The sequence below is a fragment of the Nonomuraea roseoviolacea subsp. carminata genome (assembly GCF_024172185.1).
Taxonomy (GTDB): Bacteria; Actinomycetota; Actinomycetes; order Streptosporangiales; family Streptosporangiaceae; genus Nonomuraea; species Nonomuraea roseoviolacea.
On sequence record NZ_JAMZEC010000001.1, the window covers coordinates 4758896 to 4872880 of the forward strand.

Genomic DNA, 113985 nt, shown 5'->3' on the forward strand with positions numbered 1-113985 from the left:
TGCCCGTTCTGGACGGCCGTCGGCGAGCACGCCTTCGGCGGCTGGACCCGGCCGCTCGCCGAGCGGGTCCTCGCGCTGCGCCGCCGCGTCGACCGTACCCGCCGCGTCCTGCGCATCGGCCACCCCGACCTGGACGAGTACGTCCACGCCTACCGCCGTATCCACGAAGCCGCCGCGCGGGTCGCCGGCGCCTCCGTCGTCATCGACTCCAGCAAGCACGCCTCCCTGGCCCACTGCCTGGCCGAGGGCGGAGCGAGCATCCACGTCGTCCACGTGGTGCGCGACCCTCGGGCCGTCGCGCACTCCTGGCGCAAGGCCGTACGCCGGCCGGAGGACGGGCGGCCGATGACCCGCTGGGGCCCCGCCCGGACCGCGCTCCACTGGAGCGCCCAGAACGTCGCGCTCGACCTCCTCGCCCGCCGCGACCGGCGAGGCGGAGCGGACGTCCAGGTCACCCGGCTGCGGTACGAGGATCTCATCGCCGCGCCGGAGGCCACGCTGACCGATCTCGCGCACCGGCTCGGGCTGCGCGCCGAGTTCCCGTTCGTGACCGGCTCGACGGCGCACATCACCACGGCCCACACGGTGTCGGGCAACCCCATGCGGTTCGCGGTGGGCCCGGTCGGGCTGGCACTCGACGAGTCGTGGCGCTCCGGCGCCCATCGCGGCCTGGTCGCCGCCCTCACCTGGCCGCTGCGCTCCCGGTACGGCTACCACGGGGTGACGGCATGAGATGGCGGCTGCGGCTCCGGTACGACGGCCGCGGGGTGACGGCATGAGGCGGCTGCGGTTCCGGTACGGCCGCCGCGGGGTGATGGCATGACGCGGCCGGCCGGAGAGGCGGCGCCGTCGGTCGGCGTGGTGATCCCCACGCGCGGAGACCGGCCAGTCCACCTCGGCGTCGCCGTCCGCGCGGCGCTGGAGCAGGAGCACCCGGGCAGGATCTCCGTGGTCGTGGTGGCCGACGGCGCGCCGCACGAGACGGTGGCCGACCGGCTCGCCGGCGTTCCGACGCGGGCCGGCCGCGACGTCCGCGTGCTGCCCAACTGCCTCACCCCCGGCCTCCCCGGGGCGCGCAACACCGGGATCGCCGCCTCCCACACCGACTTGATCGCGTTCTGCGACGACGACGACCAGTGGCTGCCCGGCAAGCTCGCCGCCCAGGTCGCCGCGCTGGCCGAGACGGGCGCCGAGTTCGCGAGCTGCGGGATCGAGGTCGAGCACGGCGGGCACCGGGTGCCACGGCTGGCCGGCGCCACCACCGTGACCGAGGCCGACCTGCTGCGCTCGCGCATGGTGATGGTGCACTCTTCGACGTTCCTGTTCCGGCGGGGCGCGCTGTGGGTGGACGAGAGTGCCCCCTGCGGTCAGAACGAGGACTGGGACTTCGCCCTGCGCGCCGCCCGCCGCCATCCGCTCGCGAACGTCGATCGTCCCCTCGTACGCGTCCGCTGGGGCTCGTCCCACTACGCGGCCCGATGGGGCGAGCGCATCGCCGGGCTGGAGTGGATGCTGGCCCGGCACGCCGGCCTGGCCGCCGACCCGCGCGGCGCCGCCCGCGTCTACGGCCAGCTCGCCTTCCACCACGCCGCGCTGGGCCACCGGCGCGAGGCGGGACGCTGGGCGCTGCGCGCGTTCGCCACCCGGCGCTCGGAGCCGCGCGCGCCCATCGCGCTCGCGGTGGCGGCCGGCCTCATCCCGGCGGCCAGGGTGCTGTCACTGCTCCACGACCGCGGACACGGCATTTGACCCGGCCCGATCCTGTCTGGCCGGGCGGCGCACGGTTGATCCGCTCTGGCCCTCTCTCGCCGGTACGAGCACGCGTCGCGACGGACCGGCCTCGATCGGCAGGGCTCGGGAGCACCCGCGGCGAGACGTCCACGCCGGTGGAGGGCGGCCGCACGGAGGAGACATTCCCGGCTGGCGGAGGGCGGCCCCGCGGAGGAGACGTTCCAGGCTGACGGAGGGCGGCAGCGAGGGGAGGCCCCGGGATTGGCAGGACGGCGCAGTGTGGAGGAGGCGTTCCCGTTGCGAGGAGAGGAGGCGGCGTCGGTCCTCGCGGAAGGGGTCGGTCAGGTGCCTGAGGCGCCTCGCCGCGTGCTCGTCGGCGGGGTGACCGTCGACGCGCTGAGTGAGGCGCAGGTGGTGGCGCGCGTGGTGGCCGGGCTGGCGGCCGGTCGCGGCGGACGCATCGTCACCCCCAACGTCGACATCTGCCGCTCCGCCGCCGCCGACCCCGCGCTGAGGGAGCTGGTCAACACCGCCGACCTGGTCGTGGCCGACGGGATGCCGCTGGTGTGGGCCTCGCGGCTGCTGGGCGTGCCGCTGCCCGAGCGCGTCACCGGCGCCGACCTGATCTGGTCGCTGAGCGGCCCGGCGGCCGAGCGCGGGTGGCCGGTGTACCTGCTCGGCGGGCCGCCCGGGGTGGCCGTGTCGGCGGCGCGGGCGCTCGTCCGCCGCCTTCCCGGCCTGAGGGTCTGCGGGGTCGAGTCCCCGCCGTACGCCTTCGACCGCACCGCCGCGGGGACGGCCCGGGTGCTGCGCCGGGTGGTGGCGGCCCGGCCCAGGATCGTGTTCGTGGGGCTCGGGTTCCCGCGCCAGGACCGGCTCGTGGCCGTGCTGCGCGAGCGGCTCCCGGACGCCTGGTTCGTGGGCTGCGGGGCGGCCCTCGCCTTCGCCGGGGGTACGGTGCCCCGGGCGCCCGGGTGGATGCGGCGGGCCGGGCTGGAGTGGGCGTTCCGCCTGGCGACGGACCCGGGACGACTGGCGCGCCGCTACCTCGTGGACGACCTGCCCTTCGCCGCCCGCCTCCTCGCCACCAGCCTCCTGACCCGCCGCCCCACCTGCTGACCCTCCGTGGCGGGTCACGGGGTGGTGGTGAGGGCGCGGATGCGGGTGACGTCCTCGGGCGTCAGCCCTCGCGTGGCCCTGGTCAGGGCCTGACGGGAGTCCATCCGCCGGTACGCCGTCCGCGACAGCCCCGACCAGGCGAACCCGCCACGCCCCTCGCTCCCGCCGCCCGTGCACGCCCTCCGCACCCGCCGCTCGACGACCCGCGACCAGGTCAGCCCCGCGTGCCCGTACAGGTGCCGGAACCCGGCCACCGGATCGGCCGCCAGCCACTCGTACCCCACGATCAGGATCCCCGGCGTGCGGGCCAGGATCCGGTGCGTCGCCCGCCACAGCGCCGCCGCCTTGGCGATCCGGTCGGTGGAGTCGGCGAGCGGGCGCAGCTCCAGCAGTTCGGGGTGGTCGCGGACCAGCAGGGGTTGGTCGAGGAGCTCGTGGAAGGAGACGGTCCAGCCGAGCCGCTGCCAGCTCGCCACGAAGGAGACCGGGTCGCGTTCGAGCGCGATCACCGTGCAGCCGAGCCGGCGGGCGAACCAGGCGGCCGACAGCACCGCGAACGGGTCGTCGAGCAGCGCCCGCCGTCCCGTCAGCCGGCCGAGCGTGAACGACGTGCCGTACTTGAGCAGCCGCGCGAGGTCGTCCGGCGAGCGGTTGGCGCGCAGCTCGGCGCCGAACCGGTAGCGCAGGGCGACCGTGTCGCGGAAGGCGGGCAGCCAGTCGGCGGTGTTGTCGTCGCAGATGTACTGGAAACGGTGCGTGACGGTCGCGCGCAGGACCCCGGGGGAGCGGCCGGGCGGGCGCTGGGGGTTGAGCGGCTCGTTGACGTAGACGGCCTCGCGGCCGGCCGTGAGCATCTTGCCGGTCCAGCTCGTACCGCTCCTGGGCAGCCCCGTGACGAGAACGGGCGGACCGGCCGTCATACGGCGGCCCGGGCGCGAACACGGGTGGGTATGGAGCGGTGTGGGCGTGGACGGTGGGTGGTCATGCGGCGGACCAGGAGCGGACGCGGAAGGCGGTCAGCGTGTGGCGGCCGAAGGGGCGCAGGCCGTAGCGGCGGTGCAGCCGCCACAGCGGCAGCAGGTTCTTCACCAGCGTCCCGCCCGACCACCCGAGCGCGGCCCCCAGCGCCCCATGCCCCGGGATCAGCGCCACGTCGAGCGCGATCGTCGCGGCCGTGGCGGCGACGAGGTTGGCGAGGCTGGCCGTGGTGTGTCCGGCCGCGGTCAGGACCACGTCCACCAGGCCGCAGGCCGTCGCCACCATCATCGTGGCGGCCAGCACCAGCGCCACGGGGACCGCCGCCGGGTACGCGGGCCCGAACAGGCCGAGCGCCCACGGCGCGAGCGCGGCGTACCCGAGCCAGACGGGCCACGTCGCCAGCACCAGCCACGCCGTCGTCACCTGGTACAGCTCCCGGGCGCGCGCGTGCTCGCCGTCGGCCAGCGCCCGTACGAGCCGAGCCTGTACGGCCTGCGCCATGCCCTGCCCGGCGAGCTGGCCGACGACCTTGAACCGGGTGGCCGCCGTGTAGACGGCCGCCTGGGCGGGACCGCCGAGCACGGCGACGATCACGATGTCGAGCCGCTGGAACACCGCCTGGACCGCCCCGGCCACCGACCGGGGGGCCGTGTGCCGCCACAGGTCGTGGGCCGTGCCGGGCAGGTAGGGGGTGCGCGGCACCCGGCCCCGCAGGCCGTACGCGGCGAGGACGAGCACCGGCAGGTACGGCAGAGCCCAGGCGAACGGCAGCCACGCGGGAGCCGCGGCGAGGGCTGCGGCGGTCACCAGGACGAGCTGGGCCACCGGCAGCAGCAGCCCGTCGAGCAGCACGGTGGGCCGCATCGCGCCGAACCCCCGGGTGGCGGCCAGCAGCACGTCACCGGCGACGATGACCGGCAGCGCCAGCGACAGGAACCCCAGCCGGGGGAACAGCAGCGCGGCGGCGGCCACGGAGACCACCGCGCACGGCACCAACGCCGCCCGGATATATCCGGATATGCCGCGGTAGTCGTAGGTGGCGGCCCGGGCGATGAAGAACACCAGCCCGTTGCCCGCGTCCAGCTTGGCCACCCCCGCGGCCATGAGCGCCAGCGCGGTCATGGTGAAGAACGCCCCGGCCTGCTCGGCGGAGAAGGCCCTGGTGACGACCACCACGAGGAGGAACTGGGCCAGCGCGCCCGCGACTGCCCCGGCCAGCCCGGCGGCGCCCGCCCGCGCCACCTGCCCCAGGAGCGAGGCCGCGCCGGGGAGCGGGCGCCGGAGCACGGACCGGGTCAGCGACGCCACGACGGCTCACCTCCGAGCCAGCGCACGAGCCGCGCGTCGTCCGCCTCGAAGTGGTCGCTCAGCCGCCGCCGCACCGACTCGGGCAGCGACTTGGGCCGCGACCGGCCGTTGTGCCGCTCGAAGACCGGATGGCCGAGGTGCGGCACCTCCAGGAAGTCCAGGACCCGGTCGTAGACGCCCTCCGGCTCGGCGAAGAACGCGTGGCTGTCGAGCACCAGGATGCGCTCGCGCCCGAACAGCGGCTCCAGCCGGTCGAGCTGCTCGGCGTAGCGGCCCCGGGCCAGGTAGGCGTGGTGGCGGTGGGAGTGGTGCAGGGAGTGCGGGCGCGTCCGCAGGCTCTCCTCGGCCCCGGCCAGCCGCGCGGCCTCCAGCTCCACCGCGTACTCGAAGTGCGACTCCGTCTCGAACCCCCGCGCCAGCTCGTGCGCGTGCGCCGAGCAGGCCCGCTCGACGGGGTCGCGCACCAGGACCAGCAGCTTCACGCCGGGCAGGTCGGCGGCGATGCGCTCACCGGCCAGCGGGTGGAACAGGTAGTACGGCGACGACTCGAACGCCTGCGGCCGGGCGCCGTGCCGGCTCGCCGCCAGCGACGCGGCGGCCCGCAGCGGGAAGTGCGCCCGGTACCACGACGGGCCGCGCTCGTAGCCGACGTCGAAGTAGTGGACGCCCTTGTGCAGCACCGGCTTGAACAGCGCCGGATGCTGGGCCAGCGCCCGGTAGAGCGACGTGGTGCCGCACCGCTGCGCCCCCACGATAAGGAACGACGGCAGCAGCCGCGCCCCGGACGTCAGCCTGCCGGCGGTGCGCGACATGGCCAGCACCGCGTGCTTCCCGGCTCTCACGGCAGCAGCTCCTGGTGGTCGACGAGGGGGCTGAGCCACACGTCCGGCGGGCCCAGCGGACTGTGGCCGTCGGCGGCGTGCCGGTCGGCCAGCTTGATGAGGTACAGCAGCGCCGTCCGCCGCGCCTGCGCGCCGGACACGCCGAGCGGCGCCAGCAGCCGTACGGCCTGCGCCAGGCACGCCCGCGCGGCCGTCGCCGGGTCCATCCGGCGCAGCGCCCGCTGGAAGAAGTGGTGGACCGCGTCGAACCCGTAGGGCACGCCCACCTCGTACCGCTCCCAGTCCCAGACCAGGAGCCGCCCGTCGGAGGACGGCGCGATGTTCCACGGCGACAGGTCACCGTGCCAGGCGGCCCTGCCCGGCTCCCCGGTGCCGGCGATCTCGCGCACGGCGGCCGTCAGCAGCTCGGCAGGCACCCGGGACCGGCCGGGCCGCGGCGTCCGGCTCCGGCGCACGGGCAGCGGCGAGACGGCGAGCAGCTCCAGGCTGCGCCAGCGGCCGTGATGCAGCACGGTCGGCGCGACCACCGTGGTGAGCGTCAGGGTGGCGAGCTTCCGCAGCGCCGCGGCCTCGTTGGCGACCAGCGCGGCGGTGCGCTCGGTGTCGCCGACCTTCACGTACGCGAGCAGCTCCCCGCCGGAGCGGGCCTCCAGGACCGGCTTGCGGTTGGCCCGCCGGGCGGGTCGCACGTGCAGGACGGTCTCGACGGGGACGCCGAACAGCTCGCCCAGATGGGCCGAGATGGACCCCTCGACCGGCACCACGAGCCGGCGGCCGACGTGCCACCAGCGGCGCGGCGCCAGCCGGCGGGGCAGCAGGGGATGGGGCAGCAGGCTGTGGGCCCGGGGCGAGCCCGAGCCGGGGTAGAGCAGCCGGACCGTGTCGTCGAGGTAGCCCAGGCGGATCTTGGCGTCGTTCACGAGCTGTTCCTCCACAGCAGGGCGAAGGAGATGAGATAGAGGATGAGGGGGGTGACCAGGCCGTCGTAGACGAGCATGTAGAGCAGCACGAGGGCCATCACCAGCACGCCGGCCAGCCCGACGGGGCTGCGGTCGGACCAGTGGCGGCGGATCGCGCCGACGAAGAACGAGACGTACAGGGCCGCCCCGGTGAACCCCTGCGTGATGACGAGCAGCCAGAGCTGGCCGTCGCTGCCCAGTGGCGGATGGCCGCAGCCGGAGCACCAGGCGGTCTTGCCGGTGGTGATCGTGCGGTGGTTGCCCAGGGCGTTGCGGGTGTTGCCGTAGCCGATCACGGGGGAGTGGGCGGCGGCCTTGATCGTCGCCGTCACCGTGAAGGCCCGGATGTCGTTGGAGTGGGGGTTGTCCAGCCGCTGCCCGACCAGCGCCGCCAGCGGGCTCAGCGCGAACACCAGGGCCCCGGCCACCGCCGCCCCGCACAACGCGAGGCGGGCCCGGCCGCCCACCCGCAGGACCACGTACAGGGCGCTCAGGCCGAGCCCGATCCACAGGCCGCGGTTGAGCGAGTAGACGACGGGGACCGCCGCCAGCGCCACCAGCGCCACGGCCGCCGCCCTGCGTGCCCGCCCGCCGTACACCCACCAGCCCACCACGAACCAGACCAGCAGCACCGACACGTTGCTGCCCCAGGCGTTGGCCCACTCGAACGGCGCCTCCGGTCGCGGCGAGGCGTAGCCGAGGACCTTCTGGGTCTGGGCGGCGGTGGGGTGGACGAGGTTCTGGACGAACGGGTTGCCGCCGATCCAGTCGGGCAGCAGCAGCTCCACCGGCGAGGTGAACGAGAAGCCCGGGGCGAGCACGCCCAGCAGCCCGCCCGCCACGGTCACCACGAACAGCACGCCGAGCATCCGCACCAGCGTGAGCTGCGGCAGCTCCCGATCGGTCAGGTTGCCCAGGTACAGCACGAGGACCAGCAGGGAGACGTAGAGGGCCAGCCGCATCGCGTAGCCGACGATCCGGCCCGCGCCCAGTTCGCCGTAGGTGCCGGGGGGCGACTCCGACAGCATGAGCGCGCTCAGGCCGTAGCCGGCGAGCAGCAGCAGCCACAGCCCGAACCCGCGCGGCACCCGGATCGGCCTGCGCCGCCACAGGATGACCGCCATCGGCACGGCCAGCACGACCACCGCCAGCCCGCCGAACCCGAGCGCCCACCACACGGGGTAGCCGAGGAGCAGCGCACCGACGGGCCACGCGGGTCCTCTCACGAGGGGAAGCCGGGAGGGCGCGGCCATCTCGCTCCGGCCCGTGAGGGCCAGGGGTCCTGCGCCGGGTCGGGCTCGCGCCCGCGGTCGGTGCCGCGCCCGGTCTCCGGCTCTGCCGCGTGCCTGGCCCGCGTCTCGGACGTCCCCGGGTCTGTGACGCCGGGGTGGCCGAAGCCGGTCGGGATGGGCGCGGTGGTTCCGTGGCTTCCGGGGTGGGAGGCGGTCGTTCCGTGGCCTCCGAAGCCGGTCATGCCGGGGGTGGTGGTTCCGCGGCCTCCGAAGCCGGTCGCGTTGGAGCCGGTCGCATGGGAGGCGGGCGTGTCGGAGGCGGTCGTCGTGGGGTGCCGGAGGAGCGTCGCGTCGGGATCGGTCGGAGGACCGCCGTCGCCGAGCGCCGCGGGGTCGCGCCGGGAACTCGCCACCAGCTTTCCGAGCCCCGCCTGCGCGGACGCCGGCGCGAGGGACGGCGACGCGGGCTCGCCGTACGTCGTCACCACGCCGATGACGGGCACCCTGTGCCTGCTCAGGTGGCGTACGGCGGCCAGCACCTCCGTGGAGGTCGCCCGGCCCAGCTCCACCATCAGCAACGCGGCGTCGGCGCGCGCCAGGTCGGCCGTGTCGGACCCGTCCAGGACCGACAGCAACGTGCCCGCCGACAGGGAGGACGTCACCGTGGTCGTGGCGAGGCCCGTGGGCACGGCGCGGACCAGCAGCCGCTTGCCCGGACACGCCGCGACCGCGGCGCCGGCCAGCTCGTGCAGCGCGTCGGCCAGCGCCGCACCGGCCTGCCCGCCTCCTGCCCGATCGCCGCGCGCGCCCTTCACACCCGCGCGCCAGGCACCCGCGCGCCGCCCGCTTTGTCTGTCGCCTCCACGAGCCGCGCCCGCACGCCGCCCGCCCTCACCGCCCGTCCCCGCTGCCACGTCCGAGATCAGGAGCCGCCCGCCTTCACCGCTCGCGCCGTAGGCGGCACCCGTGAGGTGTTCGCTCCTTCCGTGGCCCGCGCCTGCGACTGGTCCGCGCTCGCCCCTCGCCCTGCGGATCGCGTCGGTGAGCGGTTCGTCCCCGGCGCGCCCGACATGGGACGTGCCCGCGTGCCGCGCGCCGTCCCCACCGGCGTCGTAGGGCGTCCAGGCGCGGCCTCTCCTGTCCGTGACCGGAGACGTGACACCCTCCGCGCCCTCGACCGAGAAGCCGCTCGCGACCGAGGAGCCCGCGGCCGGATGACCCGCGACAGAGGAGCCCGCGATCGACAAGTCGGTGGCCGACGAGCCCGCGATCGGGCCGCCCATGGCCGGTGGCCCTGCACCCTCCCCGCCCGCGATCGCGAACCCGGCGCCCCCCGAGCGCACTCCCCGGCCGACACCCGGGCCGCCGGAGCCGGAGCCGCGGTCGTCGCGGGGCAGGCTGGCGAGGACCGGGAGGCCGGTCAGGCGCTCGACGTCGTCAGGGGTGCGCAGCCGCGTGTCGAGCCGGTCGCGGAGCATGGCGGCCCCCGCGCCCAGCAGGAGCCCCAGCATGAGGCCCGTCCCCAGGAACAGCGGCAGGCTGGGCGAGGCCGGATCCGTGGGCGGCACGGCGTCGCTGATCACCGAGCCGGGCGTCACGGTCGTCGTCTTCAGCGCGTCGTACTTGAGCGTCAGGCTGTAGGCCTGCCGGTTGAGGACGCTCTGCCGGTGGGTCGCCAGGATGTGCTCGGCCGTGCCCTTGCGGAGCGTTTCCAGCTCCCTGGTGACGGTCGCGAGCGTGGTGTTGACCTGCTTGAGCTTGGCGAGCATGGCCTTCTGCTGGAGCGCCAGCGCGGCCTGCGCGGTGGCGGCGCGGTTGGCGAGGTACGCCTCGGCGTAGGCACGGGACTGGGCCGCCGCCGCGTCGGGGGTGGCGGCGGTGACGGACAGCGACAGCACGGCGGAGTTGGGCGGCACGGCCACCTCGACCGGCTCCGGCGTGGAGATCCTCAGCAGCCGGGCGGCCCGGTCGGCGACGACGGCGGAGGCGGCGACCTGCGCCTCGGTGTCGAGGTTGAGCGGCTCGCGCTGCCGGTTGGTCACCTGGTTGCCCTGCTCCTGGACGCCCACGGCGGCCACGAGCACCTGCGTGGTGGCGGTGTAGGCGGGCGGTGTCAGCCGCATGAGCCCCAGCCCGGCCGCGCCGCCGGCCAGCACGAACCCGGCGAAGATCAGCCGGCGCCGGGTCAGCAGCGACAGGTGGTCACCCAGGTCGGCGCCGGACCGGCGGGCCGGGAGATCCGGCGGCAGGCTCATGCAGGCTCCCTGGGGGTGTGTGCCGTGCGTCGCCATATGGCGACGGTGCGTCACTGACGGAAGGTGTGTCCACTATAGGCGGGACGGAATATCACCCAAGCCGAATACGCGAGATTTTCTGCGCCAAGGCCGCTGGTTCGCCCTCCCATAAACCGAAATTTCGGTACGAAATGGTGGGCTCGTACCTGGGGTCACCAGCGGGAACACCGGCACCGGCTGACGCCCGCGAGATTCACATGGCATGGTTCGTTTTTGACGTGTCGGTGAGAGGGGCGGGCTGTCGTGTTGCCATCTGACAATTCACACCATTCATATGAAATGCGGCGTGGTATACGCGTCACCGCCATGGCGCTCCTGGTGGTGGCCGCCCTCACCGCTGCGACCGCCTGTGGAGGGACGGAGGCCCCGCGGGCGGGCGCGAGCTCGGGTGCGTCCGGTGAAGGGACGGCGGGCGCGCGTACACCCGGAGAGGGCGCGGACGCCTCGGCGGGGGGCGAGGCCGCCGACGACAGAGGCGTCCGCTCCACGGACCCCACCGGCCCGGACCCCACCGGCCCGGCCGCCGCCTGCGCCGTGACCGACAAGCTCATCCCGTCCTGCGGCGCCTGGTGGGGCGTGGCGCCCGAGATCTTCAGCGGCGCCCCCGTCGACCAGGCGCTGCGCCGCGCGGAGGCCCGCATGGGCGCGCGGGCCGACGTGGTCCACGTCTACCACCGGGGCAAGGATCTGTTCCCGACCCGCCGGGAGATCGACGTGGCCCGCGACCCGGCCCATCCCCGCCTGCTGCTGGTCAACTGGAAGCCGTCGGTGGACCGTACGTGGGCCGAGATCGCCGACGGCGCGATGGACGGCCGGATCGACCGCCTGGCCGAGCACGTCCGGCGCGTGTTCCCCGACCGGTTCTTCCTGACGATCCACCACGAGCCCGAGGACGACGTGCGCCCGGGCCCCGGCTCGGGCATGGAGGCGGCCGACTACGCGGCGATGTACCGGCACGTGGTGCTGCGGCTGCGCGAGAAGGGGGTGCGCAACGCGGTCACGGTCATGACGTACATGGGGGCGCCGAACTGGGCCTCGAAGCCGTGGTTCGAGAAGCTGTACCCGGGGGACGACGTGGTCGACTGGATCGCCATGGACCCGTACGCCGACGACCGGGTGCGCGACTTCGACGGCCTGGTCAACAAGACCCGCCCCGACTGCCCGCGCTGGCCGGGCTTCTACCGGTGGACGCAGCTCCGCTTCCCCGGCAAGCCGGTCATGGTGGCCGAGTGGGGGGCGTTCCTGCGGGGCGAGGACCGGGCGTTCCAGCGGGCGTTCTTCGAGTCCGTACGGGCCCAGGTGGGGCGCTATCCGCAGATCAAGGCGCTGGTGTACTTCGACTCGCCACGGGCGCCGCGCGGCGACACCCGCTTCGACGCCGAGCCCGCGGCCGGCCGGGCCTTCACCGCGCTCGCACGAGATCCGCACTTCCGCTCGACGCCCGTGCCGCTGCCCTGACCTGCCACACCCGGCCGGCCGCGATGACGGCGACGGCCCCGGCCAGCGCCCAGAGGGTGGGCGTGTTGCCGACGTTCAGCAGCTTGAGCGCGGAGGCGAGCAGCACGACCGCGAGCACGGCCCTGATGAGACCGCCGGGCGCCCGGGACGAGATCCGGGCGCCGAGGTAGACGCCGGGGATCGAGCCGATGAGCAGCGACACCGTGAGGTGGAGCTGGAAGTCGCCGAACAGCAGGTGGCCGAGGGCGGCCGAGGTGACCAGCGGCACGGCCTGCACGAGGTCGGTGCCGACGAGCTGGTTGGCCTTGAGCATGGGGTAGAGCGCGATGAGCGCCACGATGATGAGCGAGCCCGAGCCGACCGACGACACGCCGACGATCAAACCACCTACCGTACCGACCAGTAGGGTCGGGATCGGGCGGACGACGATCTCGCTCGCCTCCGCCGTGCCGCCCCGCCCGCCCAGCAGGGTCTTGGCGGCCAGGCCCGCCACGGCCAGCAACAGCGCGACGCCGAGGGCGTACTTCACGCCGTCGCCCACCGCGAACGCCCGCGCCACGAACACCCCGCAGAACGCCGCCGGCACCGAACCCGCGCACAGCCAGCCGACCAGCCGCAGGTTGACCGTGCCGCGCCGCAGGTGGACGAGGCCGCCGACCGGCTTCATCACCGCCGAGGCCACCAGGTCGCTGGAGACCGCCGCGAGCGGCGGCACGTTGAAGAACAGCATCATCATCGGGGTCATGAGGGCGCCGCCGCCCATGCCGGTCAGGCCGACGACGACGGCGACGAGAAACGAACCGGCGATCAGGGGAAGGTCGATCAACGGACCCATCCTCCGCTCCGCAGCGCCCCCAGCACCTGGGAGACGGCCGCCTCGATCGAGATGTGCGTGGTGTCGATCACCAGGTCGGCGTCGTCGGGCTCCTCGTAGGGGTCGGAGACGCCGGTGAACTCGGGGATGAGCCCCGCGCGGGCCTTGGCGTACAGGCCCTTGCGGTCACGCCGCTCGCACTCCTCCAGCGGGGTGGCGACGTGGATGAGGAGGAAGTCGGCGCCCACCGACTCGACCATCTCCCGCACCTCGGCGCGGGTGGCCGCGTAGGGCGCGATGGGCGCGCAGATGGCCAGGCCGCCGTGGCGGGCGGCCTCGGTGGCGACGAAGCCGATGCGGCGGATGTTGAGGTCGCGGTCTGCCTTGGAGAACGTCAGCCCCTTCGACAGCAGGGCGCGCACCACGTCGCCGTCGAGATGGGTGACGGTGCGGGTGCCCAGCTCCAGCAGCGCGTCGCGCAGGCCGCGCGCGATCGTGGACTTGCCGGAACCGGACAGGCCGGTGAAGAACACCACGAGCCCGCGCCGGTGCGGCGGGCCGGGGATGCTGACCGGCTCGGGACCGGCCAGGTGCTCGGCCGCGCCGTAGGCCGTGGCGACGTGCTCGCGCAGCTCCAGGTCGAGCTCGGGCTCCTCGCGCGGGGCGAGCGGCACGGACACGACCAGGGTGGCCTCGGGGAGGCGGTCCTTGGCCTTCAGCGCGGCGCGGACCACGGCGGGGCCGGGCTCGCCGTACGACAGGGGCAGGAGCACGACGACCGCGTCGAGCTCCTTGGCGACGGCGCTCACCTCGGTGAGGGCGGGGTCGTCCAGCGGCCCGCGCATCGTGACGACGAGCGCCGGGCGGTCGCCGAGCAGCTCGCGGACCTCCGCGGGCGTGCGCCGCAGCCGGGCGAACGGCCCGTGCTCGGCCGCGCCGAGACCGCGGACGGGACCGGCGGCCAGGCCGTCGTGGCCGCGCTCGGTCACGGTGAGCACGGCGAGCGGGACGCCCTCCGGGTCGAGCAGCGTGACCTCGTCGCCGGGGGCGGCCTCCTCGGGCAGGTGCAGCGTGACGGGCGCCGGCCACGGCGTGCCGTCGGCCAGGGTGCCGCGCTCGGCGACCGCGTGCAGGTCGTCGTGGCCGAGGAAGCCCGTCAGCGGTGCGAACGCCCCGGACAGCAGCAGCTCAAGGTCGGCCAGCTCCCGCGCCTCGGGGGTCCACTCCACGTCTCGCATCCCAACTATTCCGATTGAATTGGTAGGAAAGGAGTCTAGCGGTGTCTCGCGGGTGCCGCTAGATGAGGCGGGCGAAGTGGTTCTGCGGCTTCCTGATGACCATGGTGATCTCGTCGTGCGTCGCGGGGCAACGGCCGCGGGTCAGCCGGTCGGCCAGCGTCACCGCGGTGCGCCCGAGCGGGGTGGGCGCCGGCGCGCTCGCCGTGGTCTCGTCGTCGGTGATCATGAGCCCACGGCTCAGGCAGAACGCGTGGATGCCGTCGCGTGAGATCAGCGGCTCGTACACGGCCGGCAGGGCGCCCCCGGTCAGGTGGCGGCGCAGCCACCGCGGCGCCAGCCGCTCGCACAGCCCGTACGCCGAGCGCCGGTCGCGCATGCGCAGCAGCACCAGCCCGCCCGGCCGCAGCGCCTGGAGCAGCCGGTCGAGCACCAGCTCGGCGTGGTGGATGCGCTCCAGCAGGAACGACACCTGCACGACGTCGAACGACCTCGGCCGGATCGGCGCCGAGCGCAGGTCGCCCAGCAGGCACCTGGACAGGTCGGCCCGCGCCGCGGTGGCGGCCCTGACCGCCGGCAGGTCCTCGTCGACGCCGGTCAGGCGCGTCTCGATCCGGTCGAGGACCCGCGGCTCGTCGTGCAGGCAGCCGGCGACCAGCACGTCGAGGCGGCGGCCGAGCTGCTCGGCCCACAGCTCGCGCAGGCGCTGGACGAAGAGGTCGCGCGGCGCGGCGACCGGTCGCAAGTCAGACGTGCTACTCACAGTCGTCATCATATGACGTTCCGTGCACGGGCTCGGCGACGCGCCCGGCGCGGTGGTGGGCTAGCCTGCCCCGACATGGGGGAATCCGTGTACGTGGGGAACGCCGGAGCCGACGGCGCGGCCGACGCCGGCTGGCTGCTCGGGCACTTCAAGCCGTACGGCGACCCTCGCCACAGCGAGGACGTCGAGATCAAGTGGGGCGTCCACCCGGCCGGTGAGGAGCGGGCCGCCTGGGTGACCGGCGAGCGCCGCACGGCCCTGCTCGTCCTGATCAGCGGCCGGTTCCGGGTCGAGCTGCCCGGCCGCAGCGTCCTGCTGGAGCGGCGCGGCGACTACGTGGTGTGGGGGCGGGGGGTGGACCACTCGTGGGTGGCCGAGGAGGAGTCGGTGGTCCTGACCGTGCGCTGGCCGTCGGTGCCCGGCTACGCGGTCACCCAGGCCGACGAGCCCCCCGCGCGTCCCGGTGCGCGGTCACCGGGCGACGGCGCCGCCAAGTACCCTTGATGGCTGAGACCCCCGCGACCAGACCCGGCCGGGGGTAGTCGTGTTGCCGTCGTGGGGCTGTGGGCGTATCTGATGAGTCTTACCGGGCTGCTTGACCTTGTTGCCGCCGACCCTGGGCTGACCGCCGCTCTCGATGAGGGCGGCGACGTCGCGCTGGTCGCTCCCGCCGCGCTGCGCCCGTTCGCCGTGGCCGCGCTGTCCGGCCACGACCAGCGCACCGTGCTCGCGATCACCGCGACCGGCCGCGAGGCCGAGGACCTCGCCGCCGCGCTGACCAGCCTCATCGACCCCTCGGCCGTGGCCGTCTTCCCCGGCTGGGAGACGCTGCCGCACGAGCGGCTCTCGCCGCGCAGCGACACCGTGGGCCAGCGGCTCGCGGTGCTCAGGCGGCTGGCCCACCCGGTCAAGGACGATCCGGCGGCCGGGCCGCTCAGCGTGGTCGTCGCCCCGGTCCGCGCCCTGCTCCAGCCGATCATGAAGGGGCTCGGCGACCTGGAGCCCATCCGGCTGCGGGCGGGCGACGACGCCGACCTCGAGGACGTCGTGGCGCGGCTGGTCGACAACGGCTACCACCGGGTCGACATGGTGGAGCGGCGCGGTGAGGTCGCGGTGCGCGGCGGCCTGCTCGACGTCTTCCCGCCGACCGAGGAGCACCCGCTGCGCCTGGAGTTCTGGGGCGACACGGTCGAGGAGGTGCGCTGGTTCAAGGTGGCCGACCAGCGCTCGCTGGAGGCGGCCGAGGGCGGCCTGTTCGCGCCGCCCTGCCGCGAGCTGCTGCTGACCGGCGAGGTGCGGGCGCGGGCCCGGGAGCTGGCCGGGCAGTACCCCGCGCTGGCCGAGGTGCTCGACCAGCTCGCCGAGGGCATGCCGGTCGAGGGGATGGAGGCGTTCGCGCCGGTCCTGGCCGGCGAGATGGACCTGCTCATCGACCACCTGCCGGCGCGCTCCGCGGTGTTCGTCTGCGACCCCGAGCGCATCAGGGGACGCGCCGAGGAGCTCGTGCACACCTCGCAGGAGTTCCTGGAGGCGTCCTGGATCAACGCGGCGGCGGGGGGCGAGGCGCCGATCGACCTCGGCGCGGCGGCGTTCCGCACGCTGGAGGAGATCCGCCTGCGCGCCGACGTGCTGGGGCAGCCGTGGTGGTCGCTGGCGCCGTTCGGCGAGGGCGTCGAGCTCGACGCGCACGACTCCGAGGCGTACCGGGGCGACACGGCGCGGGCGCTGGCCGACGTCAAGGGCTGGCTCGCCGAGGACAAGGCGGTCGTGCTCATCAGCGAGGGCCACGGCCCGGCCGAGCGCCTGGTCGAGATGCTCAAGGGCGTGGACGTGCCGGCCCGGCTGCACACCCACCTCGACCGGCCGCCGGAGCCCAAGGTCGTGCACGTCACCACCGGGCTCGTCGAGCACGGCTTCGTCACGCCCGGCCTGGCCGTGCTGACCCATCTCGACCTGGTGGGCCAGAAGGCGTCCACCAAGGACATGCGGCGCCTGCCGTCCCGGCGACGCAACATGGTCGACCCGCTCCAGCTCAAGGTCGGCGACCACGTCGTCCACGAGCAGCACGGCGTCGGCCGCTACGTCGAGATGGTCCAGCGCACCGTCCAGGGCGCCACCCGCGAGTACCTCGTCATCGAGTACGCCAAGGGCGACCGCCTGTACGTGCCCACCGACCAGCTCGACGAGGTCACCCGCTACGTCGGCGGCGAGGCGCCCACCCTCAACCGGATGGGCGGCGCCGACTGGGCCAAGGCCAAGTCCCGGGCCAAGAAGGCGGTCAAGGAGATCGCCGGCGAGCTGATCCGCCTGTACTCCGCGCGCATGGCCTCGCCCGGCCACGCCTTCGGCAGCGACACGCCGTGGCAGCGCGAGATGGAGGACGCCTTCCCCTACGCCGAGACGGGCGACCAGCTCGAAGCCATCGACGAGGTCAAGCGCGACATGGAGCGCGGCGTCCCGATGGACCGGCTGATCTGCGGCGACGTCGGCTACGGCAAGACCGAGATCGCCGTGCGCGCCGCGTTCAAGGCGGTGCAGGACGGCAAGCAGGTGGCCGTGCTCGTGCCGACCACGCTGCTGGTGCAGCAGCACCTGTCGACGTTCACCGAGCGGTTCTCGGGCTTCCCGATCGAGATCAAGCCGGTCTCCCGCTTCCAGACCGACGCCGAGGTCAAGGGCACCCTCGAAGGGATCCGCTCGGGGTCCGTGGACGTCGTCATCGGCACGCACCGGCTGCTCAGCCCCGAGGTGCGCTTCAAGGACCTCGGCCTGCTCATCATCGACGAGGAGCAGCGCTTCGGCGTCGAGCACAAGGAGGCCATGAAGCACCTGCGCACCCAGGTCGACGTGCTGGCGATGTCGGCCACGCCGATCCCGCGCACGCTGGAGATGGGCCTGACCGGCATCCGCGAGATGTCGACCATCCTCACGCCGCCGGAGGAGCGGCACCCGATCCTCACCTTCGTCGGGCCGTACGACGAGAAGCAGATCACCGCGGCGATCCGGCGCGAGCTGATGCGCGACGGCCAGATCTTCTTCGTCCACAACCGCGTGGCCTCCATCAACAAGGTGGCCGCGCGGCTGCGCGAGCTGGTGCCCGAGGCGCGCGTCGCCGTCGCCCACGGTCAGATGAACGAGCACCAGCTCGAAAAGATCATGGTGGGCTTCTGGGAGCGGGAGTACGACCTGCTCGTCTCCACCACGATCGTGGAGTCCGGGCTCGACGTGCCCAACGCCAACACACTGATCGTCGACCGGGCCGACAACTACGGCCTGTCGCAGCTCCACCAGATCCGCGGCCGGGTCGGCCGGGGCCGGGAGCGCGGGTACGCGTATTTCCTGTACCCGCCGGAGAAGCCGCTCACCGAGACCGCCCACGAGCGCCTGGCGACCATCGCCCAGCACACCGAGATGGGCGCCGGCATGTACGTCGCGATGAAGGACCTGGAGATCCGCGGCGCGGGCAACGTGCTCGGCGCCGAGCAGTCCGGCTTCATCGCGGGCGTCGGCTTCGACCTCTACGTCCGCCTGATGGCCGAGGCGGTCGAGGAGCAGAAGGCGAAGCTGTCCGGCGTCGAGGCCCAGGAAGAGGTCCACGACGTCAAGGTCGAGCTGCCGATCAACGCGCACATCCCGCACGACTACGTCACCTCCGAGCGGCTGCGGCTGGAGGCGTACAAGCGGATCGCCGCGATCGCCACGGAGATCCACATCCACGAGGTGCGCGAGGAGCTCACGGACCGCTACGGCCGGCCGCCCGTCGAGGTGGACAACCTGCTGGAGGTCGCCCGCTTCCGGCTCAAGGCCCGCCAGGCCGGGCTCACGGATGTCACGCTGCAGGGCCAGAACATCAAGTTCGGCCCGGTCAGCCTGCGCGAGTCGCAGCAGGTGCGGCTCGACCGGCTCTACAAGAAGGCCGTCTACAAGCACGCGGCCGAGACGCTGCTCGTGCCCATGCCCAAGACCAAGCCGCTCGGCGGGCAGCCGCTGCGTGACCTGGATCTGCTCAAGTGGTGTGGTGATCTCGTCGAGGCGCTGTTCCTGGAGCCCATGCGGGTAAGCTAGCGCCGGGTTTTTGTCGGAAAGGGACGTAAGTGAAGTCGATTCGAATGGCTGTGGCCGCCGCCGCGGCAGGGGCGAGCCTCGTCGCGCTGACCGCCTGCTCCGCGCCCGTGGAGGCCGGCGCCGCGGCCGTCGTCGGGAACGAGCGCATCTCGGCGGGCGACCTCAAGCGCAACGTCAAGGAGTACGACGCCGCGCTGACCAAGACCGGGCTCACCACCCAGGCGCTCGGCATCCCCGGCTCCACCACCGAGGTGGTGCTCTACCAGCTCGCCAACATCGCGCAGGCCGAGCAGCTCGTCCGGAAGGCCAAGGTCAACGTCACCGACGCCGAGGTCGACCAGGCCATCGGCGCCGCCACCCAGCAGGGCGGCAGCTTCGAGCAGTACATGGTCTCCCAGGGCATGGCGCCCAGCAACGGCCGCCGCTTCATGCGCGTCTCGGTGGGGCTGCAGAAGCTGATGGCCCAGTACGGCGGCGGCACCGACCAGGCGGCCCAGCAGCGCGGGAGCGAGCGGATCCAGAAGGAGGCCGCCGCCATAAAGATCACTTACAGCCCCCGGTACGGGGTGGTCAACGCGCAGCGCTCGCAGACGAGCCCCGGCCTGTTCGCCGACGCCGGCCGCTTCGGCAAGGCCGCGACCCAGAACGCCACGCAGCAGCAGGGCTAGCCCGTGCCGCTGATCCTCGTCACCAGCTCGCCCCGGGTCGCCCCGGGGCTGCTCAGCCACCAGGCGTGGCAGGCGCTGCGCTCCGGCCGCGTGCTCGCCGGCTCCGCGTCCCACCCCCAGCTCCCGTACCTCGCCGAGGCCGGGATCGAGGTGACGGTCGTCGAGCCCGACGCCGCCCGGCTGGCCCGCGAGGCCGTCGCGGACACCGTGGTGTGGCTGGCCGAGGACGACGAGGACTTCATGCGGGCGGTCGGGCACGCCGCGATCGCCCTGGACGAGCCGCCGGTCATCGAGGTCGTGCCCGGCTCCTACGACCTGCCGGGCGCCCGGGTGCTCGACCTCGTCGCCGTGATGGACCGGCTGCGGACCGAGTGCCCCTGGGACCGCAAGCAGACCCACGAGTCGCTGGTGCCCTACCTGCTCGAAGAGGCCTACGAGGTGCTGGAGACCATCGAGCAGGGCGACCACGCGGCGCTGCGCGAGGAGCTGGGCGACCTGCTGCTCCAGGTGGTGTTCCACGCGCGGGTGGCCGAGGGCTTCGACGTGGACGACGTGGCCGCCGGCATCGTCGAGAAGCTCGTGCGGCGGCATCCGCACGTCTTCGGCGCGGTGCGGGCCGACAGCGCCGACGAGGTCAACGACAACTGGGAGGCCATCAAGGCCGCCGAGCGGGCCGCCAGGGGCGAGGAGCCGTCCGTGCTGGACGGGGTGCCGCTGGGCCAGCCGGCGCTGTCGCTCGCGGCCCAGCTCCTGCGGCGCGCCGGGCGCGGGGGCGCACCGGACGCGCTGGCCGCGGGGATCGGCCAGGGCCTCGGGCACGAGCTGTTCGACCTGGTACGGCGGGCGCAGGCGGCCGGGGCGGACCCCGAGGCGGAGCTGCGCGCGGCGGCCCGCGCCTACCGCGACCGGGTGCTCACCTGGGAGTCCTCTTCTCCGTCCTGACGCTTCCGTCCTGACGCGCTGCGCCGCCCGCCCGGATCGGCTGATCCGGTGGCGCCGGGTGGCGGTGAAATGTCAGGATCACGGGGTTACGGGGGTGATCAAGCGTGCCTCAACCACGCGGTTTGCACGCCGGAGAGCCGCGCGAGATCGGCGGCTACCGCCTCCTGGGCGGCCTCGGCGACGGCGGACAGGGAACGGTGTACCTGGGAGAGGACGCCGACGGCCGGCAGGTCGCGGTCAAGGTGCTGCACGCGCGGCTGATGGGCCATGACCGCGCCACGCGGCGCTTCCTCCGGGAATGCGGCATCGCGGGCAGGGTCGCCGCGTTCTGCACGGCCAGGGTCATCGGCTCGGGAGTGCTGGACGGCCGGCCGTACATCGTGAGCGAGTACGTGCCCGGGCCGTCGCTGCGGGAGCTGGTGGAGGACGAGGGGCCGCGGAGGGGCGGGGCGCTGGACCGGCTGGCCGTCGGCACCGTGGCCGCCCTGGGCGCCGTCCACCGGGCCGGGATCGTCCACCGCGACTTCAAGCCGGCCAACGTCCTGTGCGGGCCCGACGGGCCCCGGGTGATCGACTTCGGCATCGCCAAGGTCATGGAGGCGGCCACCTCCGCGAGCACGGTGGTCGGCACGCCCGGGTACATGTCGCCGGAGCAGATCGCGGGCGAACCGGCCACGCCCGCCTCGGACATGTTCGCCTGGGCCGCCACGATGGCGTACGCCGCCACGGGTCGGTCGCTGTTCGCGGGGGAGTCCATCCCGGCGGTGATGCACCGGATCCTCACCGACGAGCCCGACCTGTCGGGGATCGACGAGCCGCTGCGCTCGCTGCTGGCGGCCTGCCTGGACAAGCGTCCCGAGGCCCGCCCCTCGGCGGCCGATGCCCTGTCGGCGCTGATCGAGGGCGGTCTCGCGCGGTCGGGGCCGGCGGACGACCTTCTCCCGGACGACCCGCTGGCGGACGACCTTCTCCTGGACGACCTGCTGGCGGACGACCCGCTGAGGGACGGCCTGCTGGGTGACGGCGGGCTCGTGGGCGGTGGCCCTGTGGAGGGCGGGCGCGTGGAAGCCGGGCGCGGGCGGGCCGGGTCCTCCTGGAGGAGCACGTCCGCCGGGGCCGGGCGGCACTCCCGGCCAGAGGGCCGTGACGAGGCGCCCGAGCCGGCGGACGGGTGGTCCTCCGAGGTGCGCGGGCGGGGGGACCGGCGTGACGTGAGGAGTCGGCGGGGCGCGGGGCGGGGCGGGCTCTCGGTGACCGGGCGAGGACGGGTGCTGACCGCGGGCGGCCTGGCCGTGCTCGTGCTCGGCGGCGTGGCGCTGGGCCTGAACTGGCACGGCGCGGGCTCTCAGGGGAGTCCCGCCAAGGCCGGGATCGGGAGTGGCCGGTCGGGTGGCCCAGGTGTCGCCGAGGCGTACGGCCCGAGATCCGGCGTGTCCCTGGGCGGCCGGGCGACGGCCGCGCTCGCGGTCGGGCGGATCGGCGACCGGACCGTCGTGGCCGTCGCCCCGGAGGCGGGCTCCGTCGAGCTGTGGGACGTCGCCACGGGCAGGAAGCTGGCCGCCACCGCTCCGGAGGAGGGTGGAGGCGTCACCTCGCTGGCGTTCGCCGAGGTGGGCGGGGCGCCCGCGGTGGTGTGGTCGAGCGTGGACGGCCGCGTCTCCCGCTGGACCCCGTCACTCGCCGCCGCCGCCGCGGCCTCGGGCACGGGCGCCGCACCCGCCGCGTTCACCGGCAAGGAGGGCGCACCGGCCGAGTCCACGGTCACGAGGTCGGGCGCGGTGCGGGCGTTCGAGGTGTGTGCGGGCGGACGCGCCTCCGCCGTGATGGCCGTGGTGAGCCGCGAGGAGGGCCCGGCGGCGGCGGTCGGCTGCGCCGACGGCAGGGTGCAGGCGTGGGACCTGCTCAGCGGGCGAAGGTCCGGCCGGTTCTTCGCCGGCGCCGCCGGGGTCACCGGTGTGGCCTGGCCGGGCAGCGGGTCGCGGGTGGCGTTCGCCACCGGGGCGACGGAGCTCACGATCGTCGATCTGTGGAACCGCCCGGAGCCGGTCAGCGTCCGGCTGGGCGGTCCGGTCGCCCGCGTCGTCAGCCACGGCACGCTCGTCGCGGCGAGCGTCAAGGGGGAAGGGGGCGCCGCGGTGCACGACGCGGGGACGGGGCGGCAGGTGTGCCGGGTCACCGCGGAGGAGGCGCCGGACCCGGCCGCGCTGGCGCTGACCGAGGCCGACGGCCGCCCCCTTCTCGCCGCGGCGGTCGGCTCCGGGCTGCGGGTGTGGGACGCGCGCACGTGCGAGCGGGCCGCCACCCTCCTGCCTCCGGAGAGCGGGGGAGGCGCCGTCACGGCCCTGGCGGCGGGCACTGTCGACGGGCGTCCGGGCCTGGTCGCGGCCGTCGGCGGCGCCATGCGCGCGTGGACCCTGCGGGCCGGTAGGTAGGGGTACCGATAGGCTCTGAAGGCATATTGCCTTTCGACTTAGGAGCGCATCCCGTGGCTACCATCGAGGTCGTTTACGCCCGCGAGATCCTCGACTCCCGGGGCAACCCCACGGTGGAGGTCGAGGTCGTCCTCGACGACGGCAGCAGCGGCCGCGCGGCCGTGCCGAGCGGCGCCTCCACCGGTCAGTTCGAGGCCGTGGAGCTGCGTGACGGCGACGAGCGCTACGGCGGCAAGGGCGTGGAGAAGGCCGTGCTCGCCGTCACCGACGAGATCTTCGATGAGATCCACGGCGTCGAGGCCGAGGACCAGCGCATCATCGACCAGATCATGATCGACCTGGACGCGACGCCGAACAAGTCCAAGCTGGGCGCCAACGCCATCCTGGGCGTCTCGCTGGCCGTGGCCAAGGCCGCCGCCGACAGCGCCGAGCTGCCGCTGTTCCGCTACCTCGGCGGCCCCAACGCCCACGTCCTGCCCGTGCCGATGATGAACATCCTCAACGGCGGCGCCCACGCCGACACCAACGTGGACATCCAGGAGTTCATGATCGCGCCGATCGGCGCAGGCACGTTCCGCGAGGCGGTGCGCATGGGCACCGAGGTCTACCACGCGCTCAAGAAGGTGTTGAAGGAGAAGGGCTACGCCACGGGCCTGGGCGACGAGGGCGGCTTCGCGCCCAACCTGCCGTCCAACCGCGACGCGCTCGACCTCATCCTGGTCGCCATCGAGAAGGCCGGCTACACCCCGGGCGAGGACGTCGCGCTGGCCCTCGACGTGGCCGCCTCCGAGTTCCACAAGGACGGCGTCTACACGATCGACGGCAAGGGCATGTCGGCCCAGGAGCTGATCGCCTTCTACACCGAGCTGGTCGACAACTACCCGCTGGTCTCCATCGAGGACCCGCTGGACGAGGAGGACTGGGAGGGCTGGAAGGCCATCACCGACGCCCTCGGCGACAAGGTCCAGCTCGTCGGCGACGACCTGTTCGTGACCAACCCCGAGCGGCTGGAGCGCGGCATCGGCAGCGGCACCGCCAACGCCCTGCTGGTCAAGGTCAACCAGATCGGCACCCTGTCCGAGACGCTCGACGCCGTCGACCTGGCCCACCGCAACGGCTACCGCTGCATGATGAGCCACCGCTCGGGCGAGACCGAGGACACGACGATCGCCGACCTCGCGGTCGCGGTCAACTGCGGCCAGATCAAGACCGGCGCCCCGGCCCGCTCCGACCGCGTGGCCAAGTACAACCAGCTCCTGCGCATCGAGGAACTGCTCGACGACGCCGCCCGTTACGCGGGTCGCGCGGCCTTCCCGCGTTTCCGCCGCTAGTTTCGGGTACGGTCCCCGCGGCCGCCGATCGACCGCGGGCCCGTTCCCGGGCCCGCCACGCGGGCTCGATGTGAGGGGGAGCATGGCCAGGAGACCGCAGCTGACCGGCCGGGCCGCCATTCTCGCGGTCGTGGTGTGCGCGATCGCGATGAGCCTCGCCTACCCTGTGCGCGAGTACATCGCCCAGCGCCGCGCCATCGCGGCGCTGCAGGCGGAGAAGGCGCGGGTCGAGGCCGACCGGCGGACGCTGGAGGCGCGGGTGCAGCAGATCCGCGACCCCAACTGGATCAAGCGTACGGCCAAGGAGCGGCTGCACTACTGCGGCGCCGGCGAGAAGTGCTACGTGGTGATGGACGCCGACGAGGGCAGGACGCCCGCGACGGTGAAGCAGCCCGCCGCGCCGCCGCCGTGGTACCAGACGCTCTGGCGGTCGGTGGAGGCCGCCGACTCGGGCAAGGGTCACCAGGTGGGCGCAGGGGAGAAGGAGAGCGTTGGAAAGCCCTGAGAACGAGGCCGGCGAGGGCCGGGTCGCCGAGCGGGACGTGGAGGCGGTGCGCCGGCAGCTCGGCCGGCCGCCGCGGGGGCTGCGCGCGGTGGCGCACCGCTGCCCGTGCGGCAACCCCGACGTGGTCGAGACCGCGCCGCGCCTGCCGGACGGCTCGCCGTTCCCGACCCTGTACTACCTGACCTGCCCGCGGGCGGCCTCGGCGATCGGCACGCTGGAGGGCTCGGGCCTGATGCGGGAGATGCAGGCCAGGCTGGCCGACGACCCGGAGCTGGCCGCCGCCTACCAGGCCGCGCACGACGACTACGTCGCCAGGCGCGACAAGGCGGCCGAGGACGCGGGCATGGAACCGCTTCCTCGTGGCATGCAGAGCACGGGGGGCATGCCGCTGCGGGTCAAGTGCCTGCACGCGCTCGTCGCGCACGAGCTGGCGGTCCCCGGGAGCAACCCGTTCGGCAGGGAGGCGCTCGATGCCCTCCCCGACTGGTGGAGTGACGGACCATGCGTGTAGCCGCCGTCGACTGCGGCACCAACTCCGTACGCCTGCTCATCGCGGACGTCTCCGACGACACGCTCACCGAGGTGGAGCGGCGGATGGAGATCGTACGCCTGGGGCAGGGCGTCGACCGGACCGGCCGGCTGGCCGCCGACGCGCTGGAGCGCACGTTCGGCGCGATGCGCGGATACCGCAAGCTGATCGACCAGCACGGGGCCGTGCGCACGAGGGTCGTGGCGACGAGCGCGACGCGTGACGCGGCCAACCGCGACGAGTTCGCGGCCGGGGTGCGCGAGATCTTCGGCGTGGACCCGGAGGTGGCGACCGGCTCGGAGGAGGCGGAGCTGTCGTTCACGGGCGCGACCAGGGGGCTGGTCCGGCTGTCGCCCGAGACCGAGCATCCGCAGGGGCCGATGCCGCCGTACCTCGTGGTGGACATCGGCGGCGGTTCGACCGAGTTCGTGCTCGGCTCGGCGCACGCGGAGGCGGCCCTGTCGGTCGACATCGGCTGCGTGCGGCTCACGGAGCGGCACCTGCGCGACGCCGGCGACCCGCCGTCCGAGGCCGCGCTGGAGGCCGTGGCGGCCGACATCGAGGACGCGCTGGACAAGGTGACCGACGCGGTGCCGGTCGAGCGGGCGCACACGCTGGTGGGTCTGGCGGGCTCGGTCACGACGGTCGCGGGCATCGCCCTGGACCTCCCGGAGTACGACCCGGCCCGCATCCACCACGCGCGGATCGAGGCCGAGCAGATCTACGAGGTGACGCGGCGGCTGCTGGCGATGACCCATGGTGAGCGGGCGGCGATTCCGGTCATGCATCCCGGCCGGGTGGACGTCATCGGCGTGGGGGCGCTCATCCTGGACCGGATCGTGCGGCGTTTCGCGTTTTCGCAGGTCGTGGTCAGTGAACACGACATCTTGGATGGAATTGCCTGGTCCCTGATCTGAAAACCCGGTAAATCCGGACATTTCATCTTCGCGTTCGTGTTGAGCGTGCAATCAGTTTTGTGCTTAGGTAAAGGGGCAAAACGGGGGCTTTGCCATATTGCTGTGCACAGGTGGTGCCGGCGTGGCGACCGTTCCCGAGCGCATCTTTTCCCTCACGGAATGGAGCACTCTCACATGAAGTCCTCTCCCTTAGCACGTAAGGCTGCGGCGTTCGGCGCCTCCGCCACCGTGCTGGCGGGCATGGTCGCGGCGCTGGTCGCCAGCCCGGCCCAGGCCGCCACCCCGGCCGCCGCTCCGGCTGCCGGCAAGGCGGCCCTGGCCGCCGCCGCGACCGCCACGAAGGCGCCCAAGGTCTCGATCTCCACGCCGAAGGCCTCCACGGGCGACTACGAGGGGTCCTGCCCCGTCAACGTGACCGTGTCCTCCAGGATCAAGGTCACCGTCGACGGCAAGACCACGCTGGCCTACCGCTGGCTCCACGGGGACGGCTCCAAGGGCAAGATCAAGACGGTCAAGCTCAAGGGCCACGGGGCCAAGTACGTCAAGGTCAGCGAGAAGCTGAAGTTCGAGGAGAACGTCAAGGGCTGGGAGGCCGTCCAGGTCCTCGGCCCGCGCAAGGCGGTCTCCAAGAAGGGCTACTTCTCGGTCAGCTGCCAGAAGCCGATCGTCATCGAGGAGGAGCAGGGCCCCGAGGTCTCGGCGCGCGTCTGGGCGAGCCCCAGCCGCTACGTCGGCACCTGCGCCACCTCCAGCGACAAGGTCGACTTCACCGGTGTCATCCGGGTCAGCGACCCGGCCTGGGTCCGGTACCGCTGGGTCCTGAACGGCCGCGTCGTCGACTACGGCAAGACCAAGGTCTACGACACCAAGCGGGTGGGCTTCGGCATCTCCCCGCGCGAGAGCCAGTCCGGCTACGCGCAGCTGGAGATCCTCGGTCCGGGCCGTGAGTCCTCCAACCGGGCCTACTACAAGGTCCTGTGCGAGGACGAGGCCCCGGCCACCCGGGTCTCGGCCACCAACCTGGTGACCGCCACCAACAACGACGGCTGCAAGGTCGGCGCCCACGCCACCGTGAGCTCGACCGGCCGCGCCCGTGTCGAGTACACGTGGTGGGTGAACGGCAAGGCCGTGGACAGCGGTTACGAGTACTTCTCCAACGGCGGTTCGCGGACCGTCTCGCTCGACGACCGCGTGCTCTCCGGTGACGCGACCAAGGGCGGCAAGATCACGCTGACGGTGTCCGGCGCGGGCAGCCACGACTCGATCACGCAGTCGTACGCCGCCTGCCAGGCTCCCAAGCCCACCGTCTCGGTGTCGGCGGTCTCCCAGACCGGTCAGCGCAACGACATGTGCGCCGACAAGCGCGGCCCCGGCGTGGACTTCAAGGCCACCCTCACCAGCACGGGTCCCACCACCGTCAAGTACTACTGGCTGGTCAACGGCCAGAAGGACGGCGGCGACCTCACCCGTGAGGTGAACGGCAGCACCGACGTGACCTGGGGCGTCGGCGGCACGCACAGTGCCACCGAGACCAAGGGCAACATCGAGCTCGTCGTGGTGAGCCCGAACTCGGTCTCCTCGGGCAACGCCGCCTTCTCGGCGGTCTGCCCGAAGCCGGCGGCGACGAGCTGAACGGCTCGGCACACCGGTTGACCTGAACCGGATGGCGTCCTCGTGACGCCATCCGGTTTTCTCTTGTTGGCAGTACTACGCAAACCACAGTAGTGTGCGGTGCGTGGATAGCACCCAGCTCCTCAAGGGCGTCCTCGACCTGGCCGTCCTCGCGGTCTTGTCGGAGCGCGACGGCTACGGCTACGACGTCGTGCGCCGGCTGCGCGAGGCGGGCCTGGAGGAAGTGGGCGACGCCTCGGTCTACGGCACGCTCCGCAGGCTCTTCAAGGCGGGCGCGCTCAACTCCTACGTGGTGGCCTCCGACGAGGGGCCGCATCGCAAGTACTACGGGCTGAACGACACCGGCAGGCGCATGTACGCCTCCTACGCCGGGATCTGGGCCTCGTTCGCCGCCACCATGGCATCCCTGGTCAAGGAGGGACACGCATGACAAGCATCGCAGCGTACGCGCAGGCCGTACGGGATGCCCTGGTCGATCACCCGGACCGGGAGGAACTGCTGGAGGACCTGGACGACCACCTGGCGGAGATCGCGGCCGAGTCGGACGTCCCGCTGGAGGAGCGGCTGGGCCCGCCGGCCGCCTACGCGGAGGAGCTCGCGGCCGCCTACGGGGGCCGGCCGGCGGGCCGCCAGAGGCGTCGCCTGGAGTTGCGCAGGCGGCTGGGCGACCTGCATGCCACGCTGCTGCGGCAGGCGCCCTACCGCGCTCTGGTGGGCTTCCTGCCGGAGTTACGGCCGGGCTGGTGGCTGCTGCGCGGCTACGTCCTCGCCCTGCTGGTGCTCAACCTCGCGGGCCGCGGCCACGACCACCTCGCTCCCGAGAACCCCGCCGAGTGGGTGGTGGTCGTCGCGTCCGTCTGCGCGTCGGTGTGGTTCGGCCGGCGGGGCCGCGACCGGGTGACGCGCCTGCTGGCCGTCGCCGTCAACATGGTGGCCGGGCTGGCGCTGTTCGGCGGCTTCGTGACCGCCGGGCACCTCGCCGGCGACCAGGAGGCCCTGCGGAACATCCAGGCGGATCCCCGCGTCATCATGGAGACCGCCTCGGGGGTGGACGGCGAGGTCTACAACATCAAGCCGTACGCCAAGGACGGCACCCCGCTGACCGACGTCTACCTCTACGACCAGGACGGCAACCCGGTCATCACGCACCCCGAGAATCACGGCTACAGCGTCGACCGGTCCTGCGGCGAGGTCATACTCAACCGCTACCCCCTGCCGCTGATCACCGACGAGTACACCGTGGACGACTCCGGCGTCGCGCACTCGACCACCCCGTGCCCCACGACCTCGCCGGCCCCACCGATGCCGAGCGTGCCGCCCACGCAGCCGGAGGCGAGCGAGAGCGCCACGGTCACGCCGACCCCCACCAAGCCCGCCGCCACGCCCACGCCGAAGCGGTCCCGCTGATCGGGCACCATCGGAGGCATGAGCTTCGTACCTCCCGGCACCGGCTGGCCCGGCGACCCGGCGACCGCTGACACGCCGGTCGCCCAGGACCCCGCGGACGTGCGCCGCCTCGCCGCCTCCAGCAGCACCCTCGCGGAGCTCACGGCCCGGCAGTCCGTCTGCCGCGCCTGTCCCCGCCTGGTGGAGTGGCGCGAAGAGGTCGCCGAGGTGAGGCGGCGCGCGTTCGCGGACGAGACGTACTGGGGACGGCCGGTCCCCGGCTGGGGCGACGAGCGGCCGCGGATCCTCGTCACCGGGCTCGCCCCCGCCGCCCACGGCGGCAACCGGACCGGCCGCATCTTCACCGGCGACCGCAGCGGCGACTGGCTGTTCGCCTCGCTGCACCGCTGCGGCCTGGCCGCCCAGGAGACGAGCACGCACGCGGCCGACGGGCAGCGGCTGATCGGCGCGCGGGTGGTGGCCTCGGTGCGGTGCGCGCCGCCCGCCAACAAGCCGGCCCCGGAGGAGAAGGCCGCCTGCTTCCCGTGGCTGACGCGGGAGATCGAGCTGACCGCGCCGTCCGTGCGGGTGATCGTGGCGCTCGGCGGCTACGCCTGGCAGGCCGGGTGGCCCGCGCTGAAGGAGGCGGGTTACACCCTGCCGCGGGTCAGGCCGCCGTTCGGCCACGCGGCGGAGGTCGCGATCGCGTACGAGGGGACGCCGGTGACGCTGCTCGGCTGCTACCACCCCAGCCAGCAGAACACGTTCACCGGCCGCGTGACCGCCCAGATGCTCGACGACGTCTTCCTGCGCGCCCGCGAGCTGTCGGTGTGACGCGTTGCATTGCTCACGGATTGGAGTTTTCGGGCCACCCTGACATAGGCTTGTGAATGCTTTCACAAGCTCTTCGAGGGATGGGCCTCACGATGAACAAGCACATCTTGATCGTCGGCGGTGGTTACGTCGGCCTGTACACCGCTCTGCGCCTCCAGCGCAAGCTCGGCCGCGAACTGCGCAACGGCGAGGCCAGCATCACGATCATCGACCCCCAGTCCTACATGACCTACCAGCCGTTCCTGCCGGAGGCCGCGGCGGGCAACCTGTCGCCCCGGCACATGGTCGCCCCCCTGCGCCGGGTGCTGCCCAAGGTGCGGATCCTCAACGGCACGGTGACGGAGGTGGACCACGCCGCCCGCGTCGTCACCTTCCAGCCCGCCGAGGGCGAGGCGCGCAAGGTCTCCTACGACGTCATCGTGATGGCCGCCGGCTCCATCTCGCGGACGCTGCCGATCCCCGGGCTCACCGACATCGGCATCGGCTTCAAGACCGTCGGCGAGGCCATCGCGCTGCGCAACCGCGTCCTGCACCTGCTCGACGTGGCCGAGTCCACCGACGACCCCGAGGTGCGCCGCCGGGCGCTCACCTTCGTCGTGGTCGGCGCCGGCTTCGCGGGCGTCGAGGCGCTGGCCGAGCTGGAGGACATGGCGAAGGACTCCACGCGCTACTACCGCAACCTCACCCCCGCCGACCTGCGCTGGGTGCTGGTCGAGGCCACCAACCGGGTGCTGCCCGAGGTCGGGCCCGAGATGGGCAAGTGGACGCTGGAGCAGCTGCGCGAGCGCGGCATGGAGGTCAAGCTCGACACGCGCCTGGAGTCGTGCGTCGGCGGCCACGTCGTGCTCTCCGACGGCTCGGAGTTCGAGGCCGACACCCTCGTCTGGACCGCCGGCGTCAAGCCGAGCGTGATCGTCAACTCCAGCGACCTGCCGCTCGACGAGCGCGGCCGGATCAAGACCACCGCCGCGCTGACCGTCGCCGGCACCCGTGACGCCTTCGCCGCCGGCGACGTCGCGGGAGTGCCCGACGTGACCAACCCCGGTCAGTACTGCGCCCCCAACGCCCAGCACGCGGTGCGGCAGGCGAAGGTCCTCGCCGACAACATCATCCGCTATCTCCGCGGGGAGCAACTGGTCGACTACCGCCACAAGTATGTGGGATCGGTCGCCGGACTCGGCCTGCACCAGGGTGTGGCCAATGTCTACGGAGTGAAGCTTCGCGGATTCCCTGCGTGGTTCATGCACCGCACCTACCATCTGTCGCGGGTGCCGACGCTGAACCGCAAGGTCCGCGTCGTCGTCGACTGGACCCTGGCGTTGTTCTTCAAGCGGGAGACGATCTCGCTCGGCGAGGTCGAGCACCCGCGCGACGGATTCCGCGCCGCCGTCGCGACGATGCGTCACTGAGCACACGTACGGCAGCGCCCCGGTGCCCTCGCACCGGGGCGTTCCGGCGCCCGCGTCCTGCCGAACGAAAGGGGATGCGCGGGTGGCGCTCTCAGCGGTGACCGTGCTCGGGATCGACCGGCCCGGAGTCATCGCCGCGGTCACCGGCTCGCTGGCCGAGTGCGGTGCCAACATCACCGATTCGACGATGACGCTGCTCGGCGGCCACATCGCGATGATGTTCCTGGTCTCCGGCGACCTCGACGCCGAGGAGATCGCCAAACGGCTGCGGGCCCACGACCTCGTGGTGACCGCGGCCGCCGTGGAGGCCCGCCGCCACTTCGGCTGCGCCTCCAACGGCCACGGCTACGTGCTGACCCTCCACGGCCCGGACCGGCCGGGCATCATCTCCGCCGTCAGCACCGTGCTCGCCGCCGTCGGCGGCAACATCACCGGCATGAGCACCCGCCTGACCGGGCACCTGTACGTGCTCATCGCCGACGTCGAACTGCCCCGGGCGGTCGACACCGGCGCGCTCGCGCGCGACCTCGCGGAGATCGGCTCCGGCCTCGACTCCGAGATCACCTTCCGTCCCGTCGAACCGGCCCGGTCGTGAAAGGCGGGACCGGGAAGGCGGGCGGCACCGGCCTTCGATGCCCTCACCTGCACTGCTTGCGAGGAACGAGAGATCCCGTCACCATCGAAGCCGATGCCTCCTTGGCCGGGGGTATTCCGCACTTACGGGACCATGCGATGGGGCTGCCCTTCCTGGACACAGTGCCAGGAGCCCTATCACTTCACAGCAGACTTCACAGTTGTGACTCATGATGCGAAGTTGTGCTCAACGGAAGCATGGTCCGTTTCGTATGATTGCGGCGCCCCCGTAGCCCAATGGCAGAGGCAAACCCCTTAAAAGGGTTGACGTGCGGGTTCGAATCCCGCCGGGGGCACCTGCTTCTACCACGGGAAATACCTTTTTTGTTCACGAACGGTGTCCGGGAACTCACCGGAACCCGCGTTCGTTGTCATCGCGTTGAAGTATCGAAACCACAGAGATCTGAGCGCGAGCCCGACCGGGCGGAGACCCGTCCCCTAGGCTCGACGCACAGGAGGGCAGCGATGGAGAGCAAGAACCCGGTTTTCAGCAGGACACGACAGCAGTCAGCCGGGTGGGGCGCGCCCACCCCGACCCCCGCGCAGTTGCAGAACATGTACGAGACCCCCTCGTACGCCCCTCCCCGCACGATGACGCTCGACGACGTGGTGGTCCGCGGGTTCATGACCCTCGGCATGCTGGTCGTGGGCGCCGCGGCGGCGTGGTACTTCAAGGTTCCCACGGGCGTCGCCGTCGGCTCGGCCATCGTCGCCCTGGTCCTCGGTCTGATCGCCTCCTTCAAGCAGAGCGTCAACCCCGCTCTCATCCTCGGTTACGCCCTCTTCGAGGGGGTCTTCCTCGGGGCGATCAGCCGGGTGTTCGAGGCGTACTTCCCCGGCATCGTGGTCCAGGCGGTGCTCGGCACGGCGCTGGCCTTCGGCGCCGTCCTGACGGTCTACGCGCTGCGCATCGTGCGCGTCACGTCGAAGCTGGTGAAGTACGTCGTAGCCGCGGGCATCGCGGCCCTCGGCCTCATGGTGGTCAACCTGCTGGTCGGCATCTTCAACGGCACCGGCCTCGGCCTGCGCACCGACAGCCCGATCGGCTGGGTCTTCAGCATCGCGATGATCCTGCTCGGCTGCTTCTTCCTCCTGCTCGACTTCGACGCCGTCGAGCAGGGCGTCCGCCAGGGCGCTCCGGAGAAGTTCGCCTGGCAGTGCGCGTTCGGCCTCACGTTGACCCTCGTCTGGATCTACCTCGAGGTGCTGCGCTTCATCAGCTACTTCACCAACAGCGACTGAGCAGGTCCGAAGGGGCCCCGCCGATCCGGCGGGGCCCCTTCGCTTAGCGTCCGATGATGAACCCCGCGTAACGAAGTGGTGGCGACTTGGGGGTTGCGATCACGGGACAGGTGTTGCAGTGTCAAGCAAAGGACCTTATTCCGTGGAGGTGCCCATGTCCTTGAACCACTCACCGGAGACGCAGACGAAGCTGATCGCAAGGGTCCCATCGATAACGGGACGCGAACTCCCCGAGTGGTTCCAAGCCATCGACAACGGCCCATCGTTCCTCCGGTGTGACGAACGGGCCAACTGGCTCGCCCAGGAGCACGGGCTGACACACGGTTACGCCGCCGCGATCGTCCACGAGCACGAGCGCCACCGCCGTAACCGCATGGGCTTCATCTAGAGGCTCCCAAGTCCCGCTGACGCGCCCGTGCCGCCGGCCCGGGCGCGTCATCATGGACGGATGGATCTGGACAAGGCACGCGAATTCCTGCGGCGCGCCCATCGCGCCGTCCTGCATACCCGGCACGCCGACGGCCGTCCGCAGCTCTCACCGGTGCTGGTGGGGGTGGACGCCGAGGGGCGGATCGTGATCAGCACGCGGGAGACGGCGGTCAAGACACGGAATGTCCGCCGCGACCCGCAGGTGTCGATCTGCGCGTTCACCGAAGGCTTCTTCGGCGAGTGGGTGCAGGTGGACGGCACCGCGCAGGTGGTCGGCCTGCCGGAGGCCATGGACCACCTGGTCTCCTACTACCGCGACGTCTCGGGCGAGCATCCCGACTGGGACGACTACCGCGCGGCCATGGAGCGCGAGCGGCGGGTCGTCCTCCTCGTCACGCCCACCCGCGCCGGGCCCGACATCCACGGCTGAGCGGCTCTCTCCCGGCTCGCCGGACGGCGACGGCCGCCCGGTGAGCACCGGGCGGCCGCCGCGCCGTCAGGACCCGTCACGCCCTCAGGAGAGGCGCTCCAGGATCATCGCCATGCCCTGGCCGCCGCCCACGCACATCGTCTCCAGGCCGATCGTCTTGTCGTGGTGCTGGAGGCTGTTGATCAGCGTGGAGGTGATGCGGGCGCCGGTCATGCCGAACGGGTGACCCACGGCGATGGCGCCGCCGTTGACGTTCAGCCGGTCGAGGTCGATCCCGAGGTCCCGGTACGACGGGATGACCTGGGCGGCGAACGCCTCGTTGATCTCCACGAGGTCCACGTCCTCGATCGCCATCCCGGCGCGGGCCAGCGCCTGCCGCGACGCCTCCACCGGCCCGAGCCCCATGATCTCCGGCGACAGGCCGGTCACGCCGGTCGAGACGATGCGGGCCAGCGGCGTGATGCCCAGTTCGGCCGCCTTCACGTCGCTCATGACGACCACCGCGGCGGCGCCGTCGTTGAGCGGGCAGCAGTTGCCGGCCGTGACCGTGCCGTCGGGGCGGAAGGCGGGCTTGAGCCCCGCCACGCCCTCGTAGGTGGTGCCCGGCCGCGGGCCGTCGTCCTTGCTCACCACGGTGCCGTCGGGCAGCGTCACCGGGGTGATGTCCTTCTGCCAGAAGCCGTCGGCCAGCGCCTTCTCGGCGAGGTTCTGGGAGCGGACGCCGAACTCGTCCTGGTCGCGGCGGGTGACGCCCTTGAGCTGGGCGAGGTTCTCGGCGGTCTGGCCCATGGCGATGTAGATGTCGGGCACCTGGCCGTCCTCGCGCGGGTCGTGCCAGGTGTGGCCGCCCTCGCCGAACGCCTTCGTCCGCGCGACGGCGTCACCGAAGACCGGGTTCTGCGTCTCGGGCAGCGAGTCGGAGTTGCCCTTGACGAACCGCGAGACCATCTCCACGCCGGCCGAGACGAACACGTCGCCCTCGCCCGCCTTGATCGCGTGGAAGGCCATGCGCGTGGTCTGGAGCGAGGACGAGCAGTAGCGGGTGACCGTGGTGCCGGGCACGTTGTCCAGCCCCAGCAGCACGGCGACCACGCGGGCCATGTTGAAGCCCTGCTCGCCGCCCGGCAGCCCGCAGCCCAGCATGATGTCGTCGATCGTCGTGGGGTCGAGCTGCGGCACCTTGGCCAGCGCCGCCTGGATCATCTGCACCGTGATGTCGTCCGGCCGCAGGTCCTTGAGCGACCCCTTGAAGGCACGCCCGATGGGCGAGCGGGCGGTGGCGACGATGACTGCCTCGGGCATGTGGCCCCTCCTTTGTCAGCACTCTAACCAGAACTATATTCCAGCGCTGCGGAGGGGCCAGGCGCCCGTCGGCGATGAGATTTCTGCCGCTTCTTGCCGCCCTGCGAACTTCGCTCAGCCGTACATGCCGGGTGTCGGGGCGGTGTTGTCGTTGACGGCGTGCATGCCGCCCTTCTCGTCGCGCCACAGCCGCCAGCCGTTCTGGCTGCCGGTGAACCACGACGGCGGGGGCTGCTCGCCGGTGACCCGCCGGCCCGTCGCGATGTCGTACTCGCACAGCGACGCCACCGAGTAGAACCCGGCCGGCTGCCCGCGCAGCGGCAGCGGCTTGGGGTCGGTCACGCAGAACGACCAGCCGCGCTCCTCCTCGACCGGCACCGGACGGCCGGCGGCCAGGTCGAAGACCGTGCCCTTCGCGCCGTGCTTGAGGAAGCCGAGCTTCTCCATGCGGTCGGGGAAGGCCAGCCACCAGCCCGAGCCGGGCACCTCGGCGGCGGTGATCTGGCCGACCACCCGCCCCGTGCCGGCGTCGAGCCGGGCGAAGCCACCGTAGCCGCCCCGCTGGTCGACCGGGCGCACCACCGGCGCGAAGCCGGGGCTGCCGCTCGGGTAGACGCGCACCACCGACGGCCGCATCCAGTTGACCGTGCCATCGGCGATCTTCACCGAGAACAGCCCGAACGTGGACATCTTCTTCGTGCGCGGGTTGGTGTAGGGGGCGAGGTAGCCGACCAGGTCGGGGCCGGCCGCGCCGAACGCCCAGCCGCCCGACAGGTCGATGCCCGGGCCGAGCGCCTGCTCGATCGGCTGCTGCCACTGCGGCTTGCCGGTCTTCAGCTCGTACGACTCGATCGTCGGCTCGGCGGCCAGGCGCAGCACGAGCACCCGCTCGTCGTCGGACCACTCGACCTCGGCGATGCCCGGCAGCTTCCACTTGACCGCGCCCGTGGCCGGGTCGAGCACGACCACGCGCGCCGAGGCCAGGGCGGTGTTCTCGGCCAGGCACACGTACGGGCCGCAGCGCTGCGGGCCGAACGTGGAGTGGATCGGCCGGGTCCAGCGCTGCTGCCCGGTGCGGGCGTCGCGGGCGACGAGCGTGGCGGTCCAGCGGCCCTTGTGCGCCGGGTCGAGCGCCACCACCACGGCCTCGCGCCCGCCGCCCCGGCCGGGGAAGTCGACGAGGGCCGGCGCGGAGACGCCCATGCCCGGCAGCCGGCCCGCCATCGTGGCCGGGTGCGCCCACAGCCGCTTGCCGTCGGACAGGCCGGCGGCGACGGTCTCCAGCGTGCCGTCGGGCTTCATCGACGTGGCCGCGACCACCCCGCCGGCGGTGACCATCCGGCTGACGACGTTGACCTGGGAGTCGTGCCAGGCCGGGAAGGCCGCCGTGGCCGCGTCGCTGCCTGAGCAGCCGGCCAGGGTCGTGGTCGCGGCGAGGACGCCGGCGAGAGCGAGGGCGGGTTGCGCGAGAGGCCGGAGCACGGTCCATCCACTCCAAAAGGGGACGAGGGGTGACGGCCCAGGAGCGGAGGGTGACCGGTGTCAGGCGTCGTTGACCATCTCGCCGGGGCGGCGGCGGAACAACGTCACCCATCTGCCATAGGGACCCGTCGCCCGCCCCGCGACCCGGGTCGCGGAAACCTCGGTGCCGGACTCCTCCGCGGCCGTGGCCGCCGCGAGGTAAATCGGTTGCAGTCCTTCGCCGCGCGCGGGTCGCGGTTCGGGCCACAACCCCAACGCAGTGCATACAGAAGGTAGCACCGCGTAAGCGGCCGAGGCGTAACCTCGGTCAGATGGATGGAAACGATCCGGTCCGAACATCTCGCCCGGATTTGTATCGAATTCCGGGCCCAGAAGGTCGGCGAACGCCACCGTCCGGCCGCCCGCGTCCACCACCGCCACGGTCTGCGCCGCGGCGAGCTGGCGGCTCCAGCGCCGCGTCACCCAGCGCAGCGGCTGCGCGATGGGCCGTACGGTGCCGAGGTCCGGGCAGGTGCCGACGACCACCTCCGCGCCCGCCTCGCGCAGCCGCCGCACGGCCTTGACCAGGTGGCGCACGGCCATCGCGGGCGGCGTCTGCGTCACCACGTCGTTCGCGCCGACGAAGATGACCGCCACGTCCGGGTCCAGGCGCAGCGCCCGGTCCACCTGCTCGGCCAGCGCCGCCGACGGCGCGCCCGACTTGCCGAGCACGTCGAGACGCACCGGCCGCTCGGCCACGTGCGCCAGGCCCTCCGCGATGAGCACGCCCGGCGTCTTGCCGGGAGAGCTCACGCCGAGCCCGATGGAGGTGGAGTCGCCGAGCATCACCAGCCGCACCGGCGGGCCGGTGTAGGCGCCGTAGACGCCGTCGGAGGGCGGCCCGTCCAGGCCGTGCGGCCGGCCGATGGCCTTGCGCGCGACCAGGCCCTCCACGAGCAGCAGCCCGTACGCCGTGGCTCCCAGGGCCGTCAGGCCGCCGCCGCCGAGAGCCGCCGCGATGGCGATCTTCCGGGCGGCCCGCGCCACCCCCGCTGCCCAGACCATGTGGGTTCTCCCCTCATCCGAACTCGGCGGTAGCGTTTGCTTGAAACTAGCCGAGCGCCCGCCACCCCCACGGGTCCTCGGCGACAGGCAAGCTGATCAAGCTTTGGCAAAGAAGGTGAACACCTCGGTGCGCGTATACGATTCCCTGGTCGAGCTCATGGGCAACACGCCGCTCGTCAGGCTGCACAAGGTCTCCGCGGGGACGCCCGCCCAGGTGCTCGCCAAGGTCGAGTACTTCAACCCCGGTGGTTCGGTCAAGGACCGGATCGCCGTGCGCATGATCGAGGCCGCGGAGGCGTCCGGCCAGCTCCGGCCGGGGGGTGTCATCGTCGAGCCGACCTCGGGCAACACGGGGGTGGGCCTGGCCATCGTGGCCCAGCAGAAGGGCTACCGGTGCCTGTTCGTGGTGCCGGACAAGGTCGCCCAGGACAAGATCGCGGTGCTGCGGGCCTACGGCGCCGAGGTCGTGGTCTGCCCGACCGCCGTCGCGCCCGACCACCCCGAGTCGTACTACTCGGTCTCCGACCGGCTCGCCCGGGAGACGCCCAACGCGTGGAAGCCCGACCAGTACTCCAACGTCAACAACCCCGACTCCCACTACCACTCGACGGGTCCCGAGCTGTGGGAGCAGACCGAGGGCAGGATCACCCACTTCGTGGCCGGCATCGGCACGGGCGGCACGATCAGCGGCACGGGCCGCTACCTCAAGGAGGTCTCCGGCGGCCGAGTCAAGATCATCGGTGCTGACCCGGAGGGCTCGGTCTACTCGGGCGGCTCCGGCCGGCCGTACCTCGTGGAGGGCGTGGGCGAGGACATCTGGCCCGCCACCTACGACACCGAGATCTGCGACGAGATCATCGCGGTGTCCGACAAGGACTCCTTCAACATGACCCGCCGCCTCGCCCGCGAGGAGGGGCTGCTCGTGGGCGGCTCGTGCGGCATGGCCGTGGTCGCGGCCCTCCAGGTGGCGGCCAAGGCCGGGCCCGACGACGTCGTGGTCGTGCTGCTGCCCGACGGCGGGCGCGGCTACCTGTCCAAGATCTTCAACGACGACTGGATGGCCGACTACGGCTTCCTGACCGAGACCTCGGACGAGGGCCTGGTCGGCGACGTGCTGGCGCGCAAGGGCGCGAACATGCCGGAGTTCGTGCACGCCCACCCGCACGAGTCGGTCGGCACGGCCATCGCGATCATGCGCGAGTACTCCGTCTCGCAGCTGCCCGTCATGAAGGAGGAGCCGCCGGTCATGGCCGCCGAGGTCGTCGGCTCGATCGTCGAGCGCGACCTGCTGGAGGCGCTCTACCACGGCAAGCTGTCCTCCGACGACCCGATCGCCGAGCACATGTCGGCGCCGCTGCCGACGCTCGGCGGCGGCGAGCCGGTGGCGCGGGCCGTCGAGGCGCTGGAGAAGGCCGACGCCGCGGTGGTGCTGGAGGACGGCAAGCCCTCCGGGCTCATCACCCGCCAGGACCTGCTCGCCTTCCTCGCCAACCACTGAGCCGACCACTGGGCCCATCGCTGGGCCTCTCCCTGGGGCGGCTCACCGGCGGCTCCCCGGGGCGGCTCACCGGCGGTGCTACGCGTGGCCGGCGACGTGTTCGTCGAAGAAGGCGAACGTGCGCCGCCACGCGTCGTCCGCCGCCGCGGCCACGTGGCCGTGGCTCAGGGGGAACAACGCGAGCCGCGCGACCGGATGGCGGCCGTCGGTCATGAACGAATGCCCGGCGGCCGGATAGATCTCGACGTCGTGCTCGATGCCGAGCGCCCGCATGTGCCCGCGCAGGCGGGCGCCGTGCGAGCGGAACCCCCGGTCGCGACCGCCGTAGGAGCCCACGACCGGGCACACCGGCCGCAGCTCCTCAGGGTCGCGGGGGACCATGCCGTAGTTCACCGAGGCGGCCCGCACCCCGGGCGGCGCGCCCGCCGCGTACGCGAGGGCGAACCCGCCGCCCATGCAGAACCCGATCACGCCGAGCCGGTCGCCGTCGACGTCCTCGCGGCCGGCCAGCCAGCGCCGGGTCGTGTCGATGTCGGCGTTCGGCTGCCCGGGCCGGCCGGTCGAGAGCTGGTGCATGACCCGGGCCAGGCAGCCGACCCTGCTGCCGTGGCTGTACAGGTCGGGCAGGACCGCCGCGTACCCGTGCGCGGCGAACAGGTCCACGACGTCGAGCATGTCGGGTTCGACGCCGTAGATCTCATGGACGACCACCGCCCCCGGCCAGCCTCCCGGGGGCGCCTCCCCTTCCGGCAGGGCCATGGTCGCGGCCAGAGAGCCGCCGTCCGGCAAGGGGATGTGCACCTGTTGTCTCATCGGGACGTAACGTAACAGGCCACCCGCCCCCGGGCGTCGCTACGGCTTCCTGATCGACTCGAACACCGTGCCCAGGCCCTCGCCGCCGCGCCCCTCGGTGAAGGCGGCGCGTTCGAACAGCGCCTTCAGCGCGCCGGGCACCGTGGTCTCCACCCCCGCGTCACGCAGCGCGTGGACGACGTGGCCGATGCCGACGGCCTGCATGGTGAGGCTGTTGAGCTCGCCCGGGTACGTCCCGGCCGCGACCTCCTCGGCCAGGATCTTCGCGAACCCCATCGGGCCGTCGCCGCCCAGCAGGGTGAACATCTCCCGGGCGTACGGCAGGAACACCGCGGGCTCCACCCCGGCCGAGCCGAGCAGCGCGAGCGCGTGCAGGTAGCTGGTCAGGCTCGACCAGAAGACCAGGAGCTGCGCCTGGTAGAACATCATCGCCAGGCCCTCGTCGGCGCCCATGTAGTGGACGTCGCCCAGGGCCCGCAGGGTGTCGGCGTGCCGGTCCACGGCGTCCTGGGGACCGCTGTAGAAGGCGTACGCGCCGGGCTGCCCGATGCCGGGGGGCGGCACCATGATCCCGGCCGTCACCAGCGTGCCGCCGCGCTCCGCCACCCACCGGGCCGCCGCCCGCAGCTCCTCCGGGGTGCCGGAGCTGAGGTTCACCAGCACCTTCCCGTCCAGCCGCAGGTCGCCGAAGCTGTCGTACATCGCCTGGTAGTCGAGCTGGCTGATCACCAGCAGCTCGCCCGAGTCGCCGGGGGAGGCGGCGAGCCTGGCGCCCTTGGCCACCAGCGGCTCGGCCTTGCTCGCCGTGCGGTTCCACACCGTCACGTCGTGGCCGGCGGCGAGGAAGGTCGCCGCCATCGTCGCGCCCATCGGCCCGAGGCCGATCACCGTCACATCAGTCATGCGGCCCAGCCTGCGTCCGGGCGCCACGGAATTCCTTCGGGCCCGCTACGGGTTGGCACTCATCGTGGTGCGTTTCGGTGTGCTGGGCCCGCTCGCGGTGTGGGCGGACGACGGCGGCCCGGTCCCGGTGGCCGAGCCGAAGGTGCGTGCCCTGCTGGCCGACCTGCTGGCGCACGGAGGCGGCCCGGTGCCGGCCGACCGGCTCATCGACGACCTGTGGGGCGAGCGGCTGCCGCGCAACCCGGCGGGCACGCTCCAGGCGCGGGTCTCGCAGCTCCGGCGGGCGCTCGGCGTCCCGGGGCTGATCACGTACGGGCCGGCGGGCTACCGGCTGGCGCCGGCGGACACGGACGCCTCCCGCTTCCTCGCCCTCGCCGGCCGCGACGGCCGCGGGCGTACCGGGGACGTGCCGCCGAGGGAGCGGCTGGAACGGCTGGACGAGGCGTTGGCGCTGTGGCGCGGGCCCGCGTACGCGGAGTTCGCCGACGCCGGCTTCGCCCGGCCGGAGGTCGCCCGCCTGGAGGAGGCCCGGCTCGCGGCCCTCGAAGAGCGGGCGGAGACGCGGCTGGCGCTCGGCGAGGACGCCGACCTGGCGGGTCTCGTGGCCCTCCACCCCCTGCGCGAACGGCTGCGCGCGCTGCACATCCTCGCGCTCTACCGGCGTGGACGGCAGAGCGAGGCCCTGGCGAGCTACGGCGAGCTGCGCGACCTCCTGGCCGAGGAGCTGGGGCTGGACCCGTCACCGGAGCTCAGGGCGCTGCACGAGGCCATCCTGCGCCACGACCCGGCCCTGTCCGGACCGGCCGTCACGGGACCCACCACGTTGTTTCTCGCCACGCCCGTCCCAGCCACGCCCGTCCTCGGCGCCCCCACTCCGGGGGCGCCCACTCCGGGGGCGCCCACTCCTGGCGCGCCCACGGCTCCTGGGAGGGCCGCCCCGCCCGGGCTCGCTCCGTCGGGGTGGTCAGACGACCCGGACCGGCCGACCATCTCCGGCGGCCCTGGCACCCCGCATCCGTCCGGCACGAACCTGCCCGCCGCTCTCGGCGACCTCGTCGGCCGGGACGGCGAACTGGCCGCCGTCCGCGCCCTGCTGGCCGCGAGCCGCCTGGTGACGCTGACCGGTCCGGGCGGCGTGGGCAAGACCCGCCTCGCCCTCGAAGCGGCCCGCGCGCGTACCGGACCGGGGGAGTTCCCCGACGGGGTGTGGCTGGTCGAGCTGGCGGGGGCCGGGGACGCGGCCGAGGCGGTGGCCGCCGTCCTGGGCGTGCGCGACGACGGCGCCGGCCCGCTGGCCCCCCGCCTGGCGCGGGCCCTGGCCGGCAAGCGGACCCTGCTCGTGCTCGACAACTGCGAGCACGTCGTGGCCGACGCGGCCGGCCTGGTGGCGCTGCTGCTGCGGGCGGCGCCCGCGCTGCGCGTCCTCGCCACCAGCCAGGAGCCGCTGGGCGTGACGGGGGAGCGGCTGCTGCCGGTGGCGCCGCTGCCGGAGCCCGAGGCCGTGCGGCTGTTCGCGGTCCGCGCCGGTGTCGAGCCGGACGACGCCGTCGCCACCATCTGCCGCCGCCTGGACGGCATCCCCCTCGCCCTGGAACTGGCGGCGACGCGGGTGCGCGCCCTGGGCGTGCGGGGGGTGGCCGAGCGGCTCGACGACCGGTTCAGGCTGCTCAGCGCCGGGATGCGCGACGCGCCCGCCCGGCAGCGGACGCTGCGGGCCGCGATCGACTGGAGCTGGGAGCTGCTCACCGGGCCGGAGCGGGTGGTCCTGCGGCGGCTGGCGGTCCACGCCGACGGCTGCACGCTGGAGGCCGCCGAGGAGGTCTGCGCCGAGCCCGGCGTGGACGTGCTCGACGCCGTGGCCCGGCTCGTGGACCGGTCGCTGGTCGTGGTCACGCCGGGGCCGCGCTACCGGCTGCTGGAGTCGGTGTCCGCCTACTGCGCCGAGCGGCTCGCCGAGGCGGGCGAGCTGGACGCGGTCAGGGAACGGCACGCCCGCTACTACACGGAGCTGGCCGTACGGGCGGAACTGCGCGGGCCGCGGCAGGTCGAGTGGCTGGAACGGCTCGACCTCGAAACCGCCAACCTACGGCTCGCGCTGGCCGGGCCCGAGCCGTTGCGGCTGGTCAACGCGCTGGCCTGGTACTGGTACCTGCGCGGCCGGCTGGGTGAGGCCCGCCGCTCCCTGACCACGGCCCTGGCCCGCGCCGGCGCGCCGACCGCCCCCGCGCACGCGCCCGCCGACCCCGGCCCCGCCCCCGCGCCCGCCGACCCCGGCCCTGTCCACGCGCCCGCCGCCTCTGCCCACGCGCCCGCCGGTCCCGTTCACGTGCCCGCCGACCCCATCCGCTCGCCCGCCGGTCCCGTCCGCGCGGAGGTGGCCGTGGCGTCCGTGTGGCTGGCCGGGATGACGCTGCTCAGCGGCGAGACCCCGCCCCCGGTCCTGTGCGCCGGTCTCGACGCGCACGCCGACGCCCTCGCCTCGTGGTTCCTCAGCCACGTCCAGTGGGCGTACGGCGACCAGGAGGAGCACCGGGCCGCCGCTGACCGGGCGCTGGCCGTGTTCGAGGAGACGGGCGACCGGTGGGGCGTCGCCGCCACGCTGTCCCTGCGCGCCAGGCTGGCCCTCGTCCGGGGCGACCTGAACGCGATGCGGCGCGACGCCGAGCGCGGCCTCGCGATCTTCACCGAGCTGGGCGACGACTGGGGCCGGATGGAGGCCATGGACGCCCTCGACCGGCTCGCCGAGGCGCGCGGCGACCACGCGGAGGCGGCCCGGCTGCGCGAGGAGGGGCTGCGCCTGGCCGAGCGGCTCGGCTTCGAGGTGCCGTTCAAGCTGTCGGCGCTGGGCCGCATCGCGCTGCTGGCCGGCGACTACGCCGCCGCCGACGAGCGGCACGAGCGGGCCCGGCGGCTGGCCGTGGCGCAGTCGTACAAGTCCGCCGAGGAGCACGCCGTGCTCGGCCTGGCCGTGAGCGCCCGGCGGCAGGGCCGGTACGCGGAGGCGGAGGCGCTGCTCACCCCGTGGCTCGGCTGGCTGCGGGAGGTGCGGGGGACGCCCGGCATCGCGTTCGTCATGGCGGAGCTGGGCTTCGCCGCCGAGCAGCGCGGTGACGCCGCGACGGCGCTGGCCCGGCAGCGGGCCGGGTACGAGGCGGCCCGGGCCAGCGGCGACCCGCGTGCCATCGCCCTGGCCCTGGAGGGGCTCGCGGGCGCGGTGTCCCTCGCGGGGGACCAGGCCGAGGCGGCCCGCCTGCTGGGCGCGGCGGCGGCCGCGCGGGAGGAGACGGGGGCGCCGCTGCCCGCCGCCGAGCGGCTCGACGTGGACCGGGTCACCACCCGGGTAAGCGAAGCCCTCGGAGAGTCCGCATGGCAGGACGCCTACACCTCGGGACGGCGCGCCTAAGGGCGGGAAGGGACCCGGCCCGGGGAAGGGAGAGCGCGCCTCAGGGGAGAGAAGACCCGGCCCGGGGGAGGGAGAGCGGGCCTCAGGGGAGAGAAGACCGGGCCCGGGGGAGGGAGAGCGGGCCTCAGGGGAGAGAAGACCGGGCCCGGGGAAGGGAGAGCGCGCCTCAGGGGAGAGGGAACTCGGCCACCACTTCCCAGGCGCCCTCGGGGGTCGGCCCCGCGTACAGCCTGCCGCCGAGCGCCTCCACCCGCTCCGCCATCCCGACCAGGCCGAACCCGCCGCCGAGCCGCGAGAGCCGCGGATCCGACGCCGACCCGAAGTTGCTGACCCGCAGCACCGCGACCCGGCCGGCCAGCCGCAGCCCCGCCTGGATCCACGACGCCCCCGGCGCGTGCTTGCGGATGTTGGTCAGCGCCTCGCGCAGCACCCGGTGCAGCGTGGTCATCACCTCGGGCGGCAATGTGCCGTCGTCGATGCCCTGCCCGATCTCGAACGCCACCCGCGGCCCGTTCGCGGAGAACCGCTCGGTCAGCTCGCGCAGGTCGACCAGCGACGTGCCGGGGGTGCGGGCCGCCTCGTCCTCCGCCCGCAGCACCGTGACCAGGCGCCGCATGGCGCTCAGCGCGTCGCCGCCGGCCCCGGCGATGGCGTCGAGGGCGGGCACCACGGCCTCCGGCTTGACCTCCGCGACCGTACGGGCCGCCTGGGCCTGGACCACGATGCCGGTGATGTGGTGGGCGACGAGGTCGTGCAGCTCCCTGGCCAGCTCCAGGCGCTCGGACCGGCGTACGGCGTGGACGGCCTCGTTGCGGCGTTCCTGCTGGAAACGCAGGTAGCCGCCGATGCCGGCGGCCGTCGACCAGCCGGCGAACAGCAGGAACGAGAACGCCAGCCCGGTGCCGTCGGACAGGCGCCAGCCGCCCTCGGCCATGAGCACGACCAGCGTGACCACGCACAGCACCGCCGCCCGCCGGATCGGCTCCGCGTGGCGCAGCACGCCGATGGTGAGGACGAGCAGCGCGCCGGTCTCCGCCGACCCGGGCACGCCGGCCGTGGAGGTCACCGCGAAGACCAGCGTGACGGCCACCGACATGCCGGCCACCGCCGCGAACCCCTCCAGCCGCCACCGGCGGCGCAGCGCCACCGCCACCGCGCCGGCGGCGCCCGTGACGGGCACGAGCCACTGCGACCCGCCGTTCTTGGCCGCGATGGCCACGTCCAGCAGCAGCATCATGCCCAGCCAGCCGAGCACGGCGATCTCGCTCAGTCGTCTGATCCAGTACACGATGCGCTTGCCGTCCGCCACGCCTTGGAGCCTAGGCCGGAAGTCGGAGTGCCCGTATCGGCCGTTCGGCCGAGCGCCGAGGGCCAGGACCGGCCCTTCAGCGGAGGCGGCGGCGGGGGCCGGCGGCGGATGCTGGAGGAGTCCGAAAGGGGGACGAGGCCATGGTGGTCATCGGATTCACGCTGCTGGGTGTCGGGCTGGGTGTCGCGCTGCTGCTCGCGCTGGCCGACCCGGTGCTGCTTTCGCGGATCAACGGGGAGCACGCGGAGGGCGGCAGCGGCCGCCACATCGAGATGCCGCGCGAGGGGGCCCGGGTGCTTCGGCTGGCCAAGCAGGAGCGCGACGACCGGCACGAGCCCGCCGCCGCCTGACCTGTCGGCCGGGACGGGCCCGCCGCCGCCTGACGTGCCGGCCGGGACGGGCGGCGCCGAGCCCGCCGCCGCCTGACGCCGCGTGTCCGTTACCGTGGGGCCTATGACGAACGGTTTCGAAACCCTGGCGATCCACGCAGGTCAGGAGCCCGACCCGCTGACCGGCGCGGTCGTGCCGCCCATCTACGCCACGTCCACGTACAAGCAGGACGGCGTCGGCGGCCTGCGTTCCGGATACGAGTACAGCCGCTCGGCCAACCCCACGCGCACGGCGCTGGAGGAGGCGCTGGCGGCGGTCGAGGGCGGGGCGCGCGGGCTGGCCTTCGCCTCGGGCCTGGCGGCCGAGGACACCCTGCTGCGCACGGTGTGCAAGCCCCAGGACCACGTCATCATCCCCAACGACGCCTACGGCGGCACCTACCGGCTGTTCGCCAAGGTCAACTCCCGCTGGGACCTGCACTTCGACCCGGTGCCGCTCGGCGACCTCGACGCCGTGGCCGCGGCGATGACGCAGAAGACCCGCATCGTGTGGGTGGAGACGCCGACCAACCCGCTGCTGGGCATCGCCGACATCGAGGCCCTGGCCCAGCTCGCCCACGACAACGGCTCGCTGCTGGTCGTGGACAACACCTTCGCCTCGCCGTACCTCCAGCAGCCGCTGGCGCTGGGCGCCGACGTGGTCGTCCACTCCACCACCAAGTACGTCGGCGGCCACTCCGACGTGGTCGGCGGCGCCCTGATCGCGGCCGACCGCGGGCTCGGCGACGAGCTGGCCTACCACCAGAACGCCATGGGCGCGGTCGCCGGGCCGTTCGACTCCTGGCTCACGCTGCGCGGGCTGAAGACGCTGGGCGTGCGCATGGACCGCCACTGCGACAACGCCGAGCGCGTCGTCGACCTGCTGCTCGCCCACCCGAAGGTCACCCAGGTGCTCTACCCGGGGCTGGAGGAGCACCCGGGGCACGAGGCGGCGGCCAAGCAGATGAAGCGGTTCGGCGGCATGGTGTCCTTCCGCGTCGAGGGCGGCGAGGAGGCGGCCGTCGAGGTGTGCAACCGGGCCGAGCTGTTCACGCTGGGCGAGTCGCTGGGCGGCGTCGAGTCGCTGATCGAGCACCCGGGCCGCATGACGCACGCCTCCGCGGCCGGTTCGCCGCTGGAGGTGCCCGCCGACCTGGTGCGGCTGTCGGTCGGCATCGAGACGATCGACGACCTGCTGGCCGACCTGACCCGGGCGCTGGGCTGAGCCGCGCGCCCGGCCACGCCTACCTGGGCACCACCATCAGGAAGAGGATGACGAGCCAGATCACCGCCAGCAGCCCGCTGATGGCGGCGATCCGGCCGTTCTGAACCTTCGCGTCGTCCTGCGCGTCGGGGCTGGCGAGCACCCGTACGGCGGCGCGCAGGTCGCGGTCGATGAGCACGATGAGCACGACGGCCACGATGAACAGCGTCATCGACGCCGTCATGTACCACTTGCCGAGGATCGCGCCGCCCAGGGCCGCGCCGAGCGCGATCCCGAACACCAGGACACCCAGCGACGCGACACCGTAGATGCGGGTCGTGCGCTGGATGTTCTGCAGGACGGGCACGTTCTTGGCCCGGATGGCGCGGGGCGCGGCCATGGTGACCGCGGTGAGCGGGCCCACGGTGAAGATCGCGAAGCCGATGTGCAGCCAGAGAAGCAGGGACGACATGTCGCTGAGACTAGTCCCCGGCGATCTCGACCGTGGGCTCGACACCCAGCGGCGTCTCGACGCAGTCTTTGCCGTCCGGGGAGCAGCGCGTGACGAGTTCGGTGGCGACCACGGCCACCACCATGAAAACGATCAATACAATCATGGCGAACATGAGGCTCCCCTCCTTCCCCGTCGCGGACGTAAATATCGTCCGTAATGACTAGACGGTGTGGCAACGGAATAAGTTCGGCCCGGGTATGGTTGGGGACCGTCCCACTTTTCTCACCCTTTGGACACATGGGGGTGTCTTCCTTGGCCATCAGGCATGTCGAGCCGTACACCGATGAGTGGCTGAAGCAGCCGGCGTGCTACGCGAGCCTCGTCGTCGAACAGCTCGGCGCGGAGGTGTCCGACTGGTGGGAGGGTCCGTGCGACCCCCGCGCCGTCACCGTCCGGCTCGCCGACGGCACCGCCCTGGTGTGGGACGAGGAGAGCGGCTGGCGGCTCGGCCGCTACGTCGGCGGCGGCTCCGGCCGGCACACCGAGCTGACGGGCGTCCGCTACCTGGGCGGCGGGCTGCTGCCCCGGCCGGAGCGGGTGCCGGCGGCGCTCACCGACGCCCGCGAGGGCGTGGGCTCCAGCACCGCCTGGCGCCCCTGCTACCGCTCCCACCGCAACTGCCGCGACGGTTTCGACGTCGCCCTCGACTTCTACACCCGGCTCATCGACGCCTGAGAGCTCCTCCGTCGGCTCTCAGCGGGCCCGGCGCAGCCGCAGGAAGTCGCTGACCACGTACTCGCCGAGCCGCTCGGCGCTGGGCGAGAAGACCCGGCCGCCGTTCCTGCGGGCCACCTCGTCCACGAACTCCTTCAGCCGCTCGTCGGCCGCCAGCATGAAGACGTTGAGCGTCGCCCGCCGCCTGGTCATCTTGTCGACCTCGGCCAGCGTCAGCTCCAGCGTCTCGGCCGAGGGCGGCCACTCGAACGCCGAGTGCCCGTTGCGCATCAGGTGCGCCGTCGGCTCGCCGTCCGTGACCACCAGCACCACCGGCTCGAAGTCGGGGTGCCGGTCGAGGTGACGGCCCGCGATGAGCAGCGCGTGGTGCAGGTTGGTGCCCTGGACCATGTCCCAGTCGAGGCCCGCCAGCTCGTCCGGCTGCAGCACGCGCGCGTAGTTGGAGAAGCCGATGATCTGCACGGCGTCCTGCGGGAACTTCGAGGCCACCAGCGCCTGCAGGGCCAGCGCGGTCTGCTTGGCCGCCGCCCACGTGCCGCGCAGCGCCATCGAGTACGACAGGTCGACCAGCAGGCAGACGGCCGCGGCGCTGCGCCGCTCGGTCTCGGCCACCTCGAAGTCGTCCACCGACAGCCGTACCGCGGAGCCGCCGGCCCCCTCGGCCCGGCGCAGGCCGCCGTTGCGGACGCCGTTGACGAGCGTGCGCACCACGTCGATGGGTTGCTCGTCGCCGAAGCGCCACGGTCGTGACGAGCCGGTCAGCTCGCCCGCCGCGCCCGCGTCGCGCTGGTCGTGGTCGCCGCGCCGGCCCGCGTCCAGCGAGGAGAACACCCGGCGCAGCGCGGTCTCGCCGAGCCGCCGCACCGCCTTGGGGGTGAGCTCCAGCTTGCCCCTGCGGCGCAGCAGGTAGCCCTGCTCCTCCAGCTCGCGCTCGATCCGGCGCAGCGCCTCCAGGTCGTCCACCGCCGAACGGCCGAGGGCCCGCCGGACCGCGGCCTCGTCGATGTCGTCGAGCCGGGCCCCCGGGTAGTCCTGCCGCAGCGCCGACTCCAGCCGGGTCAGGTCGGCCAGCTCCTCCAGCGCCGAGACGGCGTCGCCCATGCCCAGCGGCTCCTCGCCGCTGAGCCGTTCGGGGGTGTTCCAGGCCAGATCGGGGCGGCGGGCGTAGAGCGACTCGCCGAGCCGGCGCATCTGGTCGGACAGCCCCGCCTGGTCGAGCGTCTGGTTGATGAGGTTGTTGAGCTCCTCGCGCTGGGCGGGCGTCATCGAGGCCAGCATGCGCTGCGTGGCGGCGGCGCGGCGGGCCAGGATGTCGACGAGCTCCTCCAGGTCGCGCGGACGCTCCGGGAACAGGTCGCCGTACGTGTCCATGAACGCGTCGAAGTCGGCCTGCGTGTGCTCGCCCCTGGCGTCCTTGTCGAGCATGTCGTTGAGGTCGGCCATCATCTGCCGGACCCGCTCCATGGCCGCCGGGTCGGGGTCGGCCAGCGCGTCGCGCAGCCCCCGGAACTGGCTGTCGAGCACCTCGCGCCGCAGCAGGTCGCGCAGCTCCTCGAACGTCCGCCGGGCGGCGGCCGAGCGCCACTCGTACGAGCTCAGCTCCTGGATGGCGCTCGCCGTGTCGTCGGGCAGCGCGTCCAGCTCGCTCTCGCGCAGCCGCGCGTCGTCGGACGGGTCGGGGAACAGCTCGGCCCGCTCCTGGCCGATGGCCTTGTCGAGCAGGGCGCGGGCCTGTTCGAGGGTGCCGTCGAGGCGGCCGCTCTCGCGCAGCTCGCGGCGGCGGCGGCGCACCTCGCGCAGCATGTCGTCGAGGCCCTTGCGGTCGTGCGCGCCGGGCAGGCCGCGCTTGAGCAGGTCACGCAGGGCGTGGACGGGGGTGGAGCCGGACAGGATGGCGTCGCCCATCTCGTCCAGCGCCGCCCGCACGTCGTACGGCGGGGCCAGGGGGTCGGGGCCGTCGTGGTACTCGCCATAGCGGTAGGCCATCACGGACCCACGCTAACCCCACGAGCCCGCTCACGCGTCCCCGTAGACCTCCCAGACCTGCTGGACCTCCTCGGTGACGGGCACGTAGTCGACCTGGACCGCCACCGCGTGCCCGGCGCCCTTGAGCGCCCTGGCCAGGTCGGCCGCCGTGCAGGGCTTGCGGCCGAGGCCGTCGCGGCCGGCGTTGACGGGCGAGCCGGCGAGCCACTTGTCGCCGCACCCGCGCGTCACGCGGCTGAACGACACGGCCCCGGTGTGGCCGAGCCGCACGGTACGGCCGGCGCGGGTGAACAGCACGGCCGAGTCCCCGGCCCAGCGCAGCGTGCCCCGTTCGACCCGGGACGGCGACGGCTGGGCGAGGACCTCGGTGACCGTCACCGCCCGCCCGTCGCGGTGCTCGACGCGGACCGGAACCGGGCCGCGCTTCAGGCTGTCGGCCAGGTCGTCGGTGGTGCACCGGGTGGTGCCGCGGCCCTTGCCGTCGATCGCGACCTCGCCCTCGGTCTCCTTGAGGTCGCAGGCCACGGTGACGCGGCGGTAGGCGGCCCCGGTGTAGGACAGCCGCAGCGGCCGGGCGCCGGCGAGAGCCGTGAAGCGGTGCAGCGGCCTGCGGTAGGTGGCGGCGCGGGGCGTGAGACGCAACGCGCCCGCGCCGTCGGCCCAGGCGTAGCCGTACACGACCGCCGTCGAGACCTGTGCGCGAGTGGTGGCGGAGGCCGCGGTCGCGGGCGCGCAGAGCAGGGCGCACAGGGCGAGAGCTGTGGCGTGGGCGAGCAGGCGCATGGGACGGTCCCCCCGGTCAGAGTGCTGGATCATCCACTCTGACGCGGGAGAGGCCCCGGTTGTTCACCGATGTTCCTTGGAGGATGCTCCGGCCTTCACTTCGGTCGGAGAGGAACCGGACTTTGCACAGCGGGGGTCAGTGTCGGCCCTGCTGTGTAGGTTGCCGATCGTGGCGGCGACTGCGGGCGGGGATGGTGGGTGTGCCCGATTCACCTACCGGCTGCGCGTGTCGTCTGCGGCGTGTGCCGGGTTGCTGGCGGAGTGGGATCGGTGTCGCTGGGTGTGGAACCAGTGCGTGGCCGCCTCCCGCACCGCATACACGGCGCGTGAGGAGTGTGGTCCGGCGAGGCTGGACAAGCTGTTGACAGGTTGACAGGTTGGCGGGCCGAGCACGAGTGGCTGGCCGGCGGGGCGTCGGTGCCGCAGCAGCACATCATCCGTGACTTCGCCCGCTCCCGGACCAAGGCTGTGAAGGACATCAAGGCCCGGCTGCCATTCAAGCGGCGGGCGGGGATGCCCCGGTTCAAGCGCAGTTGCCCGCTGATCCCTCGTCGGTTCGCCTCTACCGCGACGCCCTCGGGCACTGGTACGCCTCGTTCGTCGTACCAGCGCGGGTCGAGCCGTTGCCCGCGACCGGCCGGGTGATCGGGATCGACTGGGGCGTGGCGCAGGTCGCGACCACGACCAGCGATGGTCACGACCTCCCGCGCGCCGGGCACGGCCGCGAGGCGGCCGATCGGCTTGCCCGGTACCAGCGGATGATGGCCCGCCGCAAACCTCTGCCCGGCCGGCCCGCGTCGAAGGGCTACCGCGAGGCCGGGCGGCAGGCCGCCATGGCGTATCGGAAGGTGACCCGGCAGCGGCAGGACACGGCGCGTAAGTGGGCGAAGAAGGTCGTGCGCGACCATGACGTGCTGGCGGTGGAGGACTTCCGGCCGAAGTTCCTGGCCAAAAGCACCATGGCGGGCAAGGCCGCCGACGCCGCCATCGGCACGATCAAGGCGGAGCTGATCGCCATGGCGCGCAAGCATGGCCGCGGCCTGCACCACGTGCGGAGCCGTGTCCCCCAGGGACAAGAACTCCGCCCATGTGATGCTCGTCCGGGCTGGTCTGGCCCCGGCTGGTGCTGATCGCGTAAGACCTGACCGTCCGCCGGGCAGTCAGGCGGCGTGAGCCAGGAATCCCCCGCCTTCGGTCACTTCAGGCGGGGGAGCAGTCAAGTGCGGTAGACGGTCATCCCGTCGGTGTCGTCCTTGGACAGCCGGCGCATGAGGTACAGGCCCTCCAGGGCGAACTCCAGCGCCGCCGCGGCGTGCCCCGGAGACTCCTCGCCCTCGCCCATGCCCAGCCGCGACATGATCTTGGCGAGCCCTTCGACCGGGCCGATGCGGCGCAGCAGCTCGCCGGCCGGCACCAGCTCGCCCGACTCCACCTGGTTGCCCTGGGCGAACTTGTCGGTCAGCGCCGACAGGTCCATCCCGCCCAGCCGGCTGCGGAACGTCTCGGCCGTGGCCCGGCGCAGCAGGTGGGCGAGGATCTCGGTCTCCCGGCCCTCCTCGCTGACCTCGAACTCCACCTTGCCGCGCAGGCTGTGGACGATGCACGGCAGGTCGCACACCCGGGTCACGGGCCGCTCCTCGCCGGTGATCGCGGCCCGGCGCACGGCGGAGGCGGCCGCGGTCTCGGCGGCGGCGATGGAGAAGCGCGCCGAGACGCCCGAGCGGGCGTCGACGGAGGTGGACTCGCGGACCAGCCGGGTGAACCGGGCGATGGTCTCGACCAGGTGTTCCGGAACGTCGGCCCCGATGTCGGGCATCGACTCCTGCCGGATCAGCGCCAGCTCGTCCTCGACCGTCAGCGGATAGTGGGTGCGCACTTCCGCGCCGAACCGGTCCTTCAGCGGCGTGATGATCCGGCCGCGGTTGGTGTAGTCCTCGGGGTTGGCGCTGGCGATGAGCAGGACGTCCAGCGGGAGCCGCAGGTTGTAGCCGCGTACCTGGATGTCGCGCTCCTCCAGCACGTTGAGCAGGGCGACCTGGATGCGCTCGGCCAGGTCGGGCAGCTCGTTGACGGAGAAGACGCCCCGGTTGGTGCGCGGGACCAGCCCGTAGTGGACGGTCTCCGGGTCGCCCAGCCGCCGCCCCTCGGCGATCTTGATGGGGTCGACGTCGCCGATCAGGTCGCCCACGGACGTGTCGGGCGTCGCCAGCTTCTCGCCGTAACGCTCGTCGCGGTGCTTCCACGCGACGGGCAGCTCGTCGCCCAGCTCCTCGGCGAGGGAGCGGCAGCGCGTGCAGACCGGCGCGTACGGGTGGTCGTTGATCTCACAGCCCTCGACGACCGGGGTCCACTCGTCGAGCAGCCCGGTCACGGTGCGGATCAGCCGGGTCTTGCCCTGGCCGCGCTCGCCGAGGAGGACCAGGTCGTGCCCGGCGAGCAGCGCCCGCTCAAGGTGGGGCAGGACGGTGTCGTCGAAGCCCACGATGCCTGGAAAGCGGGGCTCGCCCGCCCTCAGCCTGGCCAGCAGGTTCTCGCGGACCTCTGCTTTCACGGTGCGATGAACGTGACCGCTTTCTCGCAACTCGCGGAGATTTAGAGGCTGATGCACGGGATCGAGACTACGTCCCCCGACACGAATGCGGCAGAGGTTTCGCGTCCGGCGCAGATTACGGATCTTGAGGATTGAGTGACGCGTTGTGTGCGTGCTTGTTCCTTTAGTGGGGAGAATCGGAGCCTAGGGAACTTGGAGCTGCCGAGGGAGGCGGGAAGCGTGGCCCTGATGACGAGCCGCTTCGCGGACGGCCTCGCCGTGGGTGCGGACCTTGAGGAGATCGCCGAGCGCGCCGTCGGGCAGGCGCTGTCACGACTCGGCGAGCAGGCCGACCTGGTCTGTTTCTTCATCTGCGGCGACGACCCCGACGACGTCGCGCGAGCCGGGCAGCGGGCGATGGCGCTCGCCCCCGACGCCCACGTGATCGGCTGCAGTGCCACGGGAGTGATCGGCGGCGGGCAGGGCGTCGAGCTGACGCCCTCCGTGAGCGCCTGGGCGGCCACGCTCGGCGAGGCCCGGCTGACCACGTTCGCGCTGGAGACCCTGAACGCCGAGGACCGGTTCGTGGTGGTCGGCCTGCCCGACCGCAGTCCCGACGACCACGTGGCGATCCTGCTCGCCGACCCCTACTCGTTCCCGACCGACGCGTTCGTCGAGCGCTCGGCGGACGTGCTCGGCGACCTCCCGCTGATCGGCGGCCTGGCCAACGGCGTCGGCGGGCGCGGCTCCGTCCGGCTGTTCGCCGACGGCGAGGTCTACACCGAGGGCGCGATCGGGGTCGTGCTCAGCGGCCCCGTGCGGATCCGCACCGTGGTCAGCCAGGGCTGCCGTCCCATCGGGCCGTCCATGGTCGTCACCCGCGCCGAGGACAACCTCCTGCTGGAGCTCGCCGGGCAGCCCGCGCTGGCCCGGCTTGAGGACATCGTCAGCGAGCTGGACGAGGACGACCGCGAGCTGGTGGCCGCCGGCCTGCAGATCGGCATCGCGATCGACGAGTACGCCGAGCGCCACGAACGGGGCGACTTCCTCATCCGCGGCGTGATCGGCATCGACCCCGAGCACGAGGCCGTGGCCATCGGCGACATCGTGGAGGTCGGGCGTACCGTCCGCTTCCAGGTGCGCGACGCCGCCACCGCCGACGAGGACCTGTACGACCTGCTCGACGCGCACAAGGCCGAGTTCGGGCAGGCGGACGGCGCGCTGCTGTTCTCCTGCAACGGGCGGGGCTCGGCCATGTTCGGCAGCGCCGACCACGACCCGGTGGCGCTGCGCGAGACGCTCGGCCCGATCGGCATGGCCGGCTTCTTCGCGGCGGGGGAGGTGGGCCCGGTCGGCGGCCACAACCACGTGCACGGCTTCACGGCGTCGGTGCTCGTCTTCTCGTCGGGGGCGGCGGGCGACGCGTGATCCTCGCGATCGACGTCGGCGGCACCAAACTGGCCGCCGGGCTGGTCGGTCACGACGGGACGGTGGCGCGGGCGCGGCGGGTCGCGACGCCGCAGGGCGCCGACGCCGAGACGCTGTGGAAGACGCTCATCGGCCTCGTGGAGTCGCTGGTGGCGCCGGATGCCCTCGTGAGCGCGTCCGGCCCGCTGACGGGTGCGTTCGGCGGGTCCGTGGGGTCGCCCGGTCCAGTGAAGGGTGTCGGGTCGGTGGGGTTGGCCGGTCCGGTGGAGGGTGTCGGGTCGGTGGGGTCGGCCGGTCCGGCGGAGGGTGTCGGGTCCGTGGAGCTCTCCGGGCCGGTCGAGGGGGTCGGGGTCGGGTGCGGCGGGCCGATGCGGTGGCCCGCGGGCGAGGTCTCGCCGCTCAACATCCCGGGGTGGCGCGGCTTCCCGCTGCGCGCCCGGCTGGCGGAGCGCTTCCCGGGGGTGCCGGTACGCCTGCACAACGACGCGGTGTGCGTGGCCGTGGCCGAGCACTGGCGGGGCGCCGGCCAGGGGACGCGCGACATGCTGGGCATGGTCGTCTCGACCGGGGTGGGCGGCGGGCTCGTGCTGGGCGGCCGGCTCGTGGACGGCGGCACGGGCAACGCCGGGCACATCGGACACGTGGTCGTGGAGCCCGTGGACGGCCCGCCGTGCGGGTGCGGGGGCCGCGGCTGTCTGGAGGCGGTGGCCCGCGGACCGGTCCTGACGGCCTGGGCGCTCGCCCACGGCTGGGTGCCGGGCGGCGGCACGGCGGCCGACCTCCCAGGACGCCTCGGAGACGGAGACAGACGTCCTGCGGACGCGGAGGGACGGCCGGGGGAGTGGACGGGACGTCTCGGATGTCGAGAGGAACGTCCTGAGGACGTCGCGGGACGTCTCGGATGTCGAGAGGAACGTCCTGAGGACGTCGCGGGACGTCTCGGATGTCGAGAGGAACGTCCTGAGGACGTCGCGGGACGTGCTCGGGGACGTGGAGGACGTCAGGGAGACGGTGAAGGACGTCCGGGACACCTCGGGGGACGTCCTGGGGACCTGCGGGGACGTCCTCAGGACGTCTTCGAACAGGCGACAGGCAGGGACGCGTACCCGGAGGACCGGGAGGTGACCGCGCGGGCGCTCGCCGCCGACGCGCGGGCGGGCGACGAGGTGGCGATGGCGGCCATGCGCCGCGCCGGGCACGCGCTCGGTGTCGCGATCGCCTCCGCCACTCACCTCTGCGACCTCGAACTCGTCACGGTCGGCGGCGGCCTGGCGCAGGCCGGGGAGCCGCTGTTCGGGCCGCTGGAGGAGGCGTTGCGCGCGCACGCCCGGATGGGGTTCGCCCGGCGGGTCAGGGTGACGCCCGCCGCGCTCGGGCAGGACGCCGGGCTGGTCGGCGCGGCGGCGCTCGTCCTCGCGGGCGACCGTTACTGGTCGAGCCCCCAGCTCGCGGCCAGCCGCTCGGCCACGGCCCCCTGCCTGGGCCGGTAGACGGCGAAGAACCGCTTGCCGCACTCCAGGTCGTCCAGGGCCGTGGCGATCTCCCGGCGCAGGTACGGCTCCGCGAGGCGCGCGGGCAGCGCCGGGGGCGACTCGGCCGACACGTCCACGACGGAGGACGGCCGTTCCCCCGGCCGCCCGCCGGGCCGGTCACCTACCGTGGCGTCGTCGCGGCCCGCCCTGACGTCAGCGGCCCTGACGTCAGCGGCTCTGGTGTCGGCGGCCCTGGCATCGTCGCGGCCCACTCCGGCGTCGCCGCGGCCTGTTCTGGCGTCGGCGCGGCGGCCCTTGGGGTCGTCACGGCTGCCCTGCTGCTCGCCCTGGACGACCCCGCGCTCACCCCGGCCGGCCTTGTGGCGGCGGGCGGCGGCCTTCTTCTCCAGGTCGTCCTTGAGCGCGGCGAACCGGTCGAGCTCCGCGGTGGCCAGCTCGGTCGGCGCCGTGGTGTCGATCGCGTACCCCTTGCCGGTCAGGCAGGCGGCGTACGCCCCCGCCAGGGCGAGCAGCTCCTGGTCGGTGTCCAGCTCGTTCTTCCAGGCCAGCCGGAGCGCCCGGACGTACTTCCTGCGCAGGTGGGCCGCGTCGGTGACGTCCCGGCCGAGGGTCTGCTTGACGGTGCTGACGTAGCACTCGACGCCGGCCGCGGCGTACGCGTCGGCGGAGCCGCCGTCCGTCCCGGGCTCGTCCGCCGGAGGAGTGCCGGGCTCGACGGCGACGGGCGTCCCGATGGCCGCAGGAGTGCCCGCCGGGCCGTCGGTGACGTGCGCCTCCATGGTGGGGGTGCCGATGGCGGGCGGCTCCGGGGCGCGGGTGGGCGCGGGAGCGGAGGAGGGGAGGGCGGGCCGCTCGGAGGGGGCCGTCGCGAGCAGCGGATCGGCGTCCGGGAGGGTCGCCAGCGGCGGAGGCGTCTCCGGCACGTACGCGAGCGGGTCATCCGGGTGGACGAGCGCGGCGAAGACCCCGAAGCCGTACCGCGCCCGGTACTCGCGCATGGCCGCGTAGTCGCCCGCGCGGCGGCGCAGCTCGTCGGCGGCCGGCGGCGCGGGAGTCCCCGACGTCGAACCGGGCGCGGCCGGCGTGTACGCCAGCCCCCGTCCCCTCATGCACGCGGCCATGACCTGCTGCTGCCGCCCCAGCATGCCCGGCGCCGGCGGCGGGGCGGGCACGCCGCACCCGGTCGCGACGACGCCCACGACGGCGACGCCCAGGAGGGCCACGATCTTGCGCATGACGGCCAGGGTAGAGGCTCCCGCGCCCGGCGGCTCCCGCGCGATCCGCGTGCGCGCGCCGCGGAGCACGTGACGGCGGCCCACCGGCGGGTGATTCGTGTCATACGTCACTCCTGTCAGGCTTGTAACGCTTCCGCGGGCTCCTTCCAAGCAGGGGTGTAGATCGACGAAGGGAGCATGGCCGGTGCGTCGCAAACAGGTGGAGATCGCCACGGATCCCGTGGCCTTCGAAGCCTTCTACCGGCGGCACGTCGACGCGATCACCCGCTTCCTCGCCCGCCGGGTGGAGGACCCGCACACGGTCGCCGACCTGGTGGCCGAGGTGTTCGTGGCGGTGCTCGACTCCGCCCACACCTACCGGGCGAGCCGGGGCAGCGAGATCGCGTGGCTGTACGGCGTGGCGAGGAACACGCTCTCGGCCGAGCGGCGCCGCGCGTTCAGGGAGACGAGGCTGGCCGACCGCGTGAGCGGGCGGCGGCTGCTGGACTCCGACGACGTCGCCCGCCTGGAGGAGCGGATCGACGCGGAGGGCAGGGCCAGGCGGGCCTTGGAGGCCATGGCCGGGCTGCCGGAAGGGGAGCGCGCCGTGCTGGAGCTGGTCGCCATCGACCAGCTCACCGTCACGGAGGCCGCGCAGGCCCTCGGCATCCGGCAGGGCACCGCCCGGGTCCGGCTGCACCGCGCTCGCCGCGTGCTGCGCGACATCCCCCTCGTCATGGAAGGAACCACAGGATGAGTTTCGAGGAGCGCCTGCTGATGGAGCTGAAAGCCGAAGTCGCCGCCCGCGGGGCGGAGCACCGCCGCCGGATGACGGTCCGCCGCCTGTTCGCGGGGGCGGCGGTGGCCGGGGTGGCCGCCGCCGCGGCCGTGGCCGTGCCGCTGCTGACCGGCACCGAGTCGCCCGCGTACGCGGTGACCAAGAACACCGACGGCACGATCCGGGTCCAGATCAAGGAGTTCAGGGACGCCGACAAGCTGGAGGCGGACCTGGCACGCATGGGCGTCACGGCCGACGTGACCTATCTCAAGGCCGGCACGTGGTGCAAGCCGGACAGGGGACAGGTCGCGGGGGGCGAGGCCAAGACCCCCGAGGAGTACGACAGGTCGATCTCCGGCAAGGCCATCCGCCCGGTCAAGGGCGGGATCGACATCGACCCGAAGTACTTCGGCGGGAACCGGACCGCGGTGCTCATGTACGCCGAGAGAGTGAAGGACGAGCAGGTGGGCCAGGCCTTGAAGCCGCACGTGCTCTGGCAGTACGCCGGGTTCGTGGTGGAGGGCCCGGTCAAGCCGTGCGTCGCCGTCAAGAACCCGACCTGGGACGACGTCGACGGCCAGGGGCAGCCGCCGGCCGGTAGCTGACCTCACCCCAGGCGCGAGGTCCGGCCCCGGATCCGGGCCGGACCTCGCGCCGTCACACCTCGGGACGGCTGGGCTGGAAGAGCCAGGCGTCGAACAGCGTGTCGAGCTGCTTGCCCGACAGCCGCTCGGCCAGCGCGATGAACTCGGGCGTGGTGGCGTTGCCGTACTTGTGGTCGGCCACCCAGGTGCGCAGCAGCTTGAAGAACGTCTCGTCGCCGACGGCGCGGCGCAGCACCTGCAGCGTCATGGCGCCGCGCCGGTAGACCGACTGGTTGAACAGGTCGCCGGGCTTGGCCCGCCCCGGCGGGTACTTCCAGATCGGGTCGTTCTTCGCGGCGTACTGCCGGCGGAACATCGCCTCGGCCGTGGCCCCGCCGGTGTGCTCCGACCACAGCCACTCGGCGTAGGTGGCGAAGCCCTCGTTGAGCCAGAGGTCCTTCCAGCGCTCGATGCTGACGCTGTCGCCGAACCACTGGTGGGCCAGCTCGTGGGCGATGATGCTGGTGTCGGGGTCGAAGCCGCCGTACATCGGCTTGGTCTGGTTCTCCAGGGCGTAGCCCGCGGAGAAGTTGTCGACAACGCCGCCCGTGGCGGAGAACGGATAGGGGCCGAAGACCTTGCTCCAGTAGTCGGTGACCTCGCCCGAGACGCGGTAGAGCTTGCCCAGCGCGTCGTGGTAGGCGGGGTCGACGGCGGCGAGGTTGGGAATGCCGCCGGCCGTCCTGCCCTGGCGCAGCTCGAACTTGCCGAGCGTCGCCGTGGCGAGGTAGGTGACCATCGGGTGGGTCTCGCGCCACGTGAACGTGGTGCGCCCGCCCGGTGCGGCCGTCTTGCCGGTCAGCTCGCCGTTGGCCAGGGCGGTCAGGCCCCGCGGCACGGTGATCCGGAAGTCGAAGGTGGCCTTGTCGGCGGGGTGGTCGTTGTTGGGGAACCAGGTCTTGGAGCCGGACGGCTCGGAGGCCACGAACGCGCCGTCGGTCGTCGGGATGAAACCGTAGGTGCCGAGGTTGGACGGGTCCTTGACCGGCTTGGGCTCGCCGGCGTAGGTGACCTTGACCGTGAAGCGGGCGCCCTTGGCGAGCGCCGTGGCCGGGGTGATGACGAGCTCGTCGCGCCGGCGGTCGAAGCCCGCCTTGGCGCCGTCGACCGTGACCTCGCTGACCTCCAGCCCGCGCAGGTCGAGGTTGAAGCGCGACAGCGGCTGGGTGGCCGTGGCGTCGATCGTGGTGACCCCGTCGAGGTGCTTGGTGGCCGGGGTGTAGCCGATCGTGACGTCGTAGTGGCCGACGTCGTAGCCGCCGTTGCCGTCGAGCGGGAAGTCGGCGTCGCCGATGCCGGGCGCCCCCGCGCCGGCGTCGGCGACGGGGGCGGGCGTGCCCTTGCCGGAGGCCGCCGGGGTGGCGGCGGCGCCGTCGCTCGGCGCGCAGGCGGGCAGGGTCAGGAGCGCGAGCAGCGCGGCGGTCGCCTGGCGGGTGAACCTCATCGGAGTCGCGCTCCCCCTTCGTAGCGTGACACGTAGCTTACGCGGTGTCACGAGCGCGCAGGGAGCTCCGCGGCCTCGGCGCGGTCACGCTCGGACCTCTCAGAGATTACCCCGGCGGTCCTGCTCACGCTCGATGGCTTCGAACAGCGCCTTGAAGTTGCCCTTGCCGAAGCCCAGCGAGCCGTGCCGCTCGATCAGCTCGAAGAACACGGTCGGCCGGTCCTGCACCGGCTTGGTGAAGATCTGCAGCAGGTAGCCGTCCTCGTCGCGGTCCACCAGGATCCGGCGCTTCTTGAGCTCCTCGATGGGCGCCCGCACCTGGCCGATCCGGGCCCGCAGCTCCGGGTCGTCGTAGTACGAGTCGGGCGTGTCGAGGAACTGCACGCCGGCCGCGCGCATGTGGTCGACCGTGGTGAGGATGTCGTTGGTGGCCAGCGCGATGTGCTGGACGCCGGGGCCGCCGTAGAACTCGAGGTACTCGTCGATCTGCGACTTCTTGCGGCTGACGGCCGGCTCGTTGAGCGGGAACTTGACCTTGCGGGTGCCGTCGGCCACGACCTTGGACATGAGCGCGGAGTACTCGGTGGCGATGTCGTCGCCGACGAACTCGGCCATGTTGGTGAAGCCCATGACACGGCGGTAGAACTCCACCCACTCGTCCATCTTGCCGAGCTCGACGTTGCCCACGCAGTGGTCCACGGCCTGGAACAGGCGGCCGTTCTTGACCGCGGGCGCCGCGACGAGCGGCTCGGCGGGCTCGTAGCCGGGCAGGTAGACGCCGCCGTAGTTGGACCTGTCCACGAGGGTGTGGCGGGTCTCGCCGTAGGCGGCGATGGCGGCCAGCGTCACCTTGCCGCGCTCGTCCTCCACCGTGTACGGCTCGACGAGCCCCCGCGCGCCCTGCCGTACGGCGTGGGCGTAGGCCGACTCCACGTCGGGCATGTCGAGGGCGAGGTCGATCACCCCGTCGCCGTGCTCGGCCACGTGCCGGGCCATGTCGGTGCCTGGCCTGATCGAGGAGCGCAGCTCGAACCGGGCCGAGCCCGAGGTCAGGACGTAGGCGACCTCGTCGCGGCTGCCGTTCTCCGGCCCGCGGTAGGCCACCAGCCGCATGCCGAAGGCGGTGGAGTAGTAGTGAGCGGCCTGCTTGGCGTTGCCGACGGCGAACACCACGGCGTCCATGCCGTTAACCGGAAAGACATCAGTCATGCCACTAAATGTCGACTTATCTGAGCGGGTTGTGCAAGAGTTACTTGAATCAATGGACAATCTGCCCAGTGCCTGCCCGAAAACGCCGGAGTTTCTGTACACCATGACGATCGACGATCTCGACGCCCGCCTCATCGCGCTGCTCCACGCCGAGCCGCGCCTCGGCGTGCTGGAGTGCTCGCGCCGCCTCGGCGTGGCCCGGGGCACCGTCCAGGCCCGGCTCGACCGGCTGCTGGCCAGGGGAGTGATCACCGGGTTCGGGCCCGACGTGTCGCCCGCGGCCCTCGGCTACACCGTCACGGCGTTCGTCACGCTGGAGATCAGGCAGGAGGCCGGGCACGATCCCGTGTCGCACGGCCTCGCGCGCATCCCCGAGGTGCTGGAGGTCCACACGATCACCGGCGGCAGCGACCTGCTCTGCCGGGTCGTGGCCCGCACGAACGCCGATCTCCAGCGGGTCATCGACCAGATCGTGGACGTGCGCGGCGTGCGCCGGACGTCGTCCGTCATCGCCCTGGACACGCCCGTTCCGTACCGGGTGCTCCCGCTGGTGGAGGATGTCCCGCGCCATGGCGGGCAGCAGTACGTACGATCCCCGTAGGGACAAGGCACCGTCGCCGGTCGTCTAACCTTGACGTTCGCCCAGCATACGGGGGTTTGCGAGGTGCGGAGCGGTGGTGGGATGGGTAAGCGAAGACGTCGGATCCTCAAGAGGTTGCTGATCGCCGGCGGTGCCGGACTCCTTCTGGCGATCGTCGCGTTCGGCATCGCGTACGCCATGACACCGATCCCCGACAGCACCCAGAAGCAGGCCACGGCCCAGGGGTCGGTCATCTACTACCGCGACGGCAAGAGCGTCCTCGCCCGGCAGGGCGTGGACCGCCGCCTCGTCGAGCTGGCCAAGGTGCCCCAGCACGTGCGCGACGCGGTCATCGCGGCCGAGAACCGCTCCTTCTACGAGGACGCCGGCGTCTCGGTCAAGGGCACCGGCCGCGCCCTGTGGTCCACGCTCACCGGCCAGCAGCTCCAGGGCGGCTCCACCATCACCCAGCAGCTCGTGCGCAACTACTACAGCGGGCTCAGCCAGGAACGCTCCATCACCCGCAAGATCAAAGAGATCATGATCTCGATCAAGGTGGACCAGTCCAAGCCCAAGGACTGGGTGCTGGAGCAGTACCTCAACACCATCTACTTCGGCCGCGGCGCCAACGGCATCCAGGCCGCCAGCCAGGCCTACTTCGGCAAGGACGTCGGCAAGCTCACCGTGGCCGAAGGGGCCTACCTCGCCTCGGTGATCCAGCAGCCCAGCCGCTTCGCCGACCCCAAGGGCGCCGACCTGCAGGCCGCCCGGACCCGCTGGCAGGCCGTGATCGAGGCGATGCGCCAGACCGGCACGCTCGGCGCCCAGGAGGCGGCGGCCCAGACCTTCCCCACGCTGAAGGCGCCGAAGAAGCCGTTCGTGCTGCGGGGCCAGGCGCAGTACATGCTCGACCAGGTCACCGCCGAGCTCAACCGGCGCGGCTACAGCGACGAGGACATCAACAGCGGCGGCCTGCGGGTCGTCACCACGTTCGACAAGAAGCTCATGCAGGCGGCCGAGCGGGCCGTCAAGGACACCGTGCCCGCCGCCACGCCGAAGGCGGTCCGCACCGGGCTGGCGGCCGTCGACCCGGCCACGGGCGAGATCGTCGCCTTCTACGGCGGCAACCCCAAGCTCACCGGGTACGACAACGCCTTCTCGGCCAAGGTGCCCGCCGGGTCCACGTTCAAGGCGTACACGCTGGCCGCCGCACTCAACAACGGCTACGACCTGTCCACCCAGGTCAACGGCAACTCGCCGATGCGCGTGGCCTCCGACCCCACGCACCCGATCCCCAACGACAGCGGCCGCTCCTACGGCACGATCGACCTGGTGCGGGCCGCCCAGAACTCCGTCAACACGGCGTTCGTGGACCTCGGCCAGAAGGTGGGCCTGGACAAGGTGGCCGCCACCGCCGAGGCGGCGGGCATCCCCGCCGCGCAGTTGCGGCCGCACCAGGCCGCGGCCACGTTCCCGCTGGGCGTCGCCTCGGTGAGCGCCGTGCAGAACGCCTCCGGCTTCTCCACTTTCGCCAACAAGGGCGTCCACGTCGAGGCGCACGTGGTCAGGTCCGTCACCGACGGCAAGGGCGTCAAGAACGTGGTCAAGCCCGCGTCCCGGCAGGTGATCGCCGAGCAGGCCGCCGCCGACACCACGTACGCCCTCCAGCAGGTCGTCAAGTACGGCACCGGCACCGGGGCCCGGCTCGACGACCGCCCGGTCGCCGGCAAGACGGGCACCACGGACGAGTCGAAGTCGGTCTGGTTCAACGGCTTCACGCCGCAGCTCGCGGTCGCGGTCGACATGTTCCGCTCCGACAACAAGACGGTCACCATCCCCGGGTACGGCGTGCAGTTCGGCGGGCAGCTCCCGGCGCAGGTGTGGCGGGCGTTCATGACCGAGGCCATGCGCGGCAAGCCCGTCGAGGAGTTCCCCGAGCCGTCCGACTACGGCTACCGCGACTCGTACACCACGCCGTACGACGACCCGTACGCGCAGCGCGAGACGCGCGTACCGGACGACAACGGCGGCCCGCCCACCTCCCAGCCGAGCGGGCCTCCCGAGACGACGCAGCCCGAACTCACCGACCCGCCGCAGACGCAGCGGCCGGACGAGCAGGGCCCGCCGGACCGTCCCGACGACGGCGGCGGCTTCACCCAGGAGCCGCAGACCCCGAACGGCCCGCCGGACGACCAGGGCGGCCCGCCGCGGTCACCCTTCGGCTAGCGGGCGGCCCCGCGCGGCCACCTCGCGGGCGGCTCTGGGCGCAGCTCCCGGAGCCACCCTCCCGCCAGCTCGCGGCGCAGCTCCTCGGGCGTGGTGACGGGCATGCGGCAGGTGAACCCCCGGCACACGTACGCGGCGGGCGCCCCGCCCACGAGCCCGCGCCCCTCCAGCAGGGCCGGCCCGTCCGGCGCCGCGTCGCCCCCCGGGATGCCCAGGGCGACGACGAGGCCGGGCGCGTCCGCCAGCAGCGCCTCCTGGTGCAGCGCCCGCGTGCGCGCGTCGTCCGGCGGCCCCACCACCGCCACCTCCACCGGCCCGTCCAGCGCCACCCGGGCCACCGCGAGCCCCCAACCGGCGAACCGCGCGTGCGAGCCGGCCAGCACCGACACGGTGCCGAGCGCCGCCCGCGCCGCCTCCCGGTGCCGCTCCGACCCGGTCAGCGCCGCGTACGACAGCAGCGCCCCCGCCGCGGCGTACTGCCCCGACGGCGTGGCGTTGTCCGTGGGGTCCTGGGGCCGCTGGAACAGCCGCTCGGCGTCGTCGGCGGTGTCGAAGAACCCGCCCGTCCCGTCGGCGAACCTGGCCAGCACGGTGTCGAGCAGCGCGCCGGCCGCCCGGAACCAGCGGGTGTCGCCGGTGACGCCGTGGAGTGCGATCAGGCCCTCGGCCACGTTCGCGTAGTCCTCCAGCACTCCCGCGTTCGTCCCGGCCCGGCCGTCGCGCGAGGTGCGCAGCAGCCTGCCGTCGCGCAGGTGGACCCGGTCGAGCAGCGTGGCCGCGGCCACGGCCGCCTCGACCAGGTCGGGCCGGTCGAACACCGCGCCGGTCTCAGCCAGCGCCGCGACGGCCAGGCCGTTCCAGGAGGCCACGACCTTGTCGTCGCGCCCCGGGCGCACCCGCGTCTCCCGGGCGGCCAGCAGCCGGGCGCGCACGGACGCGAGGCGCTCGGCGTCGTCCGGGTCCTCCAGGAGCTGGAGCACCGACGTGCCGTGCTCGAACGTGCCGGTGACGGAGAACACCCGGGCCGCCCAGGCGCCGTCGTCCTCGCCGAGCACCTCGCCGAGCTGCTCCGGCGTCCAGACGTAGAACTTGCCCTCCTCGCCCTCGCTGTCGGCGTCGAGCGCCGAGGCGAAGCCGCCCTCGGGCGTGCGCATCTCCCGCAGCAGCCACTCGGCGGTCTCCAGCGCGATCCGCCGGGCCCGCTCGCCCCCGCCGGCCTTCCACCAGTGGGTGTAGACCCGCAGGAGCAGGGCGTTGTCGTAGAGCATCTTCTCGAAGTGCGGCACGACCCACCGCGGGTCCACGCTGTAGCGGGCGAACCCGCCGCCGAGCTGGTCGTAGATGCCGCCGCGGGCCATCGCGTCGAGCGTCTTCCCGCTCATCTCCCGCTCGCCCGACCGCAGCAGGAACTCCAGCACCATCGACGGCGGGAACTTGGGCGCCCCGCCGAAGCCGCCGTGCGCCGGGTCGAAGGAGGCCCGCAGGTTGTCCATGGCCCGCTCCAGCGTCTCCGCCGTGGGCAGCGGCCCGCCGGGCAGCGTCGTCTGCGAGGTGAGCGCCGACACCACCTGCGAGCCCTGCCGCAGCACCGCCTCGCGCTTGCCGGTCCACGCCTCGTGGACGGCCGCCAGCAGCCGCTGGAAGTCGCGCCGCGGGAAGTACGTGCCGCAGTAGAACGGATGGCCGTCAGGGGTGGCGAACACGGTCATGGGCCAGCCGCCCTGACCCGTCATGGCCTGGGTGGCGCCCATGTAGACGGCGTCCACGTCGGGCCGCTCCTCGCGGTCCACCTTGACGTTGACGAAGTTCGCGTTCATCAGCCGCGCCGTCTCGGCGTCCTCGAAACTCTCGTGCGCCATGACGTGGCACCAGTGGCACGCCGAGTAACCGACGCTGACCAGCAGCGGCACGTCACGCCGCCGCGCCTCGGCGAACGCCTCCTCGCCCCACGGATGCCACTCGACCGGGTTGTCCGCGTGTTGGAGCAGGTACGGGCTCGTCGAGTCCTTCAAGCGGTTCATCAAGACCTCCCCGGGTCACCCTACGGGGCCTACCTGCCCGCGCCTCCCGGTCACATACCGGCTTCGCGCGCGTACCGGGGCGTGGAGGCGTAGGTTACGGAGAGTGGACCTCGAGTACGTGCGCGCCCACGCCGGGCGCCGCGTCACGGACCTGACCCGCAGGGACGTGGCGCGGGCGCTGCTGTCCGTGCCGTCCGGCATGTCCCTGGTGGCGCTGCCCGACCTGCGGCGCGCGATGGCCGCCGCGGGCAACCCGCTGTCGCCGGTCTTCTGGGACTCGGCCAAGGAGATTCTGCTCCAGATCGAGGCGTGCGTCGCCACCGTGGGCGAGGTGCAGCGCTGGGTCGAGTCCACCGGCACCGAGCCGATCCTGCTGACGCCCGGCTTCTTCATCTGGCCGGAGGAGGACGAGCGGGGGCCGGTGGGCGAGGAGATGTTCTCCCGGCTCGTGCGCCACCTGGAGGAGCGCGTGCGGGCCGGCGAGATCGACTCCGACGCGCTGCTGCGGGGCGACCAGCGGGCCCGCCGCGCCTACGAGGAGCTCCAGGACCGGTGGCTGAACACGCCGCTGCCCGACGGCCGGGTGCCGGGCTTCGCGGTCGCCGACGAGCAGAACGAGGAGCTGATGGCCGTCTTCGAGGAGCAGGAGGCCACGGCGCTCGGCGAGCTGCGCCGCGTCGTCGCCGGCCTGCCGAGACAGCCGGAGCTGCCGGTCGCCGACCTGGAGGGGGCCGCGGCGCGGCTGCGGGTGCTGCTCGGCCAGCCGGGCTACCCGGCCAACGTGCTGCGGGCCTGCGCCGGGTTCGAGGAGCGGCCGATGCCCGACGACGACATGGAGCTGTGGCTGTCGGTGGCCGCGGGCATCGCGGGCCCCATCTCCGACCTGTCGGAGGAGGACGACACCGTCGAGGAGTTCACCGACCTGGACGGCGAGGTGAGCCACGAGGACCAGGTGCTCGCCGCCCTGTGCGAGATCCAGTACGCCGACTGGCTGGCGGCGGCCGCCGCGCTGGTCCGGCTCGGCCCGGGGGTGCTGGCCTCGCCCGAGCGGATCGCGCGGCTCATCGCCGAGTCGCCGGACATCACGGCCGAGGTCGACATGAGCGACCCCGACGAGCTGCGCGGCAGCGAGCGGCTCTTCACGCCCGTGGTGACGCTGTGGGGGCATCTGGGCATCGTGGACGCCGACGACGTGCTCACGCCCCTCGGCTGGTGGGGGCTCCCGCTGGCCCTGGAACGCGCCTGGTCGCCGAAGGAGTACTGACCTGCCTCCGGCTTCAGGACTCCGCGGAGTCCACGAGGTCCTTGTACTCGGGGTGACGCTCGATGTACCTCGCGACGTACGAGCACAGCGGCACGACCCGCAGGCCGGTGTCGCGGCTCATGTCGAGCGCGTGGCCGACCAGCCGGCCCGCGAGCCCCTGGCCCTCGTGCTCGGGCCGCACCTCGGTGTGGGTGAAGACGATCTTCTGGGGCAGCAGACGGTAGTCGGCGAACCCGGCCACCTCGCCGTCCACGAGAACCTCGAACCGGCTGCGGGCCGGGGCGTCGACTACTTCGATGGCCATCTACTCGGCTTTCCTGTCGTCCGTGTCGCCCTCGTGCGGGACCTTGATCTTCGACATCTGCTTGTTCATCGACTTGATGAGGAAGTACAGGGCCACCCCGATGAGGGCGACGACGACGAAACCGAGCAGGCCCGGGCTCACGTCACCGGCTGCGAGAACTGTCACGGTTCCAGTGTGCCACCGGGGTGCGGTGGTCGGCCCATCGGCGGGTGTGCGCAGGTCGGCTCAGGGGCAGGCGGGCGAGACCTCGTCGGCGTGGATGCCGGTGAACAGGTCGTCCTCGGGCAGCTCGGTGTCGACCAGCGAGCGGGCCAGGTGGTAGTCCTCGGTCGGCCAGATCTCCTGCTGGAGCTCGCGCGGGCAGACGAACCACCAGCTGTCGGGGTCGATCTGCGTGGCGTGCGCCTTGAGCGCCTCGTCGCGGATCTCGAAGTAGTCGCCGCACGGCACGCGGGTCGTCACCGGCCACTTGGCGGGGCGGTCCTCCCAGCGCGCGATCCAGTCGGCGTACGGGGAGCCCATGCCGCGCGAGGTCATGGCCTCGTGCAGCGCCTCGAACCGCTCCTTGGTGAAGCCCATCTGGTAGTAGAGCTTCAGCGGCTGCCACGGCTCGCCCGTGCCCGGGTAGCGGTCGGGGTCGCCGGCGGCGTCGAACGCCTCCACCGAGACCTTGTTCGTCATGATGTGGTCGGGGTGCGGGTAGCCGCCGTCGTCGTCGTAGGTGATGATGACGTGCGGGCGGAACTCGCGCACGGCGGCGACCAGCGGCCGGGAGGCGTCCTCCAGCTTCTGCAGGGCGAAGCAGCCCTCGGGCAGCGCCTCGTCCTCGTTCTCCGGCAGGCCGGAGTCGACGAAGCCGAGGAACTGCTGCCGCACGCCGAGGATCTCGCGCGCGCGGTCCATCTCGGCCTTGCGCACCTCGGCGATGTTGGCCACGATCTCGGGCCGGTCCATCTTCGGGTTGAGCACCGAGCCCCGCTCACCGCCCGTGAGCGTACAGACCAGCACCTCCACGCCTTCGCGGACATAGCGGGCCATCGTCGCGGCGCCCTTGCTGGACTCGTCGTCAGGGTGGGCGTGGACGGCCATCAGCCTCAGCGGTGCACTCACGGGCTCGATGTCTCCTCAGTCGGACCGAACAGGCGCCCAGAGAGGTTACTTTCTGCTGGGCGGTCGCGAGGGCACGGCCCCCGCGGGCGACAATTGTCTCGGATAACGCTGAGGGAGTGCAGGGAGATTCCGCCATGGCCACGAGAGATGTCGGGAACGGGCCGGTTCTCGGCACGCCCGACGACTACCCGGACCGTCCCAAGCGAGGCGGCCGTCTCGTCGTGCACGTCGTCATCGGCGTGCTGGTGGCCATCATCGCGGGTGGATGGGGCTACGTGATGTGGTCGATGACCGGCAGCACGTCCGGCGCCGTGGCGCAGGTCGTGTCGTTCACCGTGGAGCCCGGACAGGCCGAGATCGTCTTCACCGTGGCGAAGCCGGACGACCGCGCGGCCGTCTGTCAGCTCAGGGCCCTGGACGCCGGGCATGCCGAGGTGGGCACCAAGGACGTAAGAATCGGGCCGGGACAGGGTAGTAAGCAGCTCAAGGAGCGGCTGGACACCACCGCCGAGGCCGCTTCGGTCCACATCCAGTACTGCAATCTCATAGAATAAGACGTTTGGGGAAGCGTTGGCGCGGCCGGCTTGTTAGCCTTTCGCAATTCGACCGCACAGGCGTCCTCAGTGTTCCAGGGCCCCTAGGCAAGCAAGGAGAACCCGTGGCCGACTCTCGCGATGAGAACGTCACATGGCTGACGCAGGAGGCGTACGACCGCCTGAAGGCGGAGTACGAATATCTCTCGGGCCCAGGGCGCGTCGACATCGCCAAGAAGATCGAGGCCGCCCGCGAAGAGGGTGATCTACGGGAGAACGGCGGTTACCACGCCGCCAAGGACGAGCAGGGCAAGATGGAGGCCCGCATCTTCCACCTCCGCCAGATCCTCGACAACGCGCAGGTGGGGGAGGCTCCCAAGACCGAGGGCATCGTCGGCCCGGGCATGACCGTGACCATCCGGTTCGTCGGCGACGACGACGAGGTGACCTTCCTGCTCGCCTCCCGCGAGGAGAGCGGCGCCCCGATCGACGTGTACTCGCCCAAGTCCCCGCTGGGGGCGGCGATCAACGGCAAGAAGATCGGCGAGAAGGCCACGTACAGCATGCCCAACGGCCGTCAGAACACGGTCGAGATCCTCGAGGCCGTGCCGTACATCGGCAACTGAACCCCGAAGACACGCACCGCCGGGCCCACGACGGCCCGGCGGAGCCTTCCGCTGCCCTGGGGCAGCGCCGCGGCTCGGCCATCAAGCAGGACCTGAGCTACCTGCTGCGGTCCCCGGCGTCCCCGCACCCGCACGGCCACCCGCACACCCCGTACGGCCATTCACAGGGCCCCTACGGCCACCCGCAGGCCCCGTACGGCCCGCCGCCGCGCCGCCGGCGTGACCACACGCGGCTGGTGCCGGTCATCGTGGTGGCGCTGGTGGCGGTGCTGACCGCCGACGTGCTCCTGCTGGCGCAGCCCCGCGCCTCGAAGACGCCGCCGCGCCAGGGGCAGGCCGCGGCCACGGCGCCCGCGCAGATCCGGCCCGCGCCCCGGCAGACACTGGTCGCCGAGTCGGGCCCCGCGCCCGAGGTCAAGCCGCTGGGCACGCTGCACAAGCCCAACCTGTTCGTCGTCACGCGCAAGCCGTTCACCACGAAGCTGCTGGAGAAGGTGGCCCGCTTACGCGGCGTGCGCGCGCTGGAGCTGGCCGACGCGGCCTCCATCACGCTCGACGGCAAGCGGGTGCAGACCCTCGCGGTCGATCCCTCCACGTTCCGCGCCTACACGCCGAAGGTGACGGCGGCCTCCGACCCCCTGTGGAAGAACGTGGCGGCGGGCGACGTCGCGGTGTCCTTCGTGCTCGGCAACGACGGCGGGCTGTCGCTGCACAGCCGCGTGAACGGCCCGGCCGGCCCGCTGCGCATCGGCGCGTACGCCACGACGGGCTTCGGCGCGGTGGACGCCGTCGTCTCCCGGCAGACCGGGCGGCGGCTCGGCCTGCCCCGCGACAACGCGCTGATCGTCAGCGCCCCCAAGGCCAACTCCGCCAGGCTGCGCGACTCCCTGCTGAGGGTGCTGCCCAAGGGCACGCAGGTGGCCATGGTCAACCCGGTGCTGCCCCCGGCCAAGAAGCAGGCGCGGGTGTGGGCGGCCGGCGCGCTCGTCTCGGCCGCGCAGATCACCGTGGCGCTCAAGGCGGCGGCCTCGAAGCTCGGCCGGCCGTACGTGTGGGGCGCCGAGGGGCCCGACACGTTCGACTGCTCGGGCCTGGTGCAGTGGGCCTACGCGCAGGCGGGGGTCAGGATGCCGCGCGTGACGCACCAGCAGTGGGTGACGGGTCCCCAGGTGCCGCTGTCGCAGGCGCAGCCCGGCGACCTGCTCTTCTGGCGCAGCGACCCGACCAACCCCGGCTACATCTCGCACGTGGCCATCTACTGGGGCGACGGCAAGATGATCCAGGCGCCGCGGACGGGCGACGTGGTCAAGATCAGCCCCGTGCACACCCGCAACCTCGCCGGCGTCGTCCGCATCAGCCCTGCCCTCGCGGCCAGGGTCAGGTAACCCCGCGGTCAACCGCTTCTTACCCTCTGGCGCGTGCGTATGCCCAGCAATGGTGTAATTCTGATTACATGGAAAGCGTAGAAAGCACCGCACAGGTCCGCGCGTGGTTCACCGGCCGCCTGCCCGAGGGCTGGTTCACCGGTGCGCCCGAGATCGTCCGCGACCGCGAGGAGATCGCGGTCATCGGCACGCTGCCCGAGCCGTCCGGCGAGACGCCGGAGGAGGAGCGGGCGGCCCTCGTCGAGGGGCTCGTCCTGCGTTTCCGGGAGGAGACCCGGGAGCGCCGCATCGAGATCGCGCGCGAGGCCGAGCGCAGGTTCCGGCAGAAGGTGTCCTGGGGCGTCTCCTGCGGCGACCAGACTGTGATGTTCACCACTCTGTCCGTGCCGGTGATGACCCGGTTGCGGCAGTCCGAGCGGCAGGTCCTCGACACGCTCGTGGCCGCCGGCGTGGCCCGCAGCCGCAGCGACGCGCTCGCGTGGTGCGTGCGGCTGGTCGGCCGACACACCGACACGTGGCTGACGGATCTGCGCGACGCCCTGAGCCACGTCGACCGCGTCCGCTCCTCCGGGCCCGACGTCCAGAACTGAGAGCACGCAGCGAAAACGAATCGGGAAATGGTTTATACCACTACGGAAATTGGTTTAGACCATGCTTCGGAGACAGGTGGAGGTGCCGCGGGAATTTCTTTTAAAACCGTTCGGGCTGGGTAGGCTCCTCCAATCGTCAAGGCCCCTGCCTGCGGCGACGCCGACGTGAATAGGTCTATGCCAATTGGCTTTCACGCGGCTTCGTCGTTAATGATGACTGGGCCCTGAACACCGTGGAGGAGCCGTAGCCGTGTCGCTTTCCGTCGAAGTACCCGCCCCGACGAGCAATGCCGAATTGGTTGCCTGGGTGAACGAGATCGCCGCCTTGACACAGCCCGACCGGATCGAGTGGTGCGACGGCTCGGAGGCGGAGTGGACCCGCCTGACCAACCTGCTGGTCGAGCAGGGCACCTTCACCCGGCTGGCCAAGCGGCCCAACAGCTTCTACGCCAAGTCCGACCCGAGCGACGTCGCGCGGGTCGAGGACCGCACGTTCATCTGCTCCGAGCGGGAGGAGGACGCCGGGCCGACCAACAACTGGATCGCGCCGGCGGAGATGCGCGCCACCTTCGGCGAGCTGTTCAAGGGCTGCATGCGCGGCCGGACGATGTACGTGGTGCCCTTCTGCATGGGCCCGCTCGGCGGCGAGATCTCCCAGCTCGGCGTGGAGATCACCGACTCGCCGTACGTCGCCGTCTCGATGCGGATCATGACCCGGATGGGGGAGCGGGCGCTGCGGCTCATCGAGGAGCGCGGCGAGTTCGTGCGCTGCGTCCACAGCGTCGGCGCGCCGCTGGAGCCGGGACAGCACGACGTGCCCTGGCCGTGCAGCTCCACCAAGTACATCAGCCACTTCCCCGAGACCCGCGAGATCTGGTCGTACGGCTCCGGCTACGGCGGCAACGCGCTGCTCGGCAAGAAGTGCTACGCGCTGCGCATCGCCAGCACCATGGCCCGCGACGAGGGCTGGATGGCCGAGCACATGCTCATCCTCAAGCTCACGCCGCCCTCCGGCGAGGTGCGCTACATCGCCGCGGCCTTCCCGAGCGCCTGCGGCAAGACCAACCTCGCCATGCTCCAGCCGACGATCCCGGGCTGGAAGGTCGAGACCGTCGGCGACGACATCGCCTGGATGCGGTTCGGCAAGGACGGCACGCTGCGCGCGATCAACCCGGAGGCCGGCTTCTTCGGCGTGGCCCCCGGCACCGGCGAGGTCACCAACGCCAACGCGGTCAAGACGCTCTGGGGCAACAGCATCTTCACCAACGTCGCCCTGACCGACGACGGCGACGTGTGGTGGGAGGGGCTCACCGACGAGCCGCCCGCGCACCTCACCGACTGGAAGGGCCGTTCCTGGACGCCCGGCGGCGACGAGCCCGCCGCGCACCCCAACGCCCGCTTCACCACGCCCGCCTCCCAGTGCCCGACCATCGCGCCGGAGTGGCAGGACCCCGAGGGCGTGCCCATCTCGGCGATCCTGTTCGGCGGGCGCCGCGCCACCGCGGTGCCGCTCGTGACGGAGTCGCTGAGCTGGGACCACGGCGTCTTCCTCGGAGCCAACGTCGCCTCCGAGAAGACCGCCGCGGCCGAGGGCAAGGTCGGCGAGCTGCGCTACGACCCGTTCGCGATGCTGCCGTTCTGCGGCTACAACATGGGCGACTACTTCGGCCACTGGCTGGAGATCGGCCGGCGCCAGGGCGCGAAGCTGCCGCGCATCTACTACGTCAACTGGTTCCGCAAGGACGCCGGCGGCCGCTTCATCTGGCCGGGCTTCGGCGAGAACAGCCGGGTGCTCAAGTGGATCGTCGAGCGCCTCAACGGCGAGGCGGCGGCCGTGCCGACGCCGATTGGCCTGGTGCCCGAGACGCTCGACACCGAGGGCCTCGACCTGCCCGAGGAGGACCTGCGCACGCTGCTGTCGGTGGAGCCCGAGGTGTGGCGGGACGAGGCCGCGCAGATCCGCGCCCACTTCGACACCTTCGGCGACCACCTGCCCAAGGAGCTGTGGGACGAGTACAACGCGCTGCTCGACCGCCTGTCCTAGCGCGCCCCGCTCGGGGCGCGCTCCGAAGCCACCCCCCTGGCCGTTCGCGGCCGGCCCGTCAACGGCGCCGGGCCGGCCGCGTGGCCTCCGGGGCCTTGCCGGGAAAGGCCAGACATCCTAGGTTTTGGTGCGTGATCGTGGATGCGCACCAGCACTTCTGGGACCTTGAGACCGGCTCCTACCCGTGGCTGACCCCGGACCAGGGCGTGCTGTACCGCAGTTACCGGCCGGCCGACCTGGCCCCCGAGCTGGCCGCGACCGGGGTGGACGCCACGGTGCTGGTGCAGGCGGCCGACTCGTACCAGGAGACCGACGCCCTGCTGGCCCTGGCCGAGGCCCAGGACTTCGTGGCGGCGGTCGTCGGCTGGGTGCCGCTCGACCGCCCCGATGAGGCGGCCCGCGCCATCGAACGGTACGCCAGACATCCGAAGTTTCGCGGAGTACGGCACCTCATCCACGACGAGCCGGACCCCGACTGGGTGGTCCAGGACACCGTGCTGGAGTCGCTGGGCCTGCTGGCGGCGGCCGGGCTGACCTTCGACGTGGTCTCGCTGCTGCCCCGACACCTCGACCACGTCGTCACGCTGGCCGAGCGCCACCCCACGCTGCGCCTCGTCGTCGACCACCTGTCCAAGCCGCGGGTCAGGGAGCACGTGTGGGAGCCGTGGGCCTCGCAGATCACGCGGGTGGCGGCCCTGCCCAACGTGTACGCCAAGGTGTCGGGACTGGTCACCGAGGCCGACCACGCGAACTGGACCGTGGAGGACCTGCGGCCGTACGTGGACCACGCGGTGGGGGCTTTCGGCCCCGAGCGGCTGATGGCCGGCAGCGACTGGCCGGTGGCGCTGCTCGCCTCCGACTACCGCACGGTCTGGGAGGTGACGTCGTCCCTGCTGGGGGGCACGGACCGGGACCTGGTCCTGGGCGAAACCGCGCGGCGTTTTTACGGTATCGGGTGATCTTCGCCAGCGGTTTATGGCTGGCCGTTTTCCAGGGTTTAGGGAAGTTTGGGATGGATAAGCTGCCGATGTGGGGGGACTACGCTGTGTCGACGGATCTTTCCTGACCGTCACGCCCGTCGCGTGCACGGACAGCGTCGGCATGCCGTACGAGATCACCCTGGAGCTGGCGCGCGACGGCACGCCGTACGGCACCGTGGGCGAGCGGTGCGGCTGGCTGCTGCGCCGCCTGGCGCACGGCGTGGACGAGGCCCGCGCCGGACGCGGGCAGGCCGCGCGCTGGCCCGATCCCGACGACCGGTTCCCCGAGGAGGAGCCGGACAGCGAACTGTTCGCCTTCCGGTATCGTACGAGGTCAGCCCTGGTGGGAGGCGGCGAGCTGCGCTGCTGCCTGCGCACGATCCCGCTCTGGGTCCCCGGGCGTGACCGGCCCGGGCGGTGGCGGCTGACGCGCCGCGCCTTCGTCGAGGCGTGGGGGGCGGAGGGCGTCGGCATGCGGGCGGTGCTCACCTCCGCGGAGCTCGCGCGCTTCGTGCACGCGCTCGTCGACGAGGCGGACGGCTGTCTCGGCGGCCCCGAGTGACGATGGCGCCGGGGTCTCGACAACCCTTGAGGGCGCGGACACAGTAAAACGCGGTGATAATTGCCTGTTAGGTCACTCGACCGAAGGCACAGCACCGCTGGGGAGGACTCCGTGGGCCTGCGCGACCTGGTCTACCGGCTGTACGAGCGCCGGTTGGAGGCCAAGCTGTCGAAGGACAGCGTCCCCCGGCATGTCGGGGTCATCATCGACGGCAACCGCCGCTGGGCGCGCGCCATGGGCATGCGCGACGTGTCCAGCGGGCACCGCAAGGGCGCGGACAAGATCTCCGAGCTGCTCACCTGGTGCCGCGAGAGCGGCGTCGAGGTGGTCACCGTGTGGATGCTGTCCAACGACAACCTCAACCGGCCCAGCGAGGAGCTGGAGCCGCTCCTGCGGATCATCGAGGACGTCACGCAGGAGCTCGTGGACCAGGGCTGGCGCATCAGCCCGGTCGGAGCGCTCGACCTGCTCCCCGACCGGACGGCCAATGTCCTGAAAAACGCGAAAGAAGCAACATCGCACCGTCCTGGCCTGATTGTGAACGTTGCAGTTGGGTATGGAGGAAGACGTGAGATTGCCGATGCGGTGCGCTCACTCCTCCAGGAGCAAGCCAGCAAGGGGGCCAGCATCGAGGACCTCGTCGAGGTACTCGATGTGGAGCACATCGCGGAGCATCTCTACACTCGCGGCCAGCCCGACCCGGACCTTCTCATCCGGACCTCGGGCGAGCAGCGGCTGTCCGGCTTCATGCTCTGGCAGAGCGCTCACTCCGAGTTCTACTTCCACGAGGCTTACTGGCCTGACTTCCGCAGGGTCGACTTCCTGCGGGCGCTGCGCGACTACGCCGCGAGGCACCGGCGTTACGGTTCCTGACCCGACATCTGGGTATCCAAGACGTAACGTTGGAAGTGTCCGGCCACAGGCCGGACACTCCGGAGAGGGCCCCATCCTTGCGCCAACACCTGCCGAGGGGGCCGGAATCCGGCGTCGCCGGCACGTCGCGGCCGGGGGCACGGGTCCGGTCCGATTCCCACCTCGTCTGCAGGGTGCCCCCCGCCAGGGGCGCCCGGGGGAGAACGTGTGGCAGTGTCCTCGAGCAACCCGTCCACTCAGCCCGGTAAGCGCACGTACGTGCTCGACACCTCGGTCCTGCTCGCCGACCCGGCGGCGATGACCCGGTTCGCCGAGCACGAGGTCGTCCTCCCGATCGTCGTCATCACCGAGCTGGAGGCGAAGCGGCACCATCCCGAACTGGGCTACTTCGCGCGCAAGGCTCTGCGTTACCTCGACGACCTGCGCGTCAGACACGGCCGGCTGGACGAGCCCATGCCGGCCGGGGACGGCACCCTCAGGGTGGAGCTCAACCACAGTGACCCGTCGATCCTGCCCGTGGGCTTCCGTCTGGGCGACAACGACACGCGCATCCTGACGGTGGCCCGTGCCCTGGCCGCCGAGGGCTGCGACGTCGTGCTGGTGTCCAAGGACCTGCCCATGCGGGTCAAGGCGGCCTCGATCGGCCTGGCCGCCGAGGAGTACCGCGCGGAGCTGGTCGTCGAGTCGGGCTGGACGGGCATGGCCGAGGTCCAGGTGACCGACGAGGACGTCCAGACGCTGTTCGACCAGGGCTCGGCCGACCTCGAGGAGGCCAGGGACCTGCCCACCCACACGGGTCTGCGGCTGCTGTCGACCAAGGGCTCGGCACTCGGCCGCGTGCTCCCCGACAAGTCGGTGCGCCTGGTGCGCGGCGACCGCGAGGTGTTCGGCCTGCACGGCCGCTCGGCCGAGCAGCGGATCGCGCTCGACCTGCTCATGGACCCGGAGATCGGCATCGTGTCGCTCGGCGGCCGGGCCGGCACCGGCAAGTCCGCGCTGGCGCTGTGCGCGGGCCTGGAGGCGGTCCTGGAGCGCCGCCAGCACCGCAAGGTGATCGTCTTCCGGCCGATCTACGCGGTCGGCGGCCAGGAGCTCGGCTACCTGCCCGGCACCGAGGGCGAGAAGATGGGCCCCTGGGGCCAGGCGGTCTATGACACCCTGGGCGCGATCACCACGCCCGAGGTGATCGAGGAGGTGCACGACCGCGGCATGCTGGAGGTGCTGCCGCTCACCCACATCCGCGGCCGGTCGCTGCACGACGCGTTCGTGATCGTGGACGAGGCCCAGTCGCTGGAGCGCGGGGTGCTGCTGACCGTTCTCAGCCGCATCGGCGCCAACTCCCGCGTGGTGCTCACCCACGACATCGCCCAACGCGACAACCTGCGCGTCGGCCGGCACGACGGCGTCGTGGCCGTGGTGGAGAAGCTCAAGGGCCACCCGCTGTTCGCGCACGTGACGCTGACGCGCTCCGAGCGCTCGCCGATCGCCGCCCTGGTGACCGAGATGCTGGAGGACATCAACCTCTAGCCGGGCTCACTTCAGGTCGCCGCAGATGAACCGTCCCTCCACCACGGAGGGGCGGTTCTCGTACCTGTGGACGATCTTGACCTGCTCGAACGCGGCGTCCTGCTGCGCCGTGCACACGATCTGGGCCTTGGCGGGCCGCGACAGCGTGCCCTCGCCCTTGACGATCACCGTGAGCGTCGAGGTGCGGGGGAGCTGCACCTCGTCGCGCCGGATCGGGTTGAGGGAGTCCTTGATGCCCTCCAGCGTGAAGCCGCGCAGCGCGGTGTCGCGGCCGTCCTGCAGCGGTTGCCTGGAGGCCGCGAACAGGGCCGTCAGCAGGCTCTCCACGGTGTCGGACTCGACGTCGGCGGGCTCCTTGGTCAGCCGGCCGTCCTTGAGCAGATAGATGGTCTTGGACGGCGGCGGCACCTGGACGGTCGGCGGCCTGGCCACCTCCCGCGCGTCGGTCGGCGAGATGCCGCAGCCCGCCACCACCGGCACGACCCCCGTCAGCAGGACCAGGGCGCGCCTCGCGCGCCGGCCGCGACACCTGCTCCTCGTCCGGTCCCTCATGCGCGCGGCAGCCAGACCGTGAAGAGCGTGCCCGGCGTCTGCGGGCGCACCGAGATCGTGCCGCCGTGGAGCTGGGCGTTGGCGCGGGCGATGGCCAGGCCGAGGCCGCTGCCCTGACTGCGGGTGCGCCCGGCCCCCGCCTTGTAGAAGCGGTCGAAGACGTGGGGCAGGGCCTCGGGCGGTATGCCCTTGCCGTGGTCGCGCACCTTCACCTCCAGGCCGTTCTCGGTGCCCCTGGCGCTCACGGTGACCGGCTCCCCGCCGTGCTTGAGCGCGTTGCCGACGAGGTTGGCCACGATGACGTCGAACCTGCGCGGGTCCAGGCTGGCGGTCAGGCCCGGCGAGGCGGTCACCCCCACCTTCTCGCCCCAACCGCGCACGTCCAGGCAGCCGTGGACGGCGTCGGCGACGTTGACCGGCTCCAGGTTGAGCGTGGCCGTGCCCGCGTCGAACCGGCTGATCTCGATGAGGTGCTCGATCAGCTCGCGCAGCCGCTCGATCTCCCTGAGCACGAGCCGCACGGCCTGCGCCGTGTCCTCGGGCAGCCGTTCGACGTCGTCGTTGAGGACGTCGGCCACGGCGGTCATCGCGGTCAGCGGGGTGCGCAGCTCGTGGGAGACGTCGGCGACGAACCGGCGCGACATGGCCTCCAGCGCCCGCAGCTCCGACACGCTCAGCTCCAGCGCCGCCGCCGCGTCGTTGAACCGGGCGGTCAGCTCGGCCAGTTCGTCCTGCCCGTGGACCGGCAGGCGGGTGTCGAGCCGGCCCTGGCCGAGCGCCTGGGCCGCCGCGCTCAGCCGGCGCACCGGCAGCAGCACCTGCCGGGCCGACAGCAGCGCCACGACCAGCGCGATGGCCACGATGCTGGCGCCGCCCTGGGTGAGCTTGCTGCGCAGGGTGTCCAGCCGGCTCTGCTCGTCGCGCAGCGGGAAGAAGACGAACGTGCGCAGCCCGGTGGGCTCGACGACGGCGTCGGCGCGCCGGTAGACCTCGGCGCCGACGATGAGCCACAGCTCGTTGTGGATGACCCTGCGCTGGGTGACGATGTTCTGCTTGGCCCGGCCGTACAGCTCGTTGGGCACGTCGTCCATGGTCATGGGGCCGTCGGCGTACAGCAGGCCGCGGTACTCGACGACGACGCCGCGGCCGGGGCCGTCGAGCGACTGGCCGAGCTCCTCCAGGTTCTGCGCGGTGGGCGGCGCCTCGCCGGGCCGCAGCCGGCCGATCGGGAACGCGATGCGGTCGAGCTCGCGCTCCACCACGTCCACGGCGGTGTCCTCGGCCCGCTCGACCAGCGCGGTCTTGGCCAGCTCGAAGCCGATGGTGGCGACGAGGACCGAGGCGGTGACGGCGACCAGCGTGAACGTGATGACCAGCCGCGCGCGCAGCCCGGTGGGCAGCCTGACCACGCGTCCGAGCAGCTTCTTGATCATGGAGGGCTGAAGCGGTAGCCGAATCCGCGCACGGTGTGGATGAACACCGGCTCGGCCGGCGTCGGCTCGATCTTGGCGCGTACCCGCTGCACGCAGGCGTCCACCAGGCGGGAGTCCGCGACGTGCGTGTGGTCCCACACCTCCCGCAGCAGGTAGCGGCGGTTGAGCACCTGGCCGGGATGGCGAACCAGCTCCAGCAGCAGCCGCAGCTCGGTCGGCGTCAGGTGGATCTCCTTGCCGGCCAGCGTGACCTTCAGCGCGCCGCGGTCGATCACGAGGTCGCCGAAGGTGATGCGGTCGGAGGCCGCCGACTCGGCGCGGCGCAGTATGGCGCGGATGCGGGCGTCGAGCACGCGCGGCTCGACGGGCTTGACCACGTAGTCGTCGGCCCCGGCCTCCAGGCCCACCACGATGTCGAGGTCGTCGCCGCGGGCGGTGAGCAGGATGACGGGGAGCTGGTCGAGCCGGCGGATGCGGCGGCACACCTCGACCCCGTCGATGCCCGGGAGCATGACGTCGAGGACAGCGATCTCGGGTCGGCGGGACCTGATGTGGTCCAGCCCCTCCTCGCCGGTGGCGTAGGAGGTGACGGAGTGCCCCTGCCGTGTCAGCGCCAGCTCCAGGGCTGTGCGCACGGAGGCGTCGTCTTCGATGAGGAGGATCCCGGCCACCTGCACATTATTCGCCCAGGTGAGGAATGCATCCGACGAGCGTCATAGAACTGTGACATCTCACTCACACGACCACAAAAAAGACGGGGCAGTGTCAGGAGAGTTCCAGCCCCGGGAAAAGCGCCCGTCAGGTGTGACCAAAATCACATCCAGTGGGAAACTCCACGCCAGGTGGCTGGTGGGGCCAGAGTTGTCCTGCCGAATGTCCCGTTTCGGTTGCGGACCACCCCCCAAGACAGGGCAAGCTCATTGCTCGTGAGCCCAGGTCCGCAGTTGAGTGAGCGTCGCGCCCCCGAAACCCCCCGCTCGGCAAGCCGACCGGCCCGTTCCTCGCGCGTGAGCCCGAAGCGGGTGATCGGCATCGGCCTGGCGGCCGTCGTCGTGCTCGGCGGCGGGGGCTACACCGCCTTCCGCGCCGTCGAGAACGCCAACGCGCCCAAGACCGCCGAGCCCCTGTCGCTCCCCGAGATGGGCGCCCTGGCCGGTGGTGACTTCAGCGCCGCCGCCGACCCCAAGACCGACGCGCTCAAGGAGGCCGCGGTCCAGGCGTACCGGGCCGACAAGCTCAAGGACGCCCGTTCCGGGGCGAAGACCGGCTTCGACTGGGTCGAGGTCAAGAAGAAGGCCCCGGGCGGCAACGGCTTCCCGCCCGCCAACTTCCCGCCCGGCAGCACCCCGTCGCCCGGCAGCAACAAGGCCATCGCCCGGTCGATGCTGGCCAGCGCGGGCTTCGGCGCCGACCAGTGGGGCTGCCTCGAACGCCTCTGGCAGAAGGAGAGCGGCTGGAACGAGCGGGCCATGAACCGCTACTCCGGCGCGTACGGCATCCCGCAGTCCCTGCCCGGCAGCAAGATGGCCTCGGCCGGACCCAACTGGCAGACCGACGCGGCCACCCAGATCAAGTGGGGCCTCGGCTACATCAAGGGCCGCTACGGCACGCCGTGCGGCGCCTGGGGACACTCGCAGTCCACGGGTTGGTACTGACAGGTCATCTTTCCCTCAGCAATCGGCAAGCCGCCGCGTCCGTCCGCGCGGGCGGGCGCACGCTGGCCGCATGGCTGTGAAGGTCAGTGTGATCGTCGATGTCTGCAACCCGGGTGATTCGGCCGACGCGTGCCTGCGGTCCGTCCTGGACCAGACGCTGCCCGCCGACGACTACGAAGTGATCTTCGTGGACGACGGGTCCACCGACGGGATCGCCGAGCGGCTCGACACCGTCGCCGCCGTGCGCCGCAACGTCCGCGTCCTGCACCTGCCGCACAGCGGCTCACCCATGAGGGGGCGCAACGTCGGCGTCGCGGCGGCCAAGGGCGAGTACGTCTACCTGATGACCCAGGGCGACCGGCTGGCCCGCGAGGCGCTGGAGCGCATGTACGACCGGGCCGTGGAGACGGACGCCGACGTCCTGGTCGGGCGGCTCGCCCGCGACACCGGGCCGCCCATGGGCGCCTTCCAGCAGAGCCGGGCCCGCGCCGACATCCTGCGCGACCGGCTCTTCTCGCTCCTCACCCCGCACAAGCTCTACCGGCGCGCGTTCCTGGAGCAGCACGCTCTCGCCTTCGCCGCGCCCGGCGGCCAGCTCGCCGAGCAGGCGTTCTCCGTGCGCGCCTACCTGGAGGCCAAGGTCGTCGCCATCCTCGCCGAGCAGGTCTGCTGCCACCTGGGCGAGCGGCCCGAGCCCGACGAGGACCCCGCCACGGTCGTGGCCGAGCTGCGCGAGCTGCTCGACGGCATCGACGCCCGCACCGGCGAGGGCCGCCACCGCGACCGCATGTACGCCTACTGGTTCCGCTCGACCGCGCTGCGCCCGTTCCTCACCAGCCGGTTCGCCGGCTCCTCCATCGACCGCGGTATGCACTTCACGCTGCTCAGGGAGCTGGTGCTGGAGCGCTTCCCCGAGCGGCTCGACCGCTACCTGCCGGTCCACCTGCGCGCCGTGGCCGCGCTCCTGCGGGCCGGCCGCCTCGACCAGCTCGTCCTGCTGGCCAACTCCACCCGCCGCGCGGGCCTGGGCGCCGACCTGACCGAGGTCCGCTGGGACGGGCAGGTGCTCGTGCTCGGGCTCACCGTCGAGGTGCTGGGCGGCGACGGCCGGCCCACCGTCTTCCGCGCCGACGGCGACCGGCTGCACTGGATCCCGCCCCGCTCGCTCGACCCCGCGCTGCTGCCGGACGCCGTCACCGACGTCACCCAGGCGGTCGAGCGGGCCCGCATCGAGGTCTACGTCCGGCACTCCGAGACGGGCGTCATCCACTTCCTGCCCGTCGCGTACCGGGTGGAGCGGGTCCCGGACGGGCGGCGCCACATCCGCGTGCGCATCGTCGGCGAGGCGCGCGTGGACGCCACCGAGGCCGCCATGGGCCGGCCGCTGCGCTCCGGCCAGTGGGAGGTCCACGTCCGCATGTACGGCGGCGCGCATCAGGCCCGCAGCCGCGTGCGCCGCTCCGAGGGCCCGCTCAACTGCCTCGGCGTGCTGGCCGAGCGCCCGAAGACCCGCCTGGTGGTGCCCTGCTGGACCGACGAGGGCGAGCTGGGCCTGGCGGTCGAGCCGCGCTCGTTCGCCGAGTCGATCGCGCTGGTCTCGCCCGGCGTCACCGTGAGGCGGCAGGAGGGCCATCTGTACGTGGTGCTGCCGGTGCCGTACGTGCCGCCGAGCGGCGGGCCGCCGCTGGAGCTGGTGCTGCGCGGCACCGGGCGCCGGGAGCGCGAGGTGAGCGCGCCCGCCCTCGTCGAGCCGGGCCTGGCCGGCCGCATCGCCGGCCAGCTCGTCGCCAAGCTGCCGATCCGGCGGATGTTCGCCCCGCCGGACGTGCTCGGGCCGGGCCGGTGGCTGCCGTCGCTGCGCACCGCCGAGGAGGAGGTGGGGCTGCGGTTCGGGCTGGAGATCCGGCGGGGCGCCGTGATGGTGCGCCCCACCGCCGCCGTGGACCCGGCCCGCCGCTCACCGCTCGGCCGCGACTCGGCCCTGCACCGGATCGGCCGGCGCCTGCCCGGCGCCCGCCACCTCGTACGGCTGGCACGCGCGGGCAGGCATCGCTACCTGAAGGACTGACGCCCCTACCGGCGCCTACCGGCCGGTCCACTCCTCCAGCTCGGCGAAGGCGTCGCGGAAGGCCGGCAGCATCGGCCTGAGCCGGTCCGGATAGACGTCCACCAGGCTGTCGAGGTGGTTGCCGCCCTCCACCCGGTGGTAGCGGAACGGCCGGTGCGGGCCGACCATCCGCGCGTACACGTCGGAGTCGCGCTCGATGGGCAGCAGCGAGTCGAGCGTGCCGTGCAACGTGATGAGCGGCTTCGTGATGCGCCCGGTCAGGGCGATCCTGGCGACCGCGGCGTAGGGACGGCGCGCGTCGTAGTCGTAGTCGGCCGCGGCCCCGTCGTACGACGGGTCCAGCTCCTTCTGGTAGAGCTGCTGGGTCAGCTCCCAGTAGTACTGCCGGTGGAACGGCCACAGGAACTCCGAGCCGGCCGCGAAGCCCGCCTGCCGCACGCCGGCCTCGTCCGGGTACGCCTTGAGCGCCTCCGGCAGGTAGTTCAGCAGGTTGTCGCCCTTGACCCGCCAGAGCGTGCCCTCCCAGTCGACGCCGCCGTCGTAGAGCCAGCCGCGGTTCTCCAGCTGCCACCTGACCAGGTAGCCGCCGTTGGAGATGCCGGCCATGTACGTGCGCCTCGGGGGCCGGCCGTACCGCTGGGCGGCGACGGCCTTGGCGGCGATCGTGAGCTGGGTGACCCGCTCGTTCCACTCGGCGATGGCGTCGCCGGGGCGCCGGCCGTCGGTGTGGAAGTTCAGGCCGGTGTTGCCCTTGTCGGTGGCGGCGAAGGCGTAGCCCTTGGCCAGCACCCAGTCCGCGATCGTGAAGTCGTTGGCGTACTGCTCCCGGTTGCCGGGCGTGCCGGTGACGACGAGGCCGCCGTTCCAGTGCTCGGGGAGCCGGATGACGAACTGGGAGTCGTGGTTCCAGCCGTGGGTGGGGTTGGTGGTGGAGGTGTCGGGGAAGTAGCCGTCGATCTGGACGCCGGGGACGCCGGTGGGGTTCACCGTGGCCGCCGAGTGCAGGCCCGCCCAGTCGGCGGGGTCGGTGTGACCGGTGCGGGCGGTGCCGGCGGTGGTGAGGTCGTCCAGCTCGGCCGTGACGGCGCGCTCGGCGCCCGGCACGGTCAGCGGCCGGGCCTGGGCCGCGGCGGGTAAGGGCGTGAGCAGGCTCGCGACGAGGGTGAGGGCGACGAGCATCAGGTCTCCAGGAGGTGCCGGGCCAGCAGCCGGTGGAAGTCGTCGGGGCGTTCCAGGTGGGGGCTGTGACCGCACTTGTCCAGCACGGCCTCGCGGTACGGGCCGTAGCGTTCCAGCACGGCCCGGGTCTGGGCGATCATGGGCTGCGCGGGCGTGCCGGGGGAGCCGGGGACCACGCCGATGGCGCCCAGGTGGGCCAGGTCGAACAGGGAGGTGTCGGAGACGATCACGTCGTCGGCGCCGCGGATCCACAGGACGGGCGGCTTGGGGGTGATCTCGTGCAGGTCGTCGATGCGGAAGCGGGTCGGCGCCAGCGCGTTGAGCACGCCGCGCCGGCCGGGCGCGACGCCCGGCCAGGCGGCCGAGGTGGCGGCGTCGCCCGGGTAGTGGTCCTCGCCGACGCGGGTGGTGAGCATGGCGGCGACGTAGCGGTCCTCGTCGTCCACCGGGCTCGCCACGTACGTGGAGCGGAACACCGAACGCGGCGAGGCCGGGTCCTCGTCCGACAGGTCGCCGCCCTCCAGCCGGGCCACGAACTCCGGGTTGACCGCGCCGGCGCCCGACCCGGCGCCGTCCGGATGGGTCAAGCGGCCGTCCGGCCCCTCGGTGCCGCCGAACCCGTACGGCGAGACCGGGTTGACCAGCGTGACGGACCGCACGGCGGCGGGGCGGTCGCGCAGCATCTGCAGCACGATCCCGCCGCCGAGGCTCCAGCCGACGAGGTGGACGGCGGGCAGCTCCAGCGCGTCCACCAGCTCCAGCAGGTCGTCGGAGAAGTCCCGCAGGCCCCGGGTGGCGTCGATGGGCTCGGGGTCGGTCCCGCCGAAGCCGCGCAGGTCCACCGCGATCGGGCGCAGGCCGTCCGGCAGCGCGGCCATGCTCGTGTGCCAGAACGCCGAGGAGGAGACGTTGCCGTGGACGAACAGCACCGGCGCGCCGGTCCGGCCCTCGACGGTGACGACGTTCTGGGTGAGCCGCGGCGTCGTGACCCGCGTCGCGACGAACGACACAGGGGCGCTCATGCCCGCACCTTCTCGGCCAGGTCACGGCCCTGGGTCTCGCGGGCGGCGAAGACGGCGACGAGGGTGAGGACGGCCGCCGCGCCGAGGTAGACGGAGATCGGCAGGCTGCTGCCGAAGTCCTTGAGCAGGGCCACCGCGATGAGCGGGGCCAGCGCCCCGGCCACGATCGCCGAGAGCTGCGCGCCGATCGACACGCCGGTGTACCTCATCCGCGTGCCGAACAGCTCGGAGAAGAAGGCCGCCTGCGGGCCGTACATCATGCCGTGGAACAGCAGCCCGACCGTGACGGCCAGCGTGATCGCCAGGAAGTTGCCGGTGTCCACGAGCGGGAAGAACGCGAAGATCCACACCCCGATCCCGGCGGCGCCGGCCAGGTAGATCGGGCGGCGGCCCAGGCGGTCCGACAGCGCGCCCCACATCGGGATCGTGACGAAGTGGATGGCCGAGGCGATCAGCACCGCGTTGAGCACGGTCGAGTTCGCCAGGCCGGTGGTCTTGGCGTACGTGATGACGAAGACCGTGAGCAGGTAGAAGGAGATGTTCTCCGCCAGCCGCGCGCCGATGGCGACGAGCACGTCGCGCCAGTGGTGGCGCAGCACGCCGACGATCGGCGCGGTCGGCTCCGGCTCGGCCTGCTGGAAGACCGGCGACTCGGTGATCGACAACCGGATCCACAGCCCGATCAGCACCAGCACGCCCGACAGCAGGAACGGCACCCGCCAGCCCCAGCTCTGGAACGCCGCGTCCGACTGCGTGGCGGCCAGGATCGCCAGCACGCCGGTCGCCAGCAGGTTGCCGCCCGGCGCGCCCGCCTGCGGCCAGGAGGCCCAGAAGCCGCGGCGTTCGGCGTCGCCGTGCTCGGAGACGATGAGGACCGCGCCGCCCCACTCGCCGCCGAGCGCGAAGCCCTGCACCAGCCGCAGCGTCGTGAGCAGCAGCGGCGCGGCGGCGCCGACGCTCACGTACGTGGGCAGGCATCCGATGAGGAACGTGGCCGCGCCCATCATGAGCAGGCTGACCACCAGGAGGGTCTTGCGGCCGACCCGGTCGCCGAAGTGACCGAAGACCAGGCCGCCGAGGGGGCGGGCGACGAACCCGACGGCGTAGGTGAGGAAGGCGAGGAGGGTGCCGGTCAGCGGATCGGCCTCGGGGAAGAACAGCTTGTTGAACACGAGGGCGGCTGCCGAGCCGTACAGGAAGAAGTCGTACCACTCGATGGTGGTGCCGATCAGGCCGGCGCCGACGACCTTCTTGATGGAAGTGGCCATGCCGTCACGCTAGGGAGTGACGGGGGTCACTCATATGGGGGCGAAGCCCACAGTCTACGGCTGTGATGTGTGGCCGAGACGGTGCAGGCGCAGCGCGAGCTGGATCTCCAGGGCCCGCTCCGGGTCGGACCAGCCCTCGCCGAGCAGCTTGCCGATGCGGTCGAGCCGCTGCGTGACGGTGTTGACGTGGATGTGCATGGTCTCGGCCGTACGGGAGGGCGAGCCGCCCGTGCCGAAGTAGGCGGCGAGCGTGGCGGCCAGCGCGGTGCCCCGGCGGGCGTCGTAGTCGACGACCGGGCCGAGCACCGAGCCGACGAAGCCGCGCACGTCGCGGCCCTCGCCGATGAGCAGGCCGACGAAGCCCAGCTCGGCGGCGCTCGCGCCGTCGCCGGCCCGGCCCAGCGCGACCAGCGCCTCGGCGCACCGCCGCGCCTCCCGGTAGGCCATGGCCACCTCACCGGCCCGCACCGCGCCGCGGCCCTCACCGGGGGGCTCAGGGCGCGGCTCGCCCGCCCGCGAGGCCCCGGCCGTGGCGGGGGAGCCCAGCGACGCGCTCAGCTCGGCGGCGACGCGCTGCGCGAGCGCGCCCGCGTCGTCGCCCGGCAGCAGCAGCACGACCTCGCCGGCCCGGCCGGCGGCCAGCCCGCGCCGCACCGCGGCCTGCGACGACGCCCAGAACGCGGCCCGCTCCCGCTGCCCGTCGTGCCGCGCGACCACGACCACGTGCGGCGCGCCCAGGTCGACGCCCAGCCGCCGCGCGCGGTCCGCCAGGCCGGGCGTCTCCGGGCGGGAGATCAGGTCGTCCAGCAGCTCGCCCCGCACCCGCCCCTCGGCCTCGGCCACGCTCCGGCGGAACAGCAGCAGCAACGCGCACACCAGCGCCGCCCGCTCCAGGATCCGCTCGTCGGCGTCGTCGCTGCGCAGCACCAGCGTGCACAGCGGCTCCCCGCCGACGTCCACCGACGCGATCCGCAGATCGCCCCTGCGCACCGTACGGCCCAGCGCCCGCGACGCCTGCGCGGCCTCGAACACGCCCGCGTCCAGCTCGCCCACCGCGCCGTCGAGCGGCCCGGCGATCGGCCGGCCCAGGTCGTCCAGCACGGCCAGCGACCCGCCCAGCACGTCGGTCACGACGGCCGCCACGTCCTCGATGCCGCCGCCCCGCAGCACCACCGAGGTCATCCGGTCGTGCGCGAGCGCGGCCCGCTCGACCGCCTCGGCGTGCGCGCGGGCGGTGCGGTGGGCCGTGGACAGCTCCTCCAGCGCGTTGCGCGTCTCCTGGAGCAGCCGGGCGTTGTCGATGGCGACCGCCGCGTGCGCCGCCAGGCTCGCCAGCAGCGACACCTCCTCCTGGTGGAACGGCCGGGCGCTGCGGTCGGCGGCCATCAGCACGCCGATCACCCGTTGTCCCAGCCGCAGCGGGACGCCGAGGATGGCGACCAGGCCCTCCTCCTGGACGGCCTCGTCGATGTGGTCCTTGTGGTGGAACCTGGCGTCGGCGAAGTAGTCGGCCGTCGCGTACGGGGTGGCCGACTGCGCCACCAGCCCGCCGAGCCCGGCGCCCATGGCCAGCCGCAGCGCCCGGAACTTCGCCGAGATCGACCCGTCGGTGACCCGCATGTAGGTGTCGCCCCGCTCGGGGTCGTGCAGGGTCATGTAGGCCGTGTCGGTGGCCAGGAGCTGCCTGGCCCGGTGGACGATCGCCTCCAGCACCGCGTCGAGGTCGCGCAGCGCGGCCAGGTCGCCGGCCGTGTCGTACAGGGCGGACAGCTCCGCCTCGCGCCTGGCCCGGCGCCTCAGCAGCGCGCGCACCTTGAGCGCCTCGACCTTGGCGCGTTCGAGCTCCTCGATCGTCGCCGCGTCGGCCCCGGCGGCCCGCGCCTCGATGATCGGCCCCTCGAACTCGACAGCCGAAGCCTCCCGGCCCAGCAGCTCCAGGTAGCGCCGGACCACTATCGGGCCGTCCAGCCGCCGTCCAGGGGCAGCGAGACGCCGGTGATGAACGAGCCGCCCGGCCCGCACAGGTACGCGACCAGCTCGGCCACCTCCTCCGGCTCGATGAGGCGCTTGATCGCCGCCGGCCTCAGCATGATGTCCTCGACGACCTTACCGGGGTCGATGCCGTGCGCCCTGGCCTGGTCGGCGATCTGGTCCTCGACGAGCCGGGTGCGCACGTAGCCGGGGTTGACGCAGGTCGAGGTCACCCCGTGCGGGCCGCCCTCCAGCGCGATGGTCTTGGACAGCCCCTCCAGCGCGTGCTTGGCCGTCGTGTACGCCGACTTGTACGGCGAGGCGCGCAGCCCGTGGACCGACGAGATGTTGACGAAGCGGCCCCACTCCCGGGCGTACATGCCGGGCAGCACCCGCCGCGCGATGAGGAACGGCGCCTCGACCATGACCCGCAGCATGGTGGAGAACACCTCGGGCGGGAACTCCTCGATGGGCGCCACGTGCTGGAACCCGGCGTTGTTGACCACGATGTCCACGTCGGCGGGCAGCCGCTCCGCGAAGCCGGGCTCGCCCAGGTCCGCGACCACGGCCGTGCCGCCGATCCCGGCCGCCACCTTCCCGGCGGCGTCGCCGTCACGGTCCACGACGAGCACGTGCGCCCCGGCGGCGGCCAGCCGCCGCGCGCAGGCGGCCCCGATCCCGCCGCCGGCCCCGGTCACCAGCGCGGTCCGCCCCGACAGCCCACCGGTCACTTCGTTCGCCATACCCCGACCATAGGCCCGGGCCCCGGCCCGCAGCATGGGGCCCGGCCACACAGATCATGATCTCGCTATGTGGGCCAGCCCGGATGGTACGATCTGCGGCATGACCGCGTATTCGCACCAGTGGTGGCCCGCCTCCTAGGCGGACCCGCACGCGCATACGCATCCCGGCCGCCTCGACGAGGCGGCCGCCCGCATGTCCGGGACGCCCCCCGTCGAGCACCTCGACCAGCGAAAGGGCGTTGACATGACGATCACCTGGGCCTCCCTGCTCGGCACGCTCCTCGACGGCTCCTCCCTCCGGGCGCGCGAGAGCGCCTGGGCGATGGAGCAGATCATGTCCGGCGCGGCGACCGAGGCCCAGATCGCGGCCTTCGCCGTGGCCCTGCGCGCCAAGGGCGAGACGGTGGCCGAGGTGACCGGCCTGGCCGACGGCATGCTGGCCCGCTCGTACGCGATCAGAGTGCCGGGCGAGACCGTGGACCTCGTCGGCACCGGCGGCGACCGGGCGGGCACGGTCAACGTCTCCACCATGGCGGCCGTCGTGGCCGCGGCGGCCGGCGCCCGCGTGGTCAAGCACGGCGGCCGGGCCTCCTCCTCGGCAACGGGCGCGGCCGACGTGCTGGAGGCGCTCGGCGTGCGCGTGGAGCTGGCGCCCGCCGACGTCGTGCGGGTCGCGGAGGAGGTGGGCATCACCTTCTGCTTCGCCGGGACCTTCCACCCGGCGATGCGGCACGCCTCGCCCGTGCGGCGCCAGCTCGGCGTGCCCACGTTCTTCAACTTCCTCGGCCCGATCACCAACCCGGCGCTGCCCGCCGCCCAGGCCGTGGGCGTCGCCGACGCCCGCATGGCGCCGGTGATCGCGGGCGTGCTCGCCGAGCGCGGCTGCTCCTCGCTGGTCTTCCGCGGCGACGACGGCCTGGACGAGCTGACCACCACCGGCCCGTCCACGATCTGGGTGGTACGGCGGGGCGCGGTCACCGCGACCCCGTTCGACCCCGCCGACCTCGGCATCCCGCGGGCCCGTATGGAGGACCTGCGCGGCGGCGACGCCGAGCACAACGCCGCGGTGGCCCGCGCGGTCCTGGCGGGCGAGCCGGGGCCGGTGCTCGACATCGTGCTGCTGAACGCCGCCGCCGCGCTGGTGGCCGCCGACGGGGCACCGCCCGCCGCCGAGCTGACGCCCGCCCTGGAGGCCGCCCGCAAGCGCGCCGCCGACGCGGTCGGCTCGGGGGCCGCCGCCACGCTCCTCACCCGCTGGGCCCGCGCGACCCGCTGACCCCGGTCGCCGGATCCGCTGCCCCCCTGCCGGTCAGTCCGCCTTGTCGGAGTTCGTCATCGCCAGCACGTCGAGGACCGCGTCGAGCTGCTCCTCGGTGATCTTCCCGGCCGCCACGTGGCCGCGCTCGACGACCACCTCCCGGATGGTCTTGCGCTCGGCCAGCGCCTGCTTGGCGATCTTCGCAGCCTCCTCGTACCCGACGTACCGGTTGAGCGGCGTGACGATCGACGGCGAGGACTCCGCGTACTCGCGCATCCGCTCGACGTTGGCCGTGATGCCCGCCACGCAGCGGTCGGCGAGCAGCCGGGAGACGTTGGCCAGCAGCCGGATCGACTCCAGGATGTTGCGCGCGATCACCGGGAGCTGCACGTTGAGCTCGAACGTCCCCGAGGCGCCCGCGAACGTGATGGCGGCGTCGTTGCCGATGACCTGCGCCGCCACCATGGCCGTGGCCTCGGGGATCACCGGGTTGACCTTGCCCGGCATGATCGACGAGCCGGGCTGCAGGTCCGGCAGGTTGATCTCGGCGAGGCCGGCGCGCGGCCCGGAGCCCATCCAGCGCAGGTCATTGGCGATCTTGTTGAGGGAGACCGCCACCACCTTGAGCTGGCCCGACAGCTCGACGATCGAGTCCTGCGCGCTCTGCGCCTCGAAGTGGTCCAGCGCCTCGCGGAACGGGATGCCGGTCGCCTCCCGCAGCTTGGCGATGGCCTTCTCGGCGAACCCGGGCGGGGTGTTGATGCCGGTGCCCACGGCCGTGCCGCCCAGCGGCAGCTCCAGCACGTGGCCGAGCGCCGACTTCACCCGCACCAGCCCGTGCTCGATCTGCGCGGCGTAGCCGCCGAACTCCTGCCCCAGCGTCACCGGCGTCGCGTCCATCAGGTGGGTCCGCCCCGACTTCACCACCTGGTCGAACTGGAGCGCCTTGGCCCGCAGGCTCGCCGCCAGGTGCTCCAGCGACGGCATGAGGTGGTAGGTCACCTCGGTCGCCGCCGCCACGTGGATGGAGGTGGGGAAGACGTCGTTGGACGACTGCGAGGCGTTGACGTGGTCGTTGGGGTGGACGGGCCGGCCCAGCCGCTCCTGGGCCAGGTGGGCGATCACCTCGTTGGCGTTCATGTTGGACGAGGTGCCGGAGCCCGTCTGGAAGACGTCGATCGGGAAGTGGTCGTCGTGCTCGTTCTCGGCGACGTCGGCCGCGGCCTGCGCGATCGCCTCGGCCAGGTCCTTGTCGAGGACGCCCAGCTCGGCGTTCACCTCGGCGGCCACGGCCTTGACGAGGCCGAGCGCGGCGATGTGCGACGGCTCCAGCGGCCGTCCTGAGATCGGGAAGTTCTCGACCGCCCGCTGGGTCTGCGCGCGCCACCTGGCTCCGGCGGGCACGCGCACCTCGCCCATCGAGTCTGTTTCGATACGGAACTCGCTCATGCCCCCAGTCTGTCCCACGAGGTCCGTCTCAAGCCGGACCACGCCCGACCGTGCGGACGAGCGTGGCCGGCGCCGTGGGGCGGGCGCGACCTCGTCCGGTCAGCCCTGCAGCACGGCCACGATGAGGATGGCGATCATGACGGCGGCCGCGGCGGCCACGCCCATGAGGACGAGCATGCCCGTGCGGTTGCCCGTGGGACGCTCCTCGGGCCCCGCGATCGCGAACAGGTCGGTGCCGAGCCCCTTGGAGTCGGGTCGCTCCATGGCCATGCCCTGCGGCCCCTGAGGGCCCGGCGGGAACCCCTGGGCGCCACCCGGGTGCGACATCGCGTGCCCGGCGGGCACCGGCCGCGGGGGCTGACCGCCCGGCGGCACGGGACGGCCGGGCTGCTGCGCCGGCGGGTAGACCTGGTGGCCGGGCGCGTTGTAGGGCCGCGGCGTCTGAATGCGCTGGGTGGCCATGGCGCCCTCGTCCACGGGCGCCCCTGGCTGCGGGCGGCCGGGGAGCGGGGTCTTGGGCCGCTTCAGGGCCACGGTGCGCTCCGGGTCGTGCCTGGGCTGACCGCCCTCACCGCCGGGGCCCTGCGCGGCGGGCCGCCCACCCGGCGCCCCCTGCGGTCCGGCGCTCTGCGGCCCGGAGCCGGGCGCGTTCTGCGGCCCGGCGTTCCGTGGCCCGGTGTTCTGCGGCCCGGACCCCGGCGTGGCGCTCCGCGGCCCCGGGCTCGGCGCCGTGTGCGGTGTGGCGCTCTGCGGGCCGGAGCCCGGTGCGCCGGCCGGCCGTCCGCCCTGAGGGCGCGCCCCCGCTCCCTGCTGAGGGCCGGACGCCCCCGGCGTCCTGGAGCCGCTGGCGGGATCGGTGGCGTCGGGCACAGAGGTCTCCTGACCGGTCGGGCTCTCGGCGGTGATGACCGGTATCTCGTGGGTGGGCGTGTCGGCGACCATCCGCAGCATGGTCTCGGCCTTGGCCGCGTTCAGCCGCTTCTTGTGGTCCTTGTGCAGCAGCCCGGTCAGCACGGGACCGAGCTGTCCCGCCTGGGTGGGCGGGTCGGCGTTCTCGCTCAGCAGCGCCGCGAGCGTCTCGGCGATCGAGGCCCGCTCGTACGCGGGACGCCCCTCGACCGCGAAGTACAGCGTCGCCCCCAGCGACCAGATGTCGGACTCGGGGCCGGTGTACTCGCCCCGGGCCCGCTCGGGCGCGGTGTAGCCGGGAGAGCCGATCACCATGCCGGTCTTGGTCAGCTTGGAGTCGCCCTCGGCCTTGGCGATGCCGAAGTCGGTCAGCACCACACGGCCGGTCTCGGTGATGAGCACGTTGCCCGGCTTGACGTCGCGGTGCGTGATGCCCTGGGCGTGCGCGGCGCGCAGCGCGCCGAGCAGGTCGACGCCGATCTCGGCGACCAGCCGGGGCGGCAGCGGCCCCTCCTCGTCGATGACCTGCTCCAGGGAGCGCGCCTCGATCAGCTCCATGATGATCCAGGGGCTGTCGTCGTGGATGAGCACGTCGTGGATGGCGGCGACGGCCGGGTGGCTGATGCGCGCGGCGAGGCGGCCCTCGCGGACCATGCGCTCGCGCAGCTCGGCCCGCTGCTCCTCGGTGAGCCCCGGGTCCTGCCGGATCTCCTTGACCGCCACCTCGCGGCCGAGGGCGCGGTCCCTGGCACGCCACACCGTGCCCATCGTCCCCCGCCCGAGCGGCGAGATCAGCTCGTAGCGCTCGGCGAGCACACGTGTCTGTGGTTCCGGCATGAGAAGAAGATATCTATTTCGCTTGGAAAGTGCTTTAGCCTCGCTTGCGAAGTTCTCTTGGCCAGAACCGCCGAGGAAGGAACAACTTTATCACCGTCGTCATGAAGCGGGCATAAATCGAGGGAACCGCCGGCCGGGGCTCCACGCGCCGGCGATGGACGCCCTCGCCGGACCTGCGCTCCTGCCGCGGGGAGGGCACCGGGACCGGCGCCGCCATCGTGTCGGCCCTGCCTATGGCGTCGGCCCGGTGCAGCCCGCGGTGCGCGGGCCGGCGTGGGAAAGACGGCACGGTCACCGCCTGGGCCTGCCGGGCCTGGGCCTGCCGCGCGGGCCGGCGGGCCGCCAGCGGCTCCTCGGCCGAGCCGCCCGCCGCCACCCGCGCCAGCATGAGCGAGGCGCGCACGGAGTCGAGGCGGGTCTGCGGGTCGATGCGGAGCAGCGCGTCGAGCACCGGCGCGAGCGGGCCGGCCTTGGTCATGGGGATGGGCTCGCCGCTGGTCAGCGCGGCCAGGGCGGCGGCGGCCGTACGGCGGCCGTGCAGGCCGCGGCCCTCGACGGCGGTGTAGAGGGTCGCGCCGAGCGACCACAGGTCGCCGGCGGGGCTGGCCTTGGCGCCGAGGACCCGCTCCGGCGCGATGTAGCCGGCCGAGCCCAGCACGATGCCCGCCTGCGTGATCGAGACGTCGCCCTCCAGCGCCGCCAGGCCGAAGTCGGTGAGCACGGCCCGGTCGTCGGTGACGAGCACGTTGCTGGGCTTCACGTCGCGGTGCAGGATGCCCTTGGCGTGGACCGCGCGCAGCGCGCCCAGGACCTGCCGGCCGATCTCCGCGACGCGGCGGGGATGGAGCGGTCCTTCCTGCTGGATGAGCTGCTCCAAGGACCTCGCGTTCAGCAGCTCCATGACGATCCACGGCCGGTCGTCCTCGGTCACGACGTCGAAGACCGTGATGACCGACGGGTGCGCCACCATCGCCGTGGCCCGGCCCTCGCGCTCGGTGCGGGCGCACAGCTCGGCCCGAAGCTCCTCGTCGAGCACCGTCGGCAGGCGCACCTCCTTGACCGCGACGTAGCGGTCGAGCAGCTCGTCGTGCGCCCGCCACACGGTGCCCATGCCGCCGCGTCCGACGGGTTCGAGGAGCCGGTAGCGCGCGGCGAGAAGGTAACCGGAGGGCGCACGCATGCCTGGCAGCTTACCTATTTGTGTAAACCGACCAGTAGAGGCCCGGCCGATAAAATGTTGCGAATCCAAGTCAACCCGTCTGACTCGCCGGGTCAGCGAGCCTGCTCAGCGCGCCCATGCGGCCGCGAACCGTCGTGCCGTCCACATGGTGGGGGTCCGGGCGGCCTCGCCGCAAGAGACGCGCGTCACCCGGCTCCTCCGCGCCCGCCGCGCGTCTCCTTCGCGGGCGCCGGGGATCCCGTCCCTTCCCGAGCGGGGCGGAATGGTGTTCTCGCAGCTCCGAGGCCCTTTTCGCGGTGACTCGTCCGGCGCGGAGAAATGCCTATTACGCCGACAAAGGGGTTCGTGCCGCCGGCGCAAGGGTTACGCGGGGAACTTTGGGGTGCGGTAGGCCGGTTGTAAGGGTGTCGTAAGGGGGTGGGGGCAGAGTGAAGCTACTTACGAGGCGACTCCTCAAGAATCCGGAAAGTGTCCGCCACGATCGGCAGAATGGGGAGCACGCGTCGGAGGTACGACCAAGTCAGCGACCATGACGGCTTCACCCGAAGGACGTGATGAGGATGCGCCAGACCCAGGTTCGCCCCCAGCCGAGGAAACCGGCCGGTCCCTCCCTCGACCTTCGCACGCCGTCGGGGCGCAAGCTGCCCTTCTGAAAACCCCCATCGCAGGAGCGTCCTCTGAGAGGTGCACGATGTGCAGTCACTTCCCCCTCTGCCCCGCCGCCGGATCGCCCGACCGTGAGGCGGCCCACGTGATCTCGGCCCACCCCGACCAGGGCTGGAGCCTGCTCTGCAACGGCGTCGTGCTCTTCGAGGACACCGGCCTCCTGCTGCCCGACGGCAGCGTCGTGGCGCCCCACCGCGCCCCCGCGCTCGCCTGACCCCGCGAGACCTCCTGGCAGCCGCTCGGACGACGCAGCCGTGAGGCCCCGGCCGGCGGGCCGGCGGGGCAGCACGTCCGGCTCAGCGACGGCCGATCGACAGCACCGGGCCGGTGCGGTCGGTGAAGAAGTCGTCCCTTTCGTAGATCTAGCTGCAACTGCTGCCCTACGATCTTCCTTGTGATCGAGAACCCCCGCATCCTCGGAGTCATACGCCTGAGCGTCACCACCGATGCCAGCACCGCCCCGGAACGGCAGCGCGCCGCGATCGAGCACTGGGCCAGTTCCCCATACATCAACGGGACCGTGATCGGTTGGGCCGAAGACCTGGATGTGTCCGGCGGCCTGGACCCCTTCAAGAGGCCGAAGTTAGGCCCATGGCTTCGGGAACGTGCCAATGAGTTCGATGTCGTCGCAGTGCTCAAGATCGACCGGCTCACCCGCCGATCCAAACACTTCGCCGAGATGATGGAGTGGTGTCAGGAGCGGGGCAAGACGATCGTCTCTGTCACCGAGGGCATCGACATGTCCACGCCGATGGGGAAGATGTTCGCGCAGATCATCGCGGCCTTCGCCGAAGGCGAGTTGGACACCATCCGTGCTCGCGTCCAAGCCAGCGCTCAGACACGGCTGGAGATGGGCGTATGGACTGGGGGAGTGCTCCCGTTCGGCTACCAGTTCGTGGACAGTTCAAGAGGGAAGGGTAAGAAGCTGGCCCAGGACCCTGAGTACGCGGCGCTGCTCCGGGAGATCGTGGACAGGATCAAGGCGGATTGGTCGGCATACCGAATCGCCGTGGACCTCAACCAGCGCAACGTGCCGACCTGGCGCGACTACCTGCGGATCAAGGCTGGGAAGCCAGCGCGCGGGATCAAGTGGAACTCAAGCACGATCGTCGCCATCGCCACCAATCCGACCGCAGCCGGGTTCTACACCTACAAAGGTCAGCAGGTAGAAGACGAAGAGGGTAACCCGATCATGATTGCATCGGACCCGATCATGACTGCCGCTGAGTGGAACCAGATGGTAGTTCGCTTCACCACCGACGAACGCAAGGCCGTTAGGTCCATCCCCTCCCGGTCAATGCTCGGAGGCGTCGCAATCTGTGGCCTCTGCGGGGCCAACCTGTCGTCTGCAAAGAAGACGAAGCAGAATAAGAGCGGACCGGCTGATTACTTCTATTACACCTGCAACAACCTCCAGAACGGCACGTGCACACTCCCCGGACGCGCGAAGCGCCCATTCCTTGATGATCTCGTCAATGAGACTATAACCAGGCTCTTCGGTGGTGCCCCCGTCTTTGAGAAGTCCTCTGTGGACTCAGGGCCGCTCAGGATCGAGCTGGATGCGGTTCGTGCTCGACTCGATCGCCTAGAGGGAGACTATATGGCGGGGATGTACGACGGAGAGGGGCAGGACGAGTCCTATTGGAAGATGCATAAAAACCTCTCTGCGAAGGTCTCCCGGCTTCGGGCTGAAGTGGAGGTAATCGATTCCTCTCCTAGATACCTAAACACTGGCCGCACCTATGGCGAGGTCTGGTCAGAGAAGGACGACGAACAGAAGCGTGCCTTTCTTAAAAAGCACAACATTACGATCGCTGTCTTCAAGGACTTGGTTGACCACTCTCGCGAAAGCGTCGTGATTGAGTTCAAAGAGCTGGGTGAGATAGTTCGGGAGAATAACCTTCTGATAGAGGACATCGTCCAAGAGGGAAGCGTGTACCTGAATGCTTCCGGCTTTTACCGATATGGCTGGAACACGCCAATTGGAGATGACGGAAGCGTGCCGACCGTGGAGCAACTTAGAAAGATCGCGAAGAGGCGAGTCGCGCGGAAGCGCGCTGCGGCGGTCACGTAGCTTCGAGTTTGGTCACGGGCTCCGCCTCGTGGTGGGGCCCGTGTTATTACGGACGGGGAGTTATACATGGCAATCGTTCCCTTGGCTGAGCTTGCACGAGGAGCTGGCACGTGATGCATGGCCGCTACCGGCCCGTCTGGTGGAAGCTTGAAAGGCGGGCAGCATTAGAAGCATCCGAGTCCTACGCACTAGATCCCGCATTCAGGCTGTGGTTGCTCGCTGTAGGAAGAGCATATCAAGGCGGCCACGCCACCTTCAGCGATGGAGAGATCATCGACCTTCTACCTAAAGTAAAAAAGGGAGTCGTCTCACAGTACGATCCCAAGCAAATCAAGCGTCTCATTTCCGCTCTCGTTGACGGTGGCATGCTGGCACCTCAGTCAACGCCTAGATGCCTCGTAGTGCCGTTCACTCTGCTTAGCGCCGAGTGGAAGTTCTCACCCGAACCGTGTCCGACGCACGGCCACAACATGTCATGGACGGCAGATGGATGGTTCGATCCCGCCACCCTGGCCGACCTCGGTAGGCGCGGGCCTGCCGCCTCCGAGGCGGTCCGATGACTGGACAGATTTCGTCCACCTGCAACCGGAATACGGACAGATTCTGTCCGCCTGAAGCTCTGTGACCTGCGGGAACAGGTGCGTCTCTTTCTATAAAGAGGGTAGTTCTACGGCAGGGTAATGATGGGATGGCAGGCGCTTAAGCGCCCTGCTAGTCAATAGAAGCTAGTACAGGGCGCCCTGCATGGGGCGCCCTTCGTTATGCATGAAGCCCACGGAGCCCTCAGCGGAGTGGGCAAGCTATCCACACCTTAAATAGATCATGGACAGCCACTCAAAGGGCTGTCTTTCCAAACAACAAGCTGACACATGGAAGGAGAGCCATTGGCCAACAAGATCTGCAATGAGACAGGCTGTCACGGCATCTCTCTGCCGAGGCAAGGCAAGTGTTCCGCCCACCGCCGTAAGCCGTGGGCGGTCACGTCCAAGAGGAACTTGTCCAGGCCGACAGATTGGAACCGCCGTCGCAGGGCGGTTCTCAAGCGGGACAACGCCGTCTGTTACCTGTGCCGTCTGCCGGGGGCGACGGAGGTCGATCACGTCACAGCCGTGGCCGATGGCGGGAGTTGGGAGTATGCCAACCTCCGCAGCGCCCACCGGGCGTGCCATGCAGACAAGACAGTTCGCGAGCGGGCAACCAGAACCCGGCGAGCGAGCCAAGGTTAGTTTGTTAGTTCGTTAGTTGCTCGACATGCCGAAGGGGGTGTGCATTGCACCCACCCTTCCGGCGCTTGAACCCCTACTACTAGTCAGGGTTGCCAGGGGCTCCACAGTAAGGAGACCCTCAATCGCAGACCTGAGGCTTGCGCTGCACCATGCGAGGCAGATGTCTTGCCGGTCTCGCCGAACCGTTGCCGAGGCGACAACGGTTGCCGACCCCACCTCATCCGGGGCCGTTCGTGAAGCACGATCCAAACTTTCGGTTCAACCGAAGGTTGTGTCAGAGGCACTGTGCGCCATAGGGGTTTCCGCAGTTAGACGCGACCATCACTATTGATGAGAGTCGGACAGAGATGAGGAGCAAGTTTGTACTTTCAAGATGGCTGCCTGATCCAGGTGTTCAATTGTGGCCATTGCAACAAGCTGTGCAGGGAGACCCGGAAGCTTGGTCAGGGCCGCCCCGGCGCTTGGCGTAGTTACTGCTCAACCGAGTGCCGGCAGGCAGCCAAGCGGCTACGTGATCGAGTGGAGGCGCGACTACGGTATCGCCGCCGCAACGACCTTTGCTTGACGTGCGGAGCGAAGGCGGATGCTTGGTACCACCCGTACTGCTCTGACCAGTGCGAAGACGCGGAGTATGACATGTGGACAGTTACCGACTAGGCGTTTCTCGCAACATTAATATCCTTACCCCTCTAACTACCTATGCCGACGGGAATCCCTCGCGTTCCCTAGGCAAGGCCCCCGGTGACCTCGTGCTGGGGGCCTTTTTTATATCCGCACAACACTTGGAGAACGAGACTGATGATTACCCATGCCCAGCTTGAGAACATGAGCGCTAAGGAGATCCTCACGGCCTGGCGGGATGACGACTTGGACCCCGCCGTCCGCATCGTTTCCGTGATTGGCGACCTGGACAACCCCCGATCGCTCACTTATGCCTGGCAGACGACGCCTGAGCATGACGAGCTGCGCATGCGCACCTGGTAAGCCCGTCCAAGCCTTCAATATTGACGACGCAAGGGAGCGCCGAAATGGATGCCTCACCGACCAACACGCCTGACGCCACCACCGAAATGGATCAGGTGGCTGAGGTACTTACAGAAAGCCCTCAGATCAATTCTGAGGCCGACAAGTGGAAGAGCCTGAGCCGGGCCAACGAAGCGCGTTGGAAGGCGGCCAGCGCCGAACTGGAGGCCGCAACGGCCAAGAGCGCGGAGCTGGAACAGGCCATGACCGCGATGCAGCAAGAGCATGCTCTGATGCTGGCCGAGATGCAGCTTCGCCATGCCGCCCAACAGCGCGGCATGGAGCTAGCTCCGGAAGCCGTGTCCAAGCTCAACCTGTCCGCCTTCCTCGCCGAGGAAGGAACGGCCGACCTTGACGCGATCAACGAGTTTGTTAGTTCGCTGGGGTCTGCCGCCAAGAAGCCCACGTTCCCGCAGAACGTTGGCATCGGCCCTCAGGGGAGTAACGGCGCTCCCCCTGAGCGCACCGTGCCCCTGGATGCGCGGGCACGCCGTTAACCCCTACTTGAGAGGACTCACCTTTGGCAATCACCCCTGTCCCCGCATATGCGCATGCGGGCACGCACACCTTCGTGCCCACCGAGTGGAGCAACGAGCTGCTGACCCAGTTCGATCCGCTGTTGGTGTGGGCCTCGCCCCTGGTCGTGAACCACGACTACGAAGGAGACATCACCGCTCAGGGTGACCGTGTAGTGATCAACGGCCTCATCCGGCCCAACGTCGGCAGGTACAACGACGTGGCCGGGATGACGATCGAAGACCTCAAGACCATCGAGCAGTACCTCGACATCTCCCAGGCTGATTACGTGGCCTTTTACGTCCGGGACATCGAGACCGTTCAGGTGGCCGGCGCTTTGGCGTCCCCGGCCTCTCTGGAGTCGATCCGCGCTCTGGCGGCCTCCACTGATGCGTTCGTCGGCTCCACCATCGCGGCCTCGGCCACGGCCCTGCCTCAGGTGGACGTGAGCGGCCTGTCCGCGAGCGTCGCCAAGGGTGAGGCGCTGCTGGAAGCCATCTTCGACATGATGGAGAAGCTCGACACCGGCAAGGTCCCGGCGGACCGGTACGTGGTCGTCTCGCCCAAGGCCAAGCGCTACCTGCTGCGCGCTCCTGACATCGCCAACGCCGCCGCTCTCGGCGAGGCCGGTGCTACGGCTAACGGTGTGGTCGCTCGCCTGGCCGGGTTCACGGTGGTGTCCACCACGGCCATGCCCACCGGTGTGGACATCCTTGCCGGGCATCGGACGTACACGACGTTCGCCAGCCAGTTCACCAATTTCCGTAGCCAGCCGGTCGAGAAGTATCGGCGTGATCAGATTGACGCGCTTCACCTGTACGGCGCGCGCGTGCTGTCTTTTCCTGGCGGCAAGCAGCCGACCAAGCCGGATGTTCCCGTGGTGGATTCGGAAGGGCTGATCAAGGCCACCGTGAAATGGACCACCTAAGTTGAATGAGCCTGAAGGCCGGTTCTCATACCGGCCTCTCGGGCTCGTTGGGAGGAGTTAATGACTGAGTTCGGCGCTGATGGGCAACGGCTCTGGCGGTTCGTCACCAATGAGTTCGATCTGCCGGAAGACAAGTTGGTGATTCTTCGCCGTGCCTGCCACACCACTGATATATGCGCCCGCCTTGAGGCGGAGATTTCCTCCGGGGAGGTCATCGCCCTTGCGGGCAACGGTACAGCGATCGTGAACCGTGCCCTGACATCCCATCGGCAGGCCAGCGAAACCCTGTCCAAGCTCATCAAGTCTCTGGGCCTGGAGGAGCTAGAGCCCGGTGAAGGGTAACAACCACGCCCACCAGGCCCGCAGCAACGGCCGCTTCGCCTCCGGCCGGAAGCGGCCCGGTCGTGGCAGCAGGCGGACCGTACCCCCTCCCGAGTGCTGTGCTCAGCCGCTTGGCGTTCACGAATGGGAATGCTTGACCTATCGAGAGAGCGAAGAGTTCCGGGCGTTTATCGCTGTTTGTATGTCGAGCGCTTGTCCGGATGTATTTAGTCGGGCAATTGAATGCCAGGTAGCCCCCGAGTTCCTGCCCTGCCCCAGGTGTGGCAGCTAGTTCGTTAATTAGGATGACCTGCATCGAAAAGTTTTACCGCACGGGCCGGCCGGAGGAACCTCCCCCCACGGGGTCTACTCCGCTCTGAAAGAGTGCATACCCCCTGGGCGATGCTCCAACTAACCTTCCCAACGGGCCAAAGCAGGTGACCTGCTCAAATGAATTCCGTTGGAGTTAATTCGAGCAAAGGTGTTGACATGAGATTCGCGACTATGACACTTTGCTGATCGCTGGTTCTGGTTCAACCGAGTAGATGGCTCAAACAAACTCGGGACTGAGAGACCGGCTTCGGACATAAGACAGCCCCAGAGCGACAGAGATTGGCGTCGCATGCGCTCTGGGGCCACCAATCAAGGAGCGTAGCTCATGCAGGCCAACACCGTCGCTGCCCGTCCCCAGGTCTCCCCGGTGGTCTACTCCGGGCTTCTGGGCAGGATCGTGCAGACCGTCACGCCGCACAGTGAGGCGGACCCTGTGGGCATCCTGGGTGCTCTGCTGAGCGCCTTCAGCTCAGCGGTCACCAACCTTCCTCAGGCGGTCTACGGCACGCAGTCTCAGACGCTCAGCACGTGGATCGTGCTGATCGGGAACACCGGAATGGGTCGCAAGGGCACGGCTACCCGTGCCGCTCTTCAGGTGGTCAGGGGCGCGCTTCCCGACTGGGCCAAGGCCACGATCCTGGAGGGGTGCCCCCAGTCTGGCCCTGCCTACGTCTCGACCCTGGCGGACATGAACGGCAACGCTCTGATGATCGAAGAGGAGTTCGCCGACCTGTTGAAGGTGTCCGCCCGGTACAAGTCGTTCGGCAAGGCCATCCGGCGTAGCTGGGAAGGGGCGTCGATCAGCAACCGCACCAAGGAAGCCGTGATCCACGTGGACGCTCCCCACGTCTCAATCATCGGGAACGTCACTCCAGCCGAATTCTCAGCCAGCATCGGCAAGGCCGACAGGGCGGGCGGCACTCTTAACCGTTTCCTCTGCCTCTACGTTGAGAGGTCGAAGAAGATCAAGCTCTCTGAGCAGATCAGCGTCAACGCCTGGTCAGAGCTGATGCGCCCTCTCGTCAGGGAGTTCCGCAACGCGGTGACGTTCGCTCGGGACGTGGAGGAGGTCACGGTCTCGCGAAGCGCCATGGCGCTGTGGGACGACAAGCTCTCCGAGATGATCGACTCCATGACGCTGGGCCGTGAGGCAATGGAGCAGTTCGCCGCTCGTGCGGCTGACTACGTGTGGCGTCTCAGCGCCCTGTACGCGCTGGCAGACCGACGCGACGAGATCTCAACTCAGGACCTGGAGGCCGCTGTGGGCCTGGTCTCCTACATGTGTGACTCGGTGACCTACCTGTCTCCCGAGGTGGCCAACGGCGGCGGCACGGCTGAGGAGACCGTGACCACGCGCGTGGAGCAGTTCATCAAGGCCGCAGGACCGGAAGGTGTCAACAGCACGGCACTGTTCCGCAAGTTCGGACGGAAGGCTCAGGAGATGAAGGAGATCATCGCCGAGCTACCCACCATCGCCACTATGACGGTCAAGCCGCAGGGCGGCGGCAGGCCCGCCACCGTCTACGTCTGGCAGCCGGTTGACGAAACCGCTCAAACTAACGATCTCGACCTGGAGGAGCTTCCGGAGATCGACATGGACGAGACTCCCGAGCTTGAAGAGGAGCTTGCCGAGTCGGCCACCACCGAGGAGACGACTCCCGAGGAGGAGTCCGTTCCGGTCGCGGAAACTCCCGCCTCCCTGCCCTTCTATCTGTCGGATGACGAGTGGGACGAGATCGACGCCGCACAGAGCGTCACTCCCGAGCCTGAGACGGCTCCTGAGTCTGAGCTGGTAGAGGAGGTCACCGAAGAGCCCACCGTCTCGGAGGAGGCCGTCAAGGCGTTCCTGTCCTCCCCTGCCGGGGCGGAGATGCTTCAGGAGATCCTGATGTCGATGATGGCCAAGCAGTCCGTCAGGGCTCCTCAGGCAAGCGCGGCGCCCAAGGCAAAGGCTCCTCGCAGGAGCCGGGCCAAGAGCACCCCGGAAGCGCTCTTCCAGGCTCCCGAGGTAGCGGCGTAAGGGTCCGCCAGAGCGAGGCCCCCGGCTTGCAAGTCGGGGGCCTGCCCGTTGGTACGCCATCTTCAGAGGCCGGTACGTGAAATGGCAGACGTACGCGCTTCCCGGCCGGGACGCAAAGGCCCCGCCTGGTAGCGAATGAGAACCCAGGCGGGGCCCTGTGAACGATGGTAGGCGTCTAACCGCTCTACTGGTCGTTCTCCCCCTCGGCCACCTCGGCGGCGTCAGCCTCGGCCTCATCCACCGTCACGGCGTCGTCCCCCTCGGACTCGGGCTTGGTCTCGGCAAGGGGCCTGGGCGGGGCAATCATGGGCACTCCTTCGTTGGTCGGAACCTGCGGAGTCCTGGCCGTACAAACCATGCGGCCGAAAGAACGGCCAGGAACCCGGAGCCCGGTGGGGAAGTCTCCGGGGGCACTGCACCCCGATTGAGGGACAAGCGTGAACACCTCAACCGGGGCTGTCTGAGGCGGGAGCGGGCCAGATGCTCCACTCCCAGCGCTTCGTGTGGCCGTCACCCGGCCCAGGGCGTATCACCTTGCGTTACGGCCGGCTGCACGTCATGTAGCCGCACCACCAGCTCCCGCGCCACGCAATGCGTGATGTCATAGCCGTCGAAGCGCACCAGCGCGTTGCGCTCGAACGGCACCACGGGCGGCAGGTAGGGCAGGAACACATCCCCGCGCACGGCGTACGGGTAGTACGCCCCCACCGTGAAGACAGCCGCGTTCTGACGCAGATGCGAACACTGCGAGATCGCCGCCGGTATGCACGCGCGGCACGTCGGCGGGGCGTTGGTGAAGCCGTCCCCGGTCTCCTCTCCGCTTGATGAAAGGAGCCACCAGATCCGGCCCGTCTCCTGGTCCACGGCCGACCCGGCACACACCTGACACAGCCGCTTGTCCATGCACCGCCACTGTCGACGCGTGTTGACTGTCTTGAAGTCGGGACGCCCCGTCATCTTGTAACCCTGCCGCAACCGCAGGACACCATGGGCGTAGTCGGACGGGCGCGAGGAGGCGTAGGCCAGCTTCTCCCCGCCGCGATGCGGCCTCCACACCAACGCGTGCTGCTGCACCTCCCCAGACCACCCGATCACGTACGGGTAGCGAAAGCCCGTCTCACTCACCCTCGTGACAGGGCTCATGACGGGCTCTGCCGGTAGCCGGGAAGCAACGAGATAACCCGTTCGGGGTGGCCGCCTGGGACTGCCTCAACCCGATCAAGGCGCGGCTCGTTGGCCTCTCCCCACTGCGCCAACTCCACCAAGTAGCTACCGGACCGGGGGCCGACGCTGATCGTGGCGACCCGCCAGCCGCCATCCGCATAGACGACGAGTCGCGGCGGCTTCCCTCTGTGCGGTCCACCGTCAGTCGCTTCATCTTGATCGCCGCTCATCAGCTCGGGCCTGAGCCCCGATCCCCCAACAGCGGGACTACTCTGCACAGCGCGATCGTGGCTTTGCTCACCGGTTCGAGGATCGCTGTGTTCGGTCGCTTCTCCAGCAACCCAACCGACTCCGCCAGGTCGAGGAAACTCTCGATCCCCAGACCGCCCTCAACCTCGATGATCCCGCTCTGAAGCATCCATGCTCGGTACTCGTCACGGGTCCACGACTCAGGCGCAGCCTGCTGCGGTGTGGCGTCGGGACCGATCTCGTCCAGTTCCTCCGACGTCAGGTCACCAACGAACACCTTGGGCGCGGCTGTCGCGCTCCTGTCTGGGACGGAGACGGTGTCCCAGGCAACGGTGCCGAATTCTCCATGGGAAGTTTGGGAACGAGGCATGACTTGAAAGTAGGAAGCAAGATCCCAACCAACAAGCAATGTGCTCGAAATTGCTTCAACTAGTAGCGATGCTTCAAGTAGTCGCGGAATCCTCAGCAAGCTGGGAAAGGGCTTCGATCGCCGAGGCGATCAGCCGTCGGGCCAGCGGCCCATAGTGAGCAGCCTTCGCGTAGAGATCAAACATCCGTTCGTGCTGCTTGATCTCTTTTGGGAGGGTCAGCGTCAACTCGGCGCTGTAGGTCTCTGCGAGCACCACACGGCGATCTAGAAGCCAAAAGCCGTTCAACGGTGTGAACGGCAGCACGGTCTGCATCGGTATCACGCCGAGCCGAACGCGCGGCATAGCTGACGCAGCCATGAGCCGATCCAATTGGCCGAACATCACATCAAGCGGTGCCATGCCCAACCGCAGCGCGGCCTCCAGGATGACGAAGTGGAACGTCCGGGAGGAGTCGTAAAGGATCTCCTGGCGGCGAAGCCGCGTGGCCACTCCCTCTTCAAGGTCGTTCGGAGTTTCGTAGAAGGCGATGGACTGGGCGAGCCGCTGACGGGCGTATTCGCCGGTTTGCAGCAGACCGGGTATCACACAGGGCTCGAATACGCGGAAGCTCTTCGTCTCCGCTTCCATCTCAAGCCAGTTCTGTTGCTTGGCCTTCGTGCCATGACGGAGCTGCCGTCGCCATTCGGCGTACAAGGTCTCCATGGCTCGCAGGGAAGCGATCAGGTCAGCCTGTTCGTCTGGCCGTTCTACCGCACGACACCACGCCTCGATGTCGGCTTCTGACGGGGTCTGCTTGCCACTTTCGATCTTTGAGATCTTGGATGGTTGCCAGCCGTACCGGGCGGCGAGTTGCCGCCCGGTCAGCCTGGCGTCGAGCCGTAGTTCCTTGAGCCTCGCCCCAATGGCTTGGCGGGCGCGGGCGATGTCACGCACCGGACTTCACGAACTCCTCGCGTCCTGCGGAGCTGTTCCATGCGATGTCGCGCCAGCGGCGATACTGCTCGACAGCCGTAGGGTCGGTGACGATCTCAGCTCCCAACAGAATGTCGTCCGAGGTGAAGTGGAGGAGGGCTACCCGTTCGTCGTCGAACAGCCACCAGTCAGAGTGGGGAAGCCCCAAGCGGCCGGCTTCCGATCGTTCCAGGTAGCGGATGTGATCCCCGGCATTGATGTTGTGCTCAGAGACCATCAACCCGAATCGGGTGTAGTCCGAGAACGGCCGGGACACCACGCGGACGCGGCTCATCGAGCGGCCCTGCCTGGTGTGCTCCTGTACGAGATCAAGCCAGGACCCGAGCCACCGCATGTCCACGGGGCGACCTTCCAGGAAGCGACGTAGTGGCTCCGCCTCGTTCTTGGCGAGGTGGTAGCGCTCGCGTGTCTCCAGACGGAAGGCGGATGTCTCGAAGGAGGTGAACAATTGCTCGAAGTCTTCACCGGAGAGAAGAGGCACGCCGATCACCCTAGGAACCGGAACAGCTCCTTGGGAACCTCAACGAACGCTTCTCCGTCGAGGATGTCGCGCGCCTGCGCGAGCGTGTCGGCGTCCATGATCTGCATGCCCTGGATCACGAGTGTCCCGCGATCGGTCTCGTAGATGGTGGGACAGCCACCACTGGAGGAAGTACTTCCGACGAAGCGAAGCTGCATGTGCTTCTCCCTTGCGCGAGTTGCCGGGAATTGCTTGTCCTACGGGGATGGTCCGGCCGGTGTGCGCGATCGTCAAGCAACTTCGCAGAAGTGGGTCAGCACAACGTCAGCATCGGTGGTGACAACATCCGAGATCAACCCGGAACAACAAGAAGCCCCATACTCACGAACTAGGCCGTGAGCTGGGGCTTCGAGTTGGCGTCGTGGATCTAGAGTCTGGGCGAACGTGTCGGGACACCTACGAAGGTGGCCCCACCGTCTAGTTGCCGTTGGTCAAAAAAGTCGTCGCCCTTGTCGTCCACGACGATGAACGCGGGGAAGTCCTCCACCTCGATCTTCCACACCGCCTCCATCCCCAGCTCCGGATACTCCAGGACCTCCACCTTCTTGATGCAGTCCTGCGCCAGCCGGGCCGCGGGGCCGCCGATGGAGCCCAGGTAGAAGCCGCCGTACTTCTGGCACGCCTCGGTCACCTGCCGCGACCGGTTGCCCTTGGCCAGCATGACCATCGACCCGCCGGCCGCCTGGAAGCGCTCCACGTAGGAGTCCATCCGCCCGGCCGTGGTCGGCCCGAACGAGCCCGACGCGTAGCCCTCGGGCGTCTTGGCCGGACCCGCGTAGTAGACGGCGTGGTCCTTCAGGTACTGCGGCATCTCGCCGCCGTCGTCGAGCAGCTCGGCGATCTTGGCGTGGGCGATGTCGCGGGCCACGACCAGGGGGCCCGTGAGCGAGAGCCGCGTCTTCACCGGGTACTTCGTCAGCTCGGCGAGGACCTCCGGCATGGGGCGGTTGAGGTCGATCCGCACCACGTCGTCGGAGAGGTGCTCGTCGGTCGTCTCCGGCAGGAAACGGGCCGGGTCGGTCTCCAGCTGCTCCAGGAAGACGCCCTCCGGCGTGATCTTGGCCAGCGCCTGCCGGTCGGCCGAGCAGGAGACGGCGATGGCCACGGGGCAGGAGGCGCCGTGGCGGGGCAGGCGGATGACGCGCACGTCGTGGCAGAAGTACTTGCCGCCGAACTGGGCGCCGATGCCGAGCTTCTGCGTCAGCTCGAAGACCTTCGCCTCCATCTCCAGGTCGCGGAAGCCGTGCCCGGAGGGCGAGCCCTCGGTCGGGATCGAGTCGAGGTAGCGGGCGCTGGCGTACTTGGCCGTCTTCAGGGCGTACTCCGCCGACGTGCCGCCGACGACGATCGCCAGGTGGTACGGCGGGCACGCGGCGGTGCCCAGCGAGCGGATCTTCTCCTCGAGGAAGGCCAGCATGCGCTTCTCGTTGAGGACGGCCTTGGTCTCCTGGTAGAGGAACGACTTGTTGGCCGACCCGCCGCCCTTGGCCATGAACAGCAGCTTGTACTCGTCGGGGTGGCCGTGGGGGTCCTCGGCGTACAGCTCGATCTGGGCGGGCAGGTTGCTGCCCGTGTTCTTCTCCTCCCACATGGTCAACGGGGCCATCTGGGAATAGCGCAGGTTGAGCCGGGTGTAGGCGTCGTACACGCCCTTGGCGATGTGCTCGGCGTCGCGGCCGTCGGTCAGCACGTGACGGCCGCGCTTGCCCATGACGATCGCGGTGCCGGTGTCCTGGCACATGGGCAGCACGCCGCCGGCCGAGATGGAGGCGTTCTTCAGCAGGTCGAGCGCCACGAAGCGGTCGTTGCCGCTGGCCTCCGGATCATCGATGATCTTGCGGAGCTGGGCCAGGTGCGACGAGCGCAGGAAGTGGGAGATGTCGTGCACGGCCGTCTCGGTGAGCAGCCGCAGCGCCTCGGGGTCGACCTCCAGGAACGTACGGCCGGCCGCCTCGACTCTCCGCACCCCCTCCGATGTGATCAGCCGGTACGTGGTGTCGTCGGCGCCCAGCGGGAGAAGATCGGTGTAGTCGAACTCGGCCATGCCCATCCTTTCGATCCCCCAAAGCGTACGCCCACGCGAGGCCCGCTCCCGCCCGGCCGTCAGGTGCGCTCGGTCACCGCGCGCGGCGCGGGGTCCGGCGAGCCCGGCTCCGCGGCCGGCGCCGCCGGTCGGCGGGCGGTGAGACCGACGACGATCCCGCCCACGACCAGCCCCGCGCCGAGCAGGTCGTAACCGGACGGCGTCGCGATGCCCAGCACCGCCCCCGTCGCGATGGCACCGACCGGGATGAGGCCCGCGAACAGCCCCGCCCGCCCCGGGCCGAGCCGCGGCAGCGCCGAGTACCACAGGAAGAACGCCACCACGGTCACCACGAGGGCCAGGTAGGCGAACCCGGCCGCCTCCGCGGGGCTCGGCGCCCTCAACATGCCGGGCCCCTCCTTGACCAGCCCGATCGCGGCCAGCATGGGCACGGCCAAGGTGGTCGAGTACGCGCTCACCCGCAGCGCCCCCAGCCGCGGCAGCAGCGGGATGGCCAGCAGCGAGAAGGCGATCTCCCCGGCGAACGCACCCAGCGCCCACAGCAGCCCGGTCAGGTTGCCGCTGCCGAGCCCGGTGGCCAGCGTCGCGCCCGCCACCACGACGCCCGCGCCCGCCAGCAGCCGGGGCGCGGGCCGTCCGCCGGCCAGGGCGAGCGCCAGCGGCACGGCGCCGAGCACGGTGCCGACCAGCGCGGGCCCGGCGGCGCGGGCCGACTCGGTCACGCACACGTTGAACATCGCCAGGCCGGTGAACGCCAGCGCGGCGAGCAGCGCCCACTCCCGCGGCGTCAGCCGGACGAACCGCTGCCCCATGACCCGGACCATGACCAGCAGCACGACCGCGGCGAGCAGGTAGCGCACCGCCTGCCCGCCGTACACCGGATAGTCCTTGACCAGGCCGGACACCCCGGCCAGCGTGCCCACCAGGAACATCGCGCACGCGGCGCCGACCACACCGTTTCTCATGTCCGAGGATGCTAGGGAGACAATGGTCCACGCAAACAGTCCAATCCTGTGCCGTGAACGGGGACCAATATGGGCGATCTGTACGTCCCGCTGGACCATGAGCGGGGCGGCGTGGCCGCGCAGGTGGCCTCCGGCCTGCGCGAGGCGGTCTGCTCGGGCCGCCTGGCCCCCGGCGACCGCCTGCCGTCCAGCCGCGACCTGGCCGCCGACCTCGGGGTGTCGCGCGGGGTGGTGGTCGAGGCGTACGAGCAGCTCGTCGCGGAGGGCTTCCTCGTCTCGCGGGTCGGCTCGGGCACCCGCGTGGCCCCCGCCGCCACCCGCGCCCGCCCGGCCACGGCGGAGATCCCGGAGTCGTACTGCCACTACCAGAGCCGGGCGACCTCGCCCGATCTCGGCCACTTCCCGCGCGAGCGCTGGCTGGCGGCCCTGCGGCACGCCCTGAACACCATCCCGTCCGACGCCCTCGACTACGGCGACCCGGCCGGCGTCCCGGAGCTGCGCGAGGAGCTGGCCGGCTACCTGCGGCGGGTGCGCGCCGCCGACGTGGACCCGGCGAATCTCATCATCGTGGGCGGCGTCGCCCAGGGCCTCAGCCTGGTCATCCACGTCCTCGCCGAACGCGACCGCCGCCTCGGGACGGCCGACAGGGGCGGCCGACCCGGGACGCCGGCAACGGCCGACAGGGGCGCCCGGCTCGGGACGTCCGGAACGGCTGCCCGGCCTGGGACGTCCGGAACCGCCGCCTGGCCTGGGACGTCCGGAACGGCCGGCCGGCGCAGGCAGGGGGGACGCGATGGCCGGATCGGGCTGGCCGTGGAGGACCCGACCAGCCAGCGGCAGATCCCCCTGCTGCGCCGCGCCGGGGCGGACCCGCTGCCCGTGCCCGTAGACGGGCGCGGCCTCGACGTGGCGGCGCTGCGCGACCACCCGGCCCGGGCCGTGCTGGTCACCCCCGCTCACCAGTACCCGACGGGCGTGGTGCTCTCGCCCGGCCGGCGGGCCGCGCTCGTCGAGTGGGCGCGCGAGGCCGACGCGATCGTGCTGGAGGACGACTACGACGCCGAGTTCCGCTACGACCGCGACCCGGTGGGCTGCCTGCAGGGGCTCGCCCCGGACCGCGTGGTGCTGGTGGGCAGCGTGAGCAAGGCGCTGGCGCCGGGGCTGCGGCTCGGCTGGGTCGTGGCACCGCCCGCGCTGGCGGGGGCGATCCGGCTGGCGCGCGGGGAGTTCGACCTCGGCTCGCCGGTGGTCGAGCAGTACGCGCTGGCCGCCTTCCTGCGCGACGGCGGCTACGACCGGCACCTGCGGCGCATGCGCCGGGAGTACCGGCGGCGCAGGGACGCCCTGGTCAGGGCGCTGGCCGAGCACCTGCCGGAGGTCCGGGTCCGGGGGATCGAGGCGGGCCTGCACGTCCATCTCGACCTGCCGGCCGGCTGGGAGGAGGAGCGGGTGGTGGCGGCGGGGCGGGAACTGGGCCTCGCGATGGAGGCCGTGGGCCCGATGCGCTTCGCGCCGGGCCGCCCGGCGGTGGCGGCGGGGTTCTCCCGGCTGCCGGTCCACCGGGCGGCCGAGGCCGTACGAGGACTGAAGGCCCGGATGTCAGGAGGGACCGCGGACTGAGGCGCGGGCCGCGAGAGACAGCGGGCCGCGGCGCCGGGCCGCGAGAGACAGCGGGCCGAGGCGCCGGGCCGCGGCCTCTACCGCGGACTGAGGCCTCAGGCCGCCGCCTTGACCGCGGGCTCGAACCCCCTGGCCAGCACGATGATCACGGCGGCCAGTACGAGCGGCGCCGCGAACGCGATCCGCATGTCGAAGGAGTCGGCCAGCGCGCCCACCAGCGCCGCGCCGACGATGAAGCCCACGTAGTTGAACAGGTTGACCCGGGCGATGGCCACGCCCGTGCCCGCCGGGTCCAGCCGTCCCGCCGCCGAGAACGACTGCGGCGCCACCACCGACAGACCCACGCCGGTCAGCCCGAACGCCACGATGGCCAGCGGCTGGCTGGGCGCGAGCACGATGCCGACGAACCCGAGCGTCGCGATGGCCCCGCCGATCCGCACGATCGCCGCCGAACCGTACCGGCGCACCGCGAGGTCGCCGCCGAGCCGCACGGCCAGGGTCGTGGCCTGGTAGGCGGCGTAGGCCAGCGGGACCACGCCCGGGGAGGCGGACAGGACGTCCTTCATGAAGACCGTGCTGAAGTTGGAGACCGCGGCGTCGCCGACGTACAGGAAGCCCATCGCCAGGCAGAGCGGGATGATCGGCCGCCACGGGAACCGGGCGCCGGCCGCCGCCTCCGCGTG

At 71.7% G+C, this 113985-nt stretch carries 103 protein-coding genes and 1 tRNA gene (2 of these 104 only partly in view); 57 read left to right on the plus strand and 47 right to left on the minus strand.

Features of this window, described 5'->3' with window-relative positions:
* The 3 genes from HD595_RS22225 to HD595_RS22235 all read left to right on the plus strand — a co-directional run.
* Positions 1-732, plus strand: partial view of a sulfotransferase family protein gene (locus tag HD595_RS22225; protein ID WP_253771989.1) — the 3' portion only. Its footprint begins 186 nt before the window's first position; only the last 732 of its 918 coding nucleotides appear in the window; its start codon lies off the left edge, out of view; it ends in the stop codon at positions 730-732.
* An 87-nt stretch (positions 733-819) separates the two neighbouring features.
* Complete coding sequence (locus HD595_RS22230; RefSeq protein ID WP_253771991.1) at positions 820-1749, plus strand: glycosyltransferase family 2 protein; 930 nt, start codon at positions 820-822, stop codon at positions 1747-1749.
* A 327-nt stretch (positions 1750-2076) separates the two neighbouring features.
* Positions 2077-2850 (plus strand): WecB/TagA/CpsF family glycosyltransferase, encoded by a 774-nt coding sequence (locus HD595_RS22235; protein WP_253771993.1) that lies wholly within the window; start codon positions 2077-2079, stop codon positions 2848-2850.
* A 14-nt stretch (positions 2851-2864) separates the two neighbouring features.
* Here HD595_RS22235 and HD595_RS22240 read toward each other — a convergent pair whose 3' ends face one another.
* The 6 genes from HD595_RS22240 to HD595_RS22265 form a co-directional block, all read right to left on the minus strand.
* The gene (locus HD595_RS22240) at positions 2865-3770 is read right to left on the minus strand and encodes a sulfotransferase (protein WP_253771995.1); all 906 of its coding nucleotides are present in this window, start codon (positions 3768-3770) and stop codon (positions 2865-2867) included.
* A gap of 61 nt (positions 3771-3831) precedes the next feature.
* The gene (locus HD595_RS22245; protein WP_253771997.1) at positions 3832-5136 is read right to left on the minus strand and encodes a lipopolysaccharide biosynthesis protein; all 1305 of its coding nucleotides are present in this window, start codon (positions 5134-5136) and stop codon (positions 3832-3834) included.
* Entirely contained in the window at positions 5124-5948 is an 825-nt protein-coding gene (locus HD595_RS22250; RefSeq protein WP_301310572.1) for a sulfotransferase, read from the minus strand. The genes HD595_RS22245 and HD595_RS22250 overlap by 13 nt, the downstream gene beginning before the upstream one ends.
* A gap of 26 nt (positions 5949-5974) precedes the next feature.
* Positions 5975-6898, minus strand: coding sequence for a hypothetical protein (locus HD595_RS22255; RefSeq protein ID WP_253772000.1), 924 nt, complete (start codon positions 6896-6898; stop codon positions 5975-5977).
* Positions 6895-8163 (minus strand): hypothetical protein, encoded by a 1269-nt coding sequence (locus HD595_RS22260; RefSeq protein ID WP_253772002.1) that lies wholly within the window; start codon positions 8161-8163, stop codon positions 6895-6897. Before HD595_RS22260 ends, HD595_RS22255 begins: the two co-directional genes overlap by 4 nt.
* Positions 8160-10424 carry a Wzz/FepE/Etk N-terminal domain-containing protein gene (locus tag HD595_RS22265; RefSeq protein ID WP_253772004.1) on the minus strand — a complete coding sequence of 755 codons (2265 nt, stop codon included), beginning with the start codon at positions 10422-10424 and terminating at the stop codon, positions 8160-8162. Before HD595_RS22265 ends, HD595_RS22260 begins: the two co-directional genes overlap by 4 nt.
* A 318-nt stretch (positions 10425-10742) precedes the next feature.
* On the opposite strand from HD595_RS22265, the gene HD595_RS22270 reads away from it, so the two are divergent.
* The gene (locus HD595_RS22270) at positions 10743-11921 is read left to right on the plus strand and encodes a glycoside hydrolase family 26 protein (protein WP_253772006.1); all 1179 of its coding nucleotides are present in this window, start codon (positions 10743-10745) and stop codon (positions 11919-11921) included.
* Here HD595_RS22270 and HD595_RS22275 read toward each other — a convergent pair.
* From HD595_RS22275 to HD595_RS22285, 3 genes are read right to left on the minus strand one after another with little or no spacing between them, the layout of a single operon-like run.
* A complete protein-coding gene (locus tag HD595_RS22275; protein ID WP_253772008.1) occupies positions 11866-12747 on the minus strand; it encodes a sulfite exporter TauE/SafE family protein in 882 nt (293 codons plus the stop codon). The two genes, HD595_RS22270 and HD595_RS22275, sit on opposite strands and share 56 nt — an antisense overlap.
* Complete coding sequence (gene cysC / locus HD595_RS22280) at positions 12744-13973, minus strand: adenylyl-sulfate kinase (RefSeq protein WP_253772010.1); 1230 nt, start codon at positions 13971-13973, stop codon at positions 12744-12746. Before cysC ends, HD595_RS22275 begins: the two co-directional genes overlap by 4 nt.
* 58 nt (positions 13974-14031) lie before the next feature.
* Positions 14032-14733: a methyltransferase domain-containing protein gene (locus HD595_RS22285; RefSeq protein ID WP_253772012.1), complete on the minus strand. Its 702-nt coding sequence runs from the start codon at positions 14731-14733 to the stop codon at positions 14032-14034.
* 75 nt (positions 14734-14808) lie between these two features.
* Between HD595_RS22285 and HD595_RS22290 the strand changes: the two genes are divergently transcribed.
* The 19 genes from HD595_RS22290 (at position 14809) to HD595_RS22380 (ending at position 34117) form a co-directional block, all read left to right on the plus strand.
* The gene (locus tag HD595_RS22290; protein ID WP_253772014.1) at positions 14809-15237 is read left to right on the plus strand and encodes a cupin domain-containing protein; all 429 of its coding nucleotides are present in this window, start codon (positions 14809-14811) and stop codon (positions 15235-15237) included.
* A gap of 72 nt (positions 15238-15309) precedes the next feature.
* A complete protein-coding gene (gene mfd, locus HD595_RS22295; protein WP_253772016.1) occupies positions 15310-18798 on the plus strand; it encodes a transcription-repair coupling factor in 3489 nt (1162 codons plus the stop codon).
* A 29-nt stretch (positions 18799-18827) separates the two neighbouring features.
* On the plus strand, positions 18828-19466 hold the full coding sequence (locus tag HD595_RS22300; protein WP_253772018.1) for a SurA N-terminal domain-containing protein: 639 nt from the start codon (positions 18828-18830) through the stop codon (positions 19464-19466).
* Positions 19467-19469: 3 nt separating this feature from the next.
* Positions 19470-20408, plus strand: a complete 939-nt coding sequence (locus HD595_RS22305; protein WP_253772020.1) for a nucleoside triphosphate pyrophosphohydrolase — start codon at positions 19470-19472, stop codon at positions 20406-20408.
* Positions 20409-20512: 104 nt separating this feature from the next.
* Positions 20513-22840: a WD40 repeat domain-containing serine/threonine protein kinase gene (locus HD595_RS22310; protein WP_253772022.1), complete on the plus strand. Its 2328-nt coding sequence runs from the start codon at positions 20513-20515 to the stop codon at positions 22838-22840.
* A gap of 53 nt (positions 22841-22893) precedes the next feature.
* On the plus strand, positions 22894-24171 hold the full coding sequence (eno, locus tag HD595_RS22315) for a phosphopyruvate hydratase (RefSeq protein WP_253772024.1): 1278 nt from the start codon (positions 22894-22896) through the stop codon (positions 24169-24171).
* 82 nt (positions 24172-24253) lie between these two features.
* On the plus strand, positions 24254-24676 hold the full coding sequence (locus tag HD595_RS22320) for an FtsB family cell division protein (RefSeq protein ID WP_253772026.1): 423 nt from the start codon (positions 24254-24256) through the stop codon (positions 24674-24676).
* Positions 24663-25187, plus strand: coding sequence for a DUF501 domain-containing protein (locus HD595_RS22325; RefSeq protein WP_253772028.1), 525 nt, complete (start codon positions 24663-24665; stop codon positions 25185-25187). Before HD595_RS22320 ends, HD595_RS22325 begins: the two co-directional genes overlap by 14 nt.
* Positions 25178-26122 carry a Ppx/GppA phosphatase family protein gene (locus tag HD595_RS22330; protein WP_253772030.1) on the plus strand — a complete coding sequence of 315 codons (945 nt, stop codon included), beginning with the start codon at positions 25178-25180 and terminating at the stop codon, positions 26120-26122. The genes HD595_RS22325 and HD595_RS22330 overlap by 10 nt, the downstream gene beginning before the upstream one ends.
* A gap of 174 nt (positions 26123-26296) precedes the next feature.
* A complete protein-coding gene (locus HD595_RS22335) occupies positions 26297-27754 on the plus strand; it encodes a hypothetical protein (RefSeq protein ID WP_253772032.1) in 1458 nt (485 codons plus the stop codon).
* A 103-nt stretch (positions 27755-27857) separates the two neighbouring features.
* Complete coding sequence (locus HD595_RS22340) at positions 27858-28184, plus strand: PadR family transcriptional regulator (RefSeq protein ID WP_253772034.1); 327 nt, start codon at positions 27858-27860, stop codon at positions 28182-28184.
* Complete coding sequence (locus HD595_RS22345) at positions 28181-29161, plus strand: hypothetical protein (protein WP_253772036.1); 981 nt, start codon at positions 28181-28183, stop codon at positions 29159-29161. Before HD595_RS22340 ends, HD595_RS22345 begins: the two co-directional genes overlap by 4 nt.
* A gap of 18 nt (positions 29162-29179) precedes the next feature.
* A complete protein-coding gene (locus HD595_RS22350; RefSeq protein WP_253772038.1) occupies positions 29180-29974 on the plus strand; it encodes a uracil-DNA glycosylase in 795 nt (264 codons plus the stop codon).
* Between the two features lie 92 nt (positions 29975-30066).
* Positions 30067-31383 carry an NAD(P)/FAD-dependent oxidoreductase gene (locus tag HD595_RS22355; RefSeq protein ID WP_253772040.1) on the plus strand — a complete coding sequence of 439 codons (1317 nt, stop codon included), beginning with the start codon at positions 30067-30069 and terminating at the stop codon, positions 31381-31383.
* 82 nt (positions 31384-31465) lie between these two features.
* The gene (locus HD595_RS46835; protein WP_253772042.1) at positions 31466-31978 is read left to right on the plus strand and encodes a glycine cleavage system transcriptional repressor; all 513 of its coding nucleotides are present in this window, start codon (positions 31466-31468) and stop codon (positions 31976-31978) included.
* A gap of 261 nt (positions 31979-32239) precedes the next feature.
* Positions 32240-32312, plus strand: a tRNA-Leu gene (locus tag HD595_RS22365).
* Between the two features lie 169 nt (positions 32313-32481).
* Positions 32482-33258 carry a Bax inhibitor-1/YccA family protein gene (locus HD595_RS22370; RefSeq protein WP_253772044.1) on the plus strand — a complete coding sequence of 259 codons (777 nt, stop codon included), beginning with the start codon at positions 32482-32484 and terminating at the stop codon, positions 33256-33258.
* A 154-nt stretch (positions 33259-33412) separates the two neighbouring features.
* The gene (locus HD595_RS22375) at positions 33413-33646 is read left to right on the plus strand and encodes a DUF4287 domain-containing protein (protein ID WP_175592802.1); all 234 of its coding nucleotides are present in this window, start codon (positions 33413-33415) and stop codon (positions 33644-33646) included.
* A gap of 60 nt (positions 33647-33706) precedes the next feature.
* Positions 33707-34117 (plus strand): PPOX class F420-dependent oxidoreductase, encoded by a 411-nt coding sequence (locus tag HD595_RS22380; protein ID WP_253772046.1) that lies wholly within the window; start codon positions 33707-33709, stop codon positions 34115-34117.
* An 84-nt stretch (positions 34118-34201) separates the two neighbouring features.
* On the opposite strand, the gene HD595_RS22385 is transcribed toward HD595_RS22380, so the two are convergent.
* From HD595_RS22385 to HD595_RS22395, 3 genes are all read right to left on the minus strand, one after another.
* Positions 34202-35419 (minus strand): acetyl-CoA C-acetyltransferase, encoded by a 1218-nt coding sequence (locus HD595_RS22385; RefSeq protein WP_253772048.1) that lies wholly within the window; start codon positions 35417-35419, stop codon positions 34202-34204.
* 114 nt (positions 35420-35533) lie between these two features.
* The gene (locus HD595_RS22390) at positions 35534-36901 is read right to left on the minus strand and encodes an outer membrane protein assembly factor BamB family protein (RefSeq protein WP_253772050.1); all 1368 of its coding nucleotides are present in this window, start codon (positions 36899-36901) and stop codon (positions 35534-35536) included.
* A gap of 60 nt (positions 36902-36961) precedes the next feature.
* Positions 36962-37945: an SGNH/GDSL hydrolase family protein gene (locus HD595_RS22395; protein ID WP_253772052.1), complete on the minus strand. Its 984-nt coding sequence runs from the start codon at positions 37943-37945 to the stop codon at positions 36962-36964.
* Positions 37946-38072: 127 nt separating this feature from the next.
* On the opposite strand from HD595_RS22395, the gene HD595_RS22400 reads away from it, so the two are divergent.
* A complete protein-coding gene (locus tag HD595_RS22400; protein WP_253772054.1) occupies positions 38073-39443 on the plus strand; it encodes a cystathionine beta-synthase in 1371 nt (456 codons plus the stop codon).
* 78 nt (positions 39444-39521) lie between these two features.
* Here the strand turns inward: HD595_RS22400 and HD595_RS22405 are convergent, their stop codons facing one another.
* Both HD595_RS22405 and HD595_RS22410 read right to left on the minus strand, forming a co-directional pair.
* Positions 39522-40256, minus strand: a complete 735-nt coding sequence (locus HD595_RS22405; RefSeq protein WP_253772056.1) for a dienelactone hydrolase family protein — start codon at positions 40254-40256, stop codon at positions 39522-39524.
* 39 nt (positions 40257-40295) lie between these two features.
* Entirely contained in the window at positions 40296-41159 is an 864-nt protein-coding gene (locus tag HD595_RS22410) for an NAD(P)-dependent oxidoreductase (protein WP_253772058.1), read from the minus strand.
* A gap of 67 nt (positions 41160-41226) precedes the next feature.
* Here HD595_RS22410 and HD595_RS22415 point away from each other — a divergent pair, with 67 nt between their 5' ends.
* Positions 41227-44562: an AfsR/SARP family transcriptional regulator gene (locus tag HD595_RS22415; RefSeq protein WP_253772060.1), complete on the plus strand. Its 3336-nt coding sequence runs from the start codon at positions 41227-41229 to the stop codon at positions 44560-44562.
* A 166-nt stretch (positions 44563-44728) separates the two neighbouring features.
* On the opposite strand, the gene HD595_RS22420 is transcribed toward HD595_RS22415, so the two are convergent.
* A complete protein-coding gene (locus HD595_RS22420; RefSeq protein ID WP_253772061.1) occupies positions 44729-45871 on the minus strand; it encodes a sensor histidine kinase in 1143 nt (380 codons plus the stop codon).
* A 140-nt stretch (positions 45872-46011) separates the two neighbouring features.
* Between HD595_RS22420 and HD595_RS22425 the strand changes: the two genes are divergently transcribed.
* Positions 46012-46221 (plus strand): hypothetical protein, encoded by a 210-nt coding sequence (locus HD595_RS22425; protein WP_253772063.1) that lies wholly within the window; start codon positions 46012-46014, stop codon positions 46219-46221.
* Between the two features lie 103 nt (positions 46222-46324).
* The gene (locus HD595_RS22430) at positions 46325-47464 is read left to right on the plus strand and encodes a cystathionine gamma-synthase (protein WP_253772065.1); all 1140 of its coding nucleotides are present in this window, start codon (positions 46325-46327) and stop codon (positions 47462-47464) included.
* Between the two features lie 19 nt (positions 47465-47483).
* Here the strand turns inward: HD595_RS22430 and HD595_RS22435 are convergent, their stop codons facing one another.
* Entirely contained in the window at positions 47484-47915 is a 432-nt protein-coding gene (locus tag HD595_RS22435) for a DUF2269 family protein (RefSeq protein ID WP_253772066.1), read from the minus strand.
* Positions 47916-47925: 10 nt separating this feature from the next.
* Positions 47926-48069 carry a hypothetical protein gene (locus tag HD595_RS22440; RefSeq protein WP_253772067.1) on the minus strand — a complete coding sequence of 48 codons (144 nt, stop codon included), beginning with the start codon at positions 48067-48069 and terminating at the stop codon, positions 47926-47928.
* Between the two features lie 131 nt (positions 48070-48200).
* On the opposite strand from HD595_RS22440, the gene HD595_RS22445 reads away from it, so the two are divergent.
* Positions 48201-48632, plus strand: a complete 432-nt coding sequence (locus tag HD595_RS22445) for a DUF6292 family protein (protein ID WP_253781274.1) — start codon at positions 48201-48203, stop codon at positions 48630-48632.
* Between the two features lie 18 nt (positions 48633-48650).
* Here the strand turns inward: HD595_RS22445 and HD595_RS22450 are convergent, their stop codons facing one another.
* Both HD595_RS22450 and HD595_RS22455 read right to left on the minus strand, forming a co-directional pair.
* Entirely contained in the window at positions 48651-50618 is a 1968-nt protein-coding gene (locus HD595_RS22450) for a vWA domain-containing protein (protein WP_253772068.1), read from the minus strand.
* Between the two features lie 30 nt (positions 50619-50648).
* Positions 50649-51401: a hypothetical protein gene (locus tag HD595_RS22455; RefSeq protein WP_253772069.1), complete on the minus strand. Its 753-nt coding sequence runs from the start codon at positions 51399-51401 to the stop codon at positions 50649-50651.
* Between the two features lie 533 nt (positions 51402-51934).
* On the opposite strand from HD595_RS22455, the gene HD595_RS22460 reads away from it, so the two are divergent.
* The gene (locus HD595_RS22460; protein WP_253772070.1) at positions 51935-52531 is read left to right on the plus strand and encodes an RNA-guided endonuclease InsQ/TnpB family protein; all 597 of its coding nucleotides are present in this window, start codon (positions 51935-51937) and stop codon (positions 52529-52531) included.
* Between the two features lie 86 nt (positions 52532-52617).
* On the opposite strand, the gene HD595_RS22465 is transcribed toward HD595_RS22460, so the two are convergent.
* Positions 52618-54039 (minus strand): sigma 54-interacting transcriptional regulator, encoded by a 1422-nt coding sequence (locus tag HD595_RS22465; RefSeq protein ID WP_420540759.1) that lies wholly within the window; start codon positions 54037-54039, stop codon positions 52618-52620.
* Positions 54040-54180: 141 nt separating this feature from the next.
* On the opposite strand from HD595_RS22465, the gene HD595_RS22470 reads away from it, so the two are divergent.
* Together HD595_RS22470 and HD595_RS22475 are read left to right on the plus strand one after the other, a co-directional pair.
* Entirely contained in the window at positions 54181-55359 is a 1179-nt protein-coding gene (locus HD595_RS22470; protein WP_253781276.1) for an FIST signal transduction protein, read from the plus strand.
* Positions 55356-56849 carry an ROK family protein gene (locus HD595_RS22475; protein ID WP_253772072.1) on the plus strand — a complete coding sequence of 498 codons (1494 nt, stop codon included), beginning with the start codon at positions 55356-55358 and terminating at the stop codon, positions 56847-56849. The genes HD595_RS22470 and HD595_RS22475 overlap by 4 nt, the downstream gene beginning before the upstream one ends.
* Here the strand turns inward: HD595_RS22475 and HD595_RS22480 are convergent.
* Positions 56786-58087, minus strand: a complete 1302-nt coding sequence (locus HD595_RS22480) for a hypothetical protein (RefSeq protein ID WP_253772074.1) — start codon at positions 58085-58087, stop codon at positions 56786-56788. The genes HD595_RS22475 and HD595_RS22480 overlap by 64 nt on opposite strands.
* A 184-nt stretch (positions 58088-58271) precedes the next feature.
* On the opposite strand from HD595_RS22480, the gene HD595_RS22485 reads away from it, so the two are divergent.
* Together HD595_RS22485 and HD595_RS22490 are read left to right on the plus strand one after the other, a co-directional pair.
* Positions 58272-58823 (plus strand): RNA polymerase sigma factor, encoded by a 552-nt coding sequence (locus HD595_RS22485; protein ID WP_253772076.1) that lies wholly within the window; start codon positions 58272-58274, stop codon positions 58821-58823.
* Complete coding sequence (locus HD595_RS22490; RefSeq protein ID WP_253772078.1) at positions 58820-59449, plus strand: hypothetical protein; 630 nt, start codon at positions 58820-58822, stop codon at positions 59447-59449. The genes HD595_RS22485 and HD595_RS22490 overlap by 4 nt, the downstream gene beginning before the upstream one ends.
* 52 nt (positions 59450-59501) lie before the next feature.
* On the opposite strand, the gene HD595_RS22495 is transcribed toward HD595_RS22490, so the two are convergent.
* Complete coding sequence (locus HD595_RS22495; RefSeq protein WP_253772080.1) at positions 59502-60932, minus strand: M1 family metallopeptidase; 1431 nt, start codon at positions 60930-60932, stop codon at positions 59502-59504.
* Positions 60933-61031: 99 nt separating this feature from the next.
* The gene (gene hppD, locus HD595_RS22500; RefSeq protein ID WP_253772081.1) at positions 61032-62141 is read right to left on the minus strand and encodes a 4-hydroxyphenylpyruvate dioxygenase; all 1110 of its coding nucleotides are present in this window, start codon (positions 62139-62141) and stop codon (positions 61032-61034) included.
* Positions 62142-62244: 103 nt separating this feature from the next.
* Between hppD and HD595_RS22505 the strand changes: the two genes are divergently transcribed.
* Positions 62245-62742 (plus strand): Lrp/AsnC family transcriptional regulator, encoded by a 498-nt coding sequence (locus HD595_RS22505; RefSeq protein WP_253772083.1) that lies wholly within the window; start codon positions 62245-62247, stop codon positions 62740-62742.
* Positions 62743-62856: 114 nt separating this feature from the next.
* Complete coding sequence (locus HD595_RS22510; RefSeq protein WP_253772085.1) at positions 62857-64947, plus strand: transglycosylase domain-containing protein; 2091 nt, start codon at positions 62857-62859, stop codon at positions 64945-64947.
* On the opposite strand, the gene HD595_RS22515 is transcribed toward HD595_RS22510, so the two are convergent.
* Positions 64944-66968: a thioredoxin domain-containing protein gene (locus HD595_RS22515; protein ID WP_253772086.1), complete on the minus strand. Its 2025-nt coding sequence runs from the start codon at positions 66966-66968 to the stop codon at positions 64944-64946. The two genes, HD595_RS22510 and HD595_RS22515, sit on opposite strands and share 4 nt — an antisense overlap.
* Positions 66969-67071: 103 nt before the next feature.
* Here HD595_RS22515 and HD595_RS22520 point away from each other — a divergent pair, with 103 nt between their 5' ends.
* On the plus strand, positions 67072-68232 hold the full coding sequence (locus HD595_RS22520) for a hypothetical protein (RefSeq protein WP_253772088.1): 1161 nt from the start codon (positions 67072-67074) through the stop codon (positions 68230-68232).
* A 13-nt stretch (positions 68233-68245) separates the two neighbouring features.
* Here HD595_RS22520 and HD595_RS22525 read toward each other — a convergent pair whose 3' ends face one another.
* The 3 genes from HD595_RS22525 to mca are packed head-to-tail and all read right to left on the minus strand — an operon-like array spanning position 68246 to position 69646.
* Positions 68246-68536 (minus strand): GNAT family N-acetyltransferase, encoded by a 291-nt coding sequence (locus tag HD595_RS22525; RefSeq protein ID WP_253772090.1) that lies wholly within the window; start codon positions 68534-68536, stop codon positions 68246-68248.
* Positions 68537-68701 (minus strand): hypothetical protein, encoded by a 165-nt coding sequence (locus tag HD595_RS22530; protein WP_175592777.1) that lies wholly within the window; start codon positions 68699-68701, stop codon positions 68537-68539. It lies immediately after the preceding gene.
* Positions 68702-68761: 60 nt separating this feature from the next.
* The gene (gene mca, locus HD595_RS22535) at positions 68762-69646 is read right to left on the minus strand and encodes a mycothiol conjugate amidase Mca (protein ID WP_253772091.1); all 885 of its coding nucleotides are present in this window, start codon (positions 69644-69646) and stop codon (positions 68762-68764) included.
* Positions 69647-69780: 134 nt separating this feature from the next.
* Between mca and HD595_RS22540 the strand changes: the two genes are divergently transcribed.
* From HD595_RS22540 to HD595_RS22580, 9 genes are all read left to right on the plus strand, one after another.
* On the plus strand, positions 69781-70200 hold the full coding sequence (locus tag HD595_RS22540) for a DUF4307 domain-containing protein (protein ID WP_253772093.1): 420 nt from the start codon (positions 69781-69783) through the stop codon (positions 70198-70200).
* A 104-nt stretch (positions 70201-70304) separates the two neighbouring features.
* Complete coding sequence (gene greA, locus HD595_RS22545) at positions 70305-70805, plus strand: transcription elongation factor GreA (RefSeq protein WP_113704807.1); 501 nt, start codon at positions 70305-70307, stop codon at positions 70803-70805.
* Positions 70806-71041: 236 nt separating this feature from the next.
* On the plus strand, positions 71042-72190 hold the full coding sequence (locus HD595_RS46840; RefSeq protein WP_253772095.1) for a C40 family peptidase: 1149 nt from the start codon (positions 71042-71044) through the stop codon (positions 72188-72190).
* A gap of 68 nt (positions 72191-72258) precedes the next feature.
* The gene (locus HD595_RS22555) at positions 72259-72780 is read left to right on the plus strand and encodes a hypothetical protein (protein ID WP_301309561.1); all 522 of its coding nucleotides are present in this window, start codon (positions 72259-72261) and stop codon (positions 72778-72780) included.
* A 250-nt stretch (positions 72781-73030) separates the two neighbouring features.
* Positions 73031-74824, plus strand: a complete 1794-nt coding sequence (locus tag HD595_RS22560; RefSeq protein ID WP_253772097.1) for a phosphoenolpyruvate carboxykinase (GTP) — start codon at positions 73031-73033, stop codon at positions 74822-74824.
* Between the two features lie 131 nt (positions 74825-74955).
* Complete coding sequence (locus HD595_RS22565; protein ID WP_253772099.1) at positions 74956-75783, plus strand: amidohydrolase family protein; 828 nt, start codon at positions 74956-74958, stop codon at positions 75781-75783.
* A gap of 142 nt (positions 75784-75925) precedes the next feature.
* The gene (locus HD595_RS22570; protein ID WP_253772101.1) at positions 75926-76366 is read left to right on the plus strand and encodes a hypothetical protein; all 441 of its coding nucleotides are present in this window, start codon (positions 75926-75928) and stop codon (positions 76364-76366) included.
* A 111-nt stretch (positions 76367-76477) separates the two neighbouring features.
* A complete protein-coding gene (locus tag HD595_RS22575; RefSeq protein ID WP_253772103.1) occupies positions 76478-77239 on the plus strand; it encodes an isoprenyl transferase in 762 nt (253 codons plus the stop codon).
* Positions 77240-77446: 207 nt separating this feature from the next.
* A complete protein-coding gene (locus HD595_RS22580) occupies positions 77447-78766 on the plus strand; it encodes a PhoH family protein (RefSeq protein ID WP_420540715.1) in 1320 nt (439 codons plus the stop codon).
* Positions 78767-78772: 6 nt separating this feature from the next.
* Here the strand turns inward: HD595_RS22580 and HD595_RS22585 are convergent, their stop codons facing one another.
* The 3 genes from HD595_RS22585 to HD595_RS22595 are packed head-to-tail and all read right to left on the minus strand — an operon-like array spanning position 78773 to position 81422.
* Positions 78773-79318: a hypothetical protein gene (locus HD595_RS22585; protein ID WP_253772105.1), complete on the minus strand. Its 546-nt coding sequence runs from the start codon at positions 79316-79318 to the stop codon at positions 78773-78775.
* Entirely contained in the window at positions 79315-80751 is a 1437-nt protein-coding gene (locus HD595_RS22590) for a sensor histidine kinase (RefSeq protein ID WP_253772107.1), read from the minus strand. Before HD595_RS22590 ends, HD595_RS22585 begins: the two co-directional genes overlap by 4 nt.
* Positions 80748-81422 (minus strand): response regulator, encoded by a 675-nt coding sequence (locus tag HD595_RS22595; RefSeq protein WP_253772109.1) that lies wholly within the window; start codon positions 81420-81422, stop codon positions 80748-80750. The genes HD595_RS22590 and HD595_RS22595 overlap by 4 nt, the downstream gene beginning before the upstream one ends.
* 336 nt (positions 81423-81758) lie before the next feature.
* Here HD595_RS22595 and HD595_RS22600 point away from each other — a divergent pair, with 336 nt between their 5' ends.
* Together HD595_RS22600 and HD595_RS22605 are read left to right on the plus strand one after the other, a co-directional pair.
* Complete coding sequence (locus HD595_RS22600) at positions 81759-82406, plus strand: aggregation-promoting factor C-terminal-like domain-containing protein (protein ID WP_253772111.1); 648 nt, start codon at positions 81759-81761, stop codon at positions 82404-82406.
* 70 nt (positions 82407-82476) lie between these two features.
* Positions 82477-84474 carry a glycosyltransferase family 2 protein gene (locus HD595_RS22605; protein ID WP_253772112.1) on the plus strand — a complete coding sequence of 666 codons (1998 nt, stop codon included), beginning with the start codon at positions 82477-82479 and terminating at the stop codon, positions 84472-84474.
* A 15-nt stretch (positions 84475-84489) separates the two neighbouring features.
* Here HD595_RS22605 and HD595_RS22610 read toward each other — a convergent pair whose 3' ends face one another.
* From HD595_RS22610 to HD595_RS22630, 5 genes are read right to left on the minus strand one after another with little or no spacing between them, the layout of a single operon-like run.
* Positions 84490-85653 carry an alpha/beta hydrolase family protein gene (locus HD595_RS22610; protein WP_253772114.1) on the minus strand — a complete coding sequence of 388 codons (1164 nt, stop codon included), beginning with the start codon at positions 85651-85653 and terminating at the stop codon, positions 84490-84492.
* Positions 85653-86675, minus strand: a complete 1023-nt coding sequence (locus tag HD595_RS22615; RefSeq protein ID WP_253772116.1) for an alpha/beta fold hydrolase — start codon at positions 86673-86675, stop codon at positions 85653-85655. Before HD595_RS22615 ends, HD595_RS22610 begins: the two co-directional genes overlap by 1 nt.
* Positions 86672-87943, minus strand: a complete 1272-nt coding sequence (locus HD595_RS22620; protein WP_253772118.1) for an MFS transporter — start codon at positions 87941-87943, stop codon at positions 86672-86674. Before HD595_RS22620 ends, HD595_RS22615 begins: the two co-directional genes overlap by 4 nt.
* A 54-nt stretch (positions 87944-87997) precedes the next feature.
* Positions 87998-89896, minus strand: coding sequence for a helix-turn-helix domain-containing protein (locus HD595_RS22625; protein ID WP_253772120.1), 1899 nt, complete (start codon positions 89894-89896; stop codon positions 87998-88000).
* Positions 89896-90657, minus strand: coding sequence for an SDR family oxidoreductase (locus tag HD595_RS22630; protein WP_253772122.1), 762 nt, complete (start codon positions 90655-90657; stop codon positions 89896-89898). Before HD595_RS22630 ends, HD595_RS22625 begins: the two co-directional genes overlap by 1 nt.
* A 244-nt stretch (positions 90658-90901) precedes the next feature.
* On the opposite strand from HD595_RS22630, the gene trpD reads away from it, so the two are divergent.
* Positions 90902-91933 (plus strand): anthranilate phosphoribosyltransferase, encoded by a 1032-nt coding sequence (gene trpD / locus HD595_RS22635; RefSeq protein ID WP_253772124.1) that lies wholly within the window; start codon positions 90902-90904, stop codon positions 91931-91933.
* 33 nt (positions 91934-91966) lie between these two features.
* Here the strand turns inward: trpD and HD595_RS22640 are convergent, their stop codons facing one another.
* From HD595_RS22640 to HD595_RS22650, 3 genes are all read right to left on the minus strand, one after another.
* The gene (locus HD595_RS22640) at positions 91967-93364 is read right to left on the minus strand and encodes a class II fumarate hydratase (protein WP_253772126.1); all 1398 of its coding nucleotides are present in this window, start codon (positions 93362-93364) and stop codon (positions 91967-91969) included.
* A gap of 99 nt (positions 93365-93463) precedes the next feature.
* The gene (locus HD595_RS22645) at positions 93464-95110 is read right to left on the minus strand and encodes a serine/threonine-protein kinase (protein ID WP_253772128.1); all 1647 of its coding nucleotides are present in this window, start codon (positions 95108-95110) and stop codon (positions 93464-93466) included.
* 34 nt (positions 95111-95144) lie between these two features.
* On the minus strand, positions 95145-96290 hold the full coding sequence (locus HD595_RS22650) for a serine/threonine-protein kinase (protein WP_253772130.1): 1146 nt from the start codon (positions 96288-96290) through the stop codon (positions 95145-95147).
* A gap of 691 nt (positions 96291-96981) precedes the next feature.
* On the opposite strand from HD595_RS22650, the gene HD595_RS22655 reads away from it, so the two are divergent.
* The 8 genes from HD595_RS22655 to HD595_RS22685 all read left to right on the plus strand — a co-directional run bounded on the left by HD595_RS22655 (position 96982) and on the right by HD595_RS22685 (position 105397).
* On the plus strand, positions 96982-97170 hold the full coding sequence (locus HD595_RS22655) for a DUF5999 family protein (protein WP_253772132.1): 189 nt from the start codon (positions 96982-96984) through the stop codon (positions 97168-97170).
* A 180-nt stretch (positions 97171-97350) separates the two neighbouring features.
* Positions 97351-99030: a recombinase family protein gene (locus HD595_RS22660; RefSeq protein WP_253772134.1), complete on the plus strand. Its 1680-nt coding sequence runs from the start codon at positions 97351-97353 to the stop codon at positions 99028-99030.
* An 869-nt stretch (positions 99031-99899) separates the two neighbouring features.
* Positions 99900-100256 (plus strand): HNH endonuclease, encoded by a 357-nt coding sequence (locus tag HD595_RS47255; protein WP_420540716.1) that lies wholly within the window; start codon positions 99900-99902, stop codon positions 100254-100256.
* A gap of 825 nt (positions 100257-101081) precedes the next feature.
* Positions 101082-101240, plus strand: a complete 159-nt coding sequence (locus tag HD595_RS22665; protein WP_253772136.1) for a hypothetical protein — start codon at positions 101082-101084, stop codon at positions 101238-101240.
* Positions 101241-101284: 44 nt separating this feature from the next.
* Entirely contained in the window at positions 101285-101776 is a 492-nt protein-coding gene (locus tag HD595_RS22670; RefSeq protein WP_253772138.1) for a hypothetical protein, read from the plus strand.
* Positions 101777-101799: 23 nt separating this feature from the next.
* Positions 101800-102723: a hypothetical protein gene (locus HD595_RS22675; protein ID WP_253772140.1), complete on the plus strand. Its 924-nt coding sequence runs from the start codon at positions 101800-101802 to the stop codon at positions 102721-102723.
* Positions 102724-102783: 60 nt separating this feature from the next.
* Positions 102784-103065, plus strand: coding sequence for a hypothetical protein (locus HD595_RS22680; RefSeq protein ID WP_253772142.1), 282 nt, complete (start codon positions 102784-102786; stop codon positions 103063-103065).
* A gap of 637 nt (positions 103066-103702) precedes the next feature.
* The gene (locus tag HD595_RS22685) at positions 103703-105397 is read left to right on the plus strand and encodes a YfjI family protein (protein WP_253772144.1); all 1695 of its coding nucleotides are present in this window, start codon (positions 103703-103705) and stop codon (positions 105395-105397) included.
* Positions 105398-105581: 184 nt separating this feature from the next.
* Here HD595_RS22685 and HD595_RS46000 read toward each other — a convergent pair whose 3' ends face one another.
* From HD595_RS46000 to HD595_RS22720, 8 genes are all read right to left on the minus strand, one after another.
* On the minus strand, positions 105582-105704 hold the full coding sequence (locus HD595_RS46000) for a hypothetical protein (RefSeq protein WP_301309564.1): 123 nt from the start codon (positions 105702-105704) through the stop codon (positions 105582-105584).
* A 203-nt stretch (positions 105705-105907) separates the two neighbouring features.
* On the minus strand, positions 105908-106300 hold the full coding sequence (locus HD595_RS22690; RefSeq protein WP_253772146.1) for a hypothetical protein: 393 nt from the start codon (positions 106298-106300) through the stop codon (positions 105908-105910).
* Between the two features lie 490 nt (positions 106301-106790).
* Complete coding sequence (locus tag HD595_RS22695) at positions 106791-107180, minus strand: hypothetical protein (RefSeq protein ID WP_253772148.1); 390 nt, start codon at positions 107178-107180, stop codon at positions 106791-106793.
* 73 nt (positions 107181-107253) lie between these two features.
* Positions 107254-108114 (minus strand): helix-turn-helix domain-containing protein, encoded by an 861-nt coding sequence (locus HD595_RS22700; protein WP_253772150.1) that lies wholly within the window; start codon positions 108112-108114, stop codon positions 107254-107256.
* Positions 108107-108634: a DUF6879 family protein gene (locus tag HD595_RS22705; protein ID WP_253772152.1), complete on the minus strand. Its 528-nt coding sequence runs from the start codon at positions 108632-108634 to the stop codon at positions 108107-108109. The genes HD595_RS22700 and HD595_RS22705 overlap by 8 nt, the downstream gene beginning before the upstream one ends.
* A gap of 5 nt (positions 108635-108639) precedes the next feature.
* Positions 108640-108831, minus strand: a complete 192-nt coding sequence (locus tag HD595_RS22710) for a hypothetical protein (RefSeq protein ID WP_253772154.1) — start codon at positions 108829-108831, stop codon at positions 108640-108642.
* Between the two features lie 209 nt (positions 108832-109040).
* The gene (locus tag HD595_RS22715) at positions 109041-110717 is read right to left on the minus strand and encodes a fumarate hydratase (protein ID WP_253772156.1); all 1677 of its coding nucleotides are present in this window, start codon (positions 110715-110717) and stop codon (positions 109041-109043) included.
* A gap of 59 nt (positions 110718-110776) precedes the next feature.
* The gene (locus tag HD595_RS22720; RefSeq protein WP_253772158.1) at positions 110777-111682 is read right to left on the minus strand and encodes a DMT family transporter; all 906 of its coding nucleotides are present in this window, start codon (positions 111680-111682) and stop codon (positions 110777-110779) included.
* A 69-nt stretch (positions 111683-111751) separates the two neighbouring features.
* Between HD595_RS22720 and HD595_RS22725 the strand changes: the two genes are divergently transcribed.
* The gene (locus HD595_RS22725; RefSeq protein WP_253772160.1) at positions 111752-113302 is read left to right on the plus strand and encodes an aminotransferase-like domain-containing protein; all 1551 of its coding nucleotides are present in this window, start codon (positions 111752-111754) and stop codon (positions 113300-113302) included.
* Between the two features lie 95 nt (positions 113303-113397).
* Here HD595_RS22725 and HD595_RS22730 read toward each other — a convergent pair whose 3' ends face one another.
* Positions 113398-113985, minus strand: the 3' portion of a protein-coding gene (locus HD595_RS22730) for an MFS transporter (RefSeq protein ID WP_253772162.1). It continues 570 nt past the right edge of the window; the window shows 588 of its 1158 coding nt (coding positions 571-1158); the start codon falls outside the window, past its right edge; the stop codon is at positions 113398-113400.

What these genes read in the sequence shown, in the direction of transcription:
- HD595_RS22335 (WP_253772032.1), top strand. Translation starts at nt 26,297, where the DNA reads ATGAAGTCCTCTCCCTTAGCACGTAAGGCTGCGGCGTTCGGCGCCTCC.
- HD595_RS22690 (WP_253772146.1), bottom strand. Translation starts at nt 106,300, where the DNA reads ATGGACAAGCGGCTGTGTCAGGTGTGTGCCGGGTCGGCCGTGGACCAG.
- HD595_RS22505 (WP_253772083.1), top strand. Translation starts at nt 62,245, where the DNA reads ATGACGATCGACGATCTCGACGCCCGCCTCATCGCGCTGCTCCACGCC.
- hppD (WP_253772081.1), bottom strand. Translation starts at nt 62,141, where the DNA reads ATGACTGATGTCTTTCCGGTTAACGGCATGGACGCCGTGGTGTTCGCC.
- HD595_RS22650 (WP_253772130.1), bottom strand. Translation starts at nt 96,290, where the DNA reads ATGCGTGCGCCCTCCGGTTACCTTCTCGCCGCGCGCTACCGGCTCCTC.
- HD595_RS22375 (WP_175592802.1), top strand. Translation starts at nt 33,413, where the DNA reads ATGTCCTTGAACCACTCACCGGAGACGCAGACGAAGCTGATCGCAAGG.
- HD595_RS22695 (WP_253772148.1), bottom strand. Translation starts at nt 107,180, where the DNA reads ATGCCTCGTTCCCAAACTTCCCATGGAGAATTCGGCACCGTTGCCTGG.
- HD595_RS22425 (WP_253772063.1), top strand. Translation starts at nt 46,012, where the DNA reads ATGGTGGTCATCGGATTCACGCTGCTGGGTGTCGGGCTGGGTGTCGCG.
- HD595_RS22380 (WP_253772046.1), top strand. Translation starts at nt 33,707, where the DNA reads ATGGATCTGGACAAGGCACGCGAATTCCTGCGGCGCGCCCATCGCGCC.
- HD595_RS22715 (WP_253772156.1), bottom strand. Translation starts at nt 110,717, where the DNA reads ATGGCCGAGTTCGACTACACCGATCTTCTCCCGCTGGGCGCCGACGAC.
- mfd (WP_253772016.1), top strand. Translation starts at nt 15,310, where the DNA reads ATGAGTCTTACCGGGCTGCTTGACCTTGTTGCCGCCGACCCTGGGCTG.
- HD595_RS22345 (WP_253772036.1), top strand. Translation starts at nt 28,181, where the DNA reads ATGACAAGCATCGCAGCGTACGCGCAGGCCGTACGGGATGCCCTGGTC.
- HD595_RS22620 (WP_253772118.1), bottom strand. Translation starts at nt 87,943, where the DNA reads ATGGCCACTTCCATCAAGAAGGTCGTCGGCGCCGGCCTGATCGGCACC.
- HD595_RS22330 (WP_253772030.1), top strand. Translation starts at nt 25,178, where the DNA reads ATGCGTGTAGCCGCCGTCGACTGCGGCACCAACTCCGTACGCCTGCTC.
- HD595_RS22495 (WP_253772080.1), bottom strand. Translation starts at nt 60,932, where the DNA reads ATGAGGTTCACCCGCCAGGCGACCGCCGCGCTGCTCGCGCTCCTGACC.
- HD595_RS22320 (WP_253772026.1), top strand. Translation starts at nt 24,254, where the DNA reads ATGGCCAGGAGACCGCAGCTGACCGGCCGGGCCGCCATTCTCGCGGTC.
- HD595_RS22725 (WP_253772160.1), top strand. Translation starts at nt 111,752, where the DNA reads ATGGGCGATCTGTACGTCCCGCTGGACCATGAGCGGGGCGGCGTGGCC.
- HD595_RS22665 (WP_253772136.1), top strand. Translation starts at nt 101,082, where the DNA reads ATGAGCGCTAAGGAGATCCTCACGGCCTGGCGGGATGACGACTTGGAC.
- HD595_RS22370 (WP_253772044.1), top strand. Translation starts at nt 32,482, where the DNA reads ATGGAGAGCAAGAACCCGGTTTTCAGCAGGACACGACAGCAGTCAGCC.
- HD595_RS22710 (WP_253772154.1), bottom strand. Translation starts at nt 108,831, where the DNA reads ATGCAGCTTCGCTTCGTCGGAAGTACTTCCTCCAGTGGTGGCTGTCCC.
- HD595_RS22395 (WP_253772052.1), bottom strand. Translation starts at nt 37,945, where the DNA reads ATGGTCTGGGCAGCGGGGGTGGCGCGGGCCGCCCGGAAGATCGCCATC.
- trpD (WP_253772124.1), top strand. Translation starts at nt 90,902, where the DNA reads ATGACGATCACCTGGGCCTCCCTGCTCGGCACGCTCCTCGACGGCTCC.
- HD595_RS22610 (WP_253772114.1), bottom strand. Translation starts at nt 85,653, where the DNA reads ATGCTCGTCGCCCTCACCCTCGTCGCGAGCCTGCTCACGCCCTTACCC.
- HD595_RS22585 (WP_253772105.1), bottom strand. Translation starts at nt 79,318, where the DNA reads ATGAGGGACCGGACGAGGAGCAGGTGTCGCGGCCGGCGCGCGAGGCGC.
- HD595_RS22515 (WP_253772086.1), bottom strand. Translation starts at nt 66,968, where the DNA reads ATGAACCGCTTGAAGGACTCGACGAGCCCGTACCTGCTCCAACACGCG.
- HD595_RS22630 (WP_253772122.1), bottom strand. Translation starts at nt 90,657, where the DNA reads ATGGCGAACGAAGTGACCGGTGGGCTGTCGGGGCGGACCGCGCTGGTG.
- HD595_RS22450 (WP_253772068.1), bottom strand. Translation starts at nt 50,618, where the DNA reads ATGGCCTACCGCTATGGCGAGTACCACGACGGCCCCGACCCCCTGGCC.
- HD595_RS22240 (WP_253771995.1), bottom strand. Translation starts at nt 3,770, where the DNA reads ATGACGGCCGGTCCGCCCGTTCTCGTCACGGGGCTGCCCAGGAGCGGT.
- HD595_RS22555 (WP_301309561.1), top strand. Translation starts at nt 72,259, where the DNA reads ATGGAAAGCGTAGAAAGCACCGCACAGGTCCGCGCGTGGTTCACCGGC.
- HD595_RS22680 (WP_253772142.1), top strand. Translation starts at nt 102,784, where the DNA reads ATGACTGAGTTCGGCGCTGATGGGCAACGGCTCTGGCGGTTCGTCACC.
- HD595_RS22350 (WP_253772038.1), top strand. Translation starts at nt 29,180, where the DNA reads ATGAGCTTCGTACCTCCCGGCACCGGCTGGCCCGGCGACCCGGCGACC.
- HD595_RS22605 (WP_253772112.1), top strand. Translation starts at nt 82,477, where the DNA reads ATGGCTGTGAAGGTCAGTGTGATCGTCGATGTCTGCAACCCGGGTGAT.
- HD595_RS22405 (WP_253772056.1), bottom strand. Translation starts at nt 40,256, where the DNA reads ATGAGACAACAGGTGCACATCCCCTTGCCGGACGGCGGCTCTCTGGCC.
- HD595_RS22440 (WP_253772067.1), bottom strand. Translation starts at nt 48,069, where the DNA reads ATGTTCGCCATGATTGTATTGATCGTTTTCATGGTGGTGGCCGTGGTC.
- HD595_RS22490 (WP_253772078.1), top strand. Translation starts at nt 58,820, where the DNA reads ATGAGTTTCGAGGAGCGCCTGCTGATGGAGCTGAAAGCCGAAGTCGCC.
- HD595_RS22290 (WP_253772014.1), top strand. Translation starts at nt 14,809, where the DNA reads ATGGGGGAATCCGTGTACGTGGGGAACGCCGGAGCCGACGGCGCGGCC.
- HD595_RS22385 (WP_253772048.1), bottom strand. Translation starts at nt 35,419, where the DNA reads ATGCCCGAGGCAGTCATCGTCGCCACCGCCCGCTCGCCCATCGGGCGT.
- HD595_RS22430 (WP_253772065.1), top strand. Translation starts at nt 46,325, where the DNA reads ATGACGAACGGTTTCGAAACCCTGGCGATCCACGCAGGTCAGGAGCCC.
- HD595_RS46000 (WP_301309564.1), bottom strand. Translation starts at nt 105,704, where the DNA reads ATGATTGCCCCGCCCAGGCCCCTTGCCGAGACCAAGCCCGAGTCCGAG.
- HD595_RS22655 (WP_253772132.1), top strand. Translation starts at nt 96,982, where the DNA reads ATGTGCAGTCACTTCCCCCTCTGCCCCGCCGCCGGATCGCCCGACCGT.
- HD595_RS22455 (WP_253772069.1), bottom strand. Translation starts at nt 51,401, where the DNA reads ATGCGCCTGCTCGCCCACGCCACAGCTCTCGCCCTGTGCGCCCTGCTC.
- HD595_RS22590 (WP_253772107.1), bottom strand. Translation starts at nt 80,751, where the DNA reads ATGATCAAGAAGCTGCTCGGACGCGTGGTCAGGCTGCCCACCGGGCTG.
- HD595_RS22645 (WP_253772128.1), bottom strand. Translation starts at nt 95,110, where the DNA reads ATGCCGGAACCACAGACACGTGTGCTCGCCGAGCGCTACGAGCTGATC.
- HD595_RS22615 (WP_253772116.1), bottom strand. Translation starts at nt 86,675, where the DNA reads ATGAGCGCCCCTGTGTCGTTCGTCGCGACGCGGGTCACGACGCCGCGG.
- HD595_RS22685 (WP_253772144.1), top strand. Translation starts at nt 103,703, where the DNA reads ATGCAGGCCAACACCGTCGCTGCCCGTCCCCAGGTCTCCCCGGTGGTC.
- HD595_RS22720 (WP_253772158.1), bottom strand. Translation starts at nt 111,682, where the DNA reads ATGAGAAACGGTGTGGTCGGCGCCGCGTGCGCGATGTTCCTGGTGGGC.
- HD595_RS47255 (WP_420540716.1), top strand. Translation starts at nt 99,900, where the DNA reads ATGGAAGGAGAGCCATTGGCCAACAAGATCTGCAATGAGACAGGCTGT.
- HD595_RS22250 (WP_301310572.1), bottom strand. Translation starts at nt 5,948, where the DNA reads ATGTCGCGCACCGCCGGCAGGCTGACGTCCGGGGCGCGGCTGCTGCCG.
- HD595_RS22230 (WP_253771991.1), top strand. Translation starts at nt 820, where the DNA reads ATGACGCGGCCGGCCGGAGAGGCGGCGCCGTCGGTCGGCGTGGTGATC.
- HD595_RS22670 (WP_253772138.1), top strand. Translation starts at nt 101,285, where the DNA reads ATGGATGCCTCACCGACCAACACGCCTGACGCCACCACCGAAATGGAT.
- cysC (WP_253772010.1), bottom strand. Translation starts at nt 13,973, where the DNA reads ATGCGAGACGTGGAGTGGACCCCCGAGGCGCGGGAGCTGGCCGACCTT.
- HD595_RS22435 (WP_253772066.1), bottom strand. Translation starts at nt 47,915, where the DNA reads ATGTCGTCCCTGCTTCTCTGGCTGCACATCGGCTTCGCGATCTTCACC.
- HD595_RS22470 (WP_253781276.1), top strand. Translation starts at nt 54,181, where the DNA reads ATGACGAGCCGCTTCGCGGACGGCCTCGCCGTGGGTGCGGACCTTGAG.
- HD595_RS22570 (WP_253772101.1), top strand. Translation starts at nt 75,926, where the DNA reads ATGCCGTACGAGATCACCCTGGAGCTGGCGCGCGACGGCACGCCGTAC.
- HD595_RS22540 (WP_253772093.1), top strand. Translation starts at nt 69,781, where the DNA reads ATGGCCACGAGAGATGTCGGGAACGGGCCGGTTCTCGGCACGCCCGAC.
- HD595_RS22640 (WP_253772126.1), bottom strand. Translation starts at nt 93,364, where the DNA reads ATGAGCGAGTTCCGTATCGAAACAGACTCGATGGGCGAGGTGCGCGTG.
- HD595_RS22270 (WP_253772006.1), top strand. Translation starts at nt 10,743, where the DNA reads ATGCGGCGTGGTATACGCGTCACCGCCATGGCGCTCCTGGTGGTGGCC.
- HD595_RS22265 (WP_253772004.1), bottom strand. Translation starts at nt 10,424, where the DNA reads ATGAGCCTGCCGCCGGATCTCCCGGCCCGCCGGTCCGGCGCCGACCTG.
- HD595_RS22410 (WP_253772058.1), bottom strand. Translation starts at nt 41,159, where the DNA reads ATGACTGATGTGACGGTGATCGGCCTCGGGCCGATGGGCGCGACGATG.
- HD595_RS22525 (WP_253772090.1), bottom strand. Translation starts at nt 68,536, where the DNA reads ATGGCCATCGAAGTAGTCGACGCCCCGGCCCGCAGCCGGTTCGAGGTT.
- HD595_RS22480 (WP_253772074.1), bottom strand. Translation starts at nt 58,087, where the DNA reads ATGCGCAAGATCGTGGCCCTCCTGGGCGTCGCCGTCGTGGGCGTCGTC.
- HD595_RS22355 (WP_253772040.1), top strand. Translation starts at nt 30,067, where the DNA reads ATGAACAAGCACATCTTGATCGTCGGCGGTGGTTACGTCGGCCTGTAC.